120 protein-coding genes, 2 riboswitches and 2 other annotated features (2 of these 124 only partly in view) are annotated in these 114,165 nt (G+C 45.1%); of the genes, 89 read left to right on the top strand and 31 right to left on the bottom strand.

Annotation, left to right across the window (positions count from 1 at the left end):
- Positions 1 to 248: the 5' portion of an LrgB family protein gene (locus IRE19_RS12705; RefSeq protein WP_203340670.1), read on the bottom strand. Its footprint begins 445 nt before the window's first position; the window shows 248 of its 693 coding nt (coding positions 1-248); its start codon is at positions 246 to 248; its stop codon lies beyond the left edge, outside the window.
- A gap of 2 nt (positions 249 to 250) precedes the next feature.
- Positions 251 to 625 carry a CidA/LrgA family protein gene (locus tag IRE19_RS12700; protein WP_203340669.1) on the bottom strand — a complete coding sequence of 125 codons (375 nt, stop codon included), beginning with the start codon at positions 623 to 625 and terminating at the stop codon, positions 251 to 253.
- Between the two features lie 249 nt (positions 626 to 874).
- On the opposite strand from IRE19_RS12700, the gene IRE19_RS12695 reads away from it, so the two are divergent.
- Entirely contained in the window at positions 875 to 1,789 is a 915-nt protein-coding gene (locus IRE19_RS12695; RefSeq protein WP_203340668.1) for a DUF2971 domain-containing protein, read from the top strand.
- A gap of 782 nt (positions 1,790 to 2,571) precedes the next feature.
- On the top strand, positions 2,572 to 3,942 hold the full coding sequence (brnQ, locus tag IRE19_RS12690) for a branched-chain amino acid transport system II carrier protein (protein WP_203340667.1): 1,371 nt from the start codon (positions 2,572 to 2,574) through the stop codon (positions 3,940 to 3,942).
- 99 nt (positions 3,943 to 4,041) lie between these two features.
- Here brnQ and IRE19_RS12685 read toward each other — a convergent pair whose 3' ends face one another.
- Positions 4,042 to 4,704: a GntR family transcriptional regulator gene (locus IRE19_RS12685; protein WP_191715183.1), complete on the bottom strand. Its 663-nt coding sequence runs from the start codon at positions 4,702 to 4,704 to the stop codon at positions 4,042 to 4,044.
- 241 nt (positions 4,705 to 4,945) lie between these two features.
- Between IRE19_RS12685 and IRE19_RS12680 the strand changes: the two genes are divergently transcribed.
- Both IRE19_RS12680 and IRE19_RS12675 read left to right on the top strand, forming a co-directional pair.
- A complete protein-coding gene (locus tag IRE19_RS12680) occupies positions 4,946 to 5,302 on the top strand; it encodes a SpoIIAA family protein (protein ID WP_203340666.1) in 357 nt (118 codons plus the stop codon).
- A 32-nt stretch (positions 5,303 to 5,334) separates the two neighbouring features.
- Positions 5,335 to 5,691, top strand: coding sequence for a SpoIIAA family protein (locus IRE19_RS12675; protein WP_203340665.1), 357 nt, complete (start codon positions 5,335 to 5,337; stop codon positions 5,689 to 5,691).
- Positions 5,692 to 5,749: 58 nt separating this feature from the next.
- Here the strand turns inward: IRE19_RS12675 and IRE19_RS12670 are convergent, their stop codons facing one another.
- A complete protein-coding gene (locus tag IRE19_RS12670) occupies positions 5,750 to 5,950 on the bottom strand; it encodes a hypothetical protein (protein WP_203340664.1) in 201 nt (66 codons plus the stop codon).
- Positions 5,951 to 6,068: 118 nt separating this feature from the next.
- On the opposite strand from IRE19_RS12670, the gene IRE19_RS12665 reads away from it, so the two are divergent.
- From IRE19_RS12665 to IRE19_RS12635, 7 genes are all read left to right on the top strand, one after another.
- A complete protein-coding gene (locus IRE19_RS12665) occupies positions 6,069 to 7,262 on the top strand; it encodes a class I SAM-dependent rRNA methyltransferase (RefSeq protein WP_191715187.1) in 1,194 nt (397 codons plus the stop codon).
- A 134-nt stretch (positions 7,263 to 7,396) separates the two neighbouring features.
- Positions 7,397 to 7,708: a DUF3817 domain-containing protein gene (locus IRE19_RS12660; protein WP_203340663.1), complete on the top strand. Its 312-nt coding sequence runs from the start codon at positions 7,397 to 7,399 to the stop codon at positions 7,706 to 7,708.
- 134 nt (positions 7,709 to 7,842) lie between these two features.
- A complete protein-coding gene (locus IRE19_RS12655) occupies positions 7,843 to 9,060 on the top strand; it encodes an MFS transporter (RefSeq protein ID WP_203340662.1) in 1,218 nt (405 codons plus the stop codon).
- Positions 9,061 to 9,089: 29 nt separating this feature from the next.
- Complete coding sequence (locus IRE19_RS12650) at positions 9,090 to 9,650, top strand: GNAT family N-acetyltransferase (RefSeq protein ID WP_203340661.1); 561 nt, start codon at positions 9,090 to 9,092, stop codon at positions 9,648 to 9,650.
- A 25-nt stretch (positions 9,651 to 9,675) separates the two neighbouring features.
- A complete protein-coding gene (locus IRE19_RS12645; RefSeq protein ID WP_203340660.1) occupies positions 9,676 to 11,421 on the top strand; it encodes an ABC transporter ATP-binding protein in 1,746 nt (581 codons plus the stop codon).
- Between the two features lie 62 nt (positions 11,422 to 11,483).
- Complete coding sequence (locus tag IRE19_RS12640) at positions 11,484 to 12,248, top strand: MerR family transcriptional regulator (RefSeq protein WP_203340659.1); 765 nt, start codon at positions 11,484 to 11,486, stop codon at positions 12,246 to 12,248.
- A 435-nt stretch (positions 12,249 to 12,683) separates the two neighbouring features.
- Positions 12,684 to 13,523, top strand: coding sequence for an endonuclease/exonuclease/phosphatase family protein (locus IRE19_RS12635; RefSeq protein ID WP_203340658.1), 840 nt, complete (start codon positions 12,684 to 12,686; stop codon positions 13,521 to 13,523).
- Between the two features lie 42 nt (positions 13,524 to 13,565).
- On the opposite strand, the gene IRE19_RS12630 is transcribed toward IRE19_RS12635, so the two are convergent.
- The gene (locus IRE19_RS12630; protein ID WP_203340657.1) at positions 13,566 to 14,219 is read right to left on the bottom strand and encodes a queuosine precursor transporter; all 654 of its coding nucleotides are present in this window, start codon (positions 14,217 to 14,219) and stop codon (positions 13,566 to 13,568) included.
- Positions 14,220 to 14,231: 12 nt separating this feature from the next.
- Positions 14,232 to 14,726 (bottom strand): preQ(1) synthase, encoded by a 495-nt coding sequence (gene queF, locus IRE19_RS12625; RefSeq protein ID WP_203340656.1) that lies wholly within the window; start codon positions 14,724 to 14,726, stop codon positions 14,232 to 14,234.
- 97 nt (positions 14,727 to 14,823) lie between these two features.
- A riboswitch (PreQ1 riboswitch) is annotated at positions 14,824 to 14,871 on the bottom strand.
- Between the two features lie 105 nt (positions 14,872 to 14,976).
- On the opposite strand from queF, the gene IRE19_RS12620 reads away from it, so the two are divergent.
- From IRE19_RS12620 to IRE19_RS12600, 5 genes are all read left to right on the top strand, one after another.
- A complete protein-coding gene (locus tag IRE19_RS12620; protein WP_191715196.1) occupies positions 14,977 to 15,885 on the top strand; it encodes a cation diffusion facilitator family transporter in 909 nt (302 codons plus the stop codon).
- Between the two features lie 147 nt (positions 15,886 to 16,032).
- Positions 16,033 to 16,968, top strand: coding sequence for a phosphotransferase family protein (locus IRE19_RS12615; RefSeq protein ID WP_203340655.1), 936 nt, complete (start codon positions 16,033 to 16,035; stop codon positions 16,966 to 16,968).
- Between the two features lie 94 nt (positions 16,969 to 17,062).
- Entirely contained in the window at positions 17,063 to 17,590 is a 528-nt protein-coding gene (locus IRE19_RS12610) for a TraR/DksA C4-type zinc finger protein (RefSeq protein WP_191715198.1), read from the top strand.
- A gap of 76 nt (positions 17,591 to 17,666) precedes the next feature.
- Entirely contained in the window at positions 17,667 to 18,029 is a 363-nt protein-coding gene (locus IRE19_RS12605) for a nuclear transport factor 2 family protein (RefSeq protein ID WP_203340654.1), read from the top strand.
- A 56-nt stretch (positions 18,030 to 18,085) separates the two neighbouring features.
- Positions 18,086 to 18,484: a thiol-disulfide oxidoreductase DCC family protein gene (locus IRE19_RS12600; protein ID WP_203340653.1), complete on the top strand. Its 399-nt coding sequence runs from the start codon at positions 18,086 to 18,088 to the stop codon at positions 18,482 to 18,484.
- A 480-nt stretch (positions 18,485 to 18,964) separates the two neighbouring features.
- Here IRE19_RS12600 and IRE19_RS12595 read toward each other — a convergent pair whose 3' ends face one another.
- Complete coding sequence (locus IRE19_RS12595) at positions 18,965 to 20,158, bottom strand: DUF3238 domain-containing protein (protein ID WP_203340652.1); 1,194 nt, start codon at positions 20,156 to 20,158, stop codon at positions 18,965 to 18,967.
- Positions 20,159 to 20,446: 288 nt separating this feature from the next.
- Between IRE19_RS12595 and IRE19_RS12590 the strand changes: the two genes are divergently transcribed.
- Complete coding sequence (locus tag IRE19_RS12590; protein WP_203340651.1) at positions 20,447 to 21,322, top strand: STAS domain-containing protein; 876 nt, start codon at positions 20,447 to 20,449, stop codon at positions 21,320 to 21,322.
- 34 nt (positions 21,323 to 21,356) lie between these two features.
- Here IRE19_RS12590 and IRE19_RS12585 read toward each other — a convergent pair whose 3' ends face one another.
- Entirely contained in the window at positions 21,357 to 21,857 is a 501-nt protein-coding gene (locus IRE19_RS12585; protein WP_203340650.1) for a metallophosphoesterase family protein, read from the bottom strand.
- Positions 21,858 to 22,015: 158 nt separating this feature from the next.
- Here IRE19_RS12585 and IRE19_RS12580 point away from each other — a divergent pair, with 158 nt between their 5' ends.
- The 5 genes from IRE19_RS12580 (at position 22,016) to IRE19_RS12560 (ending at position 24,666) form a co-directional block, all read left to right on the top strand.
- Positions 22,016 to 22,300: a hypothetical protein gene (locus tag IRE19_RS12580; protein WP_191715204.1), complete on the top strand. Its 285-nt coding sequence runs from the start codon at positions 22,016 to 22,018 to the stop codon at positions 22,298 to 22,300.
- Positions 22,301 to 22,380: 80 nt separating this feature from the next.
- Positions 22,381 to 22,917 carry a dihydrofolate reductase family protein gene (locus IRE19_RS12575; RefSeq protein ID WP_203340649.1) on the top strand — a complete coding sequence of 179 codons (537 nt, stop codon included), beginning with the start codon at positions 22,381 to 22,383 and terminating at the stop codon, positions 22,915 to 22,917.
- Positions 22,918 to 23,154: 237 nt separating this feature from the next.
- Positions 23,155 to 23,778 (top strand): cell wall hydrolase, encoded by a 624-nt coding sequence (locus IRE19_RS12570; RefSeq protein ID WP_203340648.1) that lies wholly within the window; start codon positions 23,155 to 23,157, stop codon positions 23,776 to 23,778.
- A 104-nt stretch (positions 23,779 to 23,882) separates the two neighbouring features.
- Positions 23,883 to 24,230 (top strand): ASCH domain-containing protein, encoded by a 348-nt coding sequence (locus IRE19_RS12565; protein WP_191715207.1) that lies wholly within the window; start codon positions 23,883 to 23,885, stop codon positions 24,228 to 24,230.
- Positions 24,231 to 24,237: 7 nt separating this feature from the next.
- Positions 24,238 to 24,666, top strand: coding sequence for a hypothetical protein (locus IRE19_RS12560; RefSeq protein ID WP_203340647.1), 429 nt, complete (start codon positions 24,238 to 24,240; stop codon positions 24,664 to 24,666).
- A 46-nt stretch (positions 24,667 to 24,712) separates the two neighbouring features.
- Here IRE19_RS12560 and IRE19_RS12555 read toward each other — a convergent pair whose 3' ends face one another.
- The 3 genes from IRE19_RS12555 to IRE19_RS12545 all read right to left on the bottom strand — a co-directional run bounded on the left by IRE19_RS12555 (position 24,713) and on the right by IRE19_RS12545 (position 28,007).
- Positions 24,713 to 25,522, bottom strand: a complete 810-nt coding sequence (locus tag IRE19_RS12555) for a carbohydrate ABC transporter permease (protein WP_203340646.1) — start codon at positions 25,520 to 25,522, stop codon at positions 24,713 to 24,715.
- Between the two features lie 345 nt (positions 25,523 to 25,867).
- Entirely contained in the window at positions 25,868 to 26,743 is an 876-nt protein-coding gene (locus IRE19_RS12550; protein WP_191715210.1) for a carbohydrate ABC transporter permease, read from the bottom strand.
- A gap of 4 nt (positions 26,744 to 26,747) precedes the next feature.
- Positions 26,748 to 28,007 carry an ABC transporter substrate-binding protein gene (locus tag IRE19_RS12545; RefSeq protein WP_191715211.1) on the bottom strand — a complete coding sequence of 420 codons (1,260 nt, stop codon included), beginning with the start codon at positions 28,005 to 28,007 and terminating at the stop codon, positions 26,748 to 26,750.
- 215 nt (positions 28,008 to 28,222) lie between these two features.
- Positions 28,223 to 28,434 (top strand) — a binding site (T-box leader).
- A gap of 129 nt (positions 28,435 to 28,563) precedes the next feature.
- On the opposite strand from IRE19_RS12545, the gene trpE reads away from it, so the two are divergent.
- Both trpE and IRE19_RS12535 read left to right on the top strand, forming a co-directional pair.
- Entirely contained in the window at positions 28,564 to 29,913 is a 1,350-nt protein-coding gene (gene trpE / locus IRE19_RS12540) for an anthranilate synthase component I (protein WP_203340645.1), read from the top strand.
- Positions 29,910 to 30,503: an anthranilate synthase component II gene (locus tag IRE19_RS12535; protein ID WP_203340644.1), complete on the top strand. Its 594-nt coding sequence runs from the start codon at positions 29,910 to 29,912 to the stop codon at positions 30,501 to 30,503. The genes trpE and IRE19_RS12535 overlap by 4 nt, the downstream gene beginning before the upstream one ends.
- Positions 30,504 to 30,563: 60 nt before the next feature.
- Here the strand turns inward: IRE19_RS12535 and IRE19_RS12530 are convergent, their stop codons facing one another.
- Positions 30,564 to 31,418, bottom strand: coding sequence for a dimethylarginine dimethylaminohydrolase family protein (locus IRE19_RS12530; protein WP_203340643.1), 855 nt, complete (start codon positions 31,416 to 31,418; stop codon positions 30,564 to 30,566).
- A 130-nt stretch (positions 31,419 to 31,548) separates the two neighbouring features.
- On the opposite strand from IRE19_RS12530, the gene IRE19_RS12525 reads away from it, so the two are divergent.
- Positions 31,549 to 31,980 carry a GNAT family N-acetyltransferase gene (locus IRE19_RS12525; protein WP_191715215.1) on the top strand — a complete coding sequence of 144 codons (432 nt, stop codon included), beginning with the start codon at positions 31,549 to 31,551 and terminating at the stop codon, positions 31,978 to 31,980.
- 45 nt (positions 31,981 to 32,025) lie between these two features.
- Here IRE19_RS12525 and IRE19_RS12520 read toward each other — a convergent pair whose 3' ends face one another.
- The gene (locus tag IRE19_RS12520; RefSeq protein ID WP_191715216.1) at positions 32,026 to 32,406 is read right to left on the bottom strand and encodes a nucleotide excision repair endonuclease; all 381 of its coding nucleotides are present in this window, start codon (positions 32,404 to 32,406) and stop codon (positions 32,026 to 32,028) included.
- A 94-nt stretch (positions 32,407 to 32,500) separates the two neighbouring features.
- Positions 32,501 to 33,148, bottom strand: a complete 648-nt coding sequence (locus IRE19_RS12515; protein WP_191715217.1) for an SDR family oxidoreductase — start codon at positions 33,146 to 33,148, stop codon at positions 32,501 to 32,503.
- Positions 33,149 to 33,278: 130 nt separating this feature from the next.
- On the opposite strand from IRE19_RS12515, the gene IRE19_RS12510 reads away from it, so the two are divergent.
- Positions 33,279 to 33,560 (top strand): DUF6509 family protein, encoded by a 282-nt coding sequence (locus IRE19_RS12510; protein ID WP_191715218.1) that lies wholly within the window; start codon positions 33,279 to 33,281, stop codon positions 33,558 to 33,560.
- Between the two features lie 41 nt (positions 33,561 to 33,601).
- Here the strand turns inward: IRE19_RS12510 and IRE19_RS12505 are convergent, their stop codons facing one another.
- On the bottom strand, positions 33,602 to 34,321 hold the full coding sequence (locus IRE19_RS12505; protein ID WP_203340642.1) for a SurA N-terminal domain-containing protein: 720 nt from the start codon (positions 34,319 to 34,321) through the stop codon (positions 33,602 to 33,604).
- A gap of 322 nt (positions 34,322 to 34,643) precedes the next feature.
- Between IRE19_RS12505 and hisC the strand changes: the two genes are divergently transcribed.
- Entirely contained in the window at positions 34,644 to 35,753 is a 1,110-nt protein-coding gene (hisC, locus tag IRE19_RS12500) for a histidinol-phosphate transaminase (protein ID WP_203340641.1), read from the top strand.
- A gap of 294 nt (positions 35,754 to 36,047) precedes the next feature.
- Positions 36,048 to 36,956: an NAD(P)/FAD-dependent oxidoreductase gene (locus IRE19_RS12495; protein WP_203340640.1), complete on the top strand. Its 909-nt coding sequence runs from the start codon at positions 36,048 to 36,050 to the stop codon at positions 36,954 to 36,956.
- A gap of 5 nt (positions 36,957 to 36,961) precedes the next feature.
- Here the strand turns inward: IRE19_RS12495 and IRE19_RS12490 are convergent, their stop codons facing one another.
- A complete protein-coding gene (locus tag IRE19_RS12490) occupies positions 36,962 to 37,681 on the bottom strand; it encodes a YwaF family protein (protein WP_203340639.1) in 720 nt (239 codons plus the stop codon).
- Positions 37,682 to 37,837: 156 nt separating this feature from the next.
- Here IRE19_RS12490 and IRE19_RS12485 point away from each other — a divergent pair, with 156 nt between their 5' ends.
- The 12 genes from IRE19_RS12485 (at position 37,838) to IRE19_RS12430 (ending at position 48,336) form a co-directional block, all read left to right on the top strand.
- Positions 37,838 to 38,137, top strand: coding sequence for a hypothetical protein (locus tag IRE19_RS12485; RefSeq protein ID WP_191715223.1), 300 nt, complete (start codon positions 37,838 to 37,840; stop codon positions 38,135 to 38,137).
- Positions 38,138 to 38,223: 86 nt separating this feature from the next.
- The gene (locus IRE19_RS12480; RefSeq protein ID WP_203340638.1) at positions 38,224 to 38,592 is read left to right on the top strand and encodes a nuclear transport factor 2 family protein; all 369 of its coding nucleotides are present in this window, start codon (positions 38,224 to 38,226) and stop codon (positions 38,590 to 38,592) included.
- Between the two features lie 295 nt (positions 38,593 to 38,887).
- On the top strand, positions 38,888 to 39,892 hold the full coding sequence (locus IRE19_RS12475) for a LacI family DNA-binding transcriptional regulator (protein WP_203340637.1): 1,005 nt from the start codon (positions 38,888 to 38,890) through the stop codon (positions 39,890 to 39,892).
- An 18-nt stretch (positions 39,893 to 39,910) separates the two neighbouring features.
- Complete coding sequence (locus IRE19_RS12470) at positions 39,911 to 40,867, top strand: sugar kinase (RefSeq protein WP_203340636.1); 957 nt, start codon at positions 39,911 to 39,913, stop codon at positions 40,865 to 40,867.
- Between the two features lie 10 nt (positions 40,868 to 40,877).
- A complete protein-coding gene (gene allD, locus IRE19_RS12465; RefSeq protein WP_203340635.1) occupies positions 40,878 to 41,891 on the top strand; it encodes an ureidoglycolate dehydrogenase in 1,014 nt (337 codons plus the stop codon).
- A gap of 21 nt (positions 41,892 to 41,912) precedes the next feature.
- Positions 41,913 to 42,911 carry a TRAP transporter substrate-binding protein gene (locus tag IRE19_RS12460; protein ID WP_203340634.1) on the top strand — a complete coding sequence of 333 codons (999 nt, stop codon included), beginning with the start codon at positions 41,913 to 41,915 and terminating at the stop codon, positions 42,909 to 42,911.
- Positions 42,912 to 42,980: 69 nt separating this feature from the next.
- Positions 42,981 to 43,478: a TRAP transporter small permease gene (locus IRE19_RS12455; RefSeq protein WP_203340633.1), complete on the top strand. Its 498-nt coding sequence runs from the start codon at positions 42,981 to 42,983 to the stop codon at positions 43,476 to 43,478.
- Complete coding sequence (locus IRE19_RS12450; protein ID WP_203340632.1) at positions 43,478 to 44,749, top strand: TRAP transporter large permease; 1,272 nt, start codon at positions 43,478 to 43,480, stop codon at positions 44,747 to 44,749. The genes IRE19_RS12455 and IRE19_RS12450 overlap by 1 nt, the downstream gene beginning before the upstream one ends.
- A 12-nt stretch (positions 44,750 to 44,761) precedes the next feature.
- Positions 44,762 to 45,781: a zinc-binding alcohol dehydrogenase family protein gene (locus tag IRE19_RS12445; RefSeq protein ID WP_203340631.1), complete on the top strand. Its 1,020-nt coding sequence runs from the start codon at positions 44,762 to 44,764 to the stop codon at positions 45,779 to 45,781.
- A gap of 12 nt (positions 45,782 to 45,793) precedes the next feature.
- Positions 45,794 to 46,414: a bifunctional 2-keto-4-hydroxyglutarate aldolase/2-keto-3-deoxy-6-phosphogluconate aldolase gene (locus IRE19_RS12440; RefSeq protein ID WP_203340630.1), complete on the top strand. Its 621-nt coding sequence runs from the start codon at positions 45,794 to 45,796 to the stop codon at positions 46,412 to 46,414.
- A gap of 15 nt (positions 46,415 to 46,429) precedes the next feature.
- Positions 46,430 to 47,488 carry a mannonate dehydratase gene (gene uxuA, locus IRE19_RS12435; protein ID WP_203340629.1) on the top strand — a complete coding sequence of 353 codons (1,059 nt, stop codon included), beginning with the start codon at positions 46,430 to 46,432 and terminating at the stop codon, positions 47,486 to 47,488.
- A gap of 11 nt (positions 47,489 to 47,499) precedes the next feature.
- Positions 47,500 to 48,336, top strand: a complete 837-nt coding sequence (locus IRE19_RS12430; protein ID WP_203340628.1) for an SDR family oxidoreductase — start codon at positions 47,500 to 47,502, stop codon at positions 48,334 to 48,336.
- Between the two features lie 90 nt (positions 48,337 to 48,426).
- On the opposite strand, the gene IRE19_RS12425 is transcribed toward IRE19_RS12430, so the two are convergent.
- Genes IRE19_RS12425 through IRE19_RS12415 form a run of 3 tightly spaced genes read right to left on the bottom strand, consistent with a single transcriptional unit; the run spans position 48,427 to position 50,847 of the window.
- Positions 48,427 to 48,999, bottom strand: a complete 573-nt coding sequence (locus tag IRE19_RS12425) for a 5' nucleotidase, NT5C type (RefSeq protein WP_203340627.1) — start codon at positions 48,997 to 48,999, stop codon at positions 48,427 to 48,429.
- Positions 48,996 to 50,099 (bottom strand): bifunctional diaminohydroxyphosphoribosylaminopyrimidine deaminase/5-amino-6-(5-phosphoribosylamino)uracil reductase RibD, encoded by a 1,104-nt coding sequence (ribD, locus tag IRE19_RS12420; RefSeq protein WP_203340626.1) that lies wholly within the window; start codon positions 50,097 to 50,099, stop codon positions 48,996 to 48,998. Before ribD ends, IRE19_RS12425 begins: the two co-directional genes overlap by 4 nt.
- Complete coding sequence (locus IRE19_RS12415) at positions 50,086 to 50,847, bottom strand: GTP cyclohydrolase II (RefSeq protein ID WP_191715237.1); 762 nt, start codon at positions 50,845 to 50,847, stop codon at positions 50,086 to 50,088. Before IRE19_RS12415 ends, ribD begins: the two co-directional genes overlap by 14 nt.
- Positions 50,848 to 51,095: 248 nt before the next feature.
- On the opposite strand from IRE19_RS12415, the gene IRE19_RS12410 reads away from it, so the two are divergent.
- The 3 genes from IRE19_RS12410 to IRE19_RS12400 all read left to right on the top strand — a co-directional run bounded on the left by IRE19_RS12410 (position 51,096) and on the right by IRE19_RS12400 (position 53,141).
- Positions 51,096 to 51,593: a ferritin gene (locus IRE19_RS12410; RefSeq protein WP_191715238.1), complete on the top strand. Its 498-nt coding sequence runs from the start codon at positions 51,096 to 51,098 to the stop codon at positions 51,591 to 51,593.
- A gap of 61 nt (positions 51,594 to 51,654) precedes the next feature.
- On the top strand, positions 51,655 to 52,386 hold the full coding sequence (locus IRE19_RS12405) for an ATP-binding cassette domain-containing protein (protein WP_203340625.1): 732 nt from the start codon (positions 51,655 to 51,657) through the stop codon (positions 52,384 to 52,386).
- A complete protein-coding gene (locus tag IRE19_RS12400) occupies positions 52,383 to 53,141 on the top strand; it encodes an ABC transporter permease (protein ID WP_203340624.1) in 759 nt (252 codons plus the stop codon). The genes IRE19_RS12405 and IRE19_RS12400 overlap by 4 nt, the downstream gene beginning before the upstream one ends.
- 78 nt (positions 53,142 to 53,219) lie before the next feature.
- On the opposite strand, the gene IRE19_RS12395 is transcribed toward IRE19_RS12400, so the two are convergent.
- Positions 53,220 to 54,281, bottom strand: coding sequence for a saccharopine dehydrogenase family protein (locus IRE19_RS12395; protein ID WP_203340623.1), 1,062 nt, complete (start codon positions 54,279 to 54,281; stop codon positions 53,220 to 53,222).
- A 251-nt stretch (positions 54,282 to 54,532) separates the two neighbouring features.
- Here IRE19_RS12395 and IRE19_RS12390 point away from each other — a divergent pair, with 251 nt between their 5' ends.
- The 9 genes from IRE19_RS12390 (at position 54,533) to coaW (ending at position 64,910) form a co-directional block, all read left to right on the top strand.
- Entirely contained in the window at positions 54,533 to 54,925 is a 393-nt protein-coding gene (locus tag IRE19_RS12390) for a DUF485 domain-containing protein (protein WP_203340622.1), read from the top strand.
- Entirely contained in the window at positions 54,922 to 56,457 is a 1,536-nt protein-coding gene (locus tag IRE19_RS12385) for a solute symporter family protein (protein ID WP_203340621.1), read from the top strand. Before IRE19_RS12390 ends, IRE19_RS12385 begins: the two co-directional genes overlap by 4 nt.
- A 127-nt stretch (positions 56,458 to 56,584) precedes the next feature.
- Positions 56,585 to 57,586, top strand: a complete 1,002-nt coding sequence (locus IRE19_RS12380; protein WP_203340620.1) for a S8 family peptidase — start codon at positions 56,585 to 56,587, stop codon at positions 57,584 to 57,586.
- A 226-nt stretch (positions 57,587 to 57,812) separates the two neighbouring features.
- On the top strand, positions 57,813 to 59,231 hold the full coding sequence (locus IRE19_RS12375) for a YfcC family protein (RefSeq protein WP_238943202.1): 1,419 nt from the start codon (positions 57,813 to 57,815) through the stop codon (positions 59,229 to 59,231).
- A gap of 170 nt (positions 59,232 to 59,401) precedes the next feature.
- Positions 59,402 to 61,042: an ABC transporter substrate-binding protein gene (locus tag IRE19_RS12370; protein ID WP_203340619.1), complete on the top strand. Its 1,641-nt coding sequence runs from the start codon at positions 59,402 to 59,404 to the stop codon at positions 61,040 to 61,042.
- Positions 61,043 to 61,056: 14 nt separating this feature from the next.
- On the top strand, positions 61,057 to 62,139 hold the full coding sequence (locus IRE19_RS12365; protein WP_349291276.1) for a M42 family metallopeptidase: 1,083 nt from the start codon (positions 61,057 to 61,059) through the stop codon (positions 62,137 to 62,139).
- A gap of 324 nt (positions 62,140 to 62,463) precedes the next feature.
- Positions 62,464 to 63,051 (top strand): GNAT family N-acetyltransferase, encoded by a 588-nt coding sequence (locus IRE19_RS12360; protein WP_203340754.1) that lies wholly within the window; start codon positions 62,464 to 62,466, stop codon positions 63,049 to 63,051.
- Positions 63,052 to 63,156: 105 nt separating this feature from the next.
- Positions 63,157 to 63,331, top strand: a sequence feature (16S ribosomal RNA rRNA prediction is too short).
- Between the two features lie 81 nt (positions 63,332 to 63,412).
- Positions 63,413 to 63,727, top strand: a complete 315-nt coding sequence (locus IRE19_RS12355; RefSeq protein WP_203340618.1) for an RNHCP domain-containing protein — start codon at positions 63,413 to 63,415, stop codon at positions 63,725 to 63,727.
- A gap of 367 nt (positions 63,728 to 64,094) precedes the next feature.
- A complete protein-coding gene (coaW, locus tag IRE19_RS12350) occupies positions 64,095 to 64,910 on the top strand; it encodes a type II pantothenate kinase (RefSeq protein WP_203340617.1) in 816 nt (271 codons plus the stop codon).
- Between the two features lie 84 nt (positions 64,911 to 64,994).
- Here coaW and IRE19_RS12345 read toward each other — a convergent pair whose 3' ends face one another.
- The 3 genes from IRE19_RS12345 to IRE19_RS12335 form a co-directional block, all read right to left on the bottom strand.
- Positions 64,995 to 65,537, bottom strand: a complete 543-nt coding sequence (locus IRE19_RS12345) for an MFS transporter (protein ID WP_203340616.1) — start codon at positions 65,535 to 65,537, stop codon at positions 64,995 to 64,997.
- On the bottom strand, positions 65,534 to 66,967 hold the full coding sequence (locus IRE19_RS12340) for an FAD-binding oxidoreductase (protein WP_203340615.1): 1,434 nt from the start codon (positions 66,965 to 66,967) through the stop codon (positions 65,534 to 65,536). Before IRE19_RS12340 ends, IRE19_RS12345 begins: the two co-directional genes overlap by 4 nt.
- Before the next feature lie 156 nt (positions 66,968 to 67,123).
- Positions 67,124 to 67,681 (bottom strand): nitroreductase family protein, encoded by a 558-nt coding sequence (locus tag IRE19_RS12335; RefSeq protein ID WP_203340753.1) that lies wholly within the window; start codon positions 67,679 to 67,681, stop codon positions 67,124 to 67,126.
- A 155-nt stretch (positions 67,682 to 67,836) separates the two neighbouring features.
- Here IRE19_RS12335 and IRE19_RS12330 point away from each other — a divergent pair, with 155 nt between their 5' ends.
- A complete protein-coding gene (locus tag IRE19_RS12330; RefSeq protein WP_203340614.1) occupies positions 67,837 to 69,240 on the top strand; it encodes a protoporphyrinogen oxidase in 1,404 nt (467 codons plus the stop codon).
- Positions 69,241 to 69,383: 143 nt separating this feature from the next.
- On the opposite strand, the gene katA is transcribed toward IRE19_RS12330, so the two are convergent.
- Entirely contained in the window at positions 69,384 to 70,850 is a 1,467-nt protein-coding gene (gene katA / locus IRE19_RS12325; protein WP_203340613.1) for a catalase KatA, read from the bottom strand.
- A 219-nt stretch (positions 70,851 to 71,069) separates the two neighbouring features.
- The gene (locus tag IRE19_RS12320) at positions 71,070 to 72,122 is read right to left on the bottom strand and encodes a C40 family peptidase (protein WP_203340612.1); all 1,053 of its coding nucleotides are present in this window, start codon (positions 72,120 to 72,122) and stop codon (positions 71,070 to 71,072) included.
- Between the two features lie 473 nt (positions 72,123 to 72,595).
- Between IRE19_RS12320 and IRE19_RS12315 the strand changes: the two genes are divergently transcribed.
- From IRE19_RS12315 to IRE19_RS12235, 17 genes are all read left to right on the top strand, one after another.
- Positions 72,596 to 74,152, top strand: coding sequence for a fatty acid--CoA ligase (locus tag IRE19_RS12315; RefSeq protein ID WP_203340611.1), 1,557 nt, complete (start codon positions 72,596 to 72,598; stop codon positions 74,150 to 74,152).
- Between the two features lie 61 nt (positions 74,153 to 74,213).
- Complete coding sequence (locus IRE19_RS12310; protein ID WP_203340610.1) at positions 74,214 to 74,609, top strand: hotdog fold thioesterase; 396 nt, start codon at positions 74,214 to 74,216, stop codon at positions 74,607 to 74,609.
- A gap of 229 nt (positions 74,610 to 74,838) precedes the next feature.
- Positions 74,839 to 75,609: an SDR family NAD(P)-dependent oxidoreductase gene (locus IRE19_RS12305; RefSeq protein WP_203340609.1), complete on the top strand. Its 771-nt coding sequence runs from the start codon at positions 74,839 to 74,841 to the stop codon at positions 75,607 to 75,609.
- A gap of 50 nt (positions 75,610 to 75,659) precedes the next feature.
- Complete coding sequence (locus tag IRE19_RS12300) at positions 75,660 to 77,228, top strand: long-chain-fatty-acid--CoA ligase (RefSeq protein ID WP_203340608.1); 1,569 nt, start codon at positions 75,660 to 75,662, stop codon at positions 77,226 to 77,228.
- Between the two features lie 25 nt (positions 77,229 to 77,253).
- On the top strand, positions 77,254 to 78,429 hold the full coding sequence (locus IRE19_RS12295; protein ID WP_191715341.1) for an acyl-CoA dehydrogenase family protein: 1,176 nt from the start codon (positions 77,254 to 77,256) through the stop codon (positions 78,427 to 78,429).
- Between the two features lie 28 nt (positions 78,430 to 78,457).
- Positions 78,458 to 79,222 carry a 3-oxoacyl-ACP reductase FabG gene (fabG, locus tag IRE19_RS12290; protein ID WP_203340607.1) on the top strand — a complete coding sequence of 255 codons (765 nt, stop codon included), beginning with the start codon at positions 78,458 to 78,460 and terminating at the stop codon, positions 79,220 to 79,222.
- A gap of 16 nt (positions 79,223 to 79,238) precedes the next feature.
- Positions 79,239 to 79,688 (top strand): MaoC family dehydratase N-terminal domain-containing protein, encoded by a 450-nt coding sequence (locus tag IRE19_RS12285; RefSeq protein ID WP_191715343.1) that lies wholly within the window; start codon positions 79,239 to 79,241, stop codon positions 79,686 to 79,688.
- On the top strand, positions 79,685 to 80,083 hold the full coding sequence (locus IRE19_RS12280; protein ID WP_203340606.1) for a MaoC/PaaZ C-terminal domain-containing protein: 399 nt from the start codon (positions 79,685 to 79,687) through the stop codon (positions 80,081 to 80,083). Before IRE19_RS12285 ends, IRE19_RS12280 begins: the two co-directional genes overlap by 4 nt.
- A gap of 36 nt (positions 80,084 to 80,119) precedes the next feature.
- On the top strand, positions 80,120 to 81,292 hold the full coding sequence (locus tag IRE19_RS12275; RefSeq protein WP_203340605.1) for an acetyl-CoA C-acyltransferase: 1,173 nt from the start codon (positions 80,120 to 80,122) through the stop codon (positions 81,290 to 81,292).
- 5 nt (positions 81,293 to 81,297) lie between these two features.
- Positions 81,298 to 81,714, top strand: coding sequence for an acyl-CoA thioesterase (locus IRE19_RS12270; RefSeq protein WP_349291275.1), 417 nt, complete (start codon positions 81,298 to 81,300; stop codon positions 81,712 to 81,714).
- Positions 81,715 to 81,749: 35 nt separating this feature from the next.
- Positions 81,750 to 82,898, top strand: coding sequence for an acyl-CoA dehydrogenase family protein (locus tag IRE19_RS12265; protein WP_203340604.1), 1,149 nt, complete (start codon positions 81,750 to 81,752; stop codon positions 82,896 to 82,898).
- Positions 82,899 to 82,939: 41 nt separating this feature from the next.
- Positions 82,940 to 83,803: a branched-chain amino acid ABC transporter permease gene (locus tag IRE19_RS12260; RefSeq protein ID WP_203340603.1), complete on the top strand. Its 864-nt coding sequence runs from the start codon at positions 82,940 to 82,942 to the stop codon at positions 83,801 to 83,803.
- Positions 83,804 to 84,814: a branched-chain amino acid ABC transporter permease gene (locus IRE19_RS12255; RefSeq protein WP_203340602.1), complete on the top strand. Its 1,011-nt coding sequence runs from the start codon at positions 83,804 to 83,806 to the stop codon at positions 84,812 to 84,814.
- 14 nt (positions 84,815 to 84,828) lie between these two features.
- A complete protein-coding gene (locus tag IRE19_RS12250) occupies positions 84,829 to 85,605 on the top strand; it encodes an ATP-binding cassette domain-containing protein (protein ID WP_203340601.1) in 777 nt (258 codons plus the stop codon).
- The gene (locus IRE19_RS12245; RefSeq protein ID WP_203340600.1) at positions 85,589 to 86,296 is read left to right on the top strand and encodes an ABC transporter ATP-binding protein; all 708 of its coding nucleotides are present in this window, start codon (positions 85,589 to 85,591) and stop codon (positions 86,294 to 86,296) included. Before IRE19_RS12250 ends, IRE19_RS12245 begins: the two co-directional genes overlap by 17 nt.
- An 86-nt stretch (positions 86,297 to 86,382) precedes the next feature.
- Positions 86,383 to 87,585, top strand: coding sequence for an ABC transporter substrate-binding protein (locus IRE19_RS12240; protein WP_203340599.1), 1,203 nt, complete (start codon positions 86,383 to 86,385; stop codon positions 87,583 to 87,585).
- Between the two features lie 118 nt (positions 87,586 to 87,703).
- Complete coding sequence (locus tag IRE19_RS12235) at positions 87,704 to 88,279, top strand: TetR/AcrR family transcriptional regulator (RefSeq protein WP_203340598.1); 576 nt, start codon at positions 87,704 to 87,706, stop codon at positions 88,277 to 88,279.
- A 174-nt stretch (positions 88,280 to 88,453) separates the two neighbouring features.
- Here the strand turns inward: IRE19_RS12235 and IRE19_RS12230 are convergent, their stop codons facing one another.
- Positions 88,454 to 89,038 (bottom strand): methylated-DNA--[protein]-cysteine S-methyltransferase, encoded by a 585-nt coding sequence (locus tag IRE19_RS12230; protein ID WP_203340597.1) that lies wholly within the window; start codon positions 89,036 to 89,038, stop codon positions 88,454 to 88,456.
- 193 nt (positions 89,039 to 89,231) lie between these two features.
- On the opposite strand from IRE19_RS12230, the gene IRE19_RS12225 reads away from it, so the two are divergent.
- From IRE19_RS12225 to IRE19_RS12180, 10 genes are all read left to right on the top strand, one after another.
- Positions 89,232 to 89,384 carry a hypothetical protein gene (locus IRE19_RS12225; protein ID WP_203340596.1) on the top strand — a complete coding sequence of 51 codons (153 nt, stop codon included), beginning with the start codon at positions 89,232 to 89,234 and terminating at the stop codon, positions 89,382 to 89,384.
- Positions 89,385 to 89,490: 106 nt separating this feature from the next.
- Complete coding sequence (locus IRE19_RS12220) at positions 89,491 to 90,453, top strand: hypothetical protein (RefSeq protein WP_203340595.1); 963 nt, start codon at positions 89,491 to 89,493, stop codon at positions 90,451 to 90,453.
- Between the two features lie 160 nt (positions 90,454 to 90,613).
- On the top strand, positions 90,614 to 92,278 hold the full coding sequence (locus IRE19_RS12215) for a formate--tetrahydrofolate ligase (protein WP_203340594.1): 1,665 nt from the start codon (positions 90,614 to 90,616) through the stop codon (positions 92,276 to 92,278).
- Between the two features lie 164 nt (positions 92,279 to 92,442).
- Positions 92,443 to 93,942: a carboxylesterase/lipase family protein gene (locus IRE19_RS12210; RefSeq protein WP_203340593.1), complete on the top strand. Its 1,500-nt coding sequence runs from the start codon at positions 92,443 to 92,445 to the stop codon at positions 93,940 to 93,942.
- Between the two features lie 31 nt (positions 93,943 to 93,973).
- Positions 93,974 to 94,204 carry a hypothetical protein gene (locus IRE19_RS12205; protein ID WP_203340592.1) on the top strand — a complete coding sequence of 77 codons (231 nt, stop codon included), beginning with the start codon at positions 93,974 to 93,976 and terminating at the stop codon, positions 94,202 to 94,204.
- A gap of 115 nt (positions 94,205 to 94,319) precedes the next feature.
- On the top strand, positions 94,320 to 95,633 hold the full coding sequence (locus IRE19_RS12200) for a DUF4139 domain-containing protein (RefSeq protein WP_203340591.1): 1,314 nt from the start codon (positions 94,320 to 94,322) through the stop codon (positions 95,631 to 95,633).
- A 120-nt stretch (positions 95,634 to 95,753) separates the two neighbouring features.
- Complete coding sequence (locus IRE19_RS12195) at positions 95,754 to 96,368, top strand: PH domain-containing protein (protein WP_203340590.1); 615 nt, start codon at positions 95,754 to 95,756, stop codon at positions 96,366 to 96,368.
- A gap of 132 nt (positions 96,369 to 96,500) precedes the next feature.
- A complete protein-coding gene (locus tag IRE19_RS12190; RefSeq protein WP_203340589.1) occupies positions 96,501 to 96,905 on the top strand; it encodes an acyl-CoA thioesterase in 405 nt (134 codons plus the stop codon).
- Between the two features lie 76 nt (positions 96,906 to 96,981).
- A riboswitch (purine riboswitch) is annotated at positions 96,982 to 97,083 on the top strand.
- A gap of 147 nt (positions 97,084 to 97,230) precedes the next feature.
- Positions 97,231 to 97,818, top strand: a complete 588-nt coding sequence (locus tag IRE19_RS12185; protein ID WP_203340588.1) for a xanthine phosphoribosyltransferase — start codon at positions 97,231 to 97,233, stop codon at positions 97,816 to 97,818.
- Positions 97,815 to 99,134: a nucleobase:cation symporter-2 family protein gene (locus IRE19_RS12180; RefSeq protein WP_203340587.1), complete on the top strand. Its 1,320-nt coding sequence runs from the start codon at positions 97,815 to 97,817 to the stop codon at positions 99,132 to 99,134. Before IRE19_RS12185 ends, IRE19_RS12180 begins: the two co-directional genes overlap by 4 nt.
- Before the next feature lie 43 nt (positions 99,135 to 99,177).
- Here IRE19_RS12180 and IRE19_RS12175 read toward each other — a convergent pair whose 3' ends face one another.
- Positions 99,178 to 100,182: an alpha/beta hydrolase gene (locus tag IRE19_RS12175; protein WP_238943201.1), complete on the bottom strand. Its 1,005-nt coding sequence runs from the start codon at positions 100,180 to 100,182 to the stop codon at positions 99,178 to 99,180.
- 253 nt (positions 100,183 to 100,435) lie between these two features.
- Between IRE19_RS12175 and IRE19_RS12170 the strand changes: the two genes are divergently transcribed.
- Together IRE19_RS12170 and IRE19_RS12165 are read left to right on the top strand one after the other, a co-directional pair.
- Complete coding sequence (locus tag IRE19_RS12170; RefSeq protein ID WP_203340585.1) at positions 100,436 to 101,173, top strand: hypothetical protein; 738 nt, start codon at positions 100,436 to 100,438, stop codon at positions 101,171 to 101,173.
- Between the two features lie 111 nt (positions 101,174 to 101,284).
- Entirely contained in the window at positions 101,285 to 102,223 is a 939-nt protein-coding gene (locus IRE19_RS12165) for a ring-cleaving dioxygenase (RefSeq protein WP_203340584.1), read from the top strand.
- Between the two features lie 94 nt (positions 102,224 to 102,317).
- Here the strand turns inward: IRE19_RS12165 and IRE19_RS12160 are convergent, their stop codons facing one another.
- Complete coding sequence (locus IRE19_RS12160) at positions 102,318 to 103,226, bottom strand: proline dehydrogenase family protein (protein ID WP_203340583.1); 909 nt, start codon at positions 103,224 to 103,226, stop codon at positions 102,318 to 102,320.
- Between the two features lie 245 nt (positions 103,227 to 103,471).
- On the opposite strand from IRE19_RS12160, the gene IRE19_RS12155 reads away from it, so the two are divergent.
- Positions 103,472 to 104,881 (top strand): hypothetical protein, encoded by a 1,410-nt coding sequence (locus IRE19_RS12155; protein ID WP_203340582.1) that lies wholly within the window; start codon positions 103,472 to 103,474, stop codon positions 104,879 to 104,881.
- 147 nt (positions 104,882 to 105,028) lie between these two features.
- Here IRE19_RS12155 and IRE19_RS12150 read toward each other — a convergent pair whose 3' ends face one another.
- Positions 105,029 to 105,589, bottom strand: coding sequence for a shikimate kinase (locus IRE19_RS12150; protein ID WP_203340581.1), 561 nt, complete (start codon positions 105,587 to 105,589; stop codon positions 105,029 to 105,031).
- Between the two features lie 188 nt (positions 105,590 to 105,777).
- On the opposite strand from IRE19_RS12150, the gene IRE19_RS12145 reads away from it, so the two are divergent.
- On the top strand, positions 105,778 to 106,818 hold the full coding sequence (locus IRE19_RS12145) for a lactonase family protein (protein WP_203340580.1): 1,041 nt from the start codon (positions 105,778 to 105,780) through the stop codon (positions 106,816 to 106,818).
- Positions 106,819 to 106,858: 40 nt separating this feature from the next.
- On the opposite strand, the gene IRE19_RS12140 is transcribed toward IRE19_RS12145, so the two are convergent.
- Positions 106,859 to 107,188, bottom strand: a complete 330-nt coding sequence (locus IRE19_RS12140) for a hypothetical protein (RefSeq protein ID WP_203340579.1) — start codon at positions 107,186 to 107,188, stop codon at positions 106,859 to 106,861.
- A gap of 3 nt (positions 107,189 to 107,191) precedes the next feature.
- Positions 107,192 to 107,770 carry an SCO family protein gene (locus IRE19_RS12135; protein WP_203340578.1) on the bottom strand — a complete coding sequence of 193 codons (579 nt, stop codon included), beginning with the start codon at positions 107,768 to 107,770 and terminating at the stop codon, positions 107,192 to 107,194.
- A gap of 231 nt (positions 107,771 to 108,001) precedes the next feature.
- Here IRE19_RS12135 and glgB point away from each other — a divergent pair, with 231 nt between their 5' ends.
- The 5 genes in view from glgB to IRE19_RS12110 are tightly spaced (at most 15 nt apart) and all read left to right on the top strand, a layout consistent with a single transcriptional unit that may run on beyond the window.
- Positions 108,002 to 109,870, top strand: a complete 1,869-nt coding sequence (gene glgB, locus IRE19_RS12130; protein ID WP_203340577.1) for a 1,4-alpha-glucan branching protein GlgB — start codon at positions 108,002 to 108,004, stop codon at positions 109,868 to 109,870.
- Positions 109,860 to 111,011 carry a glucose-1-phosphate adenylyltransferase gene (locus IRE19_RS12125; RefSeq protein WP_203340576.1) on the top strand — a complete coding sequence of 384 codons (1,152 nt, stop codon included), beginning with the start codon at positions 109,860 to 109,862 and terminating at the stop codon, positions 111,009 to 111,011. The genes glgB and IRE19_RS12125 overlap by 11 nt, the downstream gene beginning before the upstream one ends.
- The gene (locus IRE19_RS12120; protein WP_203340575.1) at positions 111,008 to 112,030 is read left to right on the top strand and encodes a GlgC family sugar phosphate nucleotidyltransferase; all 1,023 of its coding nucleotides are present in this window, start codon (positions 111,008 to 111,010) and stop codon (positions 112,028 to 112,030) included. The genes IRE19_RS12125 and IRE19_RS12120 overlap by 4 nt, the downstream gene beginning before the upstream one ends.
- Positions 112,027 to 113,454, top strand: coding sequence for a glycogen synthase (locus IRE19_RS12115; protein WP_203340574.1), 1,428 nt, complete (start codon positions 112,027 to 112,029; stop codon positions 113,452 to 113,454). The genes IRE19_RS12120 and IRE19_RS12115 overlap by 4 nt, the downstream gene beginning before the upstream one ends.
- Positions 113,455 to 113,469: 15 nt before the next feature.
- Positions 113,470 to 114,165, top strand: partial view of a glycogen/starch/alpha-glucan phosphorylase gene (locus IRE19_RS12110; protein ID WP_203340573.1) — the beginning only. The gene runs 1,692 nt beyond the window's last position; the window shows 696 of its 2,388 coding nt (coding positions 1-696); its start codon is at positions 113,470 to 113,472; its stop codon lies off the right edge, out of view.

The raw sequence follows: 114,165 nt of genomic DNA, 5'->3' as shown, positions 1-114,165 counted from the left end.
CGCTGTTTATAAAGTGGAATCGCCAGCGCGACTACTGCCGGCCCCAGCAAAGTACCGATCCAGCTGCCGCCCATCATATACGTATCGTAAGGGATGTTGCCCAACACTAAAATAAGGACAAGAATCGCTGTAGAAGCAAGAACCGGATTCAATAAAGTCTTTCTGTACTTTAAATACAACAAATTGGTCAGCAAGTAAATACTGACCGTCAGAACCGCAAAAAAAGCGGCAGTCAGATTGAATTCCATGGTCAAGGCTCCTCCTTTCGGTCAGTGCTTGCCTTGGCAGCGTACTGGCTGACCCAGCCTGCAACCGCCATTGTCAGAAAGGTACTGGCAATGACGATTGGAATCAACAGCATGCCTTTTCCGGAGAACAGTTCCCCATATTCAACAACTCCGACGGTAGCCGGAATAAAGTAAAGAGATAAAAAAACCAATAGGAAATGGGCGCCAGATTCGATCCATTCAAGCGGATAAATTTTCAGCATAAGTGCGGTGAACAGCAGAAGAAAGCCGATGATGCTGCCCGGCAACGGAATATTGAAAAAATCCTGTAACGCTTCGCCTAATAAATAAAAGCCAGTAATAACGACAAGCTGGAGAATAATAGAAATGATTTTCAAAGAGAACACCGCCTTCCTGATGAATGTAAGGAGAAAACTCGGTTCTTTCCATAATTAGTTATTTTACAGGATTCCTTTTGAAAAGCGAGGAAGGATTCTGGTCCTTCTAAAATTTTCAGCAAATTTCAGTGGAATTCCAACAAACTTTTTCAAATTTTTATAGTGGGGTATAAGAAGGGAAAGCCGGGTAGAGGAATTTAAAAATACTGGTTTCTGAAAGATTCCAGTACTCAAAGGGGGGGCAGCTTTATGGACGGCAAAAAGATTTTGGCTGAACAGCTGGAACGGCATTCATTAAGGAGTCTCAACATGCAAATAAAAAGAATTGAAGAAACGGGCCAGAGTTTATATCATTACACGAGCCTGAACAGTTTGATGGGCATGATCGAAACTAACCGTTTATGGATGAGCAAAGGGACTTTTCTGAATGACTCCAGCGAACTGGTTTATTTTTCAGGTATTTTAAAAACAGTACTGGAGAAAATGGAAGTTCCCGATAAAGGAGAATTGTGGGGTGTATTTACTGAACAGCTGCAGCAGGCTCTGGATCATTTTATGATAGAGATTGAAGAAAGCGGCTTTGAAGTCTATGTCTTCTCCATGTCACAAACAGAAGATTCGTTGGCTCTTTGGTACAACTATGCAAAAGGCGATGGCTACAATATCGGTTTTTCTGCGGAGGAGCTCCTTGGAAAAATCAATCATTATTTAATGGATGCCGGTTTGCTGCATGGTCTTGTGGTCTACAGCAAACAGGAGCAAGAGACCATTTTAGAGAATCTGCTGACAGAGAGTTTTGAACTTATCAGCGAATACCGAGAGGAACAGGTGACCTCAGTATTAGCCGACCATTTCTTTTCGATGATGGCATCATGCGCAGTCTTTTTTAAAGATGCTGCTTTCAAGAGCGAAGAAGAGTATCGGATTGCGGTCATCAGTAGAGGAGAAGTTGATGGCAAAGTGAAATTCCGAGCTCGCAACGGAGTAATTATTCCTTACATCGAAGTATTATTTGAAGAAAGTTTGCCGATTAGCCATATAACAATTGGTCCTAAAAACAATATCGACATTGCCAAAAGCGGCTTTGAACATTACGTAAGGAGCAAGGGTTATAACTTGGAAACCATTTCTGTCAGTAAATCTGTCGCGGCTCTCCGGTATTGAAAAGAAAACAGACTGGCGGCATGTCTCCGGAAATAGCTGAAGAGACGGTGCGAGACAATAAAAAAGCAGGGTGGAAAAACGGATATGGGACCAGAAACAAGCATTAAAAAATGAATTCAAACCGTACGCGACTATAGAGGTCCGATTGGATCAACTAACAATTTTTCGAGTATTCACCAAGTCATTCCCAAAGTAGAGAATATTCACTATGGCGTTACAAAAGGCAGCCTGAAAATGCTGACAGAAACATAGCCGTTTAAATATGCAGAACGGAGCATCCAGACCAAGGGAATCGCGCCTGGAATCATCACGGAATCGGGGAAACCTACACAAGAACAGGGTGTGGAAGAAAAAGGAAGGCGCTTCAGAAAATCCCGATGAAAAAACCGGAAAACATCGTTGCAGCAGTTTCTTGGCTTGTTTCTGATAAAACTGCTTATGTCACCGGAACTACCTTATTTGTAGATGTGGCATGACATTATCTCTTTCTCAATTGTTGTACCAGTAATTGCACGCCGCACAGGAGCATTTCAATCTGTGCGGTTTTTTATGCACGCTTAAGTATATATACTATATTGAAAAAATAACCATTTAACTCCGGAATTCGAAATAGACAGAATTTAAAAAAATCTTTGATTATAATGCTTGCATTTTAAGCTAATTGTTGTATTATTACTTTATGCAATATATCGCATACATTTTTTTAAAAGAGAATGTATTATACTAAAATTATAGATACAAGTACACGAGCCAACGGATTTAGAATTTAGGAGGAAATAGGAATGGATAGTAAATTGTCGTTTAAATCATATGCAGTTGTAGGGATGATGTTGTTTGCGCTGTTTTTTGGAGCAGGAAACTTAATCTTTCCCGCGCAGCTTGGACAATACGCAGGAACAAACGTCTGGATCGCGATATTCGGATTTCTGATTACAGGTGTCGGTCTGCCATTGCTAGGTATATTAGCGATCGGTTACTCGAAAAGTAATGACTTACAAGATCTTTCAAGCCGTGTTCACCCTGTCTATGGGTTGGTCTTTACGGCAATGCTTTACTTAACGATCGGACCCTTCTTCGCTTTGCCAAGAACAGGCGCTGTTTCATATGAAGTTGGAATTGCACCGTTTGTTGGAGAAGGAAATGCCGCAATTGCTTTATTGGTCTTTTCTTTAGTCTTCTTTGCAATATCATTGCTCGTATCATTGAATCCGTCAAAAATGGTCGACAGCATCGGCAAGATCCTTTCGCCTGCGATTCTTGTGACCTTGGGTGTTTTATTGGTTACATCGTTCGTTAATCCGATGGGAGCTAAAGAAGCTCCTCAGCCGGCTTATGCAAACGATGCCTTCTTTACAGGCTTCACTGAAGGCTATAACACGATGGACGCACTCGCTTCCTTGGTTTTCGGGATCATTGTCATTTCTGCAGTCCGTAAATTGGGTGTGAATTCGCCTAAAGGCGTCTTAGCCGCGACTTTAAAAAGTGGGGTTGTAGCTGCTGCTCTTTTGGCCATCGTCTACACAGGAATTGCTCTGCTCGGTTCAACAAGTACGGCAACTTTAGGGCTGATGGAAACAGGGGGACCTGTTTTAAGCGGCGCTTCGGGCCATTATTTCGGTAATTTCGGTTCCAGTCTATTGGCCGTCATTATCATTCTGGCATGTTTGACAACTGCTATCGGCTTAACTGTTGCTAACTCGGAGTTTTTCCATAAGTTGACGCCTTCCATCAGCTATAAAACGTATGTTGTGATTTTCTCTGTCTTTTCGTTAGTTGTTACTAATGCTGGGCTTTCGAATATCATCACTTATTCAATCCCAGTATTGATGTTCCTTTATCCACTGGCAATTGTCTTGATCATCCTGGCTTTCTTGTCGCCATTATTCAGACATGCTCAGTTAGTTTACGTATCGACAATCGTTGTCACATTCTTTATCAGCATCGTTGATGGATTCAAAACCCTAACTTCTTCGTTGGGAGTCGATAATCCCGCTTTGCTTCAATCAGTAATTGACTTCTATGCCGGGGTCCTGCCTCTTTACGACAAAGGGCTTGGCTGGTTCTTGCCAGCGTTGATCGTCATTGCCATCACCACCGTAATCGCACGCAGCAAAAAAGAAGTGAAAGTTCAAGTTGCTCAACACAACGCCTAATATCAATAGCTATAGGCCGTTCCAAAAATCGGATCGGCTTCCATATAAAAAGCTGTTACAAAAGCGAAGAGGCTTTTGTAACAGCTTTTTTCAATTGATTTAAAAGCTTTTTTCGGTAGTCAATTCTTCGATGGTCCGGATCCAATTGGATTTCATCAGCTGAGTCACTTTTTCCGGATCTTTCTCTTTTAAGGTCTGGATAATCTGGACATGCTCGTCATATGAGCTTTTCGTCAGCATCAGCGAGTGATGAAAAAACTGTCTTCTGACATGTGATTGAAGGCTGCCAAGCATAGTATGGATATATGGATTTTGAGCGGTATCAACGATGATTTGGTGAAACTCCTGATCAATTTTCAAAGCTGAAAATCCATCCTGGCTATCGATGGCTTTAATGAATCGCTCATTGGTTTCTTCCAATAAGTTGAAAGTGTCTTCATCAAGATTTGGAATGGCCAATTCTGCTGCAAGTGCCTGCAGAACAGCGAGGGGAGGCAATAAGTTTTTGAGATCGTCTTTTTTCACATTCGTGACGCGTGTCGCTTTTCCGGGAAACATCTCGACAAATCCTTGAACTTCCAATAATTGAAGTGCTTCGCGGATAGGGGTACGGCTTAAACTCAATGCCTGGGCCAAGTCTGTATCAACCAACTTTTCTTCGGGTTGTAAGGTGCCATCGATGATCCACTGCTGCAATTGAAGATAAGCGCTTTCCTTCGCTGAGACGCGGACAGGCTTCGTATAATTTACGGGAATAGGCATTGCAAGCTCTCCTTTTTTACTGCAAAATTTATGACACGGGAACACGCAATGGGATTGGGAACCTCCCAATGAATGAATATCTCTTAATGCCATTATACACCAATTCAGATTATCTATGAAATATTTTATGCAATATATCGGTAAATGACATCAAAATACCTCTATCCTTTCGTTTGTCAGATTTCAAATAGGGAATAAGGAGTGCAATAGCAGATATACCAATGGAAGAGGAGGAATTAGGATGCTGACATTCATTCCGAGTCAGGATTCACAGACTATTGCTTTCAAAATTGAGGGAACGATAACCAAGGGAAATCTGGAAGAGCTAGAGCGGGAGATCAGTGAACGGTTTTCTAAAGACCAGTCCTTCAATGCTTATGCCGTGATTGGGCAAGTGAAGGTGCCGACGATCAACGCATTGATAGAAGAAGCGAAAATCGATATGAAGCGCTGGAGCCAGTACAATAAGTTGGCTGTTGTCAGCGAAAAAAATTGGCTTGGCACCATCACCGATCTTGGTGATTTGTTGCCGGGCATTGAAGCAAAGCATTTTAAAGCGAATGAAGCCGAGCAGGCTTGGAACTGGATCAAAGGCTGATCAGCTCCACTATTAATCAGAGGAGGAGAACTATGTTATCATTTGTACCGAGTAAAGACACTGAGACCATTGCGATTGAATTTGAAGGGGCGGCTACAAAGGAAGATGCATTGAAAATCAATAAAATCATTCAGGAAAAGTTTGCCGATAAGGGAAAGTTCAATATTTATGCCATTATAAACGAAACGGACGGCATTCCTTTCACAGGGCTTGAGCAAAGTGTGCAAGTGAATATGGATGCCTGGAATCAATTCCATAAATTCGCTGTCATCAGTTCTGCGCATATGCCGGGCCATGTAGCGAAAATGGAAAACCTGCTTCCGAAACTTGAAATCAAGCATTTTCAACTGGATGAAATGAACGAAGCCTGGGATTGGATTCAGGAATAGGAAAAAAGCGTTTTGCAGATTTTGTGCAAAACGCTTTTTTAGGCGGAGAAACATGACGTTATTCCTCCACATGAATCAAATCTGCTTTGACGATATGAAAAATGCTCAAAACGATTGTTTTTCCATCCATATCTTCTACAGGAAAAAGGCTCACAGCAACACCGGAAAAATGGTCTTCAAGAGGCCCTTCAATGCGGATGTTCTCCAAGTATTCCCCTGTTGTCAACAAAATATTGTAGACATGGAACTTCTGCTTCATGGCAATCCCTCCTATGCGCAGTTTTGGAAAAATCACATGGCCAGGGTGGGAATCAGGACAGCTATCGTATACACTAATTATAAAGCAAAACGGTGTTTTACAGATAGGATGAGAGACGATGAAATCGGAAATTTCAATTAAAGTAACGGATAAATACAAGGCGGAATATGCCAAAGGCTACCCCTTGATCACTAAAGAGGCCTTGGAGAATCCGGAAGCCTTGCAGAACGAGGGAAGCATTTTAAAGTTGACCGATAAGCAAGGGCGCTTTTTGGCGAAAGGCTATTACGGCCTGCAAAACAAAGGTTTTGGCTGGATCTTGACGCGTGATGAAAGTGAAACCATCGATCAGGATTTCATGGAACGCAAGCTGGCGGCAGCTATCGGCCGCAGACAAGCATTTTTCAGCAATCCGGAAACGACGGCTTTCCGTGTGTTCAACGGTGAAGGCGATGGGTTCGGTGGACTGATCATTGATTATTATGCCGGCTTTTACTTGCTCAGCTGGTATAGCGAAGGGGTTTATACCTTTAAAGACGAGATCATTGCAGCGCTGCAGAATGTCGCGGAATGCAAAGGCATTTACCAGAAAAAGCGATTTGATACAAAAGGCCAGTACATCGAAGAAGATGATTTCGTGACAGGCGAGCGTGGGGAGTTCCCGATGATCGTCAAAGAAAACGGTGTGAATTTTGCTGTTTACTTGAACGATGGGGCGATGACCGGCATATTCCTGGACCAGCGGGATGTCAGAAATACCATCAGGCAGAAATATGCCAAAGGCAAGACCGTGCTTAATACGTTTTCGTATACCGGTGCTTTTTCGGTAGCGGCGTCACTTGGCGGTGCTGCTAAAACGACGAGTGTCGATTTGGCGAAAAGAAGTTCGAGCAAGACGATCGAGCAATTCAGTGTCAATGGCATTGATTTTGAGACACAGGACATCCTGGTCATGGACGTGTTCAATTATTTTAAATACGCCAAACGAAAAGAATTGAAGTTCGACGTGGTCATTTTGGATCCGCCAAGCTTTGCACGTTCAAAAAAATACACGTTCAGCACTTCCAAGGACTATACGAATTTAATGAAAGAAGCGATTGCCATTACTGAAAGAAATGGCGTCATCGTTGCTTCGACCAACAGTGCCTCTTTTGGAATGAAAAAATTCAAAGGGTTTATCGATAAAGCCTTTAAAGACCTTGGAAAGAAATACAGCATCGTTGAGGAATTCACTTTGCCAAGTGATTTCCGTGTGCAAAAGGAATTCAAAGAAGGCGATTACCTGAAAGTGCTTTTTGTGAAGTTGGGCTAAGAAAGCCAGAATGGGATTTGTGTTTGTGACGAAAATTTGCGGTTGATGCGAAACGCTTCTCCATTTCTTCCCTTAATCCCTGTACAGTCATCTGCTGCAATTCTATAATAAAAGCAGATTGTGAGGGATAGTGAATGTTTAAGAATGCGTTAGGGACATTTCGTTTCATGGGCGTGCTGGAAGGCAGCTCTCTATTGATTCTGCTTTTCATTGCCATGCCGTTAAAATACTTTTTTGAGTTTCCGGAAGCCGTCAGTGTCATCGGACCGATCCATGGAGCTTTGTTCAGCATCTACATCTTGATGACTGTCTATATGACCTTCATCTACAGATGGCCTTTCCGTTTCTCGGTTGGTGCCGTCGCTTCAGCGTTTTTGCCGTTCGGCAATTTCATTTTAGACAAAAGGCTTGAAAATTGGCAGCAGTTGAAAACAGCGACTGTGTAATTGCTGATGTAACTCGGGCACCAAACACCTGCAGGTTTTTCCTGCAGGTGTTTTTATTTGGGGTTATCGAAAGACGTTCAACTCCTCTATAATGAAACTATTGAAATTTACAGATTTGCATTGGAGGTCACATCATGGCGAAAGCGATAAGTTCTTCTTCTTTAGCCGGAAATCCTGTTTATCCGGTGATGTTTGCGATTGGCGGCTGCCATTTGCTGAATGATTCTTTACAAGCCGTGATTCCTGCCATGTTCCCGATACTTGAAGCGGACCTTGGCTTGACGTTTACGCAATTGGGTTTGATTGCGTTTGTGCTCAATATGGTTGCCTCTGTCCTCCAGCCGGTTGTGGGATTCATCAGTGACAAGAAACCAATGCCCTACGCGCTGCCGCTCGGCATGACGAGTTCATTTTTCGGAATTGCGGGTTTGGCGTTTGCGCCGGAATATTGGATGATTCTTGTTTCGGTCATTTTCCTGGGGTTGGGTTCTGCTGTTTTCCATCCGGAAGGTTCACGTGTTTCCTATATGGCAGCTGGCTCCAAACGCGGCTTGTCGCAGTCAATTTATCAGGTTGGAGGGAACTCTGGCCAGGCACTGGCTCCATTGATCAGCGCATTCATCCTGGTTCCACTCGGTCAGATAGGAGCAGCTTTGTTCCTCTTTGTTGCAGCGCTCGGCATTTTTATCCTATCGAAAATCTCCATTTGGTATAAACAGCAGCTGGAGAAGGAAAAACTGCAGAAAGTGAAGAAAGTATTATTGTCTTCATTGCCTGAGATGACCAAAAAACAAGTGGGTGTTGCATTGGCGCTTTTGATGATCATTATTTTCGCCCGTTCATTCTATGTCACCAATATGACGAGCTTTTACATATTCCATTTGATCGAATCTTACGGGCTGACAATCCAGCAGGGCCAACTGTATGTCTTCCTGTTCCTTGGCGTCGGGGCAGCGGGCACCTTTTTCGGAGGTCCGATGGCGGACAGAATCGGCCGGAAGAATGTCATTCTTCTTTCCATTCTGGTGCCGATTCCGCTGGCCGCTTTCCTGCCGTATGTTCCGCTATACGCTGTACTGGTTTTCCTGGCATTGATCGGTTTTTTCATTATGCTGAGTTTTTCCGTTACGGTTGTCTACGCGCAAGAGCTTGTGCCGAGCAAAATTGGCACGATGGCTGGTTTAACGGTTGGTTTGGCCTTCGGGATGGGCGCAATCGGCGCAGTGGTCATTGGGATTTTAATGGATGCCATCGGCGTCTACGAAACCATGATCGTCGTTTCGTTCCTGCCGATTATTGGAATAGTTGGCCTATGGCTGCCGCGTGACCGGAAGATAGTTGCGGCATCATAAAAGAGAAATTTACTAAAGGAGAATGTTGTATGACGATAAACTTGCCGGAAGTGCCAACAGCAATAAGAACGGAGCGTTTGCTTTTGCGGATGCCGATGCCTGGAGATGGAAAAGTTGTGAATGCAGCAATCCAGGCCTCACTTGATGACTTAAAGCCATGGCTTGGGTTTGCGCAGGCGGAACCTTCTCCGGAGGACACGGAAATCAATCAGCTGGAGGCGCACTTGAACTTTATAAAAAAGGAAGTTTTGCGTTACCTGGTTTTTGATAAAGAAACAGGAAGCTTTATCGGCTCTACTGGCTTCCATGCCATTGAATGGGATGTGCCAAAAATGGAGATCGGCTATTGGCTGGATTCGAGAGCTACTGGAAAAGGCTATATGGCAGAAGCGGTTTCTGCGTTGACTGAATTGGCTTTCTCAACTTTTAAATGCAAGCGCCTTGAAATTCAATGTGACGCAGAAAACCGGAAAAGCCGAGCGATCCCAGAAAAACTGGGCTTTGTTCTGGAAGGTGTTTTGCACAACGATGAACGATCAGTAGACGGCAAAAGGTTAACGGATACATGCATTTACGCTAAATTCACTTAACCCAAAACGAATAGGGGCTTTAAAGATGAAGAAGAAAGACAAAAATCAAGACGCCGGTCTGAAACCATTCATTTCGTTGCTGTTGTCACTGAAGATTCCAAAGCTTGCGCTGACAATCGGGTTGCTTGCGAGTTTGATCACCACACTTGTGGGCCTTGTAGTGCCGCTGTTGACAAAAAACCTGGTTGATGGCTTTTCCTTTGAATCTTTGAGTGTGCCGCTGATTATCGGAATCGCTGCGGCATTTATTGTGCAGGCTGTCATCAACGGGGTTTCGATTTACTTGCTGAGCATGGTCGGACAACGTGTGGTAGCCGGATTGAGGGAACGGATGTGGGCACAATTGATCCGTTTGCGTGTCAGCTATTTCGATCAGCACTCGAGCGGCGAAACGGTAAGCCGTGTGGTGAATGATACAGGGATCGTCCGAAATTTAATCACAGACCACTTCCCGTCCTTCATCACAGGAATTATTTCAATTATCGGGGCAGTGATTATTTTAATCATTCTAGATTGGAAAATGACCTTGGTCATGATGCTGTCGGTACCGCTGACGATTGCTGTGATGATTCCCCTAGGCCGCCAAATGGCCAAGATTTCACGTAACCTGCAGGATGAAACCGCTCAGTTTACAGGTCATGTCCAGCAGACTTTAGGAGAAATCCGTTTAATGAAATCTTCAACAGCTGAAGAGATTGAAGAAACCAAAGGGGTACAAGGCATTCAAAAGTTATTTGCTCTTGGTATGAAAGAAGCGAAAATCTATGCGTTGATTGCGCCTTTGATGTACCTGGTGGTTATGGTAGTCATTGTATCGATTATCGGCTATGGCGGGATCCGTGTGGCCAATGGCGAAATGTCGACGGGATCGTTGGTGGCGTTTCTATTGTATCTCTTTCAGATTATTGTTCCGATGGCAACCTTTGCCCGGTTTTTTACGGAGCTTCAAAAAGCCAAAGGCGCTACTGAACGAATCATTGGAATTTTAGAGTTGCCTTTGGAAGAACAGCAACAGAAGCCCGCGCTGGATATTGCCGGAAAAACGCTACAGGTGGAAGGAATAAGTTTTGCCTATGAAAAAGGGGAACAGGTTCTAGAAGATGTATCGTTTGAAGCGCAGCCAGGGGAAATGATTGCCTTTGCGGGGCCAAGCGGCGGCGGAAAAACCACTGTGTTTGGTTTGGTCGAGCGATTTTACGAACCTTCATCCGGACGTATTTCTATTGGGAATATCCCCATCAATGAAATATCAATCGCTTCCTGGCGAGATCAGATCGGCTATGTATCCCAGGAAAGTGCCATGATGGGCGGCACGATCCGGCAAAACCTCACCTATGGCCTGCCGGATTCAGAAACGATTCCAGCCGAAGAACTTTGGCGGGTGGCTCGCATGGCTTATGCGGAAGATTTTATTCGCAGCTTTGCCGACGGATTGGATACGGAAGTCGGAGAACGCGGCGTCAAGCTATCGGGCGGACAACGCCAACGGATTGCCATCGCACGAGCGTTTCTGCGTGATCCGAAAATCCTCATGATGGATGAAGCAACAGCCAGCCTGGACAGCCAATCAGAAGGGATTGTGCAGCAGGCATTAAGCCGATTGATGGAAGGGCGGACGACGCTGGTGATTGCCCACCGGCTGTCGACGATTGTCGATGCTGATAAAATTGTTTTTATTGAAAAAGGGCATGTGACAGGAATCGGAACACACCGGGAACTGACCGCTTCACACACACTTTACCGCGAATTTGCTGAACAGCAATTAACTTGACTGAACCACTTGACCTTGACGCAACGTCAAGGTGTATGGTGGGTTTATCAGGAGGTGGAGAAATGGAATATACCGTGCAAAAACTGGGGAACTTGGCCGGTATCAGCACAAGAACCTTGCGTTATTACGATGAAATCGGGCTCTTGAAGCCAGCAAGAAAAAGTTCGTCGGGGTACCGGATCTATGGCCAGCCGGAAGTGGATAAGCTGCAGCAAATCCTTTTCTACCGCGAACTTGGGCTGGAGCTGGAACAGATAAAGAACATTGTCAATGATCCCGGTTTCAACGGTTCCCGAGCTTTGGAAGAGCACCGTGAAAAACTTCTCGCCAAACGCATGCAATTGGACCTCTTGATCATCAATGTGGAAAAAACCATTTCCGCAAAAGGAGGAGAAAGCATCATGGCTGATAATGAGAAATTTGAAGGGTTTAAACAAAAGCTGGTGGATGACAACGAACAGCAATACGGCGACGAAATTCGCGCCAAATATGGCGACGATGTGGTCGATCAATCCAATGCCAAAATGCTGAACATGAGCGAAGAAAAGTACCAGGAATTCAAAGGCTTGGAACAGCAGGTGCTGGACCGTTTGGCAGAGGCAGTCAAAACAGGCGATCCGTCGAGCGAGCTGGCGCAGCAAACGGCTGAATTGCATCGTCAATGGCTTGGGTTTACGTGGCCATCCTACAGCAAAGAAGCGCATATGGGGCTTGCGGAGATGTATGTGGCAGACGGACGGTTTGCAGCATACTATGACAAAGTACAGCCGGGAGCCGCACAGTTCCTTAGGGATGCAATTGCTGCCTACACGGCGCAGAATCAGTGAACATCAAAACACAGCCAATCCGACGGAATCGGGTTGGCTGTGTTTTTTCGTCTTGATTTAATGAACGTGCACAAAGTTGCTTTAGCATGCACAAGTTCTATCGAGCGTGCATTAATCCAATGAAGCGTGCGCATATTTTCTCAACCGTGCATAAACCTGTAATAAGCTAGACGGCCGACTCCGCTTTTCTTGATGTCCAGCTTCGTCGGCCAGCTCCTCGGGACATAAGCCAACCCAGCTGTGTGGCAAAAGAACGCCACTTCGCTGGTCTGTCTTATGCCCGTCAGAGCTACATGGGCGCTTCCGCTTTTCTGGTTTACAAACTATTAACAAACCTTTACACCCCTGTTATAGCTAATCCTTATCAGCTTGGTATACTGAAACCAATTAAAGCTGCTACCGACGATTCGGTTTAAACGAAAAGGAGAGGTTTGCATGCAAGGGTCGAAAAAGAAAGCGCCGATTGTGAAAGTCATGTCATTTAACATTGCTCATGGATTAGGGATGGATGGAATAGTAGATCTGGAGAAGACCGCTGAAGTCATTGAGGATTCCTGTGCTACAATCATCGCTTTACAGGAGGTTGACCGTTATTTTTCCGACCGCAGTTCGTTTGTGGACCAAGTAGATTGGTTGAGCCAGAGATTGAATATGCATGCAGCCTATGGCGCCAACATGAATTTTGCTGCTGAAGATTCAGAGCGCCCGAATCGCCAGTACGGCAATGTGATTTTAAGTAAGTATCCGATCAAGTACGTCGAGAACCATCTGCTGACACAGGTCTATTGTCCGTTCGGCAATAACGAACAGCGGGGAATTTTAGAGACCGTCATTGAAGTAGATGGCATTTACTTAAGTGTCTTCAATACGCATTTGGCGTTGAAGGACAATGAATTGGCTGTCAGTATCGATGAAATTCTGGCGATTACCGGGAAAAGCCGTTTCCCGCGCGTACTCGCTGGAGATTTCAACGCACCATCTTCAAATGTTCACATGCAAAAGCTGAACAAACAGTTTAGAGATGCTTTTCTGAAAATGAAGAGAGGGGATGCTTATACATATCCTGCTCCTTACGTGGACAAAGAGACAACAGAAGTTTTTTGGCCAGCAACGCGAATCGATTATATTTTTTCGGACAATGATGTAGAAGTCGTCCAAGTAGCAGCTATTGAAACAGCGGTTTCTGATCATTTGCCGATTGTCGCAGATATGGTTCTGGCAGATGTGAAAGTGGGCGTCAAAGGTCGTAGCCAGAAAGAACGTACCAAAGTCTAAGCGATCGCCATTATAAATATAGACATGTAAAAAACGGAAGCTCTAGTGGAGAGCTTCCGTTTTTTGGTGGTTATAAATTTGTTTGCCGGACTGAAGTTCACGTCTGCAGAATTTGACCAATAAATAAACCAGCGGCGTATCGGCAGCAGCGACTAGCCATTTAAACACGTATTGCGTAGCAATCATCCCGAGCAATGCGCTGGTCGGCATGGTTCCGTAAAATGCAATGGTGATGAAAATAGTCGTATCCACCAATTGGCTGGTCATCGTTGAGGCGTTATTGCGTATCCATAGTTTAGACTCGCCATGACGCTGTTTCAATTTATGGAAAATGGTGACGTCCAGGTTCTGGCTGATGAAATAAGAGACCAGGCTTGCCAAAGTGACACGGAAACCTGCAGAAAAAATGGTTTCAAACGAAGCCTGGTCTGCAAAAAATGGAGCAGAAGGCAAATGGATGGCAAAGAAAATAAATGCCAATGCGCAAAGCTGCGTGACGAAACCGGCGGTGACTGTCTGCCGTGCTGCTTCTTTGCCATATACTTCTGCAATAGTATCAGTGATTGGAAACGTGAAGACATAGACGATGACGGCGGCCGGCAATACAGCCCATTCACCGATGCTGAACAATTTGACTGCTAAAATATTCGACAAGATCAATAAGCCAACAAAGGCGCCGTTCAAATAAAGCAACATGTTCGGTGCCTCCTACCGGTTGGTGATCGTTTCAGGATTCATGTCATGATTCATCATCCGGTACGATGCCATTTCTTCGTATTTTGTTCCTGGCTTTCCGTAGTTGGTGTAGGGATCGATGGACAATCCGCCACGCGGCGTGAATTTTCCCCATACTTCGATATAGCGGGGGGCCATCAATTTGATCAAATCATTCATGATGATGTTGACGACATCCTCGTGGAAATCCCCATGATTCCGGAAGCTAAATAGGTAAAGTTTCAATGATTTGCTTTCCACCAATGTTTTATCAGGGATGAAGCTCAAGTAAATGGTGGCGAAATCAGGCTGTCCCGTTTGGGGGCAAAGCGACGTGAATTCGGGACAATTAAACTTCACAAAATAATCGCGGGTATGCAGATTATCGATCGGTTCGAGAATATCCGGATCGTACTCAAATTTGTACTTGGTTTGTTGATTGCCGAGCAATGATAGATGCCCAAGTGTGTCTTCGTTTCTTCCTGCCATGAAAACGGCCTCCTTTTAGATGGCCGGCTTGAAAGAGGGCTATAAAAAACGGACAAAAGAAAAAGCCAAATCGCATGTGGATTTGGCTGAGTTTCGACAATCCATAGTTTTTTATAGAGGGTGAAATGCTATGAACCTCTCCCGTCGCCGGGTTATTTACTTTTACTAACCTATCGTATAAGACTTGCTATTCGTTGTCAAACGGCTGTTTTTGGTAAAATAGCAGCAAGACGACGGAGGCGAATGTAAGATGGGACACGATCATAGCCATAACCATTTTGAAACAGCCAGGAGCGGCAACAAAAAAGCATTGATTCTGGCGCTCGGCATCACAGCCGGCATCATGCTGCTGGAATTTTTCGGTGGCCTTTTGACCAATAGCCTGGCGTTGATTGCCGACAGTGGACATATGCTTTCGGACACTGTTTCGCTGGCGCTCAGCTTGTCCGCTATCTGGTTTTCCGGAAAAGCGGCTTCTGCTAAAAAAACCTATGGGTATTACCGCTTTGAAATCATTACCGCCTTTATCAATGGCGCAACTCTATTTATCATCGCCGGATTGATCATCTATGAAGCCATTGGACGTTTTGTTGAGCCACCTGAAGTAGAGGGCGGCTGGATGCTGATCATTGCTGCCATCGGCCTTCTGGCAAATCTATTGAGTGCGTGGGTGCTGAACCGCAACGCAGATGTCCATGGCAACTTGAACATGAAAAGTGCTTATATGCACGTTATTGGAGACGCATTGGGCTCAATCGGTGCGATAGTGGCTGGAATATTGATTCTTCTGTTTGACTGGACGGTGGCGGATCCCATCATTTCGGTAGTTGTTGCTTTACTGATTTTGCGGAGTGCTTGGGGCATCATCCGGAACAGCCTCCATATTTTGATGGAAGGAACGCCCCACACCATCGATGCCCAAGAAGTGAAGGCATTGCTTATTGAAATTGAAGGGGTTTTGGATGTCCATGATCTTCACGTTTGGACGATTACGTCGGGCATGGATTTATTTACTTGCCATATCGATGTAGCGAAAGATACTGATGAGCAGCAGGTCCTTCAGAAGGCATTGAAGCTGGTCCATGATCATTGTGGAATCGAACATGCAACTATTCAAATTGAAAAGGCGGAGTCAATGCATCATTCATTGAAAGTTTGAATCTTGTCGGCTGGCTGATCTGAATAGCGGGTATTTGTAGTGATAGAAAATGTGATTTTCTCGGCAATTTGCCTCATCTCACAGTGAGGCTCTTAGATGTTCATGGTACACTAGAGCTAAAATAGTAGGCAGAAAGGAGCGGTAAGGATGGCAGCAGGTTATGGCAATGAATTGCAGGCGCAAGCTTTGCAATGGATACAAACACAGCTTGGATACACTGCAGAAATTACGGGCGTCAAGCCGCTGACAGGCGGAACTTCTTCCATGTTGTTTGAACTGGCTGTCGAAGAAAACGGCGTTTCGTTTTCGTATGTATTGCGGCTTTTCCATAAAATAGATTGGTTGGAGAAAGAACCTGATTTAGCAAAACACGAAGCGGAAAGCCTTCAATTCGCTGAACAAGCTGGCCATCCGGTCCCTCATTTAATTGCTTACGATGAAACTGGCGAAGAAAGCGGATTGCCGGCAGTCTTGATGACGAAAATGTCGGGGGCTGTCATATTGCAGCCGTCCAACGATGAAAAATGGCTGGATGGCTTGGCAGCTGCTTTAGCTAAACTCCATCAAACCAAGGCAGAGGGATTTCCTTATGAATATTTTTCCTATAACAACGCATTTTTATTGGAAAAGCCAACCTGGTCCAAGAGACAGAACGATTGGATGCGCGTTTTTTATATTGTGGCAGGAAGCCGCCCTGAAGCTCAGGAATGTTTTATTCATAGGGATTTTCATCCCGCTAATGTACTGTGGGAAAACAAAGAAATCAGCGCTATCGTAGACTGGGTAAATGCTTGCCGGGGGCCCGCGGGAATCGATGTTGGCCATTGCCGTGTCAACTTGGCGCAGCTTTACGGAATTTCAGTCGCCAATGATTTTTTGGCAGCTTACCAGCGCCATGCCGGGAATGCATTTACTTATGATCCGTATTGGGACCTTGTTTCGCTGACAGACATATTGGACGGTTCCCCCGTCGTATATCCTGGCTGGAGAGCCTTTGGCATGAAAGGCTTATCAGATGAATTGGTCCGCCACCGGCTGGATGATTATTTGATGAGTCTGCTCGACCGTTTCGATGATTATTGAGCTGCGGATTGGCAGCGACCAGTTTGCTTCCAGGTTTGATTTCTCCGATAAAGGCAATATATAGGATAAGTGAGTTTTTTGAGGAGGAAATCGGATGAAGGATGAACAACTGAAGCAATTAAAAAAACAATTGGAAGAACAAGTGGCATCGCTGGAAGAGCGCGTGGAACAAGATGAAGAGTTTGAGACAACGGAACTTTCGAATTATGACAATCATCCTGCAGATAACGCAACCGACCTGTATGACCAGGAACGTGGAATGGCGTTGACGCAGTTTAAAGAAGAAGAGCTGGAAGAAGCGAAAACGGCTTTGGCAGCAATTGAAGACGGCACGTATGGCAAGTGTTCGGTATGCGGCAAAGAAATACCATTTGAGCGGCTTGAAGCATTGCCGACCGCATTGACCTGCATCGATCATGCAGATCAGGAGGTCGATTTGGAAAGCCGTCCGCCGGAAGAAGATGTGCTGCAAGCTTCTACAGGACAGCCGGTCAAGAAAGAAGACGATGGCATCCGTGATTACCAGGACAGCTTTGAAGATGTAGAAGACTTTGGCTCCTCTGACACCCCGCAGGATCAGCCTGATGAAGATCCGCAGGATTTCTTTAAAGACGACAAATAAAATAACGAAAATTTGCCCCCTGTCTTTATTGTCAGGGGGTTTATTTCCCGGGAAATGAGCGATGAGGAGAATGGATATGGACAAATTAACTGAGCAATTCTATGAATTGGAATCCAGCCACCTGGAGCCGGAAGTAAGGGTTTCGACAGACAAGCTCGGCGAAATACTGGACGATGAATTTTATGAATTTGGCAGTTCAGGCGGATTAATAAAACGGTCGCACTACAACGAAGATCATCCCTTAAATCCGGATCCGATGAAAATAAAATCTTTTACCGTACATGAGCTGGGTCCGGCTGCTGTTTTGACTACGTATCAAATCCATAATCAAAAGACGGGAAAGTTGACCAATCGCAGTTCGGTTTGGAAAAAAAGAGAAAGTGGCTGGAAATTATTTTTCCATCAAGGAACGGTTTCGACAAACGAAGTGTTTCAATAAAGGAAAAAGAGGATATTTAGATAACAGAACTATTTTTGGTGGAGGAGGAAACAGATATGGAACACGCCATTGTGTTATTTGATGGAGATTGTAACTTTTGCGATTCAAGCGTTCAGTTTATTATAAATCATGACCCTGCCGGCTATTATCAATTTGCTTCATTGCAAAGTGAAATTGGAAAGGAACTTTCCAAGAAATACAAAGTGCCGGATGATGTGGATAGCGTAGTCTTGATAAAAGACGGACAGGCTTACGTAAAATCCGAGGGTGCTTTAATGATTTCCAATCATTTGACCGGGCTTTGGAAATTGGCCTATTACCTGAAGCCATTCCCGCGCGCAATCCGTGACGGGGCTTATGATATAGTAGCCAAAAACCGTTACAAGGTATTTGGCAAGTTGGACAGCTGCATGTTGCCGCCGCCTCATATCCGCAAGCGATTTTTAGATAAATAAGAAAAGCGGAAGCGCCCGTGTAGCTCTGCCGGGCATAAGACAGACCAGCGAAGTGGCATGTTTTCAGCCGCACAGCTGGGTTGGCTTATGACCCAAAGAGCTGGGCGCTGGAGTCTGGACAATGAAAAGCGGAAGCGCCCGTGTAGCTCTGCCGGGCACAATACAGACCAGCGAAATGGCATGTTTTCAGCCGCGCAGCACGAAAAGTGGAAGTGCCTATCCAGCTTTGACAGGTGTAAGACGCTCTGGCGAAGCAGCATGTTTTCAGCTGCATAGCCAGAGTGGTTTACATCCCGAAGAGCTAGGCACTGCAACTGGACACGGGTTGGCTTATGACCCAAAGAGCTGGGCGCTGGAGTCTGGACAATAAGAAAAGCACAAGCGCCCTTAAAGTTTTGAAGAGCATATATAAACAGACCCCGAAGCGAAGTAACTCCGCTTCGGGGTCTGTTTGGGCATACAAGAAGAATTGGAACAATATTAATGGAAGTTGGATATCCGCCAATATTGGCTGGCAATCGGTCCGGCCATATAGGCAAGACCTTCACTTTCAGTTAAGTGAATTCCGATCCATTCGCCATCGTCGCCGTCCTTCAAATACACTTCGTGGTTTGGTGATTGGTCGTGGATTCCAATGATGTCATATGTGCCATCCCGGTAAAAGGCAGCGGATACTTCGTAATCGATATTCGGTGACGTGGTAATGGGATTGCCGACGCTGTGTTTTAAAGTGATGGACACTTTATGGCCCGTTTCCTCTATCTTTTCCAACTCGATTCCTTCAGCAGAGGCGACATCCGCTTTGCTGAACTTTTTACGCCAATTGTATCCAATCGTCGGACCGACGTCTTTATCGTAGGCAAATGATGACTCTTCTTCTTTCAAGTCCACCGTGAAATTGACCTGCGTCCGGTAATGAAGGGAGTCAGGATCAAAGTCTCGGCCATCTCCTTGGAAATATGGGAAAGGAGACAAGAGGTTCGGGTTTTTCAATATCAGGTCCGGCAGGAACGTATGATAGCGGAAGTGCCAAACCGGATAAGCTTTCGGCTTTTCTTTGTCGGACAATAACTCATTCAGTGGGGCAATTATTTTGGTCAGCCAGAAATCTTCCATTGCCGCTTTATCCCGTGAGGAATTCCAGTCTAGTGCACCGAAGATTTTTGCTACTTTAAATTTTTCCTTGCTAAAACTTTCCTCGGCATCGGCGACAGGGCGTTTGCCACGGATCCAATAAGTGAATTCCTGGTCCATTGGCACTTGCCGGTCCGTGTATTGGTTTTTCTCCACAGTTTCGACCAATGTGCCATTCTGATAGATGTCGAATTCAGTAATGCCTTCAATTTCTCCCCATGCTAAAGAAATCCGGTTTTCAGAAACAATCGCCGTCAAGACAATTTCTTCAAGACGGTTGATGCTGTCTTGTTTTCGGTTTTCCGTTCCGGTATGCAACTTGATTTTATCGGTCCATTTTCCTGAAGAATCCAGTCGTTCAATGGTGTAGGTGTACAATTCGCCTTTCTTTAATCCTTCGTCCTTGAACAAATTTTGAGTGCCGGTATAAACGACTTGATCTTCTTTCTTAACGCGGCAGACGTCCTCTGTTGCTGTCCATCTGAAATAAATCATGGTATCGGATTGTTCCAACACCAGAATATCCAATTCATTTGCCATATTCCCACCTCCACATGCTATTGTTATGCATATACCCGTTTTGAAACAAAGATGAACCCATGAGAAAGCGGCCAAGATATTTGTTACACAAATTAAATATATACAAATGGGGTTTAACTGTATAATTAAGGTAGTATTCATACATATTTGAGATAAACTGGTTTTTGTTGGATAACTTCTGAAATCCTAATCGATATAAAAAATAAATAAAAGCATTCGTTTTCCTATAGTAATAGCTTTAGAATTTAGCTCACTGCACTAGATAGATTGAATAAAACGGATGGGGGAATGAAGGTGGAAAACACTCAAAAAGAGCGTAATTTTAGTAACTTCGATGAAGCGGCGGCATACATACTTCAGTTGTTAAGCAAGCAGATCGGAATTAATTCCTTATTTATCGCGAAGAATGACGGAATCACCAATCACATCATTAAAGCACTCAACAGCGATAAGGCATTAATTGAAGAAGGCAGTTCCATGCCGCTCCCTCATTCCTTCTGCAGTTTGAGCATCAATCACGGCCCGAAGGCTTTAGTGATTGAGGATGTTTCTGAAAATGAGCTGACACGTTCTATGGGCATTGCGGCGAATTACGGACAAGGAACGTTTGTCGGTGTTCCGGTGTATTACAACGATGGCACTGTCTACGGAACAATATGTGGACTGGACGATCAGTATTACAAGCTCTCTGAAGAGCAGCTCTATACGTTTGAAATGATGTCGACATTATTGACCTATGTACTGGAACTGGAAAAAGCGAACCACCAAATTCAGACATTAACAGCTCCGATCGTCCCAGTAACAAAAGGAGTGGCGATTGTACCGGTAATCGGCGAAATTACAGCTCCGCGTGCGCAAGTCATCATCGAGCATGTACTTGAAAAATGCAGCCACGAACCGATGGACTATTTGATCATTGATGTGTCAGGGGTTCTGCAAATCAACACTGTCGTAGGGGAATACTTGCTGAAGCTCGTGAATATTCTTAAAATAATTGGCGTGACGCCAGTTATTACAGGCATTCAGCCGTTCATGGCAATAAAAGTTCCGCATTTTGCGGCGGCGCTGAAAGGCGTTTTGATCGAAGCTAATCTTGAATCGGCCTTAAAGCAGTTAGGATTTGTTTTGATAAAAGAATGTAAAGAAAAATCAGACCTTCGTTGAGGAGGTCTGATTTTTTGGAAATAAGTTGCGCAAGTTAACTTTCTTTGTCAAAAAATACATGTTTCAATTCCCAGGAATCGCCGATTTCGAGCAAGCCAAAGGAATATTGTTCTTGTCTGCGCTTATCGGTTGGAGAACCTGGGTTGAACAAAGTAATGCCTTCAACTTCACGCATGATCGGTGTATGCGAATGCCCGAAAACGATGATATCGACGTCATCATTAGCGAAGGTATCGAATGCCTGCTTCTCTGTAGGTTTGCGGTCACTGTCGCCATGAACGACGCCGATTTTTAAATCGCCGAAAGTGAAAATCTTTTTGCGGCCGAACTTGTCGAGAATATCCCATGGATCGACATTGCCGGTGACGCCATCGATGTCTGCATAGGCTGCCAGCTCGTGATAAACATCCATCGTTTGCCAATCGCCTGCATGGATAATAAAGTCAGCTTCCTGACAAGCATGCACTAGTTTTTGCGGCAACTTCTTGGCGCGGAATGGAACATGTGTATCTGACACAATAACGATTTTCTTCATCTGAACGCCTCCAGTCTATTTCTTTCTTTCACTTTACCAAATAAACTCTCCCGCGTCGAAACCCAACCGATAGCCAGCCAGGGTTAAAATTTCAGTAAATAGGGAAGTGAATACAATAAGCCGAATTCGAAATGCTGAAGACAAACGGAGGGATAACCATGAAAAAAAGTACGACAAAAAAGTTTTTTTATACTGGAGCAGCTATGGCCAGTAGTTTTCTTTTAATGACTGTCTACAAAAAGAACAAATCTAAAAAGATCTGGGTTTACGAAGATAACGATATGAGAAACAGTGCAACGGTAGACACTGAAGAAAGCGTCAATGCCGACACGGATGATGCAGAAATCGGATTGACCCAATTGGATTCTGCCTTTCGCTCTGAATGGCAGGCGAATGGATTTCCTCAAACGCATAAAGAGCTGGCAGAATTGGAAAGTAAATAACCGTGTGGCCCCAATGTAAGTGCTGGGGCCATTTTTTGATAGAGCTTTATAAAATCTAAAACTTAAGGAGGAAGAGGGGTATGGAGAACAAAAGGAAAGTCGTTTGTTACATCGCTGAAAGCCTTGATGGCTATATCGCGACAGAAGATGATTCTCTCGAGTGGCTGTTCAAATCGGAAGTGGAGGGTGGCGGAGATGCTGGATACGCTGAGTTCATGGAAAACATCGATACGGTCATTATGGGGCGCCGAACTTATGATTGGGTAATGGAAGCTGAAAACGGCAACTATCCTTATCAGGAATTAACCAGCTATGTCTTTACTTCTTCAACTCCTCAAGAAAATTCAAACGTGATATTTACAAACCAAGAGATCCCAAGCTTTTTGGAGGACCTTAGAAAAAAACCTGGAAAAGATATATGGGTAATTGGAGGCAGCAAGCTGCTCCATGAATTCATAAAAGAGGATTTGGTTGACGAATGGATTATTTCAATTGCTCCTGTATTGATTGGAAAAGGTATTCCTTTGTTTCAAACATTCGATTTTGAACTCCGTTTACTATTAAAAGAAGTAAAAATGTATGGCCAGTTTGCCCAATTGCATTATGAAAGAGCATGAGCATGGTTGAAAGGGCTGCAGCGAGCAGCCTTTTTTAGTTTCATTTTTTTATGTGTAAATACCTAATATTTAGAAAAGATAATGCCTCTTTTTTTATCAAACAACAATAAACTACTACTTTTGGCTATTCTTTCACTAAATAACAAGTAGTTACGAAGGATTGAATTCTTACTATTCCAATTATATACTATTAAAAGGAATCATTTGTTGATTCTTGGAATAGAAGGGAGAGAAAGCATGAAGAAGTTAAAAGTAGCAATATTCGCCTTATTCACGATTTTATTCTTAGGTTTTTCTCAAACCTCGGCAGAAGCACATTCTCCAGACCTGCATGAAGGAGTTTCCGGACAGGACGTAACAGAACTCCAGTCCACCTTGAAAAAGTTAGGTTACTTCCAGACAACTCCAACAGGTTATTATGGATCGATAACTAAAAATGCAGTTACTCAGTTTCAGCGTGATTTCAATGTTCCGGCTACAGGATTTACTGGATCATTAACACGGGCGAAACTTTCAGATGTTGATATGATGGCGCGTGTTGTACACGGAGAAGCGCGCGGTGAAAATTACACAGGACAAGTTGCGGTAGCGGCTGTTATATTGAACCGCATCGATTCTTCGTTATTTCCCAACAGTACATACAATGTGATTTTTCAGCGTAATGCATTCACTGCCGTAAACGACGGGCAGTATGGATTAAAACCGAACTCGACAGCTTACCAGGCAGTAAAAGCGGCTGTTAAGGGCTGGGATCCTTCACTTGGAGCCACTTATTATTACAATCCGAGCGGTGTTACGGACACGTGGATTTTCTCGCGTACAACCATCACCAAAATCGGAAAACATGTCTTTGCAAAATAATTTCCAGCATCGCCCTGAAAAAACAGGGCGATTTTTTTATGGTGTAAGTATAAAAGAAAAAAAGCGTTATACTTAGAAAAGGAACATTGAGAGGTGGAAGAAGAATGACAAAAGAAAATGCACAGCAATTGCCGCCAAAAACCTGCACGATCGAAAAGCTGGTAACGAACAAACGGGATGTAGAAAAAGTCTTGTCAGGTACGAAGTCTGCTACTCGCCGAAATGGCCGTTATGCCGATATCGGTGAGACTACGGTATTGAATGATAAAAAGATTATGGTGGATGACGTATATCAGCAAACGCTTGGCGAATTGACAGACGAAATGATCATCCGGGAAGGCTATGCGACGGTCGAAGAATACAAGCAATCCATCTTGTCTTTCCATCCCGGAATGCCCTGGCTTCCGGAGATGACAGTTTGGGTTCATGAGTTCCATTTGGTAGAAGAGTAAGTATCCCATGTACACATTCGTTCTCTATGCCCATATTTTAAGTGCCGTTTTGTCGATCGGCCCATTTTTTGTTTTGCTTCCTTTAGTGAAACGAATGGAGGCGGCAAGCGGCAACGTATTAGACGCGCATATTATTACGTTTAAGTCAGCTACACGGCTTGTAAAACATGCCGGACACGTGCTCGTTGCTACAGGCATCCTGCTGATTTGGCAAGGGCCGTGGCAGTGGTCGACTTCATGGGTTGTGTGCACGCTGGCGGTTATGGTCGCATCGATCTTTTTCCTAGCCCGTGCCTTTACACCGATTCTTCGCCAATTCGGCGGAGGTGCAGATCACACGTTGCTGGTTAAAAAATTAAACCGCTCGTTGTGGATTTATATTTTATTGTTATTATTAATGCTCTGGTTCATGGTCGGCAAGCCGATATTTTGGTAACGAAAAGGACGACACCGCTCATTTAAGAGCAGTGTCGTCCTTTTTGTCAGCCTTTGACAGCGCCTGCTGTCATACCAGCAACGAAATAACGCTGCAAGAAAACATAAGCGATGACCATCGGTGCTGAAGCGATAATGACGCCTGTAAAGAGCATCGGGTAGTTGGTTGAGTATTCGCCCTGGAACTCCAGCAAAGCAAGCGGCAGGGTCTTGTAGGCGTTATCGGTGATGAACAGCAACGGATAGAGCAAGTCGTTCCAGTGCATCACAAACAGGAAAATGGCTGTAGCTGATAAGGAAGGCAGCGACAACGGAATCACCACCTTGGTGTAGATTTTCCAGTTGCCGGCACCGTCTATGGTAGAAGCTTCAAATAATTCCCTAGGCAAGGTCTTCATGAATCCAGTCAAAATAAAGACCGCAATCGGCAACGTGGTAGCGATATTGACGAGAATGAGCCCCAGTAAACTATTGGTCAGGCTGAGATCAAGCATCAGCGAATAGAGCGGAATCATACTCACTTGTGCCGGTACCATCATGCCGAGTGTGAACAAAATGAACAAAAAATTGCCGAGCCAATTATTGAGGCGGGTGATGCCATAGGCAATCATCGAAGCAAAGAACAGCGTCAAAGACACCGAAAACAAGGTGACGATTGTGCTGTTCATAAAATAGCCGGCCATCGTCTGTTCCTGGAAAATCGCTGCATAATTCTCAAACTGAAGGCCGGACTCGGGCAACCCAAGTGGATTTCTAAAAGTTTCCTGAATCGTCTTCAAAGAAGTCAAAACGACGATCAGCAAAGGAACCAGAATTAGCAGCGCATAGATGAGTAAAGAAAATCTACGGAAGAACAAGCTGTTGTCCTCCTTTCTTAAAGCTTAGAAGATAAAACATTTACGCAGAATTTAGAAAAAAGTTTCTCGGGCCATAAGCCACTCTGTTTGTGCGGCTGAAAACATGCCATTTCGCTCGTCTGTCTTATGCCCGTCAGAGCTACACGGGCGCTTCCGCTTTTCTATGTCCAGACTCCGGCAGCCAGCCCCTCGAGTCGCTTCAGTCTTACCGGCAATGGCAAAGAACGCCATTACCGGTAAGACTTCCAGCGCTTGTCGGAGGCCCCCAGGATGCGGGTCAGCTAACCGTTGCGACAGGAAGTCGCGTTCTTAGGTTAGCTTCTACTGACGGCTGCCTTCGCTTTTCTAGTAAGAAATCCTATCAGAACGCAATGCTTTAAATTGCAGGAACGTAATGATGGCGATGATGATCATGAAGATGACCGAGATCGCACTAGCGTAGCCGAATTGGTAACTTCTGAAGGCGATATCGAAAATGTAAGTAGCCACAATTTCAGTTGAGTTATTGGGGCCGCCTCCGGTCATCGCAAAAACCAGGTCGAATGCTTTGAACGATTGGATAGTGGTGTAGGCCACAACAATCGTTGCAGAAGGAGCCAGCAACGGCCAAGTGACTTTGCGGAAAGTCTGCCATTTGGTGGCGCCTTCGATTTTTGCCACTTCGTAAAGTTCGTCCGGAATCGCCTGCAATCCTGCCACGAAAATGATGAGCATTTGCCCGGCGTGGAACCAAATTTGCGTAACTGCCAAGGAATAGATGGCGATATTTGAGTTGCCGAGCCAGTTTTGTGCTAGGAAATCAAGGCCGACGAGCTCCAGCGTCTGATTCAGGATGCCAAGGGAGGGGTCGTAGATGAACGACCAGATAAAGGCTACTGAAACGGACGACAGGATGGTCGGAAAGAAATACAGGGCACGCAAGAAAACCGTAGTCTTGTTATTTTTTAGGACAATCAAGGCGAATGCCAGTGCAACGAGCGTCTGGAAGACAACAACCACGAGCATGAATTTCAGGTTGTTTCCGATGGTTTTCCGGAAAATGGTATCTCCTGTAAAGGCGCGCTCGTAATTATCGATTCCGACAAATTGGAAGCTCGAGCTTAGGCCATCCCAATCCGTAAACGAATAGAACAAGGCGCTGACTGTCGGATAAACAAAGAAAACTGCATATAGGAAAAGCCCGGGCAGAAAGAATAAGTAGATGGATTTAGAAATTTTCATCCCGTTATTCCCTGTTTTCGTCTACGAGCTGTTGTGCTTCTTCAGCAGCCGTCATCGGGTCTGCTCCACCCAGAACATTTTCGATCGAGCTGAGGACAGCCGCTTCGATTTGGGCATTGGTGATCAAGAAGCGCGGCTGGAATCGGGTTTTTCGTTCATCAATCCAATATGCAGTGTTTTTCAATACTTCAGATTCGTATTCAACATCGTTGACTGTCAGATGCTGGCCGGTTTCATTGGCATATTGGGAAGCAATTTCAGGCTGGCTTAAAAAATTGATAAACTCTTTTGCCTGTTCTTTTTTCTCCGATTTGCTGTTGACTGCCAACATGAAAGTTGCTGTATTGATGCCTTCATACACGGCTTCGCTTTCTTCCACAGTGATTGGCGCCATCAAGTCGAGCTGAAGGTCGGGGTTCAACCCAAGCAAGGCCGACATGTGATAAGAGCCTGTAGCGAGCATAGCGGCTTCTTCATTGGCGACCATGGCCATCGCCGAATCCTGGCTGGTACCAAGTGCGTCCGCTTGAATATAGCCTTTTTGCTCAAGCAGCTGGAAATCTTCTAAAGTCTTGACCCACCATTCGTTGGTCAGGGATTCTTCACCGTTTTGAAGCTTTTCAAAAATATCTTCATCGGGTGCATTATTCATCATCATGCTGTTCATAAATTGGTTGGGGCCAATATCTGCTCCGGGAAACGCGATAGGTGTGATGTCGTTTTCCAAAAGAGTGTCGGCCATTTCCTGGAATTCAGTCCAGCTTTTCGGCACTTCCAAGCCAAGCTCTTCAAACATGCCTTTATTGTAAACCGGCATATTGAAAACCAGCTGATAAGGAAGGGCGAATTGGGTGCCGTCTTTTTGTCCAACGCTGATCAGTTCTTCATCGAAATTGGAGACGAACTCCTCATCGCTTAAATCTTCGAATAACCCTGCACTGGCAATAGCTTCAAATTGAGCGCCAGGGAAAGAGGTGAAGACGTCACCTGTTGAGCCGTCCTGTAATAGGCGCTGTCCCGTAGCCTGATATTGCTCGGATGGATAAATCGTCATCTCTACAGTAATATTAGGGTTTTCGTCTTCGAACTGGGCAATGATATCATCCAATACTGCTTTATCTTCGCCTCTCCAATGGATAAAGCTGATCTGGGTGCTGTCTTCGCCACTTTCATTGCTGGTATCGCTGGTGCTTTCACCTGCACATCCTGCAAGCAACAAACTTAAAGATAAAACTCCTGATGACAACAATGCATACTTTTTCATCGTCCGTTCTCCTCCCTCTATTGTGAAAGTTAAAATGCTTACTTCATTTATACCCCAATCTATCCTGTAAATACAGAATTATCTAATTAAGGGCTGTTTTTAGTTGACAAAACCGGCTGGATTGCATAAGATAGGCACAACCTTTTTTGTACGGATTGCGGTTGAAGGCGTCGGGAGCGACTCCGCCGAATTCCAGTTGAGCAGAGTATAGCAGAGCTAAATCGATGAATAAGAAAAGTAGCGCAGATCAACCTCTCAAAGAGAGCCGGTGGCAGGTGGAAACTGGCGGGGTATCTGAGTGAATGGGCTTATGAGTGATTCTTTGAACAAGCAGTAGAAGAATCCGTCTTCCCCACGTTATCGGGGTTCAAGTGAAAGCTGTGTCAGCTTTAACATGAGGTGGTACCGCGGTCAATCCGTCCTCTGCAAGGAACAATTCTGTTCCTGCAGAGGGCTTTTTTGTTTTCAATTAAGGTAAACGCATTAAAAGTGTAAGCAGGGCAATCTCGCAGTCCAGAAGATTGCCTGCGCTTTTCAGAAAGGGAGACGAGCCGAGATGAGTAAAGAGATGAAGAAGAGAAAGATCAATGGAGATTCTTTGACGCCGATTGCGGTGTTTAACCGTTTGGCAGGAGAACGCAAATGCCTGCTGGAAAGTTCATTGAAGACCAGTGTTACAGGACGTTATTCCTTTATTGGAGCAGATCCTTCAACCGGCTATATCGGCCACGGCCAAACCTTGCGGGAAATCGATTTTCACACAGGTGCCGAAACCATGCACCAAGGAAAGCCACTTGAGCTGATCAAAGGACTCATGCCCCGCTATGAAGCGGAAGTGGAGGGGCTGCCATTTACCGGTGGTGCTCTCGGCTATATTGGCTATGATGCCATTCAGGTATACGAACCGATCCAGGCGCCGAAAGAAGACAGCCTGCAAATGCCGGATATCCACTTGCAGGTCTATGAAACCATTGTGGTATTCGATCATGTAAAAAACGATGTGACCATTTTATCGTTTGAAGACAAGCTGGATGAAATTGAACAGCAATTGTCGGTGCCGGAACAATCGGCATCAACCGACCAGCAATCCCTCCAATTCAATTCCGGAACCACAGACGCCCAGTTCCGAGGACAAGTGGAACGGGCAAAAGACCATATCCGCAAAGGCGATGTTTTTCAGCTGGTCTTGTCACAGCGATTGTCAGCGAGCTATGAAGGAGATGCCTTTACGCTGTACCGTACATTGCGTAAGCAAAATCCATCTCCCTATCAATTCTTCATTGAGTTTGACGGCTACGCGGTCGTCGGCGCTTCGCCTGAGAGCCTATTGACGATCCGTGGCAGCCATATGGTGACCAACCCGATTGCCGGCACCCGCAAGCGCGGAAAAACGGCAGTTGAAGATGACCGCTTGGCTGAGGAATTGGCTGGTGATGAGAAAGAACAGGCCGAACATAAAATGCTGGTGGACCTCAGCCGCAACGATGTGGGCCGGGTCGCGCAAATTGGATCTGTGGAAGTGCCGAAGTACATGGTCATCGAGAAATACCAGCATGTTATGCACCTGGTTTCAGAAGTGACAGGGGAACTTGACAGAAAAATGCATCCACTCGATGCCTTGGTATCCTGTTTGCCAGCTGGGACGGTCTCGGGAGCTCCCAAAGTCCGGGCGATGCAGTTGATCCAGGAATTCGAGGAAGAGCGCAGAGGGGTCTATGGAGGAGCAATCGGCTACTTTGGCTTTAACGGAAATTTAGATGTCGCATTGGCGATCCGCACGTTCGTGGTCAAGGATGACATGGTCCATGTCCAAGCAGGAGCGGGCATCGTCTTTGACTCGGATCCACAGGCTGAATACGAAGAAACGCTTCATAAAGCACGTTCACTGACGGAGGTGTTCGGATGATTCTTCTCATCGATCACTACGATTCATTTACTTATAATATTTATCAAGCTGTGGCTGCCATGGGCATAGAAGTCGAAGTGGTGCGCTATGGTGTTTTGACACTTGATGAAATCAAAGCGAAAAATCCGGAAGCCATCATCTTGTCGCCAGGGCCGGGCCATCCGCTGGAATTGCCCAAATCAATCGAATTGATTCAGCAGTTGCATCGGTCACTTCCAATTTTGGGTATCTGTTTGGGCCAGCAGCTGATTGGAGCGGCGTTTGGCGGAAAGGTTGTTCAGGCGCCTTTTATCCGCCATGGCAAAGTCTCACAAGTTTCACACAACCAGCAGGGATTGTTCAGATCCATGCCGTTGCCCTTGCCGGTCATGCGCTATCATTCGCTTGTATTGGAAAAGGAAAGTTTGGCAGATTGCCTGGAGGTCCAATCACGCGCACTTGATGACGACACAATCATGGCCGTCAAGCATCGGGATTACCCGGTATTTGGGATCCAATTCCATCCCGAGTCCATCGGCACCCCGGATGGTGTGGAATTGATGAAGGAATTTGTTGCGCAGGTACGCCAAAAAACAACCAGTAACCGATAGCATACAAAAACCCCCAAGCGCTGCAGCTTGGGGGTTCTGTTATGTCTTCATGAGTCACATTTATAAGCGGATCAATGGCATTGTGCAGCAGCGGAACGCACCGCCTGATTTGATGATCTCAGAAAAATCAACTTCAATCACATGAAATCCACGTGCCGTCAATTGTTTGTTGACCTGGTGGTTCTGTGGTTGGCTGAAGACTTTGCGGTCACCGATGGACAATACATTGGTGCCAAGCGCAAATTGCTCTTGTTCGTTGACCCGAATCAACGTATAACGTTCAGCGAGCATCTGGACCGTAGCCATATCGAGTGCCTCCGGGAAAATTAGAGCTTCTGTCGGCGACAAAACATTGAATACGCAATCAAGGTGCAGGTACTTCTCGTTGAAAGGGATGGGAATGACTTCGAAGTCCGGCAACTCTAGCTGCAGGTCGCGGATGGCTTTTTTTGAAGTCCGGCTGCTGACGCCCACAAACACAGTATCCCGGTCGATGATGACATCGCCGCCTTCAATGCGGTGGCCCGCCAATTGCTTGAAGCTGATTTCATGTGCTTCCATCCATTTCTGGAGTTCCTGTTCTTCTCCTTGGCGGATTTCAGAAGCCATTTCACTGATAAAGACGGCAGAGCCCAAAGTGAATCCGATATCCCGTGTAAATACCTGTTCAGGATACTTTTCAGAAGGCTCGATCAAATCCGTGTGAATGCCTTGATCCTTTAATGCCTGAATAAATGCATTATGCTGATGGAGTGCTTTATCCACGTTGATGTTTTCGTCCTTGTAACGTTTTTGGACATCATTGATGACGTCTTTTATTTCCATATAGCGCGGCGGACAAAGCAGGACGTGCCGGAGCGGATCGTATTCACTTTGGCATTGTGCAGATGAATTTTCGATTATAGATGATGACATATTGGCTCCTCCAAAAAACATAGTTGTTAATCTGTATTCCTGTTTACTGGAAAATCAAAACATTTTTGCTTTAGCGTTAGGCAAAATCGTGAGAAGATAAAAGTGGTGAGGAGAGGAAGGGGATCAGGTGATGAAAATCATTCAACAAGAAGTGGCCGAAGATCGTGACTTTATCCGAAAAAAAGTCATTGAACACAATAATGCAAGTCTGCCAAAGGAAAAAACTTCTCCATTCGAACAAATAAGCTTTATCGTTCGCGATGAGTCAGAAGAAATCATCGGTGGATTGACGGCTACCGGCTTTTGGCGCCATCTGCATATCGATTTCCTATGGGTGGACCCGGAAGTAAGAGGGCAGCGAATCGCCGCACAGCTGATGGCTAAAGCGGAGGATTATGCGCGAAGCAAAGGGCATCGCTTGATGATTGTTGATACATTGAGCTTTCAGGCTCCGGAGTTTTATAGAAAACAGGGCTTCACGGAATTTGGGGCAGTCAACGATTTCCCCGAAGGCCATAGCCACTATTTTTTCGAAAAATGGCTGGTGGAGCCAACTGCCTAACAGTATGCAAAGAAAAAAACGGAAGCCCAAGGGCCTCCGTTTTCCTTATTGTTCTTGATAAAATACTTTGTCTACATTGTATTTGGCTTTTTCAGTGTTGATCAAATACGTTTCGTAGATATCGCGTTCCATTGGATCTTCAACGATCGAAATGGTGATGCGGTATACTTCTTCACGGTGATTTTTCAATGGTGATACCGAATCTTCAAAATGTTTTTTCACGCGTTGGCGAAGTTTGCGGGCTTTTCCGACAAACAACAATTCTCCGCTATGATTGAAAAATTGGATGATGCCGCCTTTATCACGTGGAATCTCGTGCAGATCGATAAAGCCGTATAGCGGTTTGATGACGGCTTCGTCTCCTGTAATTTCCTGTTTGCGCTGTGTAATCGTCACATCAGCTTTTGGTGGTTGGATATTAATCATGCTTATCACGTCCTCTATTATCGTATTGCCTATTTTAACACAAAAAAGAGCGGAAATCCATCCGCTCTTTTTTATCTGCTATTCGGGTCTTTCTTTAAATAGTGTTTAATTGGTCGCTTGCAGACTGATCGCCTTGCAGCACTTCAAATACTTTGTTGTAGGTGTTGCGGCGATCTAGGACATCGACCAATACATGGGCGACATCTGCTCGTGGAATCGATCTTCCTTCCATAGAAGAAAAGCCTTCAAGAGACACTTCGATCTTCTCGGACTTTTCTTCATCTGACAGCGCTCCGGGACGGACGATCGTATAATCCAAGTTGGTTGTCTGCAGAAGCTCATCCGCTGTGCGTTTTGCGACAAGATATGGTTTCATCGCTTCACCGCCGGCGTCAGGATCGTTCGAACCCATGGACCCCAACTGGACAAAACGTTTGACGCCTTTGTCCTGTGCATATTGAGCTGCTTTGACGGAACCCCATAAATCGATGGTCAAGGTTTTGTCAGCTCCTGTTGATGGGCCGGATCCTGCCGCGAAAATGACTGCATCTACGCCTTCGAAGGCATCGCTGAAGTCTTTTTCCAAATCTCCCAGCACTACCTTGGACGCACCAAGTTCCTTCAATTTATCTATTTGTTCTTCTTTACGGACCATAGCGGTCGCTTCGTGGTTTGACTCGGCTAATTCTTTGACAATGTTGCGGCCGACTTGACCGTTTGCTCCGATTACTAGTACGTTCATTCGATATCCACTCCTTTAATTGTCTCGACTCTTTTAAAGTTCCCTTATTGGAGTACATTAAACGTTTTTTCGCCATTGAACTGTCCAAAAGGGACCAGACAAGCTAGAATAGAAGAACGGAGGTGTTACAATGCAAATTACAGATTACGTATTTCACAAAATTAATGATCCTACAGGAATTATGGTGGGTGACCGCTACGAATTTTCGTTGAATGTTGAAGTGGATGAAGATGATGAACTATATACGGAAGGCGGTTTGGAACTGCGCGTCATTATTGCTGCAGAAGAAACCGGAGCCCGCATAGCACATTATAATTTTATCGATAAACAGACAAGAAGTGCATTGGAGTTCGGACTTGAAGACGAGGAAGAGGAAGAAATCCTCGCTTATTGTTCAGAAAAACTGGCATAACGAAAAAACATCCCACTCAATTTTGAGTGGGATGTTTTTGATTAGATTTTAACTTCAACTTCAGCAGTTTCTTTCAATTCTTCAATGCGGCTGAATACCGCTTCCTGAGTTTTTTGCTCTTTCAGGGACTGGCGGATTGTCGCTTCCATTTCTTTAAAAGCAGGAGCTTCTTGTTCAGAGGTCTCGACAAAGCCGTCATAAGCTTCTCTTACCTCCTCGTCAGTAACTTCAGCTGCTTCTATTTCTTTTGCAATATATTGTTCATAAAGTAATTGTTCGCGAAGCTGGTCTTCCATATCGTCCAATGTGAATCCTGTTTGCTTCAAAGCATCACCCATCGCTTCTTCCGATTCAAACTGGCCCTTAAGGTCTTCCAAGCGTTCTTCAACTTTTTTTTCATCAGCTTTATATCCTTTTTCTGCAGCATCCTGCAAGATCACTTTATTGCCCACCAATACAGCCAGTGCCTGCTCTTTTACAAGCTCGGCTGTTTCGCCCGATGTCCCGTGCCCTTGGGTTGCCAATGTAGTTTCCAGTTGGCGCGCCACACTGTTATAGACTTTCCCTAGGATTTCTTCTCCGTCGATAACAACCACAACTTCTTCTTTGGCTGGATATTCTATGGGAGATTCTCCTGGAGCCTCATCAGCCGTTTCCGGATTTTTGTTTTCTTCCGGTGCAGTTTCTTCTTTATCAGAACAGGCGCCCAATATCAGCAATAAAAGAACGGGAGCGAATGCGAATTTCATTTTCTTGAGCATGTTAAGTCTCCTTTTTCAACGTATTCTGTGTATCAGTAAACCATATTTCATTATATGGCACAAATAGTTAGTTAGCGGTGTTTAAATAATTCCGCAATTCTGTATAATGGAGAAGAGCAGCTGCCATCCCAGCGATGCGTTATAATAGCTGCAATGAAAAATCATGTACTTAAAACCCGCTAGCTACTTTAAAATGAACCGAAAAGTGGCCAGATTTGGACATCTGGATAGTTTGTTCGGTTGATATGAAAGTGGATGGTGGTATAATTATGGGAATATATAAATAATGATGCATAACTTACATCTTTTGGAGGAATCCCCGATGACCAAATCAACTACTATTAAAGCACGTAAAACTTTAGACAAAATCCAGCCGTACTCGCCTGGAAAGCCTATTTGGGAAGTTCAGAAAGAATTAGGATTGGATCGTGTCATTAAATTGGCTTCCAATGAAAATCCGCTCGGCCCTTCTCCAAAAGCAGTAGCTGCCATCCAACATGGATTGGCGGAATTGAATCGCTATCCTGATGCGGATGCCAGCGATTTGAAAAAGGCTATTGCCAAGGAGTTCCAAGTAAATCCTCAGCAAGTCATCCCGACAAATGGAGCAGACGAATTGATCACCTTGATTTCGGAAGCATTTCTTGAAGCAGGCGATGAAGTAATCGTTCCTTCGCCATCTTTCAGCGAATACGATTTTGGGGCACACATTATGGGTGCAACCGTGGTGCCGGTGGAATTTTCGAAAGGCTTCGAGTTCGATGTGGATGCAATGATTGCAGCTGTGACGGATAAGACCAAAATCATCTATGTTTGCACACCGAATAACCCGACAGGCACGTATATGTCCAAAGCAGATCTGGATAAATTGGTGGAAGCGATTGATGATGTATTAGTGGTCATTGATGCGGCTTACAGCCATTTTGCAGATGCTGTGGATTACACGAACGGCATCGAATACATAAATGCCGGCTACCCGGTGCTGACCCTGCAAACTTTCTCGAAAATTTATGGCATTGCCGGAGTGCGTGTCGGATTTGGGATTGCTTCCGAATCCATCATCCAGTCGATTTTAAAAGTGAAAGAGCCGTTTAACGTCAACACATTGGCTCAAATTGCAGCAACTGCTGCCATCGAAGACACGGAACATGTAACCACTTCACAGAATGCCAATAAAGCTGGCCGTGAACAATTGTACAAAGCCTTCAATGAATTAGGATTGCCGTATATCGAAAGCATGGCCAACTTTGTATTGGTGCAAATCGGTGAAAACGGTGAAAAACTCTACAAAGAGCTGATGGCGAAAGGTGTTATTGTCCGCCACGGAAAAATTTGGGGACTGCCTGATTACGTAAGGGTTTCTGTTGGAACGCAGGAAGAAAACCAATTCTTTATCGATACCTTAACAAGCTTAGTCGCTAAACAAGCTTAAAAAGGGGCTGTCCCATAAGTCTCTAAAATAAAACAGCCGGAGAGAAAGGCTTTCTCTCCGGCTGTTTTTTTGATGGGGGAATACGTTTTCTCAGAGCAGCTGGCTGATGAGAATGGAGGCGGCGACTCCAGCGGCAGAAGCCGTGCCCGCGGAACGCGTCCGCCGCAATGGACATCAGCCGGGTCTTTTGGGATAGCCCCTACTTGTGGGCAAACTCTAAATGATGGAAACGCGTGTTTAAGGAAGAGGATAAACGGGAATTTTTGGAGAAAATGACAGTAAGGGATGGATGCTATGCTTTATGATTGCGCAATAATAGGAGGGGGTCCTGCGGGGCTGAATGCAGCATTGGTACTAGGGAGATCCAGAAGAAAGACTTTGCTTTTTGATGATGACAACGGACGCAATCTGGTGACTCGGGAGTCGCACGGTTTTATTACACGGGATGGAATTGAGCCGGAAGAATTCAAGCGCCTTGGCCGAAAAGACATTGCCAAATACGATTGTGTTGAAATCAAAGAGCAGCGCATAGTGAGCGTTCATCAAATAACCGAAACCCACTATGAATTGGTTACAGAGAATGGAGATATATTTCACAGTATCAAGATCATCATTGCGGCCGGTTTGAAAGAAGAGCAGCCGAATATACCGGATATAGAGAAATTTTATGGCACCAGTTTATTCAGCTGCCCGTACTGCGATGGATGGGAACTGCGCGATCAGCCGCTTGCCGTGATTGCGGACAAGCAAGTATTCGAATTGGCTAAAAAAATTTATACCTGGAGCCGGGACCTGATCGTCTTTACAAATGGAGAAGGGCGATTGGAAGAAGAAGACAAGCAAAAATTGCTTCGGAAAGGAATAAAAGTAGTGGAAGACATCATTGATGGACTGGAAGGCGATAATGGACAGTTACGCAGCGTCAGGCTTGAAGACGGTACATTGATTGATCGAGTGGGGGGATTTGTCACACCTTTATGGAGCCATGCTACTCCATTTGCAAAGGAGCTGGGCTGCAAGCTAAGTGAACATGGCGGCATCTTAACGGATGGCTATGGGCGTACAAATGTCTGGAACGTTTACGCAGCTGGAGACGCCTCTTTAATCGTTCCTTCCCAGCTGGTGATTGCAGCGGGTGAGGGAAGTGCAGCTGCTATTGGTGTGAATGGAGATTTAGTGAACGAGTATTTTGAGAAAGAATAACAAGTTTACGAGGTTTTAATGAACTTTTTGAAGACTAAGTACTGCACCATAAAAAGAGCCAGTGCAGTCAGGCACAAGTTCATATAATACCATAGGCCGTCCCCAAAGAAATCCAATGGTGATGCAGTTGTTGGACGCTGCATCAAATAAAGGTAATTGGAGTCGGTTAACGGATTGATGTAGAAGCCGATAAATGCTGCATAAACAAGAAGCAGAGCATAGACGGAAAAGACAGAACGTAAGTGAATAGCAGCAGGATTGGATAATGCTAGAAACAAGCAAGCCCAAGGGATAGCCGTATGGTGGACAAAGAACTTCCAAAAGCGAAAATGTTGATAATCATAAGGCAGTTCAGGAGTGATTAAAGCTAAGAAGGCTGGAAGGAAACCGAGATAAAATGAAAGTTGGATCCACAAGGGCCGCATTGTCAGCAAACCGATCATGGCTGTGATGGAAGCGATCCCGCACAAATGCAAAGGCATTTGGCCGCTGAAGCTCCAGACGCCGTTGGTGCTTGCCCAATAATGGTAAGAGAATTCAGATGCAAAAAGAAGAACCAGCAATACCCACCGCAGTGATTGGAACAGCCGCTTTTTTTCTCTTAACAAAGCTCTGGCAGAAACAAGTGTGATTATCCCGATAACAGCAATCGCTAATGCCAGTAGGTGGCTCAAAGAAAATGGAACAAAAGAATAGACGGACGTCGCGCCAAACCAAGTTTCCATAATAGCCCTCCTGGATAGAGAAGTTATTTTGTGATTAGTTTAGCATGCTGCTGGCCACCTGGTCCATTTTCTTAAGGATAAATAACCGTATGTTTTGCTTAAAACCCTCTCTATACGATAAACTTTTAGAAAAGAATCCGTAGGAGGAATGCCGGCTTGGACCAAACGAATTTATTGTCGTCCATCACTTATATCGACACGGAGCGCTCCATCGAGGCTGGCGAAATGAAAATCATCGAAACTGAGTGTAATATCCATCTGTACGAAGACATATTGGTAACTTCCGCGACGAAGTTTCAAGTTTCGAATGTATGGGACATTTCCTATAAATCATTTTCTGCCGAGACCAACTTACTGTATCTGCATACGCATCGGGGGGTCCTGACTTATAAAGTCTATACAGACCCGGATAAATTCGTGAAGACGTTTAAAAAACTGAAAAACGAGAATTACTAAAGAAGACAGGTTTTTCCTGTCTTCTTTTTCAACCTCAGAATGCTGAACAAAAGTATGGCTAGTTCTAGAGGAAGGGAGAAAAGAAAATGCAGGACACGATTAACATTGCGGATCAGTGGACGGATAAAGTAAATCAAAGAGACATTAAAGGCGTACTGGACGTCTCAGATCCCCATATCGAATTGATTGGCCCAAGAGGCATCGCAGAGGGGCATGACATTTTGCGACAATGGATTACGGAGTCGGGCATCAAGCTGGAAACTCAAGGGCATTATGCCAAAGGAAACGAAGTGATCTCCGTTCAGAGAGCGACCTGGGAAAACCAGAATGGCCACGTTACAATTTACACGTTCATGGAAATCAAAAACGGTAAAGTGCATCGTCTGGGCAGATACGACACTCTTGATGATGCATTAGGGCAATGCCAGTTGAATGAAGAAGATAAAATTAACTAATGGACAGGACGGGGAATTTCCCCGTCCTTTTTTTAATATAAAATTCTTGCTAATAAAATGATGAAGAAAAGTGGCGAAGGAAAGTACATAGGGCTAATTGGCAGATAAGGAATGCTGATTTACAAGCTGTCAGAAATGATCTGTCTGCTTAAAAATCGGCGGCAGCCAACGGAATCGAGTTTTAAGTTTTCGGACTATTAAATAAAATTTTCTGAAAAACCATTGATTTTTCAAAAAAATTGAATTATACTTTCCTCAAACCACTTACTAAACCGGTTTAGTGCGAGGAGATACCATGAAAAAAATAACAATGCAAGACGTAGCTTTAAAAGCGGGAGTGTCTAAAAGCACTGTTTCCCAGTATATAAATAATCGTTTTGAGTTTATGGGGGCGTCGACAAAACTACGAGTTGAAGCCGCTATCAAAGACTTAGGTTATATTCCAAATCAGGTAGCGAAAAGTTTGAAACAGAAAAAAACCGGAACTATCGGAGTGATTGTAGCAAATATTCTGCATACGTTCTCAACTGAAATTATTCGCGCCATTGAAGACGAATGCGAAAGGAATGGATTTCATCTTTTCGTCTGCAATGCCGACGATCAGCCGGAAAAGGAACGGGCTTATATTGACATGCTGGTGGCAAAGCAAGTGGACGGCTTGATTATTTTTCCGACCAACGGCAATTACGATTATTACAAGCAATTAAAAAATGCAGAGTTCCCCATTGTCTTCGTCGACAGAAAGATCAACGAAGCGATTTTTCCGACCTTGTTGCTCGATAATGAAAGCGCTTCAAGAATCGCTGTAGACCAATTGGTCAAAAAAGGGAAGAAGAAAGTAGGTTTGGTTTCTACTTCCATCACACAACATGTAACACCGCGGATTGAACGCATCAACGGGTACAAAAAAGCGATGGCAGAGTACGGACTCGAAATTGAAGAAGACTGGATTATCGCACAAAATAAACAGGAAATCGGCAATCGGCTCCAGCATTTGTGGGATTCCACTAATCGGCCTGAAGCATTTTTTGCGACTAACGATTTGGCTTTGATTGAATTGCTGAAATTCATCAAGAAAAATGGACTGTCTATTCCAGCGGATATCGGTGTGATTGCTATCGATGATTCACCGTTTCTGGCAATTGCAACGCCGCCGATTTCTGTTATCAGGCAGCCGACTTTTGAAATTGGGCAAGATGCTGCACATACCCTTCTCGAATTGATTGGCAGCAAAGATTTTAAAGAAGAATATGAAGAACGGCGTTATCTTCCAATTTTGGTTGAAAGAGAATCTGTATAAATTAAGGGAGGTGAGAGTTTGCCTAAAGAATTTGGCGTATTAACCATTGGGGATGCCATGATTACCATGAATCCTTCTAGCACAGGGCCGCTGAAATACGTAACACAGTTTGAACGCAAGGTCGGCGGTGCTGAAATGAACTTTGCAATTGGCTGTGCGCGATTGGGACTTAACAGCAAGTGGATCAGCAGGTTAGGTAAAGATGAATTCGGCCGGGTGATTTATAATTTTGCTCGCGGCGAAGGCGTTGATGTTTCGTCAGTGGATTTTGTAGAAGGCATACCGACATCAGTGAACTTTAAAGAAATTCATGCTGATGGATCGGGGAAAACATTTTATTACAGAGACCCTTCTCCCATTTCTTTTCTTTCAGAAGAAGACATCATGGAAGAATTATTCGAAGGCATCCACGTAGTTCATTTAACGGGGGTTTACTTAGCTCTCAGAGAACAGAATATGGCAATAGCCCAAAAAATTCTGGCTATCGCGAAACGAAAAGATATCCTCGTTTCTTTTGATCCCAATATCCGTTTGAAATTATGGACCATCGAGAAAGCGCGTGAAGCTTACGAAACCATTTTCTCGGACGTGGATATTCTGCTGACAGGGCTGGATGAAATCCAGATGATTTCAAAAAAACAAACACTGGAAGAGTTAGTCGAGTATGCAGAACGCTTTAAGATCCGAGATTTTGTCATCAAAGACGGAGCAAAAGGATCGATGCTCTACAGAGAAGGGCGCTGGATCAAAGCGGCTGGATTTTCTGTAACGCCTGTCGATACAGTTGGAGCAGGAGACGGCTTTGATGCGGGTTATATTTACGGAACGCTGCATCAGTTCGACGAAGAAGCCTTATTGCGCTTTGCCAATGGCGTTGGAGCTCTCGTTACTACAGTCACTGGAGACAATGAAGGGTTGCCTTATCTGGAGGAAGTTGAAAACTTTCTCGGCAATATTAAATCTGTAGAACGATAGGAGGAAGGCTATGGCAACTGTAACTGTGGCTTTTACGGAAGTCCAAAAGTTAATCAGAGAAAAACTTGTAAGCGCTGGCATCAGTGAAGATCAGGCCGGCAAAATTGCCGACATCCTTATTCACGCAGATTTGCGTGGCGTGAATTCACACGGGGCATTGCGCACAGAACATTACATGAAGCGGCTCAAGGCCGGAGGAATCAATCCAACGCCGGATATTTCGTTCAATCAAACCGGTCCGGTGACCGGGGTGGTTGATGGGGACGATGGTTTTGGCCATGTTGTAGCGGATATCGCGATGAAGCATGCCATCCAGATGGCGAAAGAAAATGGCGTAGGCATGGTAACAGCGATGAACAGCAGCCATTGCGGAGCGCTCAGCTATTTTGTCCAAGAAGCGACTGAACAGCAACTGATTGGCATCGCAATGACCCATACCGACAAAATTGTCGTCCCATTTGGCGGCCGGGAATCCTTCCTCGGAACGAACCCAATTGCCTATGGTGTTCCAGCTAAATCTGAAAAGCCATTCATTTTGGATATGGCCACATCAAATGTTGCTTTGGGGAAAATTCTTCAACACAAAGAGGAGGGTAAAGCTATTCCGGAAGGTTGGGGTGTGGATAAAAATGGAGCGTCGGTGACAAATCCTTCAGATGTGGTTTCTTTGATGCCATTCGGCGGTCCGAAAGGCTCGGGTTTATCTATGATTGTCGATATATTCTCGGGTCTGCTTGCAGGCATGGCATTCGGGCCACATATCAATCCAATGTATGAAGAGTTGGAAAAGAAACGGAAACTGGGCCATTATTTTTGCGTGATCAACCCATCTTTCTTCACAGATGCTGAAAACTTTTTGGAACAAATGGATAGGATGATCCAAGAGATTCGAGATGTTCCAGCAGGTGAAGGTTTCAGCCAGGTGCTAGTTCCTGGAGAGATTGAACAGAAAAATGAAGAGCGTAATCGCAAACAGGGCGTTCAACTTGCAGAAACTACTTATGAGTATTTGAAAAACCAATAAAAAACAAAGGGGAGAATAGAAATGAAAAAGAAGTGGCTAACAGGTGTATTTGCATCCGTATTGGTATTGGGAGCTTGTGGTTCAAATGATGCGGCAGAAGAAGGCGGCGGTTCGGGCGATGCAATCGAGTGGAGATTCGGCCATTTAGCTGATGAAAATCACATCTGGCATCAAACCGCTTTGAAATTTGAAGAACTGGTGGAAGCAAATTCCGACGGCCAAATGGAAATCACTATTTATCCCAATAACTCACTTGGCGGCGAAACAGACACAATTAACTCTATTCAAGCTGGAACAGCTGACATGGTTATTTCAGGGGAAACTTTGCAAAACTGGGCTCCTAATGCCGCATTGATGGCAGTTCCTTACGCGTTCCGTGATCTGGATCATGTGAAGTCAGTGGTTGAAGGGGACATCGGTGAACAAATCAAACAAGAAATCAGTGATGAAGCAGGGTTGACGGCTCTTTACTACCATACACGCGCTCCACGTAATTTAACATCAAACGAGCCAATTACTTCTCCTGATGACTTGAGTGGTTTTAGCATGCGTGTGCCAAACGTTCCTTTGTTCCTGGATGTATGGCAGGCTGCTGGCGCTTCTCCGCAAGTAATGGATTTCAATGAAGTCTTTACAGGCTTGCAGCAAGGGGTAATCGATGGCCAGGAAAACCCGGTTGATTTGATTCAAAGTGGTGGATTGGCTGAAGTACAGGATTACGTAAACCGCACTGAACATGTCTATTCATGGATCTACATCCTAGTAGGCAACGAGCAGTATAATGCATTGTCTGATGACTTGAAAAAAGTGGTTCAAGATGCTGCTGCAGAAGCTCAGGCTTTAGGTGAAGAATTGTATGAAACTGAGATCTCGACAATTGAGCAGGAATTGACAGATGCCGGTATGGAATTTGTTGATGTCGATCAGGATGCTTTCCGCGAAGCCATGACACCGGCTGTCGAAGCTTCATTGTCTCCGGAGCAATTGGAATTGTACGAACAGATCCTTGCAGTTGAATAATATATAAGCATGGCATGTTTGGCTGTAATGGCCAAATATGCCTTTCCATTAGGGAAGGAATGAATTCAGATGACAAATTTCCGGAAATTAATTGACGCCACACTCTCCTTTTTGACAGTGCTCAGCTTTGCTGGCGTTATCATTATTGTCACCATCCAGATTATTTCGCGTTTTGCACCGTTTTCCTTCATCTGGACCGAAGAGCTGACGCGCTACCTTTTCTTATACGGCATTGCTTTCGGTGCCCCCTTGGCTTTAATGAGAAATGAATTTATCAATGTGGATATGATTCTCAACAGAATGCCGGATAACTTTCGGAGATACTACGAAATCGTCATATATTTGGCCATCATCTTATTAAGTCTGGTAATGGTCGTTCAAGGATATAGTTTTACATTGTTAGGGGATAATCAACGATCGGCAACTATGCCTTTTCAAATGTCAGTTGTGCATGCTTCTCTATTGATCATGAGTGTATTCCTGGTGTTTTATGCAGTTTTGAAAATTATCGATTTGATCAAAAATAAACAGGATTACAGCCAGAACTTTGGAGAGGATGATTTCTAATGGCTACTTTACTTTTTGTATCCTTCATCGCATTAATTTTTCTGGGAGTTCCAGTAGCTTTTAGTCTTGGACTGGCTTCCTTTATCTATCTGATGTTGGCAGGGATCCCTCTCAACATCATTCCTCAACGGATGTTTGGAGGACTCAACTCATTTGTTCTGCTTTGTATTCCAGGATTTATCCTGGCAGGCAACTTAATGAATGCGGGCGGCATAACCAATCGGATCATCAAGTTCGCCAACGACCTTTTTGGGCATATCCGTGGCGGTTTGGGACTTGCCAACGTCGGGGCTTCAATGGGCTTTGCAGGGATCTCGGGAACAGCACTTGCGGATACCGCAAGTATCGGTTCTATTCTAATACCTGCGATGAAAAAAGAAGGATACGGAGCAGGATTTTCCGCTGCTGTAACAGCTTCTTCTTCTACTGTGGGCCCTATTATTCCGCCTTCTTTGCCTATGATCATCGTAGGTACATTAGCTTCTCTATCCATTGGCGATCTATTTTTAGCTGGTGCACTTCCGGGCATTCTATTGGGACTGGGGTTAATGATTCCGACGTATATTATTTCAGTAAAGCGGAACTATCCGAAAGGTGATCGTCAATCTATTAAAACCATTTGGAAAAGCTTCACTGGTGCTTTTTGGGCATTGCTGATGACATTCATCATTCTTTACGGAATTTTAGGCGGTTTCTTTACGCCGACAGAAGCTTCAATTATTGCTGTTCTTTATGCCTTTGTCATTGGTATTTTTGTCTATAAAGAATTGCCGGTTAAAAAAATACCGGAAATTATGCTTTCTTCCATGACGGCGACAGCATCCATCATGTTGCTTGTCGGATTTGCTAACTTGTTTGGCTGGATTATGGTGCGCGAACAGATTCCACAGCTGGTCGCGGAATCGATTCTTGGCATTTCAACGAATGCCATCATCGTTATTTTATTGATTAATTTGCTGTTACTTTTTGTAGGTACGTTTATGGAAACAATTGCGGCATTGGTCATCCTATTCCCTGTATTATTGCCGGTCGCACTGACAGTCGGAATGGATCCAATCCAATTTGGTGTCATGATGGTATTGAACTTGGTAATTGGCTTGGTGACGCCACCTGTAGGCGTCTGTCTCTTCGTCGCTTCCCAGATTGGGAAGGTATCCATTGGGAAAACAGCAAGGGAATTGGTGCCTTTCCTCGGAGTCAGTTTAGTCGTGCTTATGCTGGTCGCTTTTGTACCGCAAATTACGTTGTTCTTACCAAGTCTATTTGAATAGGTGGTTGTTAAAATGAAAGCAGTCCAAGTTCCAGAAGCTCATAACATGCAAATTATCGATCAGGAACTCCCGAAAATTCAGAACAGCGATGAGGTATTGGTTAAAGTGAAACGCGTAGGAATTTGCGGCTCTGATATGCACATTTACCATGGAACAAACCCTTTGGCCACCTACCCCCGTGTCGTTGGACATGAAGTGGCCGGCGAAGTGGTCAAAGTGGGAAGTTCTGTGGAAACGCTGGAAATTGGAGATCACGTAGTCATAGAGCCGATCAATTACTGCGGTGAATGTTACGCTTGCCGAAAAGGCCGTCCGAATGTTTGTGAAAAATTATCGGTTTTTGGTGTTCATGAAGATGGAGGCATGCGCGAATTTATAGTGTTGCCTGAAAAGCAGCTCCATGCCGTCGATAAAGAGTTGGCTTGGGACGAAACGGTCCTGGCAGAGCCCTATACAATCGGCGCGCAAGCGGTATGGCGTGGAGGGGTTGAAAAAGGGGATACGGTTCTGATTCAAGGCTGCGGGCCCATCGGCATCTGTATTTTGAAATTGGCCAAAGTCGCAGGAGCCATAGTTTACATGACAGATCTGAGTGAAGAACGAATGGCTTTTGCGAAGGAAAGCGGTGCTGACGAAGTCATCAATGCGGGCACTGAATCCGTCAAAGAGCGCGTGCTTGAGCTTACGTCGAACGAAGGGGTCAATGTCGTCATCGATGCGGTATGCCTGCCTGCTACTGTTGAACTTAGCATCGACCTTGTTTCGCCTGCAGGCAATGTCGTTATTCTGGGGTTTGATGAGCGGCCATCGGCAATTCCGCAATTGCCGATTACCAAAAAGGAAATCACCATTGTCGGTTCAAGACTGCAAACGAATCAGTTTGGAAAAGTGGTAAGCCTCTTGAACAGTGGAAAACTAACGTCCGGTGGTTTAATTACGCATAAGTTCTCATTGGACGAGGTACAGGAAGCATTTACATTTGTTGAAAATAATCCGGACAAAGTGAGAAAAGCATTAATTGTCTTTGAATGAGGAGAGTTGCAGATGATTCCGAAAATGGAAGTATATCAACAAATACTGGATGCTAAAATCGTTGCTGTAATACGCGGCAAGGATGCAGAGGAAGCGATAGCTGTGGCTGAAGCTGCAGTGGCTGGTGGCTTAACGGCCATCGAATTGACCTACACGACACCGAATGTTTCACAGGTCTTTGAAAAACTGGCGGGTTCGCAGGCGCTGATTGGCGCAGGAACGGTTCTTGATGCAGAGACCGCTCGCCATGCGTTGCTGCACGGTGCTGAATTTGTCGTCAGTCCAAGCTTTAATTCGGAAATTGCCAAAGTCTGCAATCGCTACAATGTGCCGTATTTGCCGGGTTGCATGACGATCAAAGAGATGGTCGAGGCGACTGAGTGGGGCTGTGACATCCTGAAATTATTCCCTGCCAACGGGTTCGAACCTTCCTTTATTGGTTCGGTCAACGGACCATTGCCGAAAGTGCGCATCATGCCAACAGGCGGCATTAATATCAAGAACATGAACGCATGGCTGGATGCCGGAGCTGTAGCAGTCGGCATCGGTACTGATTTAACGAAAGCGTACCGTTCATCTGGAGAACAAGGCGTTACTCAATTGGTTAAGGACTATCTCAAAGAATTGGCTTAAAGAAGGAGGGCTCTTATGAATATCACATTTCGCTGGTATGGCCGCGGCAATGATAGCGTGCAATTAGAACAAATCAAGCAGATTCCAGGAACCAAAGGAATTGTTTGGGCGCTTCACCACAAGCCGGCTGGAGAAGTTTGGACAAAGGAAGAAATCGATTCAGAAGTTGAGTATATTAAATCTTATGGTTTCCATGCTGACGTGGTAGAAAGTGTCAATGTCCATGAATCCATTAAATTAGGCAATGAAGAGCGCGATCAGTATATTGAAAACTACAAAGAGACAATCCGCAATTTAGGGGAAGCCGGCGTCAAAGTGATCTGTTATAACTTCATGCCGATATTCGACTGGACACGTACTTCTTTGTACCATCCCCTTCCGGATGGTTCCACTGCCTTATTCTTTGAAAAGGAGAAGATTGAATCCCTAGAGCCTGCGGAACTGATTGAAACGGTAGCGTCTGCTTCTGATTTGACACTCCCGGGATGGGAACCGGAGAAGATGGCGCGTATTCAGGAACTTTTTGCGGCATACGAAGGCATGGATGAAGAACAGCTATGGGGAAATCTTACTTATTTCCTTCAGGAAATTTTGCCGACCGCAGAAGCGAGTGGTATCCAAATGGCGATCCATCCGGACGATCCACCTTGGTCCATATTCGGTTTGCCGCGCATCATGACAGGCGAAGAGAGCTGGGAGCGTCTAATTTCAATCTCGAATTCGCCATCCAACGGCATTACGTTCTGCACAGGTTCGATGGGGGCTAACCCCGAAAACGATATGGTGGACCTGGCTTCAAAATATGCCAAGCATTCACCGTTTGCCCATCTGCGCAATGTGAAGATTTTCGAGAACGGCGACTTTATTGAAACCTCCCATTATACACAGGACGGTTCAATCGACTTGAACGGTGTAGTCCGTGAATTTTCAAAACAAAATTATTCGGGATATGCCCGTCCGGATCACGGCCGCCATATCTGGAATGAAGAATGCAGGCCTGGATACGGGTTATATGACCGGGCACTGGGAATCATGTATCTTCTAGGGCTGTGGGATGCACATCAATCAAAATAAGGGAGGATACTATGTTTTCAACTCATGAAAATATTGCAGGACGAACAGCTGTCATCACCGGTGGAAGTGGCGTTCTTTGTTCGGAAATGGCGCGACAACTTGCCCTTCAAAAAGTGAATGTAGCCATCCTGAACCGCACAGCTGAAAAAGGACAAGGCGTGGCAGATGAAATCAAAGATGCAGGCGGCCAGGCGATCGCAGTAGCAGCCGATGTATTGGATAGAGACTCTTTAGAAAAAGCCAAAGCACAGATTCTGGAAGCCTTCGGACGGATTGATATTCTGATCAATGGAGCAGGGGGCAATCACCCCGATGCTATTACCGATGTTGAAATCCATGAAGAAGATGCGACAGGAAAATCCTTTTTCGAATTGGGAGAAGACGGTTTTTCGCGCGTCTTCGCGAGCAACTTCACCGGCTCATTCTTAGCCAGCCAAGTATTCGGCAAGGAATTGCTGAAGCAAGATGCACCGGTTATTTTGAACATTTCTTCTATGAGTGCTTACTCGCCGATGACAAAAGTTCCGGCCTATAGTGCGGCAAAAGCAGCCATCAATAATTTCACCATGTGGATGGCTGTCCATTTTGCAGAAGAGAATTTGCGTGTCAACGCTATTGCGCCTGGGTTTTTCCTGACAGCACAGAACAAAGACCTGCTCACCAATGCAGATGGTTCGCTGACACCCCGTTCCGGGAAAATCATGGCCAGCACGCCGATGAAACGTTTCGGCAAACCGGAAGATTTGGTCGGAACGATGCTGTGGCTTTTAGATGAAAACTATTCCGGCTTTGTCACAGGGATTACCGTGCCTGTAGACGGCGGGTTCCTGGCTTATTCAGGTGTATAAAACAAAAAACCACATTCTCAGGAATGTGGTTTTTTCATTGATAAACAGATTCAATATTCATAGGAAGTGCGATTATGGCTGCCAAGGCCTTCATTTAATTTCGCTATTGATCAAATCGCCCAATTCATCCCAGTTTTCCACACGCGGCAAATCGAGGTGGCGGTTATAGGACTGGTCTTTGACGATCGCCTTTACCGGATCGTTCGTCAAGGTATCCAAAACTGCCGGCTTGTCATCGAAGTAATAATCCAGATTCAGGTCTTTGATGATGCCTGCTTTTTCCGAATCCTTCATGCCGCAGAAGAAGTTTTCCCGGATGACAGGGAATCCCTGGTTAATCAGCCAGCTGAATGTATTTTCTGTATGCTCCGGCGGCCGTGACGTAATGTAGAAAATGTCATGTCCTTCCGACTCGAGTTGCTTCAAGAGTTCAAGCGCGCCGGGGTAAAGAGGGCAGTCCGTGAAATAAAGGAAGTCCAGGGACTGATTCCACATTTTTTTTCCTTCATCATCACTTAAACCGAACGCCTCATGTATTTCCACTCGGTTCAAGGCATGGAAAATATCGATGTCCACTTTTTGGCCCAGTTGTTCCTGGTAATAATGAAACGCGTATTCACGCAAATTGATCAAAGTATCGTCTACATCAAAGCCGAATCTCATACATTGCTGCCTCGCTTTTCGGGATAGCCCGTAAATTTAAAGTCCTTGCCGATTTTGGTGAATTCCCCATTACGAAGATCAATGGCATCTTTCATCCATTCAATGCCTGTTCCTTCAATGAAAGTCGGCGCGATTTTGCCGCCGACAAGTTTAGGGGCAAAGTAGAAGACTACTTTGTCAATCAGCCCATTTTCAAGGAACGCCGCATTGATGGTGCCGCCGCCTTCAATAAAGAGTGAAGAAATTCCTTTTTCGCCGAGTACACGGACGACATCCGACACATCCACTTGGGTATCGCTGCTGGTTTCGTAAATGGAAATGCCAAGAGCTTCCAACGCTTTGCGTTTGTCGGCATCGTACTGTTTGCTTGTAAAAATCCAAGTATCCGCAATGCCATCCGTAACAAGCTTCGAGTCCAGTGGAATGCGAAGTGTCGAATCAAGGACAACGCGGAGCGGATTTCGACCGTTTGGAATACGTGCTGTCAATTCCGGATCGTCTTCGACTACGGTTCCGACGCCGACCAATATCGCCATATGCTGGCTGCGCAGAAGATGGACATCTAACCGCGCTTCCTCGGATGTGATCCATTTGCTGTCGAGGGAATGGGTCGCGATTTTGCCATCCAGTGTTGAAGCGGCTTTCAAGGTCACAAAAGGAGTCTTTTCAACAATAAATTTATTGAACACTTCATTCATTTCTCGGGCTTCCTGCTCGCGGACGCCAACAATCACTTCAATACCGGCTTCTTCCAGCATACGGACACCGTTGCCGGATACAATCGGATTTGGATCGAGTGTGGCCACGATGGCTTTTTTGATGCCCGCATCGATGATGGCTTGGGCACAGGGGCCCGTCCGTCCGAAATGTGAGCATGGCTCAAGCGTTACATAAATCGTTGCACCACGGCTCAAATCACCTGCCATGCGAAGGGCATGGACTTCCGCATGGGGCTCACCGGCTTTCAGGTGAGTGCCAATGCCGACAACACGGTTGTCATTGACGATGACAGAGCCGACCAAAGGATTGGGATCTGTCTGGCCTTTCATGTTCTTCGCATTGTAGAGTGCAAGATCCATATAAAATTCATGGCTTGACATGGACAATATCCTCCCCGTCTTTAAGATGGCCGGAGCGGTTGATTTTGGTCTGCAGGTAGTTGGCGTTGTATTCGGATTCGTCTCCCCACAGAGAGGTTCTTGAAGCGATTTGAAGACCGGCTTTTTCAATGGCCGCCACTTTTTTCGGATTATTGGTCATCAACGTAACCGGCTTGGTACGCAATGCTTGCAGCACGGCGATGGCATCTCCGTAATTTCTGGAATCATCCACGTAGCCTAAGCGTTCATTGGCTTCAACAGTATCGTAGCCATTTTCCTGCAATACGTATGCCATCGCTTTGCTGAACAAACCGATGCCGCGTCCTTCGTGGTTTGCCAAATAAAATAATGCGCCAGTGCCATGGTCTGTAATTCGTTTCATGGATTGTTTCAATTGATAGCCGCAATCACAGCGTTTGCTGCCAAAAATGTCACCTGTATGGCAGATGGAGTGCATGCGGATCAAGGCTTCTGCATCATTTTCAAAATCTCCATAAACAAGAACGCTTGATTGCTGATATTCTGCAAGATTTGCTGAGCTCAACTTTTCGATGATGCTCTCGTAATCTTCAGTCACTTCTTCAAGGCTCAACCAGCAATACCAGTTGAATACGAACGTTTCATCATATAAGTTCACCGGCAGCCGAATTGGTCCAACTAAGTAGACAGCTCCTTCTTCTGTTTTGATCATTTGGATTTTTTCTTTTAATATCGCAAATACTTTTGGATCTAATTTCATGTCTGTCATCCTGTTTCCCCCTATATGAACCTTATCTCTATGATATCTTACTACATCATGTTACTAAAAGTAAGTTAAAAGCACTTTGTTGTTTCTAAATAATAATTATTATCATTTAAAAATAAATAATTCCTATTATAGTTGATATTTATTCTCATCTAAATAATAATATTCTCATTTGATTTGATTATCTGATGGCGCTGTGGTATATTATCTACATTATAATAATTCTAAATAAGAAATCAGGAGGAATGAACATGTTATCAGAAAAATTGACGAATGCATTGAATGATCAATTCAATAATGAATTACAGGCAGCACATGCTTATACTGCAATGGCGGCTTATTTCTCCAAAAAAGGCTATCACGGATTTGCCAATTTCTATTTGATCCAATCAAGAGAAGAGCATTACCATGCCATGAAATTCTATCATTACTTGGTGACAATGGATGAAAAGCCGGTTTTGCAAGCTTTGACTGAACCGAAAAATCATTTTGTCAGCGCATTGGACGTACTGGAAAGTTCATTGTCACAGGAAAAATCGGTGACCAGCAATATTTATGCATTGGTTACATTGGCTGATGAGTTGCAGGAACATGCGACACTTTCCTTCCTGGACTGGTTCATCGAAGAGCAAATGGAGGAAGAAAAATCTTTCCGCGACATCATTGCAAGAGTGAGAGCCATTGAAGAAGGCGGAGAGTACTTCCTGAAAATGGACGACGAATTTGCCCAGAGAAAACTGGAAGATTAATAAAGCGAGCAGCACATAGCAAAATATGTGCTGTTTTTCTGCTCGAAAGGATGTGAGGTTCGTGTCTGTAACCTACAAACCGGCTATACATTTTAATCACGTGGATTTTTCATTTGGGAAAAATCAAATTTTAAAAGGCATTACCGGCTCGTTCCCAGAAGGCAAGATTACGACGCTCGTAGGCCCTTCGGGAGCGGGAAAGACAACATTATTGAAGTTATGCAATGGTTTATTGTCTCCTGCTGCTGGAGAAGTCTACATTAAAGACCGGCCCATTGAAGACTATGAGCCGGTTGAGCTGCGCCGAATGGTCGGCATTGCACTTCAAAGCGCTCCAATGGTTGGCGGCAGCGTCTATAAAAATTTAGTCCTGCCACTGGAGCTGCAAGGAAAGTCTTTATCCAAAGCCGAAGCGGTTGAATTGCTGCATGATGTCGGGCTGGAAGAGGAACTGCTGGAGCGGAAAGTCAAAGACTTATCCGGTGGCCAACGCCAAAAGGTCTCTATCGCCCGGACGCTGGTCAACAAACCAGAGGTTTTGCTGCTCGACGAAATCACTTCTTCTCTGGACCGCACTTCTTTGAAAGAAATTGAGGAATTGATCGTCAAAATCAACCGGAAATACGGGACGACTATTATTTGGATCACCCATAACCTTCAGCAAGCCCTGGAAATCGGTGATTTCACATGGGTGATGATGGACGGCGAAGTGGTGGAAACGGGAGAAAGCGACTTGCTCAATGACCCGTCCAATGACAAGGTCAGACGGTTTGTCAGGGGGGAAGCGGGATGAGCTATTTAACGTTATCAATCACTTTGATTTTTGTGGTCATTCCGCTCTTATTGTCCAAAACCTTGAAACTGGGGCTGGAACGGGACACAATCATCGCCACGCTGCGTTCGATCGTGCAATTGCTGGCAGTCGGTTATGTATTGAAATTTGTTTTTGATTCGGAGAGCCTGATCTATATTTTCCTGATGGTCGCTTTGATGATTGTGGCGGCTACCCATAATGCCCAGAAAAAAGGGGCGGCGATTCAAGGGATCACTTCGAAAGTAGCTGTCACCTTGGTGTTTGTAGAAGTGTTGACGCAAGGCATTTTGCTGGGCTTCAATATTACGCCTGCCACCGCGCAATACATCATTCCGATCAGCGGAATGGTCATCGGGAATTCAATGGTGCTGTCGATTCTCTTCCTCAACCGTTTTACAGCTGAAGTCGAGTCGCATCAAGATGAGACCGAACTGATCCTGTCGCTTGGAGGGACACCCAAACAAGCCATCCATACACAATTGATCAATTCGATAAAAGCCAGTATGATCCCAACCATCGAAAGCCAGAAAACGGTTGGGCTTGTACAGCTGCCGGGAATGATGAGCGGGCAGATCATCGCTGGGGCGGATCCGATCCAAGCGGTCCAATTCCAGCTGCTGATCATGTTTCTGTTGTTGACAACAGCCGCTGTCACCAGTGTCATGTTGGGCTTCTTGTCTTATCCGACTTTGTTCAATCAACGGATGCAAGTAATGAGTAAGAACATTAGTTAAGATAAAGACAAATTCGGGTTTACCGGATTTGTCTTTTTTTTGTTGGGAAAATGGAGCTCTTCCGGTCGTATTCTCGTTTCAATAAGGAAAAAAAGAATCGATTTCAAAAGTTCCGGAACCCGGGAGGCTTTCAACTAAGTTTGAACCGAAAAGCCCGGCCGGTGTGTAGGAGCCGCCTTCGATTTTTTTCTCCAGTAAGCGGCGGACGATTTCTAATGAACCATAAACAGTCAGATCGTAAACATTCGCTGTTTGGATCCGAGCGACTTTGATGACGCCTTTCCGGTTTTTGGCTTCTCCCCAAATATAAGCGGGGGAATTGGCGCGTAAATCGCTATCCGGGCCTTTGACCCGTTTATCCACTTGTTTTTCCAGCTTCTCTTTCACCCAATCCGTGGCCAATAACGGACCTGCGGCGCCAATCAAACGGGTGCTGTATAGTTGCGCCTTTGGCATAGGGATCCAAGCGGAAATGTTCGGGATGCCAGTAGTATAAAAAGCTGTGGAAACATCTCCCCAAGGGATTCCCATCGCAGAGCGTGAACCGCGTCCGAAATCGATGATCCGGCGCTGTTTGCCAATCGGAACTGCCTCCAGTACACCATTTTTTCTGTGTATGCTGCCGGATCCCAAACCTTGGATCATGGTTTTGAAGGTACCAGGTGAGATCCCGGAATCCGAATCGAACCCGAGTGACAATTCCGTTGCGTCCGGCATTTCTTCTTTCAACTTTAAGGCGATGCAATCTGTCGGTACGACGTCAAAGCCGACTCCTGAACAAAGAACAATCCCTTTTTCTTTGGCCCGTTCATGCTGGGAGTGGGTATGTTCGAATACAGAAACTTCACCGGTGATATCCAAGTAATCCGTTTTGGCTGACAGGCAGGCCTCAATCATAGGTGCACTGGTTGTTTCAAAAGGGCCGGCACAATGGAGAACCAAGTCGATTTCCTTCAAATGGCCTGCTGCCTGGTCGTTTAAGGGAAATGCTTGAAATTCCAAAGATAATTCTTCTGCTAAGGGACGGATCTTCTCAGCGTTGCGGCCACTAAGCACCGGTGACATTCCTCTTCTGACAGCTTCCCGGGCAATCAGTTCTCCGGTATAACCATTTGCTCCATATATCATCCATTTTTTCATTCTATTGGCTCCTCGTTATACGTCTTTCTAATGGTATTCTGTAAAAAAGATCGAAACCCTTTGTTTGGATTCACACGGTCAAGAAAGTTGCAGTATTCCTCTTTATCTAAATGAGAGCTTCTTTTCTTCCCGGTAATTTCCAATCGTTCTTATTAACATATTTTTACTAATCAATCATTGACTCTAAAAACAATAGATGCTTTAATTGTTTATAGATTCAGAAAAAATAAAAAATTAAAGGGGTGGAGAATGTGGAGAAAGTCATCACAAGCACGGCGAAACAGCGTGAGAGTGAAAATGAGAATCAGGTGCATGAGAGACCTGACGGGCATATACCGGATTTTCAGCAGATTGAAAACTCAGCAGGTTTCAGGGATTTGATGCGCAGAAAGAAACGTTTTTTGATTCCGACGACTATTTTATTTTTAGGACTTTATCTATTATTTAATATTGTGATTTCTTACACGAATTGGTTAGACGCCACTTTTATCGGGGACATCACTTGGGCATGGGTATTTGCATTCAGTCTATTCGCTATGACTTGGATACTTGTAACCGTTTACATGAAGCGTGCAGAGAAATTCGATGAAATGGCTAAAGATACACTGAAGGAATTTGATTATGACGAGGAGGAAACTCGATGAATGCTACGGTTATAGCCATTTTTGTTTTTATAGTTGGGATTACCCTTGTCATTACTTATTATGCAGCAAAACGGACAAACTCCGCGAGTGATTTTTATACTGCAGGAGGCGGTTTAACCGGCTGGCAGAATGGGTTGGCTATTGCGGGAGATTATTTATCAGCCGCTTCTTTTCTTGGGATTGCAGGGGCGATAGCTTTGTTCGGATTTGATGGCTTTCTTTTCTCCATCGGCTACCTTGTCGCTTATTTGGTAGTACTGTTCATCGTTGCTGAACCATTGCGCAACTTAGGAAAATACACTCTTGCTGACATGATCAATGCCCGTTTTAATGCGAAAAAAGTTCGTGGGGCAGCGGCGTTAAGCTCTATCACCATCGTTATTTTTTACATGATTGCACAGCTGGTAGGTGCAGGTGCATTGATTCAGCTGCTGTTTGGCATAGATTACATTTGGGCGGTTCTGCTTGTCGGAGTTATGATGACCATCTATGTTTTGTTCGGTGGGATGACCGCTACAAGTTGGGTGCAAATCATCAAAGCCGTTCTGTTGATGGTCGGTACAGTCATTTTATCTTTCCTCGTATTAAAGAATTTCAATTTCAATATCCTGGAAATGTTTACGCAAATGAAAACGGCTACGCCTCACGGAGAAGCCTATTTAAGTCCGGGAGTTAGATACAAAATTCCTTTGGATACCATTTCGTTGATGCTGGCTCTAGTATTGGGTACTGCAGGACTGCCGCATATCCTTATGCGCTTCTTTACTGTAAAAGATGCAAAAACTGCACGCAGCTCGGTCATGTGGGCTACATGGATCGTCGGAATTTTCTACGTTATGACGATTTTCCTTGGTTTCGGCGCAGCGGCTTTCGTTGGATCTGATTTAATTACTTCCACAAATCCGGCCGGTAACATGGCGGCACCGTTATTGGCTCAAGCATTGGGTGGAGACATACTGATGTCATTCATTTCGGCAGTCGCATTTGCAACGATTCTCGCTGTAGTAGCGGGATTGGTTTTGACAGGTGCTTCAGCTTTTGCCCATGATATTTACGGCCAAATCATCAAAAAAGGCCAAGCGACTGAGCGCCAGCAAATGTTGGCGGCACGCTATGCGTCTCTTGGGGTTTCGGCGTTCTCGATTCTTTTGGCAATCTTTGCCCAAAGCTTGAACGTAGCGTTCCTGGTATCACTGGCATTCTGTATTGCCGCCAGCGCGAATCTGCCGGTTATCGTCTACACGATCTTCTGGAAACGCTTCAATACAACGGGAGCGATATCGGCGATTCTGACAGGCTTAATTTCAGCTTTAGTGCTGGTATCGCTCAGCCCGAGCGTAATGAGCCCGGAAGTCGGCGCAGCAATTTTAGTGGGCGACCCGATCTTCCCATTGACGAATCCGGCTCTGTTATCTGTGCCGCTTGGTTTCATCGGCGGATGGGTTGGAACGATGCTATCGAAAGAAAAAGACCTCAAGAAATATTCTGAAGTCAATGTCCGTGCCAATACAGGTGGATTTAGACAATTATAAGATGGATAAATGGAAAACCGATGCCTTTTGGGTGTCGGTTTTTTCATTGAAATAATAAAGGATTTAACAGTCTTTCGACGAATAGAAGGAGTATGAAAATAATTGGAAATTATAAGGAGTGAATTCAATGGCGAAGCTTCACTTAATTCCATATCGTGTAGAAGAAATAATGGAACAAGCACCCCAGATTCCAGAAGGCGTCCGGATGATCCAGGCACCGGAAGTATGGGCGGATGCAGAACGGGGAAAAGGAAACATCGTAGCGATTCTTGACACGGGTTGCCAGCCGGATCATCCTGACCTCAAGGATCGCATCGTAGGGGGGAGAAACTTCACTCCTGACTTTGGAGGGGATGTTGCTAATTTCGACGATAACAACGGCCATGGCACACATGTCGCGGGGACAGTTGCTGCTTCTTTCAGGCCAGAAGGAGGAATCGCCGGTGTTGCTCCGGAAGCCCACCTGCTCATTTTAAAAGTTTTGTCAGGAGAAGGCGGCGGAGAATACCAGGGGATTATTGATGGTATCCATTTCGCGATAGATTGGAAAGGGCCAGACGGAGAAACGGTAAGCGTCATTTCCATGTCTCTAGGCGGCCCAGAGGATGTCGAAGAGCTCCATGCAGCGATTAAGCGTGCAGTGGATGCGGGCATTCCAGTGGTCTGTGCGGCAGGAAACGAAGGAGACGACAGTTCCGATACGGATGAATTCGCTTATCCGGGCGCATACGGTGAAGTGATTCAGGTTGGGGCAGTAGACTTTGACCGCCGAATTGCGAACTTCAGCAACACGAATGACGAAATCGACTTGGTGGCTCCCGGCGTTGATATCTACTCAACATTTCCGGGAGGAAAACACGCCAGCTTGTCTGGTACATCCATGGCGACGCCACATGTCTCGGGCGCTTTGGTGCTGGTCAAAAATATTGCAGAAAAAGAGTTCGCCCGCGAATTGACAGAAGCTGAGCTTTACGCCCAATTAGTGCGCCGCACTGTGCCGCTCGGCTATCCAAAAACGGCAGAAGGCAACGGTTTGCTGGCGTTGGATATTATAAATAAGTTTGAACAATTATTAAAGCTGGTCAACACTTCTTATAGTACCGGTGTTGAAAGAAAAGCAAGAAAGTAGAAACGAAAAGCCATTCCGGCTACAACAAACGGAATGGCTTTACTTTTTTGACCAAAAAGTAAAGCCTATTCTTTGAAGTTCAGTCTCCAAAGTAGTATTTTTTCTTAAATTTTAGAAAAAACTGATTTGATAATTTTCTTTTGAACTTATATACTGGTAACCAATCCTTTTCGGTAGGCGAAATAGTGGGGAGGAAATAAACGAGTCGAAAGGAAATGAACTGTTTATGGATGTTCCTAAAAATCAGCAAGGAGCTAAAAACAAGAAAAAAAGAAAGTTTGAAATGCCTGATACATATGTCATCTTGTTTATCGTGTTATTAATCGCTGTGGCAGCTACTTATATTGTGCCGGCGGGATCTTTTGAGCGGGAACTGGTAGATGAAGTAGAACGGGTCGTACCGAATACATATGCACAAACTGACAGCAATCCAACAGGTTTCATGGACATTTTCCTTGCTTTGCAGGAAGGGATGGTTCAATCGGGCGGATTGATTTTCCTGGTCCTGTTTGCCGGTGGGGCATTCGAAGTGGTGGAGCGGTCTGGAGCGATCAAAGGAGGCATCCTGCGGGCAGTCAATAAAACCAAAGGAAAAGAGTTCCTGCTGATTGCTTTGGTCTCCATCCTATTTGCTCTTGGCGGAGCAGTCGGAGCGGTGGCAAACTCGATTATTCCCTTTGTGGCAATTGGGGTCATCATCGCAAGAGCTTTGAAGCTTGATGCCATTGTGGCCGTGGCCATTACGTTTGGGGCAACATTTGCTGGATTCAATGTCGGATTTTTGAATCCCTATACAGTGGGTATTGCTCAGTCCATTGCGGATGTGCCATTGTTTTCCGGTATGGGGCTGCGCGTTATTGCTTTTGTGGTGATTGTCGGCGTGACGATTTTATACACGTGGAGCTATGCAAAGAAAGTATTGGCAGATCCATCGAGAAGCCTAATTGGTGTGCTGAATGAAGGCACAGAAGGGGAATCTCCGCTGGATGCTCCCTTCACCGGACGGCACAAGCTGATTTTGTCATTTGTCGGCCTGTGTCTGGCGTTCTTTGTTTATGCGACCATCGAATTTCAATGGACCATTGACCATATGGCCGCATTCTTTATCATAATCGGCATTGGAGCAGGCATCATTGCGGGAATGGATTACAATAAATTAACTTTGACCTTCTTGGAAGGCTGCAAAAATTTGGTGTATGGAGCATTGATCATCGGGGTAGCCCGGGCCATCTTGATTGTTATGGAAAATGCACTGATTTTGGATACTTTTGTCCAAGCACTTTCGGTGCCTTTAGAAGGACTGACGCCGGTCTTTGCGGCATTAGGGATGTTCGTCGCCAACGGTGCATTGAACTTCCTTGTTCCCTCAGGAAGCGGCCAGGCCATGATTGTGATGCCGATTTTGACGCCGTTATCGGATATGATCGGCGTTACCAGGCAAGTTGCTGTTCAGGCCTATCAATTCGGTGATGGGTTCACCAACAGTATATTCCCGACGTCCGGACCTTTGATGGCCAGCCTTGCCGTGGCGGGCGTACCTTGGATTAAATGGGCGAAGTGGATGTTGCCCTTATTGTTGATGTGGACAGTCATTGCCGTTACTATGCTGACAATCGGCGTGCTGATTAACTGGGGGCCGATTTAAAGGCTGGGTTCCGGAGGATTTAAATTTTTTTAAAATTAAAGACGGATATTTATTTGAAAATTCAAATTAAAATCCTTATACTTTTATTTATCTACTTTTTGTCTATATTTATAATTATTTGATTTCCAGGATGTAGAGGAAAGGCAGAAAACCGCTAAGGGGGAAACATCATGAAGAAGAAATTGCATGGCCCATTTTATATGTTGCTGATTTTGGTTTTACTGCTTGCTGCCTGTTCTGGAAACTCCGAATCAGGGGAGACGGAAAATAGCGGGGGAGAAATGACTGAAGAAGACAAGCAAGGCGGCACATTGATTTATGGCCGTGGAGCGGATTCGGTCGGACTGGATCCAATTAATGTGACGGACGGGGAATCCATTCGGGTCACCCACAATGTTTTCGAAACCTTATTGGAATACGACCATAATTTGGAGCTGCAGCCGAAGCTTGCAACCGAGTACAGTTCCAGTGAAGACGGACTGACTTGGACATTCCAGTTGCGGGAAGGCGTTAAATTTCATGATGGAACTGATTTCAATGCCGATGCAGTCGTCTTCAACTTTGAACGGTGGATGGACACTGAAAACCCGTACCATCAAGGAGATTTTCCTTACTACCCGTTTCTTTATGGCGGATTTAAAGGAGATGAAAATCACCTGATCGAGCATGTGGTGGCTACAGGAGAACATGAGCTTGAAATCAAATTGAAGCGCAAAACAGCTCCGTTCCTCAGTTATTTAGCTATATCCATGTTCGGGATTGCGAGTCCTGCCGCTATCGAGCAATACGGTGCCGAATTGAATGAGCACCCAGTGGGTACAGGGCCATTTATGTTTGAAGAATGGAGCCGAAACAGCACCATTACATTGGCAAAAAACCCGGATTACTGGATGGAAGGGAAACCTTATTTGGACAAACTCATCTACCAAGTGATTCCCGAAAATTCGGCGCGCTTGAACGCGCTGCAGACCGGCGAAATCGATGTGCTTGATGGAATGAATGCCGGAGACACCAATGTCGTAGAAGAGACACAGGGGCTCGAACTACAGAAACGTCCAAGCTTCAATATCGGTTACATGGCGTTCAATATGGAAAAAGAGCCGTTTGATGATCCATTGGTGCGAAAAGCGATTAATATGGCAATCAATAAAGAGGAAATTGTCGATGCTTTCTATAATGGAATGGCAGATCCGGCGACGAGTCCATTGCCTCCTTCGTTATGGGGCTACGATGATACCTTGGAAAAATACGACTACAATGTCGAAGAAGCGAAAAAACTGTTGGCTGAAGCCGGCTATGAAAATGGTTTTGAGACGGAGTTGTATACCATGAGCAATCCACGCCCTTATTTGCCTGAGCCGATGAAAATTGCTGAAGCAATTCAGTCAGACCTGGCCGAAATAGGCATTACAGCAGAAATTGTGTCGACGGAGTGGGCAACTTATTTGGATGACACGAAGAGTGGAAAGCATACGATGGCTATGTATGGCTGGACTGGCGTTATGGCTGATCCGGATAACTTCCTTTATCCAAACTTGAGTAAGACTAACGCAGAAGTGCCGGCGCAGAATATCGCTTTCTATAAGAGTGATGAGTTCACGTCCTTGATCACAGAAGCCCGCGAAACCCTGGATCAGGACAAACGCACAGAACTTTACAAGGAAGCGCAGCAATTGTTCCAAGAAGATGCACCTTGGGTAATGCTTGCCTATACGACTCCGCCGCTTGCACAAAGCGATTATGTGGAAGATTACAAACCGCATCCGATGAGCAATGACTTGATGACTGATGTGTATTTATCAAACCAATAGTTTGGAGTGGATGGGTGTTGTATGAGTTACTGAAAGATTTATGTGAACTGATCGGGCCAAGCGGCTTTGAACAGGATGTACAGCGTTTCATCAAAAATGAAATTCAAGACAAAGTAGACGTGCTGGAAATCGATGCGCTCGGAAATCTGATTGCCACAGTAAAAGGGACAGATCCGGAAATGCCGTCGATCCTCTTGGCAGCACATGCGGATGAAATCGGGTTTATCGTCAAAAAAATCGAGCCGAACGGAACATTGCGTTTTGAACTGCTGGGTGGATTCGATAACCGCGTCTTGCTTGCTCAGCCAGTTGCTATTAAAGGAACGGACGGCTATATAGAAGGTGTGATCGGAACTTTGGCTGTTCATTACGTGAAATGGGATGATCCAAAGCGCATCGCATCTCATCGGGATATGTATATCGATGTCGGGGCATCTTCTGCTGAGGAAGTTCTGGAAATGGGCATTAAAGTGGGGCAGCCAATCAGCTATGGCAGCGGCCTGAAGTTAGCGGGAGATAAAAAGCGTAATCGGGTAGTTGGAAAAGCGCTGGACGACCGGGCAGGATGTGCAGTGTTGATTGAATTGATTGACCGGCTTCAAGCAAATCCTGAGAAACGCCATGGCGATATCTATTGCGTCTTCACTGTGCAGGAAGAAGTGGGATTAAGAGGGGCTTCTGTATTATCGCCGAACAAGAAACCAGACTTTGCACTGGCGATTGATACGACACCGACCAGTGATACGTATGATGTATTGATGACGGGGACCAGAGTTCTTGGGCAAGGTCCGTGCATCAAAATTGCAGACAAGTCATTGATTTCGCATCCGCTTGTCACCGGACTTTTGGAAAAAGTAGCAGGAGAGCAAGATATTCCTTATCAACAGGAAATTTTCATGGGGATCGGGACGGATGCAGGAGCCATTCACATGACTTCGACTGGAGTTTCATCAGGCGTCGTATCGATTCCTTCACGTTATACCCACACGCCGATTGAAATTGTCGATTTAGAGGATCTTGAGAATACCGTGCGCTTAGTCGAAGCATTTGTACTGTCGTCAAAAGAGTTAGTTGGAAAGAATTTTTTGGATACATGAACAGCGTGGCCGGGTGTCTTACTAAGACATCCGGCTTTTTACTGAGTAGAATTATTTTACATTACCTCAAAAATCATATTGTTCGTAAAAGTAGGTGAGGATCAGCGAACGTTCGTAAAGTGATTTGACATGTTTACGAACGTTCTTTTTGGTCATTTTCAGCCCTTTTCAAATCGTTCGTAAAAGTGTACTTTTACGAACGCTTCTAAATTAAGTAATACCAACTTTGAGAAACTGAAGATAATAATAAATAGAGTAATCAATTAATTAGTGCAAAAAGTGCTGATGATTGATATGGTATTAAATGAAAGAAAGGATGAGGAAATGGAAATTAGAGAATACCGTCAAACAGATGAGATCGGTTGGGTTAGATGCAGAGTGCTCGCTTTTTTGGATACAGCCTACTTCGATAATGTGTTGCAACGAAAAGAGAGTTATGAGAATCCGAGTATTGAATTGGTGGCAGTGAGAGATGGGCAAATTATCGGGCTTTTAGATGTAGAGTATGAACAAGTGGAACGAAGTGTATGCTCCAGAGGTGAAGGATTGGGAGGGATGATCTGGCATATAGCCGTTCATCCGGACTATCGTCGTCAAGGCATCGGAGAGAAATTGCTCCAAGAAGCAGTGAATCGTGCCATTCCGTTGGGGCTAAATCGGTTTGAAGCATGGACACGCGATAATCATTGGGTACAGAAGTGGTATGAAAAAATGGACTTCCAGACTGTAGAATCTTATTATCATGTATACTTTGACGGTAAAGAAGGAGAGGGAATAATATCAACTTCTGTTCCCAAATTAAATGTAGTACATAGCTTTGCACATTATACGGGAGATAATATTGACCAGTTTAGAGGCACAAATCAAAGAATACATGAATGCGTTTGTTTTGAAAAATATTTTCATGCATAATAGTTATAGAGAATAGTCTGATTATCTTGAATATTGGAGTGATTTTTTGCACTACGATAAAAACTGCCGGCGTGTCTTCTAGGGGACGGATGCCAATGCCAGTGATTAAGGCGGAACACTTACTAGTGGAGGGTGGTAAAAGCCGTCCTACAGTGGTTGATACAAATTCTACAAAATCAATCGTGGTCCGGATCAAAAGATGAAAAATGCTTTTGTGAAGCAGGAACTAGAAGTAATCGCACTGTAGAGCAGCGCGGTGAATCTGTACATTCCCCTTGAAAGCCTGGACCTGACCTAGTCAGAAAAACTAAACGGAACCCTTTCTCCAAAGATGAAAAAAATCATCTTGGAGGAAGATACGTTGAGCAGAAAAAAAGAAAATACCGAATTCCAATGTGAACAGTGCCAAGCTCAAATTAATCCCGTGACAAATGGAAGTTTTCGCAACCACTGTCCATTTTGCTTGCATTCAAAGCATCTGGACCATCAACCTGGAGACCGTGCAAGTAATTGCCGTGGATTGATGCGTCCAATAGGATGGGATTATTTAAGTAAAAAAGGATATCAAATTATCCATCAATGTAATAGGTGTGGAAAAGTACAAAAAAATAAAGTTGCCATTGATACTAGGCAAGAGGACGAGTTTCTCTCGTTTATGACGAAGTATTCTAACTGAAAAAGATCAGATTATTCTCCGCCTTCACGCATGAAAGCCTGCGTGAAGGGTTTTATTTATTTCCTTCAACTAATGAAATTCTCTACGAAGTATTTATAATCAATAAAAAAACAGTTTACATATGAGGGATTATCGGAAGTAGAGCACAACACTTATAATCAGCCCTCTTTGGAGCAAGACTTTGATGGGGTTCTTTTTTACGTAGCGCTCACCGCAGCAAGACGGTAGATAACACCCCAAAAAGATAGCTAACTGATTCAACTTGCAAACATCTCCCATAAAATAATCGAGTATGGTAGAATTTCATCATATGTTTATAAATTATCTGGCATTTTATAGAAGGATGCGAGAAAGAGCAGGTGCGGAAATGATTGTCGGAATAGATGCAGGCGGTACGTTGATCAAAGTGGCGTATACCGAAAAAGGGAAAGTCCATTTTGAAAAATATCCGATTGCTGAATTGGAGCAGGTTGCCGACTGGGTGAATGGTCTTGGCGACTGTCAGGTTTGTGTAACAGGAGGGAAATCAGGTGTTCTCGTTTCATTGCTCGATCAGCCGGTACAGGAGATGGTGGAATTCGAAGCGACACACCTTGGTGTACAAGTGTTGCTGAAAGAGATGAACCTTCTGGAGGACGCTTATCTGGTGACGAATGTGGGAACCGGAACATCCATCCATTGCATTCAGGACAATGTCCAGGAGCGCTTAGGCGGTACCGGAGTCGGTGGCGGGACATTGATTGGCTTGAGCCATCTATTGACGGGTGTTACCCGTTACGATGAGATCGTGGCGTTGGCGAGCCAGGGATCCCGTGACCGTATCGATTTGAAGGTCAAGCATATCTACGAAGGCAAGGAGCCTCCGATTTCGGGTGAATTGACGGCCAGTAATTTTGGGCAAGACTTATTTTCGATTTCAAGTGATCTGACAAAAGAAGAGTTGTTGGCCACGGTCATCGGGTTGGTTGGCGAAACGGTCAGTACGGTGAGCGTTCAAGCAGCACGGCAATGCAGAAGCTCAACCATTGTGTATATCGGTTCTTCTTTCATCGACAACCCATTATTAAAAGAAGTGGTGAAAAGTTATACGATTCTGCGTGGCTCTGTTCCCGTGTTTCCCGATAATGGAGAGTTCTCAGGGGCGATGGGCGCCATGTCTGTTTTAAACAAAAAGACTGTATAACTTCTCTGTAAAAAGACGTCTTCTGTCCAGCCATTGTGATGGCAGGATGGAAGACGCCTTTTTTAATGGAAAGAAGTGTTGATATTACGCTTTTGCAGTTTCAAGTTTCCAAAGCTGCAGCCCGCTCCAGGCAAAGACCAGGGAAGCAATATAAAAAATGCTGGCAATCGTCAGAAAATCGACGAGGTAGCCTGTGGCGATGACGGCAATGGCCGCGGCGGCCGATGTCCAGACATGGTAGTTTCCGATTTGCGTCCCAGCGATTTCTTTTGTCACATAGCGTGCCAAAACCGTTTTTTCAGAGTTTTTCTGAACAGCTCCCAAGACGCCCATAAGCACTTGCAGAATGTATACATGCCAAACCTCTGAGGCCAGCGGAAAGAACAGCAATAGAATAGCCATTCCCCAGGAGTAGATAAAGAGCAGGGTTTTATCCCCGACCCGGTCTGCGTATTTTCCGATCAAGGGAAAGCATAGAGCGGCAGTCAAGGCGAACAGGCCGTATGCCCAGCCAAACTGGGCATAGCTGTCGCCGACGTTCCGGATCAACAGAATATAAAACGGGAATATCATGCTGGATGCCATGCCAATTGTGCCCTGATAATAGATAAAACGTTTGTAGTTCATGGGCGATACTCCTCGTAAAATAAATTCATGAAGCGATGGTCCGGATCAAAACGGTCCTTCAGTTCGAAAAATTCTTCAGTTCTCGGATAAGCTTTCTCCATTTGTTTTTTTGTGGGATAACCGAAATAAGGCAAGTAATAACTGCCGTCATGCGCAAGTGTAGCGTCGATCATTTCGCGGACAACTTCCTGCGTCTTTTCCACACTTTCTGCATCGGTTCCCTGATTGATCAACAGCACAAGCGAAAACATGTCCTCTTTGGCGTAGGACAGGACCGCATTGTCATTTTGTTCAACATAACGGATGGTGACATTCAATAAATTGAAATCGGGGTGAGCTTCAAGCACAGCTTTCAAAGCAGGGATATATTCTTCAAATTGCCCGACCGGAACAAAGTATTCCTGAAGAATTTCGGTTTTTCGGCTATTGTCGTACTCCATAAATTCTGAATCTGATCGCATGGCATTGTTTCGGGAAACCAGATTGCCATCGATTTTTTCTGTGTAGATTTTTTGGGTCTTCCAAAAGCTGTTTTTGCCGGCATCGTTAATGCGCGAAAGGCCAAGGAAAAACTTTGGTACAGCGACGAGGTTTTCATCCTTCAGATTTTGGTAGTCGTCCAGCTGTTCCTGGTCCTGTGAAGACTTGTAGGTGATGGTGTACATCTCGTCCATAAAAGATTCCGGCGCAATGGAAATGCGGGCCAGGTGCATTTTGGCATCCGGATTTCCCTCTACTTGCTGTTTGAAATACGAAGGATAATCGCTGTAGGGCATACTGTCTGTTTCGATTTCATACAACTCATCGTCCGTAAGCTGCAGCGTGACATCCAAGATGATGCCGAACAAGCCATAACCGCCGATGACAGCAGCAAACAACTCCCTGTTTTCTGTGGGACTTAACTGGAGGATTTCCCCATCCGCATTCATGAAACGCATCGAGGACACCGTATCCGATAGACCCCCGTTGCGAATGTCCAGCCCATGGGCGTTGACGCTCAACGAACCGCCAACTGTGAAGATATTCTGTGATTGGCTGACTTTCAGCGATAAACCATGTGGGTTTATGGCTTCCTGAATGTCCGCCCATGTCGCACCGCTTTGGACTGTCACTGTTTTTGCTTGCGGGTCGACTCCCAAGATTTGATTGTATGGCTTCATATCAATCATGATGCCGTTCGGGTACACTGTCTGTCCGCCTTGGCTGTGCTGCATGCCTGCGATGGAAAGGATATCTTCGTTTTTCTTGGCTTCTGCTGCGATTTTCTGAAGCTCTTCCTCACTCATACCGGCTTTCACAGTTTTAATCTCGACGGGCAAGAGCCGCTGATGGAGTTCGGCAGCAGGACCATTTGATTGTGCCGAATAAAGGTAGATGGACAAGCTGAAGATGCACAGGTAGAGAAGGACCATCCAAACTGTTTTCATCATACCGCCATCCCTTCGCTCAAATTGCTTTATTGATAAGACCGCAACGATACGGAATGGTTCCCATGTTACGTAAATAATAGATAAAGACGAATTGTTTCTTGCGGATTGGAATTTAAAAAAGAGATGCCGCTTCTGGGGCATCTCTGAACCTATTCGTTACTCGCTGATGATGGTCAGTTTTTCGCGGATATCGGTACGCTCCTGCTTTGCGGGGACGTGGGCAGGGTAGCCGATCATCATCGTAGCGATGATTTTCTCGCCGGGCTTCACGCCGATGGCTTCGCGGAACACGGGGTTGTAGATCCAGTCGTTGGAGCGCCAGATCATGCCGATGCCGCGTTCCCATGCAGCCAGCTGGAAGTTTTGCAGCATGGAAGAAACTGCGCCGTAGTCTTCATCCCATCTTCTTTGTCTCGGATCTTCAGGCATGACGACAACCAGGTGCAACGGAATGCTGCGGAAGTAATCGGCTTTATTCAGCGCTTTGGGCGGGATTTCTCCATCCGGTGTGCGCATGGCTTCAAGAAACGCCTGGACGAACTTTTCTTTTCCGCCGTCTGTATACAGCAGAAAATGCCAAGGTTCATTGACTTTATGGTTCGGTGCCCATTTAGCCACGTTCAAAAGCTCGATGATCTCTTCGACATTGACAGCATCAACCTTGAATTTCTTGATTGAGCGTCTTTCCATTATATTCTGATCAATAGCGTTCATCATTGTAAGTCTCTCCTTTTCGCAATGTACATGCGGGTATCTATCTTCATCCTACCATGTACAGGCCAGAAAAGCGTATCAAAACAGACAAAAAGAACAAGGCTGACAGCCCGAAATATTGGTAGAATAGAAGCATAAGCAAGGAGTGGATTAAGTTGAAAAAAGCTGTAGTCATCGGGGGAGGCATCACCGGCCTTTCCGCCATATATTATTTACAAAAGCTGAACCAGCAAGAAAACCTTGATCTTGAGCTGGTGCTGATTGAACGGGAACAGCAGTTAGGCGGCAAGATTAAGACCGTAGCAGACGATGAATTTATTATGGAAGTTGGAGCGGATTCCATCGTTGCACGCCATGCCAGCGTCATGCCGCTGATTGAAGACCTTGGGCTTTGGGACCGGGTTGTCTACAACGGCACAGGAATTTCTTATTTATATGCCAATAATGTGCTGCATGCCATTCCAAAAGATACGGTATTTGGCATTCCTATGAGTAAAGAAGCGCTCTTTAGTTCGACGCTTGTTTCTGAAGAAGGAAAACAAGAGGCGTTGAAGGACTTGGACAGTGCCAACAACAGCTTTACACGGGACAGCTCAATTGGAGCGTTTCTTGAAGCGTTTCTTGGCAAGGAATTGGTCGAAAACCAAATTGCACCTGTTTTATCAGGGGTCTATTCGGGGAATCTCCACGAATTGACCTTGGCTTCGACATTGCCGTATCTGGTTGATTACAAAAATAAATACGGCAGCATCATTAAGGGATTTGAAGCGAACAAAGAGTTTTTCCAAGGGGCGGCGAATAAGAAGTTCATTTCTTTTGATCAAGGGATGCAAGTTCTGATCGATGGCTTGGAGAACAAGTTGGAAGATGTCCGTATTCTGAAAGGGACTGGAACCCGATCGGTTAAGAAAGACGGAGAACGTTACTTGGTTGAGCTCGAAGACGGAGAAGCCATAGAGGCGGATTATGTGATTTTAGCGACGCCCCATCAAGTGGCCCAGAAGCTTTTAGGAATAAAAGAGTTGGATAATGAATTTGACCAATTCCTGAATTCGTCATTGATCAGTGTCTATATGGGGTTTGATATTCCAGACAAGCAGTTGCCGGAAGATGGGACCGGTTTTATCGTCTCACAAGAAAGCGATCTGCATTGCAATGCCTGCACATGGACCAGCCGGAAGTGGAGCCATACGTCGAAGAGCCATAAATTGCTGGTTCGGCTATTCTACAAGAGCTCGCATCCCAGCTATGGCATGCTGAAGGATTTGTCTGAAGACGAACTGGTCAAAGTGGCAAGAGAAGATGTCCGAAAAAGCTTGGGAATCAAGGAAATACCTATGGCTGTTGAAGTGACGGGTTGGAAAGATCTCATGCCTAACTACCATATGGGCCATAAAACAGCGATCAGTGAGTTGGAGCTGAAAATGGAGAGCTCAGTCCCTAACGTGAAACTGGCGGGTTCTTCTTATTTCGGCGTAGGCATTGGCGCTTGTATCCAAAACGGTGCTGATTTGGCAAAAATCATCGCCAATCAATTAGTTGATGTAGAGAACGAGTAGGAAAAGAGACCTTAGCGGGTCTTTTTTTTGATGGCTAACAAAAAATTAATAGCTGAATTTTTATCTCTAAAATCAAAAAAACCGTTTATCCCTAAAAAGGATAAACGGCTAATTGAGAATATTGGTAGATTTTTATCAATTAATTACTTTGTTTCAGTAAGATCGGGAACTGAAAGACCGAGGCCTTCAGCTACGCGTGTACCAAATTCAGCATCTGCTTTGTACAAATGGCTGATTTGGCGAAGCTTGATGTCTTCTTTATCGACAGCGCTTAAGCCGCCAACAAATGTTGCCACAAGACGTTCTTGCTCTTCTGGGCTTTGCAGGCGGTAAAGATCGCCTGGTTGTGTGTAATAGTCTTCTTTGAAATATGGCACGGAATCCGTAACGCCGGCTACTTCAAGTGGAGCTGGTTTAGCAGCTGCAGTTTCAGTTGGCCCGCCGTAGCTGTTTGGCTCGTAATAAACAGAACCGCCGCCGTTATTGCCAAAGTTCATTTGGCCGTCGCGCTGGTAGTTGTTGACTTGGTTTTTCGCTGCGTTGATCGGCAGCATTTGGTGGTTAGCGCCTACGCGGTAACGGTGTGCATCGTGGTATGCGAACAAACGGCCTTGAAGCATTTTGTCCGGTGATACGTCGATACCAGGAACCAATGTACCTGGAGAGAAAGTGGCTTGCTCGACTTCAGCAAAATAGTTCTCTGGGTTGCGGTTAAGCACCATGCGGCCAACTTCAATCAACGGATAGTCTTTGTGAGACCATGTTTTCGTTACATCGAATGGGTCGAAGCGATACGTGTTCGCATCTTCCAAAGGCATAACTTGTACATACATTTTCCAAGCTGGGAAGTCGCCTTCTTCAATGGCATTGAAAAGGTCTTCTGTGTGGAAATCGGGATTTTCGCCAGCAATTTTGTCAGCTACTTCCTGCGTGATGTTTTGGATGCCTTGCTCAGTTAAGATGTGGTATTTGATCCAAACAGATTCGCCTTCAGCGTTTGTCCATTTGAATGTGTGGCTGCCAAAACCATGCATGTGACGAAGTGTTGCAGGAATTCCGCGGTCGCCCATCAAATAAGTGACTTGGTGCAACGATTCTGGTGATAATGACCAGAAGTCCCACACTGCGTTAGGGTTTTTCAAGTGCGTACGTGGATCACGTTTTTGGGTATGGATAAAATCAGGGAATTTAATTGCATCCTGAATGAAGAAGATTGGCGTGTTGTTGCCGACTAGGTCATAGTTTCCTTCTTCTGTATAGAATTTCAACGAGAAGCCACGTGGATCGCGGACAGTGTCAGCAGATCCAAGTTCGCCTGCAACTGTTGAGAAACGAGCGAATAGTTCAGTTTTCTTGCCGACTTCCGATAGGAAAGCAGCTTTCGTATATTTAGATACATCATTAGTGACTTCGAAATAACCATGAGCACCTGCGCCTTTAGCGTGTACTACACGCTCAGGAACACGTTCTCTGTTGAAGTGTGCAAGTTTTTCGAGAAGATGAACATCTTGCAATAGGACTGGACCGCGTTGTCCGGCTGTCTGTGAGTTTTGGTTGTCTCCGACTGGGGCACCCCAGCTGGTTGTTAAACCTGTTTTGTTTGTACTCATGAATCGAACACCTCATTCTCTTTTTTTGTGTTAAGCACTACAAACTTAATGATACCATTTTTCAAATGAAAATCAATCCTAAGTAATAATGATTATAATTAATGGAATACTTTTTATGTCAAACTATTGACTTGAATCCAAAAAAGAATGAAAGAAGAGCAGCACCGGTTTGACCGATGCTGCTCTTTTCCATCTTTATTTGCGCTTGCACTTTTCTTGTTACTTCATGACATTCAAGCGCTGGTAGCTGTCGAAATGTTTGCCCCAGTAGCTGTCATTCATGCTGGTGATTTGCACTTTAGCGCCTCCGGCATGAAGGAAGCTGTTGTTGCCGATATAGATGCCGACATGGGAAATCCCCGCACGATACGTATTTTTAAAGAATACAAGATCGCCGACTTGCGGTGAACTTACAGTGGAAGAGATAGCATCAAGTCCGGTTGTGTTGGTGCGTGGCACTGTAATGCCAGCTTGGTTGTATACATAATAGATGAAGCCGCTGCAATCAAATCCGCCTGGAGCGGCACCGCCCCATTTATAAGGAGTGCCTAGGAAAGAGTTGGCGATTGAGACGACTGATGAAACTTTTCCGGAAGTCGAAGGTGCTGCTACAGGATTAGATACGGTCACAGGCTGCTTGCTTACGGAGGTGCCATCGACTTTCAATGTTTGGCCAACACGGATCGTGCTTGTTTTCAAACCATTTGAGCTCATCAATTGAGAAACTGACATGCCGTGGCGTTTCGCGATGTTCGTTAATGTATCGCCGCTCACTACGCGGTAAGTACTGGTTTTAGAGACAGCAGGAGCAGCGGCTGGTTCTTTGACGACTGTTGCGGGTGCAGTTGCTTGTGCTTTTCCGCTGACCGTCAGTTTCTGTCCAGGGCGGATGTTGCTGCCTGACAGTTTATTCAATTGCTGAATGGAGCTGACGCTGGTGCTGTGGATGCGTGCTATGTGTGATAAAGTGTCTCCTGCTTTTACTGTATATGTACTGGCAGAACTGGCTGATGTTTTAGGAGCACTGGTCTTTGTTGGAGTGGCTGCCGGAGCTGAAACTGCTGCGACTTTGAGTGACTGCTTCGGATAAATTGAATTGGATGATAGCTTATTCCAAGTCAACAATTGGTTCACTGAAATGTTATTGCTTGAAGCAATCTTCCATAGCGTATCTCCTGGCTTCACTGTGTAAGTACTGGCTTCTGTATCGGAAGTCCCGATTGCAAATGTTAGTGCAGTTGCTGCAAATAATGTAAAAATAATCTTTCTCATTCCCTAACCCCTTTTTCTCTGTCTATTTATAGATAATTCAATCTATTATCTCTGAGTTACTTAATTCTATATAATTAGTTCTCCATAGGCAATAAGTTTTAATATTACATTTGTGTTACAAAGATAAAGGTAACAGGATTCCGATTTGAAAATATTTTTTTAATTGATTTTGCCAACAGGTGATTGACCAACGACTTCTATTACTAACTATCGGCATTTTTTATGAAAAGTTAATGGCTAATGTTAAAAAATTATCTTTTATTTTGTGAAGTGAAAGGGAAAGTGACTGTTCGCCCTTGAAGATTCCAATCGCTCAAAAACGAAATATCTCTAAGATGTGGGCCTTTTATAAAAATAGGGACTAATCTCATACAAAAGATGAGTCTTTGAATTGTTGCAATATTACTTTTTTTCTGACATCATAAAATTAAATCGTTAAGATAACGCTTTCATAAAAGGAGGAGGAAGAAGAAATGTATGCGACGCTTGGCAAAATCTTTGATCAGACGGTAAGCCAATACCCGGATAAAGAAGCACTGGTTGATATAAGAAGAGGGCAAAGATGGACCTATTCACAATGGGATGAAGAAGTCCATCGGTTAGCGAATGCGCTGACGGCAGCAGGAGTCAGCAAAGGCGATCGGGTTTCAAGCTTTTTGTTCAACAACAGTGAATTGCCTACCGCATTGTTTGCTTGTGCAAAAATCGGGGCGATCTTCAATCCGATTAATTTCCGCTTAAAGGCCGAAGAGCTGGCGTATATTTTAAACGATGCTACTCCTGAAGTTGTTTTGTTTGAGAGAGCGTTAAAAGAAACAGTTGCAGGGGTGGCGGCCCAGTTTCCAAGTATCCAATTCTGGTATATAGATGAGGATGTGCCGGATTATGCAGTCAACTACCGTGAACGGGTCAACGCTGCGTCAACGGCAGATCCGACTGTAGAAGTGGATGAAATGGATACGTACGCCATCATGTACACCAGTGGAACGACGGGGAGGCCGAAAGGTGTAATCCATCGCCATCGCGATATGGCTGAACAAAGCATGACATGCATTGCGATGCTGAAATACACCAAAAATGACGTAGGTCTTGTTATTGCGCCGATGTTCCATTGTGCAGAATTGCATTGTTGCATCATTCCGCGGGTTCAGGCCGGTGCATCCAGCATTATCATGCATCAATTCAATCCTCAAGCCGCAGTGGACACAGTCGAAAAAGAGAAAATTACAGTCATGTTTGCAGTCCCGACCATGTGGAGCATGATGTCCGACATCGAAGAAGCGGATTTGAAAGTCAAAACATTGGAGCGGGGATTGTACGGCGCGGCTCCAATGGCACCAGTCCTGGTTAAACGCGTCAAGGAAGTGCTTGGAATCGATTTGATCCAGGCGTATGGCCAAACGGAAATGGGGCCGGCCATCACGTTCCTTGCTGAAGATGAGCAGCTGACCAAAGCAGGATCAGCAGGCAAACCTGCCTTTAACCATGAAATTCGAATTGTACGGCCAAACGAGAAAGGCCCTGCGGAACCGGATGAAAGATTGGGTGCATTCGAAGTGGGGGAAATCATCGTTCGGGGGCCAAGCATGATGGCGGGTTATTTCCATCGGCCGCAGGCGACATCCCGTGTATTGTATAAAGGCTGGTACCACACCAGTGATTTAGGATATCTGGATGAAGATGGCTATTTGTTCGTAGCGGATCGTGTGGATGACATGATCATCAGCGGGGGAGAAAACATTTACCCGCGTGAAGTGGAAGATGTGCTGCATGAGCATGAGCTGATTCAGGATGTAGCGGTGCTGGGAATTCCGGATGAAAAATGGGGCGAAGCGGTCATGGCGTTTGTGGTCGTAAAAGATTCTTCATTGACGGAACAGCATTTGGAAGAATTCTGCCTCAACAACGATAAGCTTGCGCGCTTTAAGCGGCCGAGAACTTACCGCTTTGTCGATGAATTGCCCCGCAATGCCAGCGGCAAAATACAAAAGTTTTTATTGCGGGAATTGTACGCGAAAAGTAATGTATAAGAAAATGGCCTCTCAGCCAATTACTGAGGGGCTTTTAAATGAAAAAAGGGGAGTGTTGTTTATGCAGATGAAACCAGTGGAAGAAACGATTGCAGGCGTATTGGGGATTGAATTCGGGGATATTACTCCAGACAGAGTAACAGCGACTATGCCTGTGCACGCAGCTACTCATCAACCGTTTGGACAGTTGCACGGTGGAGCCTCGGTTGTATTGGCGGAATCGGTTGCCAGTGTCGGGACCTGGCATTTAATCGACCAGGAACATGAAATTGCAGTCGGTCTGGAAATCAATGCCAACCACCTGCGCGGCAAGCAGGAAGGCATTGTGACCGCCATCGGCACACCTTTACATAAAGGCAGAACAACCATGGTCTGGGACATCAAGATTGTAGATGAAGAGGAAAAGCTTATTTGCGTTTCCCGGTGCACTGTGGCGATTGTCAAAAAGAAAAAGTAACCAACAGTTTCCACTACGGTCAATTAATTGGCGTAGTGGATTTTTTATGGAAAATAAAAATTATTGTTAACAAAAACAAATTGTTGTTGTATACTGAATTTTAAGAAAATAATAGCGCTTACATTTTTCAGCTGCCTTTTTTCCAAAAGGTTTTTTTAAAACAGTTAACATACCGTCCGTTCAGTATTTACATACCGTCCGTATAGTATGAGGGGAGGAGGAATAAAAAATGGCGGATTCATTATTTGATTTGACAGGGAGAACGGCATTGATCACAGGAGGGGGAAGTGGTCTTGGGCGGAACATAGCAGAAATTTTTGCTGAGTATGGAGCGAATATAGCCGTTTGCTCCCGAAAAATAGCTAATTGCCAAGAAACCGTTGATCAGCTGGAAAGCCGCTATGGCGTTAAAGCACACGCTTATGAATGCAATGTCGGCAGCGAAGAACAAGTGAAAGCTGTAGTGCAGTCGGTGTTGTCTGATTTCGGCAGCATCGACATCCTGGTCAATAACAGCGGGGCGACATGGGGGGAAGAAACAGAAAAAATGCCATTGGATGCATGGGAAAAAGTAATGAATGTCAATGTTACTGGGACTTTCCTTATGTCCAAGGAAGTGGGCGGACACATGATTCGCAGTGGCTACGGAAAAATCATCAATATCGGTTCGGTCGCCGGTTTAAGAGCGGAACCGCCGGAAGTGCTGAATGCCATCGGATACAGTACGAGCAAAGCGGCTGTCCATCATTTCACCAAAGATTTGGCGCGTAAATGGGCAGGCCACGGATTGTATGTCAACGCTATTGCCCCCGGTTTTTTTGAAACAAAAATGACAAAGCACGTCATTGCACAGCATGCAGAAACAATTGTCCATAAAAATCCGATGAAAAAGCTGGGGGATACCAGATCGCTTCAAGGAGCCGCACTTTTTCTGGCAGGCGCTGCCAGTGATTACATCACTGGCCAAGTGATTGCAGTGGACGGCGGAAGTTCATTATAAAAATTCCGGCTGAAAGTTGAAAGAGCATCAAGTTCAAAAGGAGGAGAAGCATGGATAGACCTTGGTTAAAGCATGTAGCAGAAGGCAATCCGAAAAGCATTGAGATACCGAATATTTCATTGGTGGAATTGTTCAGGCAGTCGGCAGAGGAATACGCGGACCATACAGCGGTCACTTTTTTCGATAAGACTTACAGCTATCGGGAACTGGAGGAGGCGATTAGGCATTTTACGAAAAAACTGGCTGGAATAGGTATTCGGAAAAATGACCGTGTGGCCATCATGTTGCCGAATTGTCCGCAGTATCCCATCAGTTTTTATGCCGCACTATCCTGTGGAGCTACCATCGTCCAGTTGAATCCAATGTTCCAACCAGCAGAACTTCTTCACATTCTCAATGATTCGGAGACAAAAGCCTTAATCATACTGAATCGGTTAATGCCTTTGTTCGACAGCATCAAAGATCAGACTTCGGTCCAACATGTACTGGCCGTGGGGCTAGACGGTGGTGCCGCAGAATCTGCTCCAATTGGCGATATGCCTCGCCTGATGATGAATCCCAAAGAAGATGTAGCGGTCATCCAGTATACAGGCGGCACAACCGGGCTCCCGAAAGGTGCCATGCTGACGCATCGCAACATCGTCGCCAATACCCTGCAAAGTGCTGCAACTTCTGAAGTAACAACCAAAAAAGGAAAAGAGAAGGTGCTGACCATATCGCCTTTGTTTCATGTTTACGGCATGACCAGCGGCATGAGCGTCACTTTCTATAACGGAGGCAACATGATTCTGGTGCCGAAATTTGATGTTGGCCAAGTAGTGGAGCTGATTGAAAAAGAAAAGCCGACTGCATTTCCAGGAGTGCCTACCATGTACATCGCATTGCTGGATTATCATCGATCGAGAAAATTCGATTTGAGTTGTTTGGAATCCTGCAGCAGCGGATCAGCTCCTTTGCCGCTGGAAGTACTTGACCGGTTCAATGCAATCAGCGGCACCACTGTGGCGGAAGGCTACGGTTTATCCGAGGCATCACCTGTAACCCACAGGAACCCGGTTCGAAGCTTACAAAAAAATGGCAGCATCGGCATTCCGTTGCCGAATACCGATTCACGGATTGTCGATATCGCGACGGGGCAAGAGACCTTGCCGGTCGGCCAAGTAGGTGAATTGGTTGTACGGGGACCGCAAGTGATGAAAGGCTATTGGAACAGGCCGGAAGAAACCGCTGTGGCGATTCGGGAAGATTGGCTGTACACCGGGGATCTCGCGAAAATGGATGAAGACGGATTCTTTTACATCGTCGGACGGAAAAAAGAAATGATTTTGGCGAGTGGGTTTAATGTCTATCCAATCGAAGTGGAAAACGTCCTTTACCGTCATCCTGCCATACGGGAAGCAGCTGTTTTCGGAGTTCCGGATGCGTATCGTGGAGAAACCGTTCGAGCGGTTGTCGTCTTGAACGAAGAAGTGACAGAAGAAGAGTTGATCGCCTATTGCCGCACCCAGTTATCGGCTTATAAAGTGCCGGAAGCGATTATCGTTGTGGAAGAACTGCCTAAAACGGCTGTCGGGAAAATACTGAAACGCGCTTTGCAAAAACAGTACGCCGATTTATAAAAAATCAGGAAACGGGGAGATCAACATGCATTTACGTTTATCAGAAGAACAGGAAATGATTCAAAAAACAATACGCCGATTTGTGGAAAAAGAATTGATTCCACTGGAAAACGAAGTCCTGAAAAATGAAAGGGAAGGGCGTCCAAGCCTCGAACCGGAAAAAATGAAAGAACTTCAGAAAAAAGCCAAGGACTTCGGCTTTTGGGGCATCAATACTCCAGAGGAATACGGTGGGTCGAATCTTGGCCAAATGATGCTGGCCATCGTTTTGATGGAAGTTTCCAAAACCTTTGTGCCGTTCACATTTGGAGGTTCGGCTGACAATATCCTGTATTACGGAAATGAAGAACAAAAGAAAAAGTACTTGATCCCGACCATCAATGGAGAAAAGAAATCCTGCTTTGCCATGACGGAACCGGAAGCCGGATCTGATACGCAAAACTTGAAAATGACAGCTGTCAAAGACGGCAATGAATGGGTCTTGAACGGGGAGAAAACCTTTATCACAGGCGGAAATGAAGCTGATTTCGTCATGGTGATCGCCATTACGGATAAAGAGCTGCACCAGCAAACTGGACGTTCCGGTGTGACTTGCTTTATCGTCGACCGGGACATGGGCTGGAAATCCGAATACATCGATACGATGGGCGAATGGGGACCTGCCGGATTGGTCTTCGACAACGTCCGTGTACCGGAAGAAAACGTCTTGGGTGAAATCAACGGCGGCTACAATTTGGGGCTTGAATGGATTGGTTTTGCGCGTTGGGTAGTTGGAGCGCGGGCAGTGGGGATGAGTGAACGGTTGCTGCAGATGGCGATCGATTATTCGAAAGACCGCAAAACCTTCGGCAAGCCGATTGCGGAACGCCAGGCGATCCAATGGCCGATTGCTGATTCAGCAGTGGAAATCGAAGCGGCAAAATGGCTGGTGTTAAATGCTGCCTTCACGTTGGACCAAGGCGAAGATAATCGCCATTTGGCGTCGATGGCAAAATTGTATGGCGCAAACATGGGCAACCGGGTCGTGGATCGGGTTCTTCAAATCCATGGTGGCATGGGCTATACGCGTGAATTGCCGATTGAACGTTGGTATCGTGAGGCGCGGCTATGGAGAATTTACGATGGAACAGACGAAATCCAACGTATGATCATTTCAAGAAACTTATTGAAGGGCCACGTGAAAGTGGGCCAATCGGTTTAAACGAATGGAAGAAAAGGGGGGCATACCAATGGGAAATTCATTTGAAGGAAAAACAGCTTTTGTTACAGGGGGGAGCCGAGGGATCGGCCGCCAGATTGCCGAACGATTTGCAAGTGAAGGCGCCAATGTAGCGATCATCGATGTGAACGAGGAAGCGCTCCAGGCAGCTCAAGAAGAAATGGCTGGCAAAGGTTATTCCATTTATACAAAAAATGCCAGCGTAACGGATAAAGAGCAGATAGAACAGGCAATGAAAGAAGTGTTTGAGCGATTTGGTTCGATTGATGTACTTGTTAATAACGCGGGCGTCATCCGAGATAATATGCTGTTTAAAATGACGGACGAGGATTGGCTGACGGTTACAGATGTCCATTTGAAAGGCGCATTTTATGCAACGCGGGCTGCACAGCAATACATGACCCAAAACAAATATGGCCGGATCATCAATATTTCGTCGACATCGGCGTTAGGCAATCGTGGGCAAGCCAATTACGCTACAGCTAAAGCAGGACTTCAGGGCTTTACAAAAACCTTGGCAATCGAACTTGGTAAATATGGCATTACAGCCAATGCAGTAGCTCCTGGTTTTATTGAGACGGATATGACAAAAGCGACGGCTGAACGCATCGGCGTACCTTTTGAAGAATTAATCAAAGCGAGTGTTTCCGCTATTCCGGTCGGCCGCAGCGGCAAGCCTGAAGATATTGCAAACGCCGTTGCCTTTTTTGCAGATGAACGTTCTTCATTTGTCAGCGGACAAGTTTTATACGTAGCGGGTGGACCGAAAAACTAAATGGGGAGGTGCAGCTATGCTGAAAGAAAGCATTGGGAAACGTTCAGACAAAGTGAAAAACACGATTGAAAGAGGGGCGGTCCGGAAGTTTGCAGAAGCGATCGGTGACCCTGCTCCCATTTTCATCGATGAGCAGGCAGGTGCCGCTTCGCGCTACAAACAAAACATTGCACCTCCTACATTTCCAGTGACCTTTGATGCTGGGAAAATCGACGGATTGGATCTTCCTTCTAAAGGATTGATCCATGGGGAGCAAATTTACCATTATGAAAGGCCGTTGCTTGTTGGAGAAGATGTCTACTGCTGGATGGAAGTAAAAGATTATTACGAGAAAAGCGGCAATTTCGGTGAGATGGGATTTTTGGTCGTCGTAAAAAAAGGGCAAAGCCCAGACGGTGAACTCCTGTTCACGGAAGAACGCATCGTCATCATCAACGAAGCCGCCAGAAAGGGGATGGCGGTATGAACCGGATAGTGGATTTACAGCAAGGTGACCGTTTGCCACTTATTCAATTGGATCCAGTATCGCGTTTGGATTTAATCAAATACGCGGGAGCATCCGGCGATTTTAACCCCATCCATACCATCGACGCAGAAGCTGAAGCGGCAGGATTACCAGGCATCATCGCGCATGGCATGTGGACCATGGGGAATCTGGCGAAAATTTTTACGCCTCATCTGGAAGAAGGATTTATCCAACATTACGCCATTCGTTTTAAAGGCATGGTCTTCCTGGGGGATGTCATTACGTTGAAAGCGACTGTTGTTGAAAAGCAGGACAAGCAAGTGACATTTGAAGTTCAAGCAGCCAATCAAAGCGACAAAGATGTACTGAAAGGTGAACTCGTTTTTGCATTCTAAGCACCTGTTTATTTGAGAAAAGGGAGGCGGACATTCGTGAAAAGAGATGCAGTGATCGTATCGGCGGCACGAACAGCAATCGGAAGGCAAGGCGGTGCTTTGTCATCCCTTCCTGCTCACGTTTTTGGAGCGGAAGTAATCAAATCAGCAGTAGAACGGGCAGGAATCGACGCAGCTGTGATAGATGATGTCATCATGGGCAATGTCTTAGGGGCAGGAGGAAATATTGCGAGGTTGACGGCATTGGAGACGGAGCTTGGAATGGAACTTCCGGGCATGACAGTCGACCGGCAATGCGGTTCCGGAATCAACGCGATCAATCTGGCGGCACAAGCCATATGGGCAGGGGACGGTGACGTTTTTGTAGCCGGCGGAGTTGAAAGCATGAGCCGGGCGCCTTACTTGATGGAAAAGCCGGAAAAACCCTATAGCCCGGGCATGCCGAAATTCAGGAAATCACCGCTGTCGTCCCAGAAAATCGGGGATCCGCCAATGGGGATTACAGCTGAAAACTTAGCGGAAAAATACGGCATCAGCCGTGAGGAACAGGACCGTTTTGCCTTGGAGAGCCAAAGGCGTGCTGGCCAAGCCATAGAAGAAGGGCGTTTTGATGAGCAGATAGTATCTATCCAAATTCCGGTTCGTAAAGGGGAGCCGATTGAATTTAAAAGAGATGAGCATCCCCGTCCCCAAACAACTGAACAAGCCTTGGCCAAACTGCCGCCAGCCTTTCTTGAAGGCGGCACAGTGACGGCCGGAAGCAGTTCAGGTTTAAATGATGCAGCTGCAGCGACAGTCATAATGTCCAGAGAAAAAGCAGAAGAACTGGGCCTCAAAGCATTAGCGGTAATCCGGGCGCATGCGGTTGCCGGTGTAGATCCGAATATCATGGGCATCGGCCCGGTTCCAGCAACACAAAAAGTCCTGAAAAAAGCCGGCCTTGATTTGGCTGATATGGATTTGATTGAAATCAATGAAGCTTTCGCAGTCCAAGTGCTCGCCTGTGACAAAGAATTGAAGATGGATCTGGACAAAGTGAATGTCAATGGAGGGGCTATCGCACTCGGCCATCCACTCGGTGCGACAGGCGCTATTCTGGTAACCAAGGCAGTTTACGAATTGGAGCGTTCAGGCGGGAGATATGCACTCATTACAGCCTGTATCGGCGGCGGCCAAGGGATCGCCACCATAATCGAGCGGGAGGGATAGCGGCTGTGGAAAAAATACCGGATGTGAATGTTTACGTAAGATTTTGTGAAACCGACGCCGGGGGCCACGTCAGCAACGTCAGTTATTTCATTTACCTGGAAGAAGCCCGTTCAAAATTCTTCCAGGCTGTCGGTTTTACCGGGAAAGAAAAAAGAGGAAACATCGATTTTATCGTCGCTTCTACGAGCTGTGATTTCTTGGTCCAGGCTTACGCGGGACAAACCTTGGCCATTGCCACAAAGGTGGAGCGGATCGGCACCAAAAGTTTTAAACTGGCGCACGAAGTAACCGATAATAAAACCGGAAACCGGATTGCTTCGGGGTGGGCGACAATCGTCTGTTTTGATTACCAGAAGCAGCAGACTGAAAAAGTGCCGCCGATACTCCGTGAAATACTTGAGAAATTTTTGGTGACGGCATAGACTATCGGGCGGCTTGAAAGAAAAGAGGAATGACAATGGATTTCAACTTGAGTGAAGATATTCAATTTCTCAAACGCAATGTTCGCGACTTTATCCAAAACGAAGTAGAAAAAGTAGCGATGCAAATTGAAGAAGAAAATGAAATTCCGGATCGGATTATCCAGTTATCGAAAGAAATGGGTTTGTTCGGTTTGAGCATTCCAGAAGAATATGGGGGACTGGGCATCGATATGGTCGGGAAATGCGCGCTCTATGAAGAAATTGGAGCAACGCACAACGGTTATACAACGCTGATCGGAGCCCATACAAGCATAGGCACTGTGGGAATTGTCGAGATGGGCAATGAACAGCAAAAAAGAAAGTATTTGCCGGATATGGCTTCGGGAGAACGGCTTGGCGCTTTTGCGCTGACCGAACCCCAAGCGGGTTCTCATGCAACGAACTTGAAAACGACTGCCGTTAAAAAGGGCGATAAGTATATATTGAACGGCCTTAAGCATTATATTACGAACGCCACGAGAGCGGACGTGTTTACAGTAATGGCAGTAACCGATCCTGAAAAAGGGGCGAAAGGCATCACTTCATTCATCGTGGAAAAAGAATTTCCGGGCTTCCAAGTGGGAGTTGTAGAGAAAAAGATGGGCCTTCACGGTTCCCATTCAGCAGAAGTTATCATGGAAGATTGTGAAGTGCCTGTTGGAAATGTGCTGGGCAGTGAAGGCCAGGGGTATGTCAATGCGCTGAAAATACTGGCGAACGGCCGGGCTGGCCTGGCAGCCAGAAATCTAGGATCATCCCAGCATCTTCTCGATTTATCTGTCACTTTCGCCAAAGAACGTGTGCAGTTTGGCAAGCCGATCATTGAGCATCAAGCTGTTGCCCATATGCTTTCCGAAATGGCGGTGGATGTAGAGGCGCTGCGCTCCTTTATGTACCGTGTAGCTTGGATGGTCGACCAAGGCCAGCAAGTGATCAAAGAAGCGGCGATGGTGAAATTGTTCGGTTCCGAAGTGTATAACCGGGTTGCCGATAAGGCGCTTCAGGTTCACGGAGGGATCGGTTATATTGCCGATTATCCGATTGAACGGTATTACCGTGACGCGAGAATCACGCGGATTTACGAAGGGACTTCTGAAATCCAGAAAAACATTATCGCGGGGCGTTTGAGTAAAGAGTATTCTTAGCAATTGATCCGGTCAGATTATGAGGAAGAGGAGGGGGAAAGATGGACTTATTTTTGCAGCAGGTTTTTAATGGGCTTACTCTTGGAAGCGTTTACACGCTTGTCGCTATTGGTTTGACGCTGGTTTTCGGTATTTTGCATATTCCGAACTTTGCGCATGGTGCGCTGTATTTAATTGGTGGCTACGTCACGCTGATGGTCATGACCGCTACGGGTGTCCATTATTTTATTGCCATCATCGCATCGATTGTCGTCGTAGCGGTGCTCGCAGTCTTAATGGAACGGCTGGTATTTCATCCGCTTCGGAATTCACCGCCAATCCATGACAAAATTGCAGCTATCGGTCTGGTGTTGTTTTTTGAGGCATTGGTTCAACTTGTATGGGGCACCGAATACCTGCGCATGCTGACGCCGTTCGACAACAACATCTCGGTGGCAGGCGTATCGATGACCAGCCAGCGGCTTCTAGTGATTGCGGTGACTTTCGCGGTCGTCGTCTTATTGACGCTGTTTTTGAAAAAAACCATGATGGGCGCTTCGATTCTTGCTATGGCACAAAACCGCGAAGGGGCGTTTCTAGTCGGCATCAATGCCAATAAAGTGGCCATGATGACATTTGCAATTTCAGGCGCCTTGGCTGCAATTGCCGCTTCTCTCGCTTCTCCGATTAATCTGGTGTTTCCGGCAATGGGGCATTTGGTCATCTTAAAAGCTTTTGTGGTCGTCATCATCGGTGGGATGGGCAGTATTCCCGGAGCCATCATCGCAGGGCTCATCCTTGGATTGACGGAAAGCATGGGAGCTACGTATATTTCGAATGATTATAAAGATATGATTGCGTTTTTATTATTGATCGTCATCATGACAGTACGTCCTAAAGGGTTATTTGCAAAGGGGGTCTATTAAGTGGATAAGATTTTCAATCACCGCACCCTGATTGCTTTATTGGTTGTCTTTGCACTGGTATTTCCCTTGATCTATGCAGAAAACCGCTATGTGCTGCACGTGATGACCATCGGGTTCATCTTCACGATCAGCGTCTACGGCATGAACATCATCGCCGGTTTTACGGGACAGTTGTCTCTGGCGCATGCTGGATTTTTCGCTATCGGCGCCTATTCTCTGGGGATTTTGACGACGCGGACAGAAATGAATTTTTGGCTGGCTCTCTTGCTGGCGGTGTTGATCACCAGTGCTGCCGGATTGGTGCTCGGAGCCATTGCGCTTCGAACGAAAGAGCATTTCTTCGCTATTTATACCTTGATTGTCGGCTACCTGATTTACCTGCTGATTGATAAATGGGATGGACTGACGGGCGGAGTTCGCGGATTGATCGGCATTCCAATTCCGGATCCGATCGGGCCATTGAACTTCGAGTCGGCGACATCGATGTATTACCTGGTGCTGTTTTTCCTGCTGCTGTCCATTTTCATTGCCGTTCGCATTGTCCGCTCTCTGACAGGCAGAACGTATATCGCCATCCGCAACAGCGAAGATCTGGCACAGACACTCGGCATCAATACCAAAGTGAATAAGCTGGTGTCGTTTGTCATTTCAGTCGCTTATGCCGGACTGGCCGGTGCTTTATACGCTTCCTTGACCCGCTTTATCGGTCCGGATGTGGCAAGTACGAATATGGTCTTCAACTTTCTCATGTATTTGATTGTCGGGGGGATCGGAACCCTTTCCGGTCCACTTGTCGGAACAATGCTGTTTATCTGGCTGGAACAATTCCTGAGAAGCTATCAGGAATATCATTTATTGATTTTTGGTCCGATCCTGGTCATCATGGTCATTTTCTTTCCGACGGGGATTGTTGGAGGATTTTACCGAATCAAAGCCAAGCTCCAGCAGAAGAAAGTGCCGAAGGACAATAGATACTTCAATCCGGTTCCAGTGAAATCGACGAAAAAATAAAGGGGGATGTCAATGTGGCATTTATTGAAGTGAAGGGAATCACCAAGAAATTCGGTGGCCTGACTGCTGTCGACAATGTGGATTTTGAAATAGAGCAAGGGAAAATCACTGCAATCATCGGTCCGAATGGAGCAGGAAAATCTACTTTCTTTAATTTGATCAACGGTTTTCATAAGCCGACATCCGGCCGGATTTTATTTGAAGGAGAAGACATTACAAAGATACCAGTGCATAAAGGTGCGCACCTAGGCATTGCAAGAACGTTCCAGACAACACATTTATTCGAACAATCGACGGTCGTCGATAATGTCATCGTGGGCCACCGTTTGCGGACGAAATCGAATTTGTTCGATGCGGTATTCCGAACGCGGCGGGAAAAGCAGGAAGAAAAGAAAGCTTACGAAATCGCCATGGGGGCGTTGGAATTTGTCGGAATGGCGCATTTAGCGGATACACCGGTTTCCACCATCACACAAGAAGCGAAAAAAAGGGTAGCGATTGCCTTGGCTCTTGCGACAGGTCCAAAAGTGATGTTTCTTGATGAACCGGCTGCCGGCATCAATCCGGAAGAAACGGACGGACTGGCACAGCTGATGAAAAAAATAGCAGCCAGCGGCATTACGGTATGCACCATCGAGCACAAGATGCAGATGATTATGGGGATGGCCGACAAAATCATGGTCTTGAATCAAGGCGCGAAAATTGCGGAAGGTACCCCTGATGAAATAAAGAATAATCCGGTGGTCATTGAAGCCTATTTGGGAGGTGAAGCGATTGCTGAAGTTAACTGATGTAACTGTAAGATTCGGTGCGTTCCAGGCACTCAACAATATCAACATCGAAGTGGAGGAAGGGGAATTGGTGGTCCTGCTTGGAGCCAATGGTGCCGGGAAAAGCACGATTTTCAACGCCATCAGTGGACTGAGTAAGCCTGCAGTAGGCGATATCCGATTTTTGGGGGAGAGTGTCAAAGGCAATTCACCTGACCGAATGGTGAAAGTCGGCGTCGTCCAATGCCCTGAAGGAAAAAAACTTTTTCCGGATATGACCGTCCAGCAGAATTTGATGATGGGCGGTTTTGTCCACCGGGGCAAAAAAACACAACTGAAAAATTCGTTGGAAGAAGTCTATGAGCTGTTTGGAATTTTAAGGGACAAGAAAGATGATTCGGCAGGTTCATTGAGTGGGGGGCAACAGCAGATGCTGGCAATCGGCCGGGCCTTGATGTCCAAACCGAAGCTGATCATGTTGGATGAGCCTTCCATTGGCCTTGCTCCACTGATTGTGGAACAGATGTTTTCAATCATCCAGAAAATCAATCAGAGCGGTACGACCGTGCTGCTTGCGGAACAGAATGCCAATGCTGCTTTGAAAATTGCGGACCGTGGCTATGTGATTGAAAATGGTGCAGTTGTTTTAAAAGGCAGCAGTGCTGAACTATTTAATAATGATGCGATTCGGAAAGCCTATATCGGCGCCTAATGCATGACAATTGGAATTTAAGGAGGTGAGACTCCGCTTCTCGGGTTGCCGCATTAAAAATTCAAGATAAAAGGGGAGATAACTTTATGCACTCATTGAAAAAAGTTCTGTTTGGCGGATTGCTGTTTCTATTGATTTTCATTGTATCAGCTTGTGGAAATGAAGAGGCGTCACCAGATGCAGAAGGCAGCTCAGGCAGTTCAGGGGAGTCTGGCGGAGAAATTACCATCGGCTATAGTGGACCATTAAGCGGACCTGCAGCAACTTACGGAGAAGAAACTTTAAAAGGATTGGAAATGGCTGTAAAAGATATCAATGAAGAAGGTGGAATAGAAGTGGACGGGAAAAATTACACGTTCGCTGTTTCTACTTTGGATGACAAATACTTGCCGAATGAAACGGCAGCCAACGCTAAACGCCTTGTACAGGAAGAAGACGCGAAGTTTATCTACAGCCCGCACAGCGGCGGTATTTACGCTATGCAAGTATTTAATGAAATGGAAGATTTCGTCATTATGGGATACACAAGTGAACCGGGTGTCACAGATCAAGGCAACACATTGAACGTCCGGATTCCTCCTCGTTATGACCAATATTTAGAGCCGTTTACAGAGTATGAAATGGAACGTTTCGGTGAGAAAATCGCATTCCTTCCAACTGCAAGCCAATACGGAAAAGACTGGTCTGAAATGCTTCAGCCGGTTTGGGAAGAAAAAGGCGGGGAAGTGGTCTTTAATGAATCCATCGATTTCAGCAAAGACACAGATTTCCAGACCATTGTATCGAATGCTCTAGAACAGGATCCGGATGTTATGTTCATTGGCGGTCCATCTGAACCGACAGCGCTAGTGGCAAAGCAGGCACGCGATCTTGGATTTGAAGGCGGATTCCTGATTATGGACCAAGCGAAACTGGATGAAATGGCTGCTGTTCTGGGTGGCGATTACAGTATGCTTGAAGGGGCGATTTCCACGACGCCATTGGTCAAATCGGAATTCCCAGGCACTGCGGAATATGTTGCGAAATACAAAGAAAACAATGACCGGGATCCGAGCGCAGAGTCAGCTTTCCATTACGTTTCAATGTATGTATTGGCAGAAGCGATGAAAGCTGCTGGAACGGTGGATGATACAAAAGCCATCATGGCAGCAATGGATGAAGGAGCCAAAAACCTTCCGGAAAACAAACAAGTGTATACAGTTCCTGGAGTCGGAGAAGACGGTGGCTTCGGTTCAATGCTCCGCGTTTCTTATATTGAAGATGGTGAAATAATAGTGGTCGGTGATTAACGCTGAAACCAGAGGAGAGTACAGCCTGTACTCTCTTTTGCTTTATCTTTATGGATGGAGGCAAAAGAAATGTTATAATACGACAAGGCTTTTAAGACTAAGAAAGGCAGTGGGCTGCGTGAAAAGTGAACTAATCAAACAAAGCATCAATCTTTTTGTGGAGAAAGGATTCAGTGCCACTTCCATACAAGATATCGTTGATACAATCGGGGTAACAAAAGGTTCTTTCTATTATCATTTCAAAAGCAAGGAAGCACTTTTGATGGATATCCATTCGCATTATATTGATGATCTGTTAAGAAGGCAGAGGGCCATTCTGGATACTGAGAAAAGCCATAAGGATAAGTTGATGGCCATTGTTGAACTCATTATTGTCGATATTGAAAAACAAGGGGCAGTAGGCCGTGTGTATTTCCGTGAAATTCGCCATTTAAAAGAAGAGAATGCAGCCATCATCCGGGAAAAACGGGCTGATTTCCGCAACAATATCGAAGTGTTGCTGAAAGAAGGCATTGAAGCGAATGAATTCAGAAAAGAGCTGCAGCCTAAAATCATTACATTTGCCATTTTGGGCATCACGAATTGGAGCTACCAATGGTTCAATGTCGAAGGCAGTTTGACCGTAAAAGAACTTTCTGCGATGTATACGGATTTTATCCTGCATGGCATTCAATCTCCTGATGCGTCCAACTAAAAGCAAACCCGTACTTCAATCACTGGAGTCGGGGGTTTGCTTTTTTTTATCCCGCTTTAACGGTCAGTAAGACTCCCGCTTGTAGAAGCGGGAGTCTTACTGACCGTTAAAGTCCGATTGGATCGGGCCGACAGGATGTCGGTTACATAGGCGTTGCCGCAGGACGCGGCGCGTTTAGCCTATGTTCTGCTTTTTATCAGTGGGGGGTGAAGAAAACCCCACTGATTGAAGTTTCTCTTTATTGCTGTTTTGAATTTCCAGATCCAGCAAAAACCGCTTGAAATCAAGTCCACCTCTGTAACCGCCGATGGTGCCATTTTTGCTGATGACCCGGTGGCATGGCACAGTGATGAGCAAAGGGTTTGCACCGATGGCGGAGGCAACTGCCCGCACAGCTGAAGGCTTGCCAATCTGTTCAGCAATTTCGGAGTACGTAACGGTTTGGCCGTAAGGAATCTTGTGGAGTGCTTCCCAGACTTGTTGCTGAAAAGTTGTTCCTGCTGCATCGGCAGACAAAGAAAATTCCTGTTGGGACCCGTCCAGGTAAGCTGTTAATTCTTGTTTAGAGTCCGACAGCAAACTGTCGTTTTGTTCCAGGATTGCCGCTGGAAAATGCTTATGGATATAAACCGATAACTCGCTCAAGCTGTCACCGGGTGAGCCGATGTAACACAAACCGTTTTCAGTGTTGGCGATGTGCAATTGCCATTGGCCATGTTCAAAAATAGACCAATAAATGCGGGAACCATTTGTGCGCATGCGTTTCTCATCCTTTCTGATAGTTGAAGAGTTTTCTTGAATAGGGTGGTTGTGTATCTGAGCTGTTACTTCTTACTTTCTTCAAAATAAGGTTTTAGTACAGGAAAAGCAAGCGGATGAAATAGTGAAAAAAGCGCAGTTTTAATAAACGCGACGCGGGAATAAACAAACTAGAAGAAAGGGAGGGATTACGATGGCAAGAGATAAAAATTTAGAGGAATTAAAGCAAAAGCAGCTGGAAAAAGAACAGAGAGAACAGGAAAATGAGATGGAAATGACAGACAGCGGACGGATCCCCAATTTGGAAGACGACACGGAAGAGCGTACAGAAGAGAAAGAACAATAGCAGCTGACTTGATTTCCCGTATCCTGGTTTCGACCGGGGTGCGGGTTTTTCATGGGAAGGCGTGTTACTATAGACATTATCAAAAAATAAAGAGAGAGTGGTCTATATGTTCAACTCCTTAATTGAGTTAATGGAAGCGAAAGATTTGAAAGACAAGCGTTCAATTCCATGGAATCAAATATGCCAAGAAGAGCGATTATCCGAACGATTCATTAAAGAAAACGTGGACCAAGTGAATTGGAAGCTGATTTCAAGCCATCAGAAATTGTCTGAGGGGTTCATCCGTAAGTATAGAAACCGTCTGTTTTGGGATGAAATCATTAAAGCTCAAAAGCTTTCCGAAACCTTTATCGAGAAATTCGCAGATGAAAAGAAATGGCGCCCGATTGCGAAAGAAGAGCTGAGCAAAAAGCAGCAAAAGACATTCGAAAAAGAAGGACAGCCATTCGATTCAACAAAGTATTGGAAGTTTGTCTCGATGAAGCAGCAGTTGGCCAACTCCAAAGGATTGTCGCCTGCGTTTATTGAAAAGCACCAAGACAAATTAGATTGGACAGAGTTGTGCCGCCATCAGTATTTGCCGATGCCGCTGATCCATCGCCATGCCCGCAAAGTGGACTGGGCACTGGTGACGCGCCATCAAGTTTTATCCGAACGTTTTATCGAGAAGTACAGCAATGACGTCGAATGGGAAACCATCACTTTTCATCAATCGCTATCCGAACGCTTCATCAACCGCCACCAAGCGAAAATGAGTTTTATTTCAGCGGAAGAAGGGCGTTCTGAAGCCTTTTTATATACCCATTTCAACAAGTTGGATGCGGCGTCGATTCTGGAACATCAACAATTACAGAATGTAAAAAAGTATGATCCTTTGGACGTCTATGTGCTGACTAAAAATGGCGAAAAGAAATACATTTTGAAGTTTCACGATCTTACGGAAAGTTCAGAACCGGTCCGGAAAGCCGATGAAGAGGAGCTTTACGAGCACTTGGAAGAACACGATTTATTGGCAACCGCAGGAGAAGATTTTCCTGAACTGTTGATCGTCGGTGACCTGCATTTCTGATAAGGATTAGTCCTTTATGGAAATTGCTGATGATCAGGAAAAATCGAAAACTGATTGATGCAAATAACCGCCTCTTTGTCAGATGGAGAGACGGTTATTTTTTGTTTTTGCGGAAAACAGGTTATACTGAATAAAAAAATTGAAAGTTGGGATTCTATACATGGCGTTTACTGATTTATCAATTGCGAGCGAAGCGACGATCCAGCCAATTTTGGAAATTGCAGAACAGGCGGGGATCTCTAAAGAAGCCTTGGAATTATACGGAAACTACAAAGCGAAAATAAACGTGGACCAATTGCCGCCAGTCCAAAAAATGGGACAAGTGGTGCTGGTGACAGCAATTAGCCCAACACCTGCAGGAGAAGGAAAGTCTACTGTGACTGTAGGGTTGGCGGATGCCTTCAAGCAATTGAATGAATCAGTGGCCGTGGCGTTGCGTGAACCCTCTTTGGGACCGGTAATGGGTGTTAAAGGCGGAGCTACTGGCGGCGGGTTTGCGCAAGTACTGCCAATGGAAGACATCAATCTGCATTTCACAGGAGATATCCACGCCATTACATCAGCGAATAATGCATTGGCAGCCTTGATCGACAATCACTTGCACCAAGGAAATGTCTTGAAAATCGACCCGCGCCGCATCACCTGGAAGCGTGCGCTGGACATCAATGACCGAGCTTTACGGCAAGTGACCATCGGCCTTGGTGGGCCTGGACAAGGAGTGCCAAGGCAAGATGGTTTTGATATTACGGTAGCATCGGAAATTATGGCGGTGCTGTGTTTGGCGGGTTCATTGGCGGACTTGAAAGAACGGTTGGCACAAATGGTCATCGGCTATACGTATGACAGAGATCCTATAACTGTAAGAGACCTTGGAGCGGAAGGGGCTTTGACGCTCTTGCTGAAAGAGGCTTTTAAGCCGAACTTGGTGCAGACGATTGAAGGTACGCCTGCTATTATCCACGGCGGTCCGTTTGCGAACATCGCCCACGGCTGCAACTCACTGATTGCCACGAATACGGCAAGAAGAGTGGCCGATATAGTTGTCACAGAAGCGGGATTCGGTGCGGATTTAGGTGCCGAGAAGTTCATGCATATCAAATCAAGAAAAGGCGGTTTCCATCCGGATGCGGTGGTCATTGTGGCGACTGTGCGTGCGCTTAAAATGCATGGGGGCGTTGCGAAAACTCTATTGGCTGAAGAAGATGCGGAAGCGGTCAAACGAGGCATGGTCAATTTAGCAAAGCATGTGGATACGATCCGGCAATTCGGTATCGAGCCGGTTGTAGCATTGAACCGCTTTTCTGGGGACAGCGGAGCGGAATTGGCTGCAGTGCTCGATTGGGCAGAAGCAGAGGGTGTGGCAGTTTCCATGACAGAAGTCTGGGAAAAAGGCGGAGCTGGAGGCATTGCCTTGGCGAGGCTGGTTAAACAGGAACTGGAGCGTCCGACAGATTTCCATCACTTGTATCAGGAAGACGATTCGATCGAAGAAAAACTTCGGACGATTGTCCAGAAAGTTTACGGTGGGGCGGACATTCAATTATCGGATTTGGCTCAAAAGCAACTGGTTGAATTGAAGAAATACGGCTGGGATTCTTTGCCGATCTGTATGGCGAAAACCCAGTACTCGTTATCGGATCAGCCTAAACTGCTGGGTCGGCCAGAAGGGTTCACCATCACGATCCGGGAAATCATTCCGAAGCTCGGAGCGGGATTCTTGGTCTGTCTAACGGGTGACATTATGACGATGCCAGGTCTGCCAAAACAACCTGCTGCTTTGAACATGGATGTTACTTCTGACGGCAAGGCTGTCGGTTTATTTTAAGGAAAAGGACTCGCAGCTTATATGCGGGTCCTTTTTTCTGGTTTTTTAAAAATTGAAATCCTACTCGCTTTAATTTAACTCAATAATCAGAAAAAATAACACCGTTATGGGAAATGAATGGTAGAATATAGGTGTCAAAGCATCATCAGTAAGGGGAGAAAATTATGCCAGGGACCATTGTTGAAAGTATTTACGGAAAGCTGCGAGGCCAGCAACAGGGCAATGTGATTGTTTGGAAAGGCATCCCCTATGCGAAGCCGCCTATCGGCAACCGTCGCTTTCGGGCACCTCAGCCGCCGGAACCATGGGCGGAAGTGCGCGAAGCCCTTCTATTCGGACCATCAGCTATACAAGCCAGCAATGGCATCATGGAGTTTTTAGGAAATCAAGCAGACAACACCAGTGAAGATTGCTTGTACTTGAATGTTTGGTCGCCAGCAGCTGACGGCCATCGCCGTCCGGTTATGGTATGGATCCATGGCGGGGCTTTTACTACTGGTGCCGGATCCAGCAAAACCTATGACGGCAGTTCTTTCGCAACTGAAGGAGACGTTGTCGTTGTCACTTTCAACTACCGTCTGGGTGCTCTTGGATTTTTACATTTAGGGGGCATCGGAGGTGCTGACTTTTCGGGTTCCTGCAATTGTGGCATCTTGGATCAACTGGCTGCACTTCAATGGGTTCAGGACAATATTGAAAAGTTCGGCGGAGATCCGGACCGGGTAACGGTTTTCGGGGAATCTGCCGGTGCGATGAGCATAGGAGTCCTGATGGCGATTCCCAAGGCAAAAGGGCTGTTCCAACAGGCGATCCTGCAAAGTGGGGCAGCAGCAAATGTCCTCAGTTCTTCCATTGCGGAAAAAGTCAGCAGCCGCCTTTTGGCTGCATTGAACATCGGGCATGGAGAAGTAGACAAAATCAGGGAGATTCCAGCGCAGCAATTAGTGGATACGGCTGCTTTGCTTCCGGCGATGAGCCTGGTTCCAGTTATAGAAGGCGATTTGCTTCCAGTACACCCTGAGCAGGCACTTGCCAAAGGGATAGCTAAAGATATGCCGGTACTGATTGGCACAAATAAAGATGAATACCGGCTCTTCAGCTTTTTTGACCCTCGTTGGAAACAAGGGGATCAAGAGGAAATCATTTCGATCTTTGAACATGCATTTGGCCTTAACTGGTTGGGAATTTCACAGTATTTGCTAAATGGAGAAGAATTGAACCAAAACATTTACGATAAGCTGATGACGATGAGCCTATTTACATTTCCCGCGCTGGAGCTTGCAGAACTGCAGGCTAAGCAAGGTGCTCCTGTTTGGATGTATCGTTTCGACTGGGAGACGCCGGTTTTTGGAGGAGAGCTGAAAGCTTGCCATAGCTTGGAGCTTCCGTTTGTCTGGAACACATTATCGAAAGAAGGCACCGAACGGTTGACCGGAAACTCGGAGGAACGGCACAAACTGGCGGAGGAAATACACCATTCCTGGATCAGATTTGCCAGAAGCGGCAATCCCAATGCACCGAAACTGCCGGAGTGGAGAGCTTATAATTTGGAACACCGCCCCGTCATGATTTTTAATCGGGAGAATGTGCTCGTCCATGATCCGAACAGCGAAGAACGAAAAAAATGGAAAAATCTCATGGCGCATCTGGAAAAGTCCCGTTAACAGCAGAAACGGATGAACGGGAGGGACGAATATGAAAAATGAAATCAGGGTCACAGATTTTATTGAACAAGGAACAGCGATCTACATAAAGTCTGAAGTTTACGATCATCAACAAAACCAATGGTACGAAGAAGAACTGAGGTTTTTGGATGAGTTGCTGTATGGCGATTTGGTTCATCCCAGAAAGTCGCCTTTAACAGAACAATGCCGTTTGGAAACCATTGCCTATTTAAAACAGTATTTTGGACGCGCTACCGATTGAACTGACAAATTCCGTCTGTGGATCTTGCAGAGCCATGCCCCGTCTTTTGTGCAAGCGAGTTCTTTTGGTGAATCTAGTTATGGTCAAAACAGGTTCTTGAAAGGGAGAGGTCCGTATGAAATTCCAATCAACGCGCCAGCAACAGACAGCTTTAAGTTTGACTGTTTACAACGATGGATTCGCCTTAGTCAAAGAGACACGAATGATTCCAGGAAACCATGAATTGGAGGAAGTTCAGTTTATGGACATCGCTTCACGGATTGAGACGGATTCCGTCTTGGTTGATGGGCTTCACGTACTCGAACAAAGTTATGATTGCGATTTGATCAGTAAGGAAAAACTCCTGGAGAAATACATTGATGAAGTGTTGACTGTCAGGAATGCGGAATTAGGGGAAGAGATGCAAATCCGGCTTCTCAGTGTGGCAGGCAGTATTATTGGGAAACGGGTCGATACAGAGGAAATCGTAATTGATCCTGTTGGCCAATTGATTCTTCCGGCGCTGCCGGAGGGGTTATTGACAAAACCGACTCTGGTTTGGAAAATAGCGCCTATTGAAACAGACACAGAAGCGAGGATTTCTTATTTGACTCAAGGCTTGGAATGGCGAGCAAATTATGTGGCGGAAATCCGTGATTCTAAGCTGGTTTTTTCAGGCTGGATTCAACTTTCCAACAATAGCGGGATGGATTTTTTCGATAGCCGGCTAAAATTGGCTTCCGGAAAGGTGAACCGATTTGCAGATGCCTATCCACTGAATGAGTCAATCAGGCTGTTTGCCAAAGCAGAGGAACCTGATTCGGCATTTGAAGAACATGGCTTTGCCGATTATCATGCTTACAGCATGGAACGGGCAATAACCATCATGAGGGAACAGACCAAACAAATCAGTTTCCTGAAAGTGGGGAATGCAGCATTTCGCAAGCTTTACAAAGTGGAAACTGGAAGCAAACAAGTAAAAGTCATTCTTGAATTTGATAATACGGAAGCCAATAACTTGGGCATGCCCTTGCCTAAGGGATTGCTCAAAGTATATGAACAAGACCAGGACGGTGAAATGGAGTTTATCGGAGAAAATGCGATTAACCATGTGGCAGACGAACAGAAACTATCCTTGGTGATTGGAGATGCGTTCGATCTCATCAGTAAAAACTGGGAGAAAAAGCGCGACAGACGTGGACATTTTGACTATGTCACGCATGTTTATAAAATAAAGAACCAAAAGGCGGAGAATGTTCGGATCGATGTCAGCCATCGAATACCTGAGCGGATTTGGCAGATGGAATCATCTACACATGATTACGAAGTAAAGCAGTCAAATGAACTTGAATTCCGAGTCCGCATCCCTTCGGGGAAAACTGCCGAAGTGGAATTCACATATAAAGTGGATCGGACCGATGAGCGTCTTAAGCAAAGTCACGAAAAGTGAGAAGCATCCTCTTATTGGGAGCTGATAAAATGAATTTCCTTTTAATGGTGATGTTTTAGCTCGGGTTTGATAAAATTATTTTAAGCATCATCATTTTATGGACAAAGGGGAATTGGTAAGATGTTTAAAAAAATGGCTTCTGAAGCACTTGGATTATCGGATATTGGGAAAATAATTGACCCGCAGGATTTTGACAAAACGGATTCTGATGATTATGTCATGACTGAAGATGGAGAAAAAATCTATTTTCTGATCAAAACAAAAGCGGATGAATATTGCTTCACCAATTTGGCCATCATCCATGTCGATGGAGAAAGTGCCATGTCTTCAAAACGTACGTTGAGACGCTATCCATATTCTCAATACAACATTTCGAATGTTGTTCTTGAAACTGCAGGCAAGATCGATTTAGATGTTGAACTTGCGTTTACTGTAGGGTCGATTCCTTTTAAGATTGATGTCCAAAAACAGCAGGCGGAGCGTTTGACAGACCTGTATAAATCGCTTTTAAGAATTGCTGAACATACGCATGAAAATGCAATCATCATCGATATGGCCAATGACAGCCTGGAAAAAGCGGTGACGGTTCTGCAGAATTCAAGAACGGGTGATGTGGCATTAAGCGATCAGTATTCGAAGCTGACCGATTTTGGTTTTACCTGGATGACATCTGTCCGCAACCAATACCATGTCAAAGACTTTGGCGATGTATTTGAAAAGTACATCAACAATTGAAATGAAAAAGATGGATGCCGAATGGGTGCCATCTTTTTTTTAGTATGGTCCTGCAACAATGAAACTGAAAAATACGGACAGGAAATTAGAGTGACAGTCTAGAGAGCTGCCTGACAATGAAGGAGGAAGCCAATGTATAAAACGATATTGACGCCAAGGGTTTCAGAGACGGATGGTGTGGGCCATATCAACAATACAACCTTGCCGATATGGTTTGAAGCAGCCAGAAATCCCTTATTCGATTTGTTCACACCCGACCACGATTTTGCGAAGTGGAAAATGGTCATTGTGAAGACAGTCTTGGAATTCACGGGGCAAATCTATTTTGGCAAAGACGTGGCAGTGAATGTATGGGTCAAGAAAATCGGCAACAGCAGCCTGGAATTATACGAAGAGCTTTACCAGGAAGGAAATCTTTGCGCACGGAACACGGCCATTTATGTGAATTATGATTTGGACAGCCAGAAATCTGAGAAGATTCCAGAAGCGATCCGCCAGGAATTGGCTAAACACCTTTGGAAAGAAAAAGATAAATAATTTTTTGTCTGAATAAACGGAATACTTATTTAACGGAAGCATCTCTTGAAAAGTGGAAACAGCGTGCTATAATAAGACCATTCAAATACGATTCACTCATATAATCGCGGGGATATGGCCCGCAAGTTTCTACCGGTTTGCCGTAAACGAACTGACTATGAGAAGCAACGAAGCACAGGAAATGCGTCTTTTTGGCGTTTATTTCTTTTTGTTTCCTTTCGAATTTAAGCTCGAAGGACATTGCTCCACTCATGGTTATGGATGGATGCACGTTCTGAGGGCTTTTTTTCTTGCCTTCAGCCGTGACAGAAGAGGAGCTGACAGCATGAAGAAATTACAGGATAAAATCATATCGGACGGCAAAGTCTTGTCGGAATCGGTATTAAAAGTAGATTCATTTTTAAATCACCAAATTGACCCGCCGTTGATGCAGGCAATTGGAGAAGAATTCGCTTCACGCTTTAAAGAAGACGGCATTACAAAAATCCTGACGCTGGAATCTTCAGGGATTGCTCCAGCGATGATGACTGGACTGGTCTTAGGCGTACCGGCGGTATTTGCCAGAAAACGCAAGTCATTGACATTGGTTGACCACATGTACACTGCAAGTGTCCATTCATTTACGAAAAATGAAACCAATGATATTTCCGTATCAAAAGACTTTTTGAAAAAAGAGGATGTTGTGCTGGTCATGGACGATTTCCTGGCCAACGGACAAGCAGCACTGGGCTTATTGGACATTGTTGAACAAGCAGGGGCTAAACTGGCGGGTATTGGCATCGTCATCGAGAAAGGTTTCCAGCCAGGCGGCAAGTTGCTGCGTGAACGCGGCATCCGTATTGAAACCTTAGCGAATATTTCATCATTGGAAAATGGCAGCGTGTCCTTTTATGAGGAGGCGAAAGTTCAATGAAGAAAGCTTTAGGAGAAACAGCTTTAGGATTCCAGCATGTATTGGCTATGTATGCAGGAGCGGTGTTGGTTCCATTAATTGTGGGAGAAGCACTTGGCCTGACGCCAGAGCAATTAACATACCTCGTCGCAATTGATATTCTTCTTTGTGGAGTGGCGACAATTTTGCAGATTGTCAGCAACCGGTTCTTCGGTATCGGGCTTCCTGTAGTGCTGGGCTGTACATTTACTGCAGTTGGACCGATGATTGCAATCGGTGGCCAATATGGGATTTCTGCCATTTATGGGGCGATTCTCGTTTCCGGAGTGTTTGTTGTATTGATCAGCGGGTTTTTCGGGAGCCTCGTGCGTTTCTTTCCGCCAGTTGTTACAGGAACCGTCGTTACGATCATTGGAATTACGCTTATCCCAGTAGCCATCAACAATATGGGTGGAGGGCAGGGAGCGAGTGACTTTGGTTCTCTTGCCAACATCGGCCTATCTTTCGGAACCTTATTGTTCATTGTCATCATGTACCGTTTTTCTACAGGTTTCCTCAGAGCAATCTCTATTCTGTTGGGGCTAATTGTCGGCACTGTGGCTGCTGCTTTTCTTGGAAAAGTGGATGTTTCTCCTATCGCTGATGCTTCGTATTTTCACATGGTTGAGCCCTTTTATTTCGGAATGCCGACATTTGAATGGCCAGCCATCCTGACGATGATTCTGGTGGCCATGGTGTCATTGGTAGAATCGACCGGCGTTTACTTTGCACTTGGTGATATTACGAAAAAGAAACTCAAAGAAAAGGATTTGGCAAAAGGATACCGTGCAGAAGGGTTGGCCATTGTGCTTGGAGGGATATTCAACTCCTTCCCGTACACAGCATTTTCACAAAATGTGGGGCTGATTCAGATGTCGGGCGTCAAATCACGGAAAATCATTCTGATTACGGGAATCATGCTGATCACACTTGGGTTTGTTCCAAAAATCGCAGCGGTCACGACAATCATCCCGCCGTCTGTTCTTGGTGGCGCCATGATTGCGATGTTCGGCATGGTTATCGCGCAAGGCATTAAAATGCTCAGCACCATTATCACGGATTCACAAGAAAACTCCATGATCATTGCCTGCTCTGTCGGAATCGGACTTGGAGTTACAGTAGTTCCTGAATTGTTTGTCCAGTTGCCTTCAAGCGTTCAGATTTTGACAAGCAATGGTATCGTAGCAGGCAGTGTTACAGCTATTGTTTTGAACATCCTGTTCAATATGCTTCCTTCCAAAAAGCGACAGCATGCAACTGCTCCTGCGGTAAAAGAAAGCGCAATGAATCAAGGATGAAAATAAAAATGAGCAAACCGCTTAATTGCGGTTTGCTCATTTTTTATTTGCTGTGCACGAAAAGAAATTGAAGGGTTTTTTTAAATGTGTCTTGTGCATCTTCTGTATTTAAATCGTACTGATATTCGTGCTTCAGGTTTTTCTCGGTTCCTTCAAAAAAAACTGAGCTGAATTGAACTTGATTGTTTTTCAAAACCTCCACCAGTTCAATGGACTGGGAAACGAATGGGTCTGCATCGCCGACTGTTATGAAAACCGGTGGATATTCAGGACTGACATGCTGGACCGTGGAAAGTTCATCGATTTTTGGGAAAGATTCAAAAGGTTCAGCCCCTGTATAAGCTGACAAAAAATAATCGATATTTGGAAAAGCAGTGGCTCGTACAGTGTCTAAATTGTATAGGCCACACAATAGCAATGCTCCTTGCAGTTGGCTATTGGCAATGGCTGGTTGGATGGCCATGGTTTCAGCTAACTCAACATTTGATACCAGCGCTGCCACCTGGCTGGCAATCTGCGCCCCTGCAGAATCGCCTCCTACAAAGACCCTTTCCATGTCGCCGCCATATTCAGCAGCGTGAAGCTGCAAATAAGCAAGAGCCTGGTTGGCCTGCAGCACCGGGCCTGGATAAAGGGCTTCTGGTGCTAATGCATAATCGATATTCGCCACTACATAACCGGCATCTGCTAATGCCAGCGCATAATCCTGGCGGCTGTCTTTGGATCCGCCGACATACCCGCCACCGTGAATCCATAAAATGACCGGCATGGATACAGTGGCATTTTTAGGACGATAGATATCTAGAAAACTGTTAGCCGAATCACTGTACGACAAGTTTTTGATGATCTTGACCCGCTCAGTAATTTCATTGATGTCAGGTGGAGGGCTAAAAACAGCAGAACCCGAAAGTTGAAGGGAAGCTGAAGCATCGGAAGAAGCATTAATTTCCTCAAAAATGATGACGGCAAAGATAAGCGCGACCAGAGAGGCAGAAGCGATCCAATTTTTTTGAGTCCAAGTTTTGGCTTTAGCTCTCACACGATTCATCCTTTAAAGTGAATTTTCATTGATGGTGTTAAGGTGATAATCGATCCGTTAAGAATAAATTTGGTGTTCTATTGCCTGCTATATTGTCCAGCGTCTTTATATAATAGCTATGCTAACACGAATAAAGACAGGGACCAAAGAATTAAGTTCACTAAAAAGAAATATATTTGTAATGGTTAAAAGACGGGTATGTAATACAAAAAGGGTATTCAATCGGGTAAGGCTTTTTTAGGCTTTCGAAAGGAGTGAGCGGATGTTTGGATTAGCCGATTTAATATCGTTGATCATTTCTGCATTTATTATTTTACCGGTTGTTGTTTTTTTGAGAGAATCGGGTTATTTAGTGATGAGTTTGATATTGGGAGTAAAGAACCCAAGAATGACGATTGGTTCAGGACCGCGGATCGTTAAGATTGGGATGTTTGATATCCGGAGATACTACCATTTATATAGTTGGTTTTCTTACGACTCACTGAAAAGACAAGGAAAGTTTGCCTATGTATCGTTGTATGCAGGCCCAATCTTAGTGAATATGATTGTAGCCTTAATCATAAATGCCCTGTTGGCAAATGGCATAATTGAAGAGTATGCGACGTTTTGGGACCGCTTTGTCTTTTACGCCTTTTATTATGTAGTATTTGATATTGTGCCGATGAAAACTGCAAACGGTATGCCGAATAACGGGCTGATTATTTATGAAATGTTCCGATACGGCAGGAGAACCGACTTTAATAACGAGCCATTCCTACCGTCTACTTCTGAAGTAGAAGAAGAGTACCAAGAGGATATGGAAAAAATAGAAGAAGTTAAAGAGCAGCAAAAAGAACAAATTGAAGAAGAACAGAAAAAGTCGAATATTTCTTCGGCTGAAGAAAAACAGATCAAAGCAGAAATTGAAGAAGACAAAAGAGAAACTCAGGAATATTTGGAGAAAGTTAAAGATAATAAGCAAAAAGATCTGGAGAAGCATGAAGACAATCTGCCGAAGTAATTTTGCTGTGTCTTGTCGCTCTACGAAATCAGAAGAGATATCTTTAGTTCGAGATAATGAAGTGATAAGATAAGTACGTAGATATAAAGTAAGACGAAGGAGTGCAGCAGAATGTCGAAACAATCAATGGGAATTCACCATATTACAGCAATTGTTGGAGATCCACAGGAAAACGTAGATTTTTATGCAGGAGTATTGGGGTTGCGGCTGGTAAAGAAAACAGTAAACTTTGACGATCCAGACACCTATCATTTGTACTTTGGAGACGAAACAGCGAAACCCGGCACCATCATCACCTTCTTTCCGTGGGGAAATGCCTATAAAGGGAAAATCGGTGATGGCCAAGTAGGCGTAACAAGCTATGCGGTTCCATCTGGCGCTTTAGTGTTTTGGCAAAAGAGACTGGAAAAATTTAAAGTTCCGTTTTTAATAGAAACCCGTTTTGGCGAACAGTATATAAGTTTTGATGATCCACATGGCCTGCATCTGGAGCTGGTTGAACGGCAGGATGGAGAATCGAACACGTGGGAAATCGGCGAAATGACGAAAGATGTGGCCATTAAAGGCTTTGGCGGAGCCACACTGTATACAGCCAATACAGAGAAAACGGCTGAATTGCTGGAGACGGTCATGGGCCTTGAAAAAATCGGTGAAGAAGATGATTTGATGCGCTTCCGTGCGGCAAGTGACCTTGGCAACCTGATTGATGTAAAATTGTCCCGAGTCGGTACAGGGCAGATGGGTGTTGGGACAGTTCACCATATTGCATGGCGGGCACAGGATGATGCAGACCAATTGGATTGGAAAGAGCAAGTGGAAGCCTATGGACTTGGCGTAACTCCGGTCCAGGACCGAAATTATTTTAATGCCATTTATTTCCGCGAATACGGAGATCTTCTATTTGAAATCGCCACCGATCCACCAGGATTCGCGATTGATGAATCACCTGAAGCACTCGGCGAAGCTTTAATGCTGCCAGAGCAATACGAAAGCCAAAGAAAAAATCTTCAGCGGAACCTGCCGCCAATTCAAGTAAGAAATGTGGATTGAAGAAACATAGAAGTGGCCAAAGAGAAAAGTAGCAAGTGGCCATCATATAGAAATAACAAAGAAGCACCTCCAGAAAACCTGGAGGTGCTTTCTGTTATTTGGATACGAAACTTTTCAATGCCAAGTTGATATTTTGAGGGCGTTCAGCCAGTCGTCTCATGTAATAAGCGTACCAGTCTTGGCCAAAAGGGACATAGGTAGTGAAAGAATAGCCTTCTTTTGCCAGATCTTTTTGCATTTCTGTCCGAAAGCCATAGAGCATCTGGAATTCAAAGCTGTTCAAAGGAATGTTCTTTTCTTTTACAAAAGCTTTAACTTCTTCGATAATGTGATGGTCATGCGTCGCAATGGATGTATATCCAGAAGATTGAAGGTGAATTTTAATCAGTTTCAAGTAGTTATCATCAATTTCTTCTTTGTCCTGCAAAGAGACTTCTTCGCTTTCCTTATAAGCCCCTTTTACGAGGCGGAGACGGACATTCTGAAGGTTTTCAATGTCTTTTTCAGATCGGTATAAATAAGCTTGGATGACGGTTCCGACATTGTCATATTCTTTAAGCAAGGCTTCAAGAATATCAAGTGTTTGCTGGAGATGGGCGTAATCTTCCATATCCAAGTTGATGAAAATATCATAGCGGGCAGCAGCTGCCACGATTTCCTGAATATTTTTCAAGCTAAAAGCGAAATCGACGTCGAGGCCGATTTGTGTTAATTTAACAGACATATGAGCGTTCACGCCGTAGACTTGAATGGCTTCCAACGTTTCCAGGATGGCCTCTTTAGCTTGAATCGCTTCCTCTTTGGTCCTTACGAATTCACCGAGATTATCGATAGTGGCACCGATTCCATTGGCATTTAGTTCCTTTACCGACTGCATCATACTGTTGATGTCAGTTCCCGCAACAACTTTGCCGGCACCCAATTTCAAGCCCCATTTTTTAGCACCGCTGTTTAACGCCTGATTTTTGGATAACGCAATGAAAAAGCTTCTTGTTACTCCCACTCCTAATTCCTCCAATACTGTTATAACACTATGTCGATAGGCCACACTCTTAGAACAGGGAAACGCTTTGCTCAATGAAATACAGTCGGTTTTCCGGAAGGAATTGCTGTATAATTCATTGTTATCTCAGAGCATATCACATATTTACTGAAAACAAAAAATATTGGGAAGGCGTAGGGTGCACCCTTTTGCACTTCCACCTTAAAATAAAAACAGGGTAAAAAAAGCCGGGAGGAGGATCTGAAGTGAATCAGTTTGCCGTTAAAGGATTTATATTTACAGTTTCTATCTACACTTTATTGCATTTTATTACATACTTTTATGAAAATGCGGATTTAAGCCTGCTGCTTTCTGCTTTCGGCGTCTTGGTCTTATTGTCGGCATTGCTGCTATTGCCTTTCAAGAAAATTCAATTGCAATTATTTCTGATGTTGATGGCTTTGCTCGTATTGTATGCGACGAGCAATTCTTTTGGAGCCGATTTGATTCAGGCATTGCAGCAAATGAGGAGCCTGATCGGATTGCTGTTGATTGTACCGATGATCAGTTGGGTTCTGAAAGAAGAGCCGTATATAGAAGAAATTATGAGTTTCGCACATAATTTCCTGAACAAAAGCCAGAAATTCTATTTTGGGCTCATGGCGATGACACAAGTCATCTCCCATTTTCTTCTGTTTGGTTCAGTTCCGATGATGTATCGTTTTATCGATACCTTTTTGAAGGAACACAAAGACGAAGCCTGGGAAAATTTCAAAGGAACCGCAATCCTGCGAGGCTTTGGGCTTTCGACCTTATGGGTCATCAGCATTCCGAGCTTCATTTTTGCTGTGGAGGCGCTGGAAGCGACGCTATGGAAGTCGATGGCACTTGGATTCGTCTTTGCCTTGGCAGGTACTTTCTTGTCAGTCATTTTTTCGTATTACCAGGAAAAGAAATACGGAGTGGACTTTTCTTTGGTTCTGAAGCAGGAGATCGATAAGGCACTGAAGAATTCACGGAATCAAGGGAAGTGGAACAAGGATGTTGCGGAATTCGTTTTCCTTTTCGTTTCTTTGTTTGGCACCATTTTCCTTGTCCATGAACTAACCGGATTGGAATTTTTGTTGACTATTCCGTTGGTGATTCTGGGATGGACCTTATTTTATTTTCTATTTAAGAAAAAATCCTCTAATCTTGCGGTGGAAACCCGTTACTATTTTTCGGCGGGCATTGCTAAACAGGCTCAGCAATTCAGTATTTTAATCGCGGCCGGTTTACTGATTTATGCCTTAAATCAATCAGATATCGGTGATTATGTCATCAGCGGCATGAATTTATTGACAGACGTTGTTCCGGTACTGAATATCCTTTTCCTGGTCCCATTCATTGTCATTTTACTGGGTTTTATCGGGTTGGGGCCCTTGCCGGTTATTGTATTGGTGACGGGAGTTTTGGAAGCAATCCCCTTTCCATATCCGCCTGAACTGGTCGTGTTGGCCGTAACTTCCGGAAGCGTCATTTCTATCATCTTATCGCCCTTCGTTATGCCGGTGATTATTTTGAGCAGCATCAATGGATTGAGCGGAATTCAGAACGGCCTCCGATTCAATTTGAAGTTCGCAATAGCTTTTTATATTATGGTCCAATTGTTCATCCAGACGCTCATTCATTTATGAAGGATTTTGACAAGCTAATCAGAGTGGAAATTGAAAGCTCATAATCGATGGCGTATAATTGAAATAACTGAAAATTGAAATGAAAGAAGGGATAACGGAATGAGTGTCCAATAAAAAACCGCCATACAAGGATGGCGGTTTTGAGTTTCACTGTGGTTGAGGTGCATGGATTTCCCAGGACAACTTCAAAGCATCTGCTAAATAATCGGCAGCTTCTTCAGCTTTGAAATTGTCTACTTGGAATTTAGAGTGGTTTAACGAATAAATGGTTTGCCGCTCAAGAAACAGCGTTTCAATCTCTTCAAGAGAACGTTCTTTTAACAACGGCCGGTTGTCAATGAGAATGTGGACACGGTCTTTCCACGACTCCCAAGAAATGTCGAGAAATAGGACGATACAGTTGGCCATACAAATATCCTGAATTTCTTTTTGCAGAAACGCACCGCCGCCAACAGAAATGATATTCAATGGCTGCTGACTGTATTTCACAATCAATTCTTTTTCTTTGGCGCGAAATGCCTGCTCTCCGTAAACTTCGAATATTTGCGGAATCGGCATAGCGAATTCCTTTTCAATCTCTGCATCGATGTCTACAAAACTGCGATAAAGCTTTTGGGCAAGTAATTTTCCGACAGTTGTTTTTCCAACTCCCATAAAACCGATGCACACAATGCTTTTTTCACGGATGGATAAACCGAAATTTCTCATTGGCAACCCTCTTTCTCATGTTATGGACTGATCAGGTTTCATAGCTTACTTTACCTCATCTGCACCGGAAATTCACGGGAATTTGAAATTATGTAACTTTGGTTGAGGAGCTTCTTTTTTTATAGGAGCTTTTCTTCAGGATGTTCAGCAGCTGTATAATTTACTTTAGAAAGTCGAGGAGGAATTTGATGGCAACCAGCTACCTGCTGACAGGATCGTATTCATCAGAACAAGAACCCGGCATTAAACTATGGGAATTCGAAGACGGTACCGGCGAAATGATAGAATTGGTGGGCGTACCGGGTATTGAACGACCTTCTTTTATCGCTGTCCATCCCAACGGCACAAGCTTTGTTGCAACAAGTGAAGTGGGGGATGGCGAGTTGGTGAGCTACTGGATCCATTCAGTTTCAAGAAAAATAATGGAAATCAACCGACAATCTTCCAATGGAGACCATCCGGCGCATGTCACCATCGATGAAACCGGAAGATGGCTATTGTCCGTTACATACTCAGGCGCTACTGTAAATGTTCATCCGCTCCACTCCGATGGAGCAATCGGGGAGCTGGCGCATTCGGTAAAGCATGAAGGTTCTGGCCCGAATAGGGAACGCCAGGATGCAGCCCATCCGCATTCCGTCATACAGATGCCTGGGAAAAATTTATTTTTGGTATCCGATTTAGGGACGGACACCATCTCTACTTATAAAATGGATTCCAGTAATGGGAAGTTAACGTTTCAATACAAGGTCCAGACAGAACCGGGTGCCGGTCCCCGCCATTTATGCTTCCACCCTACAAAGCCGCTGGTCTATTCATTGAATGAAATAAATTCCACCCTTATGGTCTATCGAATCAGTCAGGAAGGGCAATTGGAATTTTTGCAACTGCTGCCGTTATTGCCTGACAGCTACAAAGAGCCGAATACCAGCGCAGAAGTTGCTGTTTCCAGTGATGGCCGTTTTGTCTATGCATCGAATCGAGGCCACGACAGCATAGCTTCATTTGCCATTCAAGACAACGGAACTCTGGAGAACTTGGGGTTAACCGGATCGGGAGGTGAAGGACCGAGGCACTTCGCTGTCATTCCCGGCAACAACTGGATGGTGGTGGCCAATGAAAACTCCCATACCCTTGCAGCTTTGAAAATGGGACATTCAGGCGCACCGTGTACAGTTGAACAAATTGTCCAAACCACTGCTCCAGTGTGTGTCAAAGTGATCAAGTAAAAGAAGAACAGACAGAGAAAATTCTCTGTCTGTTTTTTTCTTACCAATCTTTCGATTCTTTTTCCATGACGCCCAATTCTTTCATCAAGCGTATAAATCCACTGTCCCGATTGCCTTCGAAAGCTTCTTCTGTGCAGGAAGAATGCGGTGGATACTCCAGCTCCTGAGCTTCTGCGAGCGTCGATTCTTCCAGAAAGTTGGTGGCATCAGCCTCTTCAAAGCAGGAAGGGGCAATGTAGGTACGGAACGAATGCTCCAGGATGACGCGGGTTTCAGGTGCCGGAACGTTTTCTCTTGGCATGAAAAAGAGCAACAGCAAAACAGCAGCGGCAAGGAGCAGCACGACTATCCAGATTTTTCTTCGCTTCATTTTTTATTCCTCCGTCAACAGGATTTCCGCATCCGACAAAATTTCTTCAACTGGCGGATTCAATCCATCATAAGATTTCATGATGACGCCCTCCTGATTCACCAAGTAGAAGTATGTGCCATGAATGACTTGGTCATCATTTTCAGGTTTCCGGGCCAAAGTCTGGAAATTATCCATAGCAAATTCATCGATTTCCTGCGGGCTGTAGCCTGTCAACAAGTTCCAACTGGATAAGTCGGCCCCGTAATTCTCAGCATAAGATTTTAAAGTTTCCGGTTGGTCGAACGTTGGATCCACACTGAATGAAACAATCTGTACATCCAACCCTTCAGCTTCCAATTGTCCCTGCAAGTCAGTCATATTCGCCATCATCGGGAGACAGACGGTGGTGCAGTTGGTGAAAACAAAATCAGCAAGCCAGACTTCGCCTTTCAGGTCGGCCAATCCAAATTCTTCGTTATTGTGATTAGTAAACGTAAAATCTTCTATTTCCCATTCAAGGGGGTCTTCAATCCCCTGGTTGCATGCAGCTAAAAATAGGGTAAGCAGCAAAGCGAGTAAAAGTCCTCTATATTTTGGCACAAATCTTAGCCTCTCTTTCAATAAACAGATATCCTCCTAAGCCTAGTGGATATTCTTTCTTCAAACAAGGGTATAAGGGAAAAGAAATGTGTAAACATTTCGAACAGAAGGGACGAAAGCTATTTCAATTTAACGAAATATTTGAATAATTATCATTCTTAACAAGGGATTTACATGGCTTATGTAGAATTAAAAGAGACGCGGAACTGTAAAAATTTTGGAGGTGTGAAGATGAATGAGCTGCAAAGTCTGCTTACGCAGGAAAAGCTGGAAGCTTTCCATGCTGGTCTCATGCAAGATGCCTACCTGTACTTTGGGGCAAATGCCAATGGAGAGGGGACACGGTTCGTTCTTTGGGTCCCGGATGTTTCCCATGTGGCGGTAGCCTGTACAAATCCTGAAAATATGGAGGAAGCAGTTTATCAAATGGAACAGCATCCCCAGGATGCGACAGTTTGGCAAGTACACATTCCCTATAAAATGATCGGTTATTCATATGAATATATTATTGAAATGCCAAATGGAGAGCTGATGCGAAAATCTGACCCTTATGCTCAGGCCAGCGAACTGAGACCCAATACTAAATCAGTAATCGCTCCGGTATCCAAGCACAGCTGGTCAAAAACGGTTTTACAACAAAAAAAAATCCAAAATAAAGATCACCGTGAAAAACCAATGGCCATTTATGAATTACATATCGGAACCTGGAAGCGTACTTCACAAGGCGGGTTTCTGAATTACCGGGAATTGGCTTCGGAACTGATTCCGTATATTTTAGAAATGGGCTTCACCCATATAGAAATTCTGCCGATAACAGAGCATCCCTTGGACGAATCCTGGGGGTATCAGACAACCGGTTATTTTGCGCCAACCAGCCGATATGGAACTGCAGATGATTTGAAATACTTTATCGCCAAATGCGCTGAAAATAAAATCGGACTCATCTTGGATTGGATACCCGGACATTTTTGTGTCGATGAGCATGCACTTGCTCTTTTCAACGGAGGTCCTTTATACGAAGAAGAACGGTTGGAACGGCGCGCCAATCCGGACTGGGGGACATTGAATTTCGATGTCCAAAAAGGAGAAGTCGTCAGTTTTCTGCTATCAAGCGCCCATTACTGGATGAATGAATTTAAATTTGATGGATTCCGAATGGATGCACTGGTTTGTCTGCTGTTTATCCCGAACAGGGAAGAACGGCCCCATAATCTCGAAGGGACTGATTTTCTCCGGAAACTGACGAATAGTTTAAAGGAATTCTATCCGGAAGCGCTGTTGATTGCAGAAGATGCCTGGCATTACCCAAAAGTGACGCATGATGTCTCAGAAGGCGGCGTCGGCTTTCATTATAAATGGAATTTCGGCTGGATGCGCGACACATTGGATTACATGGAAACGCAGCCTTCCAAACGTTCCGAAGTCCATCAAAAGATGAATTTTTCCTTGGTGTATCAATACGAAGAACGTTATCTTTTGGCACTTTCCCATGATGAGGTGGTGAATGGCCAAGGCTCTTTATTGAACAAACTTCCCGGGACGCTGGATGAACGTTTTCTGCAGTTGCGGCTGCTGCTCGGTTTTTGGATTGCCCATCCGGGAAAGAAATTGCTGTTCATGGGCCAGGAATTCGGCCACTTCGAGGAATGGGAATTTAAGCCTGAATTGGATTGGCCATCACTTGAAACCGAAGAGCATAGAAAAATGGCGGAGTTTACGAAAGATCTTCTGGCTTTCTATAAAACCGAAAAAGCATTTTTTGAATTGGATGATCATCCGGATGGCTTCACTTGGATAGATGCAGATAATCATGAACAAAGCGTAGCTGCTTTTATTCGCAGAGGATATCTGCCACAGGATGAGTGCATTGTTGTCTGTAACTTCTCGGACCGCCATTACGAAAAATTTAAATTAGGGGTTCCGGAAAGTGCACAATACGAAGAGATTTTCTCAAGCGGATATGAGTATCAAAAAACAGCAATTAAAGCGGCGGATATCCCATATGATGATTTGCCGTATTCAGTGGAAATGGATTTGCCTGCATTCACCATGACTGTATGGAAACAAAAAAAGATGGGAGTGGAGCAAGATGAACGATAAAGTAATCGCAATGCTGTTGGCCGGTGGACAAGGAAGCCGGTTAAAGTCCTTAACTTATACGATAGCCAAGCCCGCGCTTCCGTTTGGCGGAAAATATCGGATCATCGATTTTCCATTATCCAATTGCACGAATTCGGGAATTGAGACGGTTGGCGTGTTAACGCAATACCAACCACACGTGCTGCATCAATATATCGGCTTGGGAACACCCTGGGACTTGGACCGTCGGAGCGGCGGAGTAACCATGCTTCCGCCTTATGCAGAAATCGATGGCATTAAATGGTACGCAGGAACAGCAAGTGCCATTTACCAGAACATCAGTTTTTTGAAGTCCTGTGACCCGGCATATGTGTTGATTTTGTCAGGGGACCATATTTACAAAATGGACTACGAGGCTTTGATTGACTACCACAAAGAGCATCAGGCGGATGTCACCATTTCCGTGTTGGAAGTCCCTTGGGAAGAAGCCAGCCGTTTTGGAGTCGTCAACGTTGATGATGGAATGAATATTGAGGAATTTGATGAAAAACCGGAAAATCCGAAAAGCAATTTGGCTTCGATGGGGGTCTACGTCTTTAATTGGAACGTCCTGGAGGAATATTTGAAAATGGATAATGCAGATGAAGAATCGAGCCATGACTTCGGCAAAGATATCTTGCCAGCTATGCTCGATAAAAAGCAAAAGATGGTGGCTTATCCTTTTAAAGGTTATTGGAAAGATGTGGGGACGGTTGAAAGCCTTTGGGAAGCGAACATGGACTTGCTCGATTTGAATGCAGGATTGAATCTTCATGACCCGGGCTGGCGTATTTATTCTTCGAATCCGCAGCTGCCTCCACAAGTCATCAATGAAACAGGCAATGTCCAAGAATCCATGGTAAATGAAGGGTGCGTCATTTCCGGGGAAGTGTTCAAGTCCGTCATCTTTCAGAATGTGACAATTGAAGAAGGAGCCTCCGTATCGGAAAGTGTGGTCATGAGCGGGGCTACAATTCGTAAAGATGCAAAACTTAGCCGGGTCATTGTACCGCCGAAGTTAGATGTGCCGGAAGGGTTCGAACTTCCCCAGCAAAAAGAAGGAGAAGTGGTCTTACTGACACAAGAACAGCTGGATGAATGGAAGGAGCGTGTCGGAAAATGAAGTTATTGGCTGTAATTGATACATCTGTAAAAAAAGAGGGTCTGCAGGATTTAACAATACACCGGGCCGTTTCATCCATTCCTTTTGCCGGACGTTACCGGTTAATTGACTTTCCTTTATCAAATCTTGTCAATTCAGGGGTCACTACAGTTGGCGTCTTTCCATCCTATCCGTTTGCTTCTTTGTTGGATCATATTGGTGTGGGTAAGAGCTGGGATTTGGATAGAAGAAAAAACGGACTATTTTTCCTGCCGATTACTCAGCGGGATGGAGGGTTATCCACTGTTGGAGCTTTTGCGGGCCTGGAAGAGCATATGCAGTTTTTCACAAAAAGTATTCAGCCCCATGTGATCGTCAGTAATGGTTTTGTCATCAATCAACTGGACGTTAAAGATATGCTGGACAACCACATCCAATCGGGTGCAGATATTACGGAAGCTGTGATTGATGGGGTTTCGTTAAAAAAATATATTTTATCCAAAGATCTGTTGGTTGAATTAATCCAGACCCACCGCGAAAAAAGCGTCGTGAGTGTGGAAGATGTGGTGAATTTGAAGAAGAGCCCCTATACATTCAATCAATATGAATACGAAGGGTATTATGCCATTATTGATTCCGTCCAAAGTTATTTCCAGGCATCGTTGGCATTGCTGGATGAAGAAAACAGAAAGCAGCTGTTTCTTCCAGACCGTCCGATCTATACCAAGGTCAAGGATGAGCCTCCAACACGGTATATTGCGGGATCCAAAGTTAAGCGGGCGCTGATTGCGAACGGAAGCACCATTATGGGTGAAGTGGCGGACAGCATCATCAGCCGTGGCGTATACATCAAGAAAAACGCACGTTTAGAAAAATGCATCATCATGCAGAAATGCGTGATTGAAGAAAATTGTAATCTGTCTTATGTTATTGCGGATAAAGATGTCTATATCGGTGAAGGGGTTGTGCTGCATGGAACCGCTGAGCAGCCAATTGTTTTGCGCAAAGGGGAGACGGTCACCAAGGAGGATTTACGATGAAAATCATTATGGCAGCAGCAGAATGCGCACCTTTCGCAAAAGCCGGTGGATTAGCGGATGTGATGGGGGCATTGCCGAAAGAACTCAGCAGATTAGGCCATGAAATCATGGTCGTCGTTCCCAAATACAGTTTGATTGCCGAAGAATACACCGCGGAATTCGTTTTGAAAGAATCGGTTGAATTCAGTTTCAAGGGGCAGCAAAAGACTTTTGGCGTTTTTCAATATGATCAGGCCGGAGTGGAATTTCTGTTCGTGGAAAATGATAGCTACTTCAAAAGAGATCAGATTTATGGGCAGCCAGACGATGCCGAGCGCTATGCTTTTTTCAACCGGGCCGTACTGGAAATCGTTCAGCGCGAACAGCAGCCGCCGGATGTGGTTCATGTCCATGACTGGCATACCGCTGTCATTCCATTTTTGCTGAAGGAAGATCCACGGTACGCGTCCGTCCAAGCAGCAAAGACTGTTTTGACAATCCATAATCTGCAATTTCAAGGGAAGTTCTCCAAACAGACATTCCTGGAGAACTTTGAGATGGAGGAGCATTATTATGACGAAGGGATTGTGTCTTGGAAAGGTAATTTTAATGCCTTGAAAACGGGCATTTCCTATGTAGACAAAGTGACGACAGTCAGCCCTACTTACCGAAATGAAATCTTGACGGAATTTTACGGCGAGAAGCTCCATACTTTGTTGCAGGAAAAAGAGCAGGACTTGATCGGTATATTGAATGGCATCGATACCGAGGTCTACAACCCTGCAACGGATCTGGCCATTGAACGGGAGTTTGACGTCATGAACTTGGAAGAGAAGCAAGTCAACAAACGGGCAGTACAATTGAAGGCGGGCCTTCCGGAACGTGGAGATGTACCTTTGTTGACCATGATCTCCAGGTTGGCAGGGCAGAAGGGAATTGATGTTCTGCAAGAGGTTCTTCCTGCTTTATTAGAGGAACAAGAAGTTCAATTTGTATTGCTGGGTTCAGGTGAAGAGAAGTATGAACAGTTTTTCAAAGGACTGATGGCTGATTTTCCCACTAAAGTTTATGTCCATGTCGGTTTTGATGAAGCGTTCGCCCATTTGTTGTATGCCGGGGCCGACATCTTTTTGATGCCTTCTCATTTTGAACCTTGTGGCTTGAGCCAGTTGATATCGATGCGTTATGGAACTGTCCCTGTGGCCAACAAAACCGGGGGATTGAAAGATACTGTTATTGAATACGATGAAAGCTTGAAGAGCGGCAATGGGTTTTTAAGCGACTTTCAACAGGATGAGCCCTATGATGTAGCCTTGAACCGCTGCCTATCTTTTTATCAGCAGCCAGAGCATTGGGAAGCCATCAAAAAAAACGGGATGGAAGGCGATTATTCCTGGTCGCGATCTGCGGCGGAATACGCTAAACTTTACGAAAGGCTAATCTAAAGGGGCGTGCCAATTATGTTTTCTTCCAAAGAAGAGTTTAAACAAAGCTTTGTCACTCGCATGGAACACAAGGGACTGGAAAAGACTTCGGAACTGGCCTACGAAACACTTTGGGAAATGATGCAGGAATGGATACAGGAACGGTGGAACCGGACTAGCCAATTGTACAAAGAGAATGGCGAAAAGCAGTTGTATTATTTCTCTATTGAATTTCTGATCGGACGAGTCTTAGGGCAAAACCTCATTAATGCAAATCATTACAATCTGGTCAAAGAAGGGTTGGAGGAACTCGGTTTTCAACTGTCCGAATTGGAAGAACTTGAGACGGAACCTGGACTTGGAAATGGCGGGTTGGGAAGGCTGGCTGCCTGCTTCATGGATTCCTTGGCTTCACTTGAACTGCCGGGACATGGGTATGGACTGCGCTATAAAGGCGGTTTATTTACCCAGCACTTTGTTGATGGCTACCAAACTGAGCAGCCCACTCAGTGGATACAGGAAGAAAACAACGTCGACGTTCGGCGCGAGGAATTGGCAGTGGACATCCCTTATTATGGAGATCCCCAATTAATCATGGGACTGGATGGCTTAAAAGTGAAAGTGGAGAATGCGGAATGGGTCAAGGCCGTGCCTTATGACCTTCCTGTAGTCGGGGCAAATGGAGGCACTGTCAATACACTTCGTCTATGGCAGGCGGAAGTGTCTGATCGG

The organism is Planococcus beijingensis (genome assembly GCF_016820615.1).
GTDB classification, from domain to species: Bacteria; Bacillota; Bacilli; order Bacillales_A; family Planococcaceae; genus Planococcus; species Planococcus notacanthi.
The sequence above is the reverse complement of the archived record's forward strand: the minus strand, read 5'-3'. Positions and strand labels throughout refer to the sequence as shown.

Excerpts from the sequence above, each read along its gene's own strand:
- IRE19_RS12375 (WP_238943202.1), top strand. The coding sequence starts at position 57,813 with ATGGATGTTCCTAAAAATCAGCAAGGAGCTAAAAACAAGAAAAAAAGA.
- trpE (WP_203340645.1), top strand. The coding sequence starts at position 28,564 with ATGAGTAAAGAGATGAAGAAGAGAAAGATCAATGGAGATTCTTTGACG.
- IRE19_RS12310 (WP_203340610.1), top strand. The coding sequence starts at position 74,214 with ATGCAGATGAAACCAGTGGAAGAAACGATTGCAGGCGTATTGGGGATT.
- IRE19_RS12560 (WP_203340647.1), top strand. The coding sequence starts at position 24,238 with ATGTACACATTCGTTCTCTATGCCCATATTTTAAGTGCCGTTTTGTCG.
- IRE19_RS12170 (WP_203340585.1), top strand. The coding sequence starts at position 100,436 with ATGTTTGGATTAGCCGATTTAATATCGTTGATCATTTCTGCATTTATT.
- IRE19_RS12220 (WP_203340595.1), top strand. The coding sequence starts at position 89,491 with ATGTTCAACTCCTTAATTGAGTTAATGGAAGCGAAAGATTTGAAAGAC.
- queF (WP_203340656.1), bottom strand. The coding sequence starts at position 14,726 with ATGGCAGGAAGAAACGAAGACACACTTGGGCATCTATCATTGCTCGGC.
- IRE19_RS12615 (WP_203340655.1), top strand. The coding sequence starts at position 16,033 with ATGGCAGCAGGTTATGGCAATGAATTGCAGGCGCAAGCTTTGCAATGG.
- IRE19_RS12450 (WP_203340632.1), top strand. The coding sequence starts at position 43,478 with ATGGCTACTTTACTTTTTGTATCCTTCATCGCATTAATTTTTCTGGGA.
- IRE19_RS12565 (WP_191715207.1), top strand. The coding sequence starts at position 23,883 with ATGACAAAAGAAAATGCACAGCAATTGCCGCCAAAAACCTGCACGATC.
- IRE19_RS12520 (WP_191715216.1), bottom strand. The coding sequence starts at position 32,406 with ATGATTAATATCCAACCACCAAAAGCTGATGTGACGATTACACAGCGC.
- IRE19_RS12590 (WP_203340651.1), top strand. The coding sequence starts at position 20,447 with ATGAAGGTGGAAAACACTCAAAAAGAGCGTAATTTTAGTAACTTCGAT.
- IRE19_RS12685 (WP_191715183.1), bottom strand. The coding sequence starts at position 4,704 with ATGCCTATTCCCGTAAATTATACGAAGCCTGTCCGCGTCTCAGCGAAG.
- IRE19_RS12370 (WP_203340619.1), top strand. The coding sequence starts at position 59,402 with ATGAAGAAGAAATTGCATGGCCCATTTTATATGTTGCTGATTTTGGTT.
- uxuA (WP_203340629.1), top strand. The coding sequence starts at position 46,430 with ATGAATATCACATTTCGCTGGTATGGCCGCGGCAATGATAGCGTGCAA.
- allD (WP_203340635.1), top strand. The coding sequence starts at position 40,878 with ATGGCAACTGTAACTGTGGCTTTTACGGAAGTCCAAAAGTTAATCAGA.
- IRE19_RS12335 (WP_203340753.1), bottom strand. The coding sequence starts at position 67,681 with ATGAACGCTATTGATCAGAATATAATGGAAAGACGCTCAATCAAGAAA.
- IRE19_RS12165 (WP_203340584.1), top strand. The coding sequence starts at position 101,285 with ATGTCGAAACAATCAATGGGAATTCACCATATTACAGCAATTGTTGGA.
- IRE19_RS12585 (WP_203340650.1), bottom strand. The coding sequence starts at position 21,857 with ATGAAGAAAATCGTTATTGTGTCAGATACACATGTTCCATTCCGCGCC.
- IRE19_RS12430 (WP_203340628.1), top strand. The coding sequence starts at position 47,500 with ATGTTTTCAACTCATGAAAATATTGCAGGACGAACAGCTGTCATCACC.
- IRE19_RS12640 (WP_203340659.1), top strand. The coding sequence starts at position 11,484 with ATGGAATATACCGTGCAAAAACTGGGGAACTTGGCCGGTATCAGCACA.
- IRE19_RS12285 (WP_191715343.1), top strand. The coding sequence starts at position 79,239 with ATGCTGAAAGAAAGCATTGGGAAACGTTCAGACAAAGTGAAAAACACG.
- IRE19_RS12200 (WP_203340591.1), top strand. The coding sequence starts at position 94,320 with ATGAAATTCCAATCAACGCGCCAGCAACAGACAGCTTTAAGTTTGACT.
- IRE19_RS12280 (WP_203340606.1), top strand. The coding sequence starts at position 79,685 with ATGAACCGGATAGTGGATTTACAGCAAGGTGACCGTTTGCCACTTATT.
- IRE19_RS12320 (WP_203340612.1), bottom strand. The coding sequence starts at position 72,122 with ATGAGAAAGATTATTTTTACATTATTTGCAGCAACTGCACTAACATTT.
- IRE19_RS12475 (WP_203340637.1), top strand. The coding sequence starts at position 38,888 with ATGAAAAAAATAACAATGCAAGACGTAGCTTTAAAAGCGGGAGTGTCT.
- IRE19_RS12460 (WP_203340634.1), top strand. The coding sequence starts at position 41,913 with ATGAAAAAGAAGTGGCTAACAGGTGTATTTGCATCCGTATTGGTATTG.
- brnQ (WP_203340667.1), top strand. The coding sequence starts at position 2,572 with ATGGATAGTAAATTGTCGTTTAAATCATATGCAGTTGTAGGGATGATG.
- ribD (WP_203340626.1), bottom strand. The coding sequence starts at position 50,099 with ATGTCAAGCCATGAATTTTATATGGATCTTGCACTCTACAATGCGAAG.
- IRE19_RS12125 (WP_203340576.1), top strand. The coding sequence starts at position 109,860 with ATGAACGATAAAGTAATCGCAATGCTGTTGGCCGGTGGACAAGGAAGC.
- IRE19_RS12510 (WP_191715218.1), top strand. The coding sequence starts at position 33,279 with ATGCAAATTACAGATTACGTATTTCACAAAATTAATGATCCTACAGGA.
- coaW (WP_203340617.1), top strand. The coding sequence starts at position 64,095 with ATGATTGTCGGAATAGATGCAGGCGGTACGTTGATCAAAGTGGCGTAT.
- IRE19_RS12295 (WP_191715341.1), top strand. The coding sequence starts at position 77,254 with ATGCATTTACGTTTATCAGAAGAACAGGAAATGATTCAAAAAACAATA.
- IRE19_RS12670 (WP_203340664.1), bottom strand. The coding sequence starts at position 5,950 with ATGAAGCAGAAGTTCCATGTCTACAATATTTTGTTGACAACAGGGGAA.
- IRE19_RS12440 (WP_203340630.1), top strand. The coding sequence starts at position 45,794 with ATGATTCCGAAAATGGAAGTATATCAACAAATACTGGATGCTAAAATC.
- IRE19_RS12305 (WP_203340609.1), top strand. The coding sequence starts at position 74,839 with ATGGCGGATTCATTATTTGATTTGACAGGGAGAACGGCATTGATCACA.
- IRE19_RS12380 (WP_203340620.1), top strand. The coding sequence starts at position 56,585 with ATGGCGAAGCTTCACTTAATTCCATATCGTGTAGAAGAAATAATGGAA.
- IRE19_RS12495 (WP_203340640.1), top strand. The coding sequence starts at position 36,048 with ATGCTTTATGATTGCGCAATAATAGGAGGGGGTCCTGCGGGGCTGAAT.
- IRE19_RS12225 (WP_203340596.1), top strand. The coding sequence starts at position 89,232 with ATGGCAAGAGATAAAAATTTAGAGGAATTAAAGCAAAAGCAGCTGGAA.
- fabG (WP_203340607.1), top strand. The coding sequence starts at position 78,458 with ATGGGAAATTCATTTGAAGGAAAAACAGCTTTTGTTACAGGGGGGAGC.
- IRE19_RS12145 (WP_203340580.1), top strand. The coding sequence starts at position 105,778 with ATGGCAACCAGCTACCTGCTGACAGGATCGTATTCATCAGAACAAGAA.
- IRE19_RS12260 (WP_203340603.1), top strand. The coding sequence starts at position 82,940 with ATGGACTTATTTTTGCAGCAGGTTTTTAATGGGCTTACTCTTGGAAGC.
- IRE19_RS12595 (WP_203340652.1), bottom strand. The coding sequence starts at position 20,158 with ATGGCAAATGAATTGGATATTCTGGTGTTGGAACAATCCGATACCATG.
- IRE19_RS12120 (WP_203340575.1), top strand. The coding sequence starts at position 111,008 with ATGAAGTTATTGGCTGTAATTGATACATCTGTAAAAAAAGAGGGTCTG.
- IRE19_RS12195 (WP_203340590.1), top strand. The coding sequence starts at position 95,754 with ATGTTTAAAAAAATGGCTTCTGAAGCACTTGGATTATCGGATATTGGG.
- IRE19_RS12650 (WP_203340661.1), top strand. The coding sequence starts at position 9,090 with ATGACGATAAACTTGCCGGAAGTGCCAACAGCAATAAGAACGGAGCGT.
- IRE19_RS12265 (WP_203340604.1), top strand. The coding sequence starts at position 81,750 with ATGGATTTCAACTTGAGTGAAGATATTCAATTTCTCAAACGCAATGTT.
- IRE19_RS12605 (WP_203340654.1), top strand. The coding sequence starts at position 17,667 with ATGGACAAATTAACTGAGCAATTCTATGAATTGGAATCCAGCCACCTG.
- IRE19_RS12315 (WP_203340611.1), top strand. The coding sequence starts at position 72,596 with ATGTATGCGACGCTTGGCAAAATCTTTGATCAGACGGTAAGCCAATAC.
- IRE19_RS12635 (WP_203340658.1), top strand. The coding sequence starts at position 12,684 with ATGCAAGGGTCGAAAAAGAAAGCGCCGATTGTGAAAGTCATGTCATTT.
- IRE19_RS12505 (WP_203340642.1), bottom strand. The coding sequence starts at position 34,321 with ATGCTCAAGAAAATGAAATTCGCATTCGCTCCCGTTCTTTTATTGCTG.
- IRE19_RS12680 (WP_203340666.1), top strand. The coding sequence starts at position 4,946 with ATGCTGACATTCATTCCGAGTCAGGATTCACAGACTATTGCTTTCAAA.
- IRE19_RS12340 (WP_203340615.1), bottom strand. The coding sequence starts at position 66,967 with ATGATGAAAACAGTTTGGATGGTCCTTCTCTACCTGTGCATCTTCAGC.
- IRE19_RS12600 (WP_203340653.1), top strand. The coding sequence starts at position 18,086 with ATGGAACACGCCATTGTGTTATTTGATGGAGATTGTAACTTTTGCGAT.
- IRE19_RS12190 (WP_203340589.1), top strand. The coding sequence starts at position 96,501 with ATGTATAAAACGATATTGACGCCAAGGGTTTCAGAGACGGATGGTGTG.
- IRE19_RS12205 (WP_203340592.1), top strand. The coding sequence starts at position 93,974 with ATGAAAAATGAAATCAGGGTCACAGATTTTATTGAACAAGGAACAGCG.
- IRE19_RS12180 (WP_203340587.1), top strand. The coding sequence starts at position 97,815 with ATGAAGAAAGCTTTAGGAGAAACAGCTTTAGGATTCCAGCATGTATTG.
- IRE19_RS12215 (WP_203340594.1), top strand. The coding sequence starts at position 90,614 with ATGGCGTTTACTGATTTATCAATTGCGAGCGAAGCGACGATCCAGCCA.
- IRE19_RS12550 (WP_191715210.1), bottom strand. The coding sequence starts at position 26,743 with ATGAAAATTTCTAAATCCATCTACTTATTCTTTCTGCCCGGGCTTTTC.
- IRE19_RS12660 (WP_203340663.1), top strand. The coding sequence starts at position 7,397 with ATGTTTAAGAATGCGTTAGGGACATTTCGTTTCATGGGCGTGCTGGAA.
- IRE19_RS12415 (WP_191715237.1), bottom strand. The coding sequence starts at position 50,847 with ATGACAGACATGAAATTAGATCCAAAAGTATTTGCGATATTAAAAGAA.
- IRE19_RS12410 (WP_191715238.1), top strand. The coding sequence starts at position 51,096 with ATGTTATCAGAAAAATTGACGAATGCATTGAATGATCAATTCAATAAT.
- IRE19_RS12395 (WP_203340623.1), bottom strand. The coding sequence starts at position 54,281 with ATGAAAAAATGGATGATATATGGAGCAAATGGTTATACCGGAGAACTG.
- IRE19_RS12570 (WP_203340648.1), top strand. The coding sequence starts at position 23,155 with ATGAAGAAGTTAAAAGTAGCAATATTCGCCTTATTCACGATTTTATTC.
- IRE19_RS12655 (WP_203340662.1), top strand. The coding sequence starts at position 7,843 with ATGGCGAAAGCGATAAGTTCTTCTTCTTTAGCCGGAAATCCTGTTTAT.
- IRE19_RS12480 (WP_203340638.1), top strand. The coding sequence starts at position 38,224 with ATGCAGGACACGATTAACATTGCGGATCAGTGGACGGATAAAGTAAAT.
- IRE19_RS12490 (WP_203340639.1), bottom strand. The coding sequence starts at position 37,681 with ATGGAAACTTGGTTTGGCGCGACGTCCGTCTATTCTTTTGTTCCATTT.
- IRE19_RS12620 (WP_191715196.1), top strand. The coding sequence starts at position 14,977 with ATGGGACACGATCATAGCCATAACCATTTTGAAACAGCCAGGAGCGGC.
- IRE19_RS12385 (WP_203340621.1), top strand. The coding sequence starts at position 54,922 with ATGAATGCTACGGTTATAGCCATTTTTGTTTTTATAGTTGGGATTACC.
- IRE19_RS12150 (WP_203340581.1), bottom strand. The coding sequence starts at position 105,589 with ATGAGAAATTTCGGTTTATCCATCCGTGAAAAAAGCATTGTGTGCATC.
- IRE19_RS12455 (WP_203340633.1), top strand. The coding sequence starts at position 42,981 with ATGACAAATTTCCGGAAATTAATTGACGCCACACTCTCCTTTTTGACA.
- IRE19_RS12695 (WP_203340668.1), top strand. The coding sequence starts at position 875 with ATGGACGGCAAAAAGATTTTGGCTGAACAGCTGGAACGGCATTCATTA.
- IRE19_RS12665 (WP_191715187.1), top strand. The coding sequence starts at position 6,069 with ATGAAATCGGAAATTTCAATTAAAGTAACGGATAAATACAAGGCGGAA.
- IRE19_RS12345 (WP_203340616.1), bottom strand. The coding sequence starts at position 65,537 with ATGAACTACAAACGTTTTATCTATTATCAGGGCACAATTGGCATGGCA.
- IRE19_RS12230 (WP_203340597.1), bottom strand. The coding sequence starts at position 89,038 with ATGCGCACAAATGGTTCCCGCATTTATTGGTCTATTTTTGAACATGGC.
- IRE19_RS12175 (WP_238943201.1), bottom strand. The coding sequence starts at position 100,182 with ATGAATCGTGTGAGAGCTAAAGCCAAAACTTGGACTCAAAAAAATTGG.
- IRE19_RS12580 (WP_191715204.1), top strand. The coding sequence starts at position 22,016 with ATGAAAAAAAGTACGACAAAAAAGTTTTTTTATACTGGAGCAGCTATG.
- IRE19_RS12425 (WP_203340627.1), bottom strand. The coding sequence starts at position 48,999 with ATGAGATTCGGCTTTGATGTAGACGATACTTTGATCAATTTGCGTGAA.
- IRE19_RS12575 (WP_203340649.1), top strand. The coding sequence starts at position 22,381 with ATGGAGAACAAAAGGAAAGTCGTTTGTTACATCGCTGAAAGCCTTGAT.
- IRE19_RS12515 (WP_191715217.1), bottom strand. The coding sequence starts at position 33,148 with ATGAACGTACTAGTAATCGGAGCAAACGGTCAAGTCGGCCGCAACATT.
- IRE19_RS12630 (WP_203340657.1), bottom strand. The coding sequence starts at position 14,219 with ATGTTGCTTTATTTGAACGGCGCCTTTGTTGGCTTATTGATCTTGTCG.
- IRE19_RS12140 (WP_203340579.1), bottom strand. The coding sequence starts at position 107,188 with ATGAAGCGAAGAAAAATCTGGATAGTCGTGCTGCTCCTTGCCGCTGCT.
- glgB (WP_203340577.1), top strand. The coding sequence starts at position 108,002 with ATGAATGAGCTGCAAAGTCTGCTTACGCAGGAAAAGCTGGAAGCTTTC.
- IRE19_RS12115 (WP_203340574.1), top strand. The coding sequence starts at position 112,027 with ATGAAAATCATTATGGCAGCAGCAGAATGCGCACCTTTCGCAAAAGCC.
- IRE19_RS12360 (WP_203340754.1), top strand. The coding sequence starts at position 62,464 with ATGGAAATTAGAGAATACCGTCAAACAGATGAGATCGGTTGGGTTAGA.
- IRE19_RS12530 (WP_203340643.1), bottom strand. The coding sequence starts at position 31,418 with ATGTCATCATCTATAATCGAAAATTCATCTGCACAATGCCAAAGTGAA.
- IRE19_RS12210 (WP_203340593.1), top strand. The coding sequence starts at position 92,443 with ATGCCAGGGACCATTGTTGAAAGTATTTACGGAAAGCTGCGAGGCCAG.
- IRE19_RS12675 (WP_203340665.1), top strand. The coding sequence starts at position 5,335 with ATGTTATCATTTGTACCGAGTAAAGACACTGAGACCATTGCGATTGAA.
- IRE19_RS12545 (WP_191715211.1), bottom strand. The coding sequence starts at position 28,007 with ATGAAAAAGTATGCATTGTTGTCATCAGGAGTTTTATCTTTAAGTTTG.
- katA (WP_203340613.1), bottom strand. The coding sequence starts at position 70,850 with ATGAGTACAAACAAAACAGGTTTAACAACCAGCTGGGGTGCCCCAGTC.
- IRE19_RS12400 (WP_203340624.1), top strand. The coding sequence starts at position 52,383 with ATGAGCTATTTAACGTTATCAATCACTTTGATTTTTGTGGTCATTCCG.
- IRE19_RS12300 (WP_203340608.1), top strand. The coding sequence starts at position 75,660 with ATGGATAGACCTTGGTTAAAGCATGTAGCAGAAGGCAATCCGAAAAGC.
- IRE19_RS12610 (WP_191715198.1), top strand. The coding sequence starts at position 17,063 with ATGAAGGATGAACAACTGAAGCAATTAAAAAAACAATTGGAAGAACAA.
- IRE19_RS12240 (WP_203340599.1), top strand. The coding sequence starts at position 86,383 with ATGCACTCATTGAAAAAAGTTCTGTTTGGCGGATTGCTGTTTCTATTG.
- IRE19_RS12525 (WP_191715215.1), top strand. The coding sequence starts at position 31,549 with ATGAAAATCATTCAACAAGAAGTGGCCGAAGATCGTGACTTTATCCGA.
- IRE19_RS12445 (WP_203340631.1), top strand. The coding sequence starts at position 44,762 with ATGAAAGCAGTCCAAGTTCCAGAAGCTCATAACATGCAAATTATCGAT.
- hisC (WP_203340641.1), top strand. The coding sequence starts at position 34,644 with ATGACCAAATCAACTACTATTAAAGCACGTAAAACTTTAGACAAAATC.
- IRE19_RS12535 (WP_203340644.1), top strand. The coding sequence starts at position 29,910 with ATGATTCTTCTCATCGATCACTACGATTCATTTACTTATAATATTTAT.
- IRE19_RS12185 (WP_203340588.1), top strand. The coding sequence starts at position 97,231 with ATGAAGAAATTACAGGATAAAATCATATCGGACGGCAAAGTCTTGTCG.
- IRE19_RS12645 (WP_203340660.1), top strand. The coding sequence starts at position 9,676 with ATGAAGAAGAAAGACAAAAATCAAGACGCCGGTCTGAAACCATTCATT.